The organism is Aequorivita flava (genome assembly GCF_038742595.1).
Lineage (GTDB): Bacteria > Bacteroidota > Bacteroidia > Flavobacteriales > Flavobacteriaceae > Aequorivita > Aequorivita marisscotiae.
Map to the genome: position 1 here is coordinate 229826 of NZ_JBANCF010000001.1, position 115343 is coordinate 345168.

Genomic DNA, 115343 nt, shown 5'->3' on the forward strand with positions numbered 1-115343 from the left:
ACGCTCGAAGGCCGCGACAAAATTGGTTGCTGATTACAAGGAACGTCACGGGAAAATAGACGATGCCTTTAAGGAGATGCTGCAGAATTGGTATAATAATGATAAGGGAATTTCAATAATTAATGATATGTTGGAAACCCTGAATGTAAAAGCGTAAAAAAACAAGACGACGATTTGACCCACGACCGCTTCGCTACAAGACCCACGACAAAAAGAATAATTACTATTACTCGGGTTTCTAACCGTTGTGCTTCCAACAGTCGTAATTTCAACGGTCGTGGCACCAACCGTCGTGGCTCCAACCGTCGTGGCTCAAAAGTTCAATTTCCAAAAAATCTGACCAAAGTCATTTCAGGAACAGTTTAGATTCCCAACTTTTGCACAAAAGTTAAAATTATGCAAATTGTTTCCGCCCAAGAGGCTGTATCTATAGTAAAATCTAATAATCGCGTGTTTTTTCAGGGTGCTGCGATGACTCCAAATTTGTTGATAGACACTCTGTGTGAGCGCTATCAGGAACTGAAAAACGTTGAAATTATCCAAATTCACACCCACGGCCAGGCGTTGTTTACGCAGGCGCCATATACCGATGCTTTTAAACTTTCAAGCTGTTTTGTGGGCGATAATGTTCGGAAAGGTGTGAATACAATTCACGGCGATTATATTCCCGTTTTTTTGAGTGAAATCCATTGGCTTTTCAGAAGAAATATCCTTCCATTAGATGTGGCCTTCATTCAAGTTTCTACGCCAGACAAGCACGGCTACTGTTCTTTGGGAGTTTCGGTAGATGTTACCTTGCCTGCAATTCAGACTGCAAAACACGTGGTGGCCCTTATTAATCCCAATGTGCCAAGAACCCACGGCGATGGCATAATTCATATAAGTAGTATAGATTTTGGAGTAGAAATAAATACTCCAATCTACGCTTCTGTTTTAGGGGAACCCTCAGAAATTGAAGCAACAATAGGTAGAAATGTAGCCGCATTGGTTGAAGATGGCGCCACCTTGCAAATGGGCATCGGGAATATTCCAAATGCGGTACTTCATAATTTGGGCAATCACAAAAGATTGGGAATCCATACCGAAATGTTCAGCGACGGAATACTCCCTCTGGTAGAAAAGGGAATTATTACAGGCGAAGACAAGGAAATAAAGACTGGTAAAATAGTAACCTGTTTCGCTATGGGCACCAAAAAATTATACGATTTTATTGATGATAACCCAATAGTTCATTTTAAGGAAGCTGGCTATACAAACGATACTGCAATAATTCGTCGTAATCCAAAAGTTACCGCCATAAACAGTGCCATTGAAATAGATTTAACGGGGCAGGTTTGCGCAGATAGTATAGGAATGTATCAATATTCTGGCGTGGGTGGACAGATGGATTTTATTCGCGGTGCTTCGCTTTCGGAAGGAGGGAAGCCCATTATTGCTATGCCGTCAGTTACTAATAAGGGGATATCAAAAATCACCCCATTCTTAAAGGAAGGAGCCAGCGTAACAACTACTAGGGCGCACGTACATTACGTAGTTACGGAATACGGGGTTGTAAACTTATATGGAAAAGGATTGGAACAACGGGCCAAAGCATTGATTTCCATAGCACACCCCGATCATCGTGAGGCTTTGGAGCGGGAAGCTAAAAAACGCTTTCACAATTAATTCTGTTTATTAGAATTATTAAGATTTTAAATTTTGCATTTTTTTAAGATAGTTTAGTCCTTGAATACGAGGGTTATTAGCTATTTTTGGAGAAAATACAAAATATGTTTTCGAAAGCCTGTGAATATGGCATTAGAGCGGTACTATTTATCGCGCAGCAGTCTAAGAAAGATTTGCGTCCTAATATCACTGAAATTGCTAAAGCGGTAAATTCGCCCGAACCATTTACAGCAAAAGTTTGCCAACAGCTAGCTCGGGAGGGTATAATCCTTTCTAAAAAAGGTCCTAATGGCGGTTTTTATCTAGAAAAGGATTCTACCGTTAAGTTGGCCGATATAGTTACAGTTATTGATGGCGATAAAATTTTCACGGGTTGCAGCTTGGGATTACCCGAATGTTCTTCAGAACGTCCTTGTCCGGTTCACGATCAATTTATGGGCGTACGCGATGGTTTAAAACATATGTGTGAAAATACCTTTGTGATGGATTTGGCTTCAAATTTGGAAGAAGGCGAAACTTTCTTAAAGTTATAAGCTTTTCATATAGTACAATCAAACAATATTGCTTTATAATTTATTTCTGATATATTTATCAGAAATAGGAATTTTATATACCTTTGTAAATGATAGAAGTAAGCTATGTTTTCAAAAGCGTGTCAGTACGGAATTAAAGCGTCGGTGTATATAGCCTCGCAGTCGGAGTTGGGCAATCGCGTTAGTTTACGGGAGATAGCCTATAATGTAAATTCACCTGAGGCATTTACAGCAAAAATACTTCACCAACTGGCAAAGCAAAACATTTTAACTTCCTTGAAAGGCCCAACTGGAGGCTTTGAAATACCAAAGGGGAGGGCAGCGCAGATAAAATTATGCAATATTGTATCGGCTATTGATGGTGATTCTATTTATGTAGGATGCGCACTTGGTTTTGACCGGTGTGATGCTCGCCAACCTTGCCCAATGCACAATAAGTTTGTTGATATTAGAGATAATTTAAGAGAAATGCTTGAAAATACGAGTCTTCTGGAATTGGCAAACGGACTGGATGTAGGAATGTCGTTTTTAAAGCGGTAAAAAAATTTAATTCTATTTATGATAAAAATGTCAGAATTATTTTTTTAAGAATTAAAATTTCAAAATACTTTTTTACAACTGTACACCATAAAGGCATTTTACACGAAGGTTTAAACCTGTTTAAGGTTAATACATTGAGATTGCGTATTTTAGTCTGTTTAGAGTAAAAGAAGGAAAAACATTAAAATTTATGACTATGAAAAACGAGCCTGTAAAAATTAGCCAAATACAACATCTAACGCACGATGTGTTACAAATTGTAACAGAAAAACCGGCGGAAGCCCACTTTAAACCAGGTCAAGCTACCGAAATTTTTATTGATAAACCGGGTTGGCAGAATGAGGGAAGACCGTTTACATTTACTTGTTTGCCAACAGATGGGTATTTGGAATTTGCCATAAAAACTTATCCCGAACACGAGGGAGTTACTAATGAGCTACTTAGTTTAAAAATGGGGGACAGGTTAATTGTGAATGAAATTTTTGGTGCGATTGAATATAAAGGCGAAGGAATATTTATCGCCGGTGGCGCAGGAGTTACGCCGTTTATTTCCATTTTTCGAGATTTAGATACAAAAAATAAATTAGGCGCGAACAAACTTATTTTTGCAAATAAGACTGTGGAAGATATTATTTTGAAAAACGAATTTCAAGAAATGCTTGGTGAGAACTTTATTAATATTCTTTCCAAAGAAAAAACCGAGAAATACGCCCACGGTCAGATTTCGGAAGATTTTATTAAAAAGCACGGTGGCTCATTGAACTCCTATTTTTATCTATGCGGCCCCCCACCAATGATGGATGCCGTTGAAAAACATTTGGCACACTTAAATGTACCTACTGATAAAGTAATAAAAGAGGCGTTTTAATATATTCAGCCACAATTTTAAGAATATGATAAAAAAGAGATTGGACTATAATACAACTGATCCCAAGGCCATAAAGGGATTGTTGGAACTCGAAAAATATGTAGCAGATTCAGGACTAGAACGCAGTCTTTATGAACTTGTAAAATTACGTGCTTCACAGATTAATAGTTGTGCATATTGCATAGATATGCATTCCAAAGACGCACGTAAAGCGGGTGAAACCGAACAACGCCTTTATGCACTATCAGCTTGGCGAGAAACTTCGTTTTATTCTGAACGCGAACGTGCTGCTTTGGCTTGGACAGAAGCTCTGACCTTGATTTCTGACAACGATGTTTCCGATTCACTTTATAAAGAAGTTCAGAAGTATTTTAGCGAAAAGGAACATGTAGCGTTAACGATGGCAATTGTTGCAATTAATGGTTGGAACCGCTTGGCTATTAGCTTTCGGAAGGAGCCAGGAAGTTACAATCCTTAAATAGGTTTTCAGATAAATTATCTTAAAAATAGCAACGATGAAAATTCAGAATAAGACAGCTATCGTTACAGGAGCCAGCAGCGGGCTTGGAGCAGCTATTTCAAAAGCGTTGATACAGGAAGGAGTTACGGTTTTTGGAATTGCTAGAAATAGTGATACACTTCAAAAGCTACAAAATAATATAGGAGGCAAATTTATTCCCGTTACGCTTGATATTACAGATAGTACAGCGGTTAAAAAGTGGGTGGCAACTACTTTTTCCAAAGAAAAAGCTCCGGATATTTTGGTCAATAATGCCGGTTCGGGTTCCTTTGGAAAAATTGACGAAATGCCGTCTGAGGAATGGTACAAAATGATAAACACCAACCTCAATGGAATGTATTGTATTACTTCTGAAATTGTAAAATTAATGAAAGCCCAAAAAGAGAGTTCCCACATTGTAAACATTGGTTCTATTCTGGGAATTACCACTCGAGCAGAAGGCGCGGCTTATTCTGCTACAAAGTATGGTATAAGCGGGTTTAGTGAGGCACTTTTTAAGGAATTAAGAGGCGACAACATTAAAGTAACTTGTTTAAACCCCGGCTCTATCAATACACGGTTTTTTAAAAGCTCAGGAATACAGTCGCACGAAAATATGCTACAGGCAGAAGATATTGCTTCTACAGTTTTGCATATTCTAGAAACACCCGACAATATGTTGATAAGTGAAATGACGGTAAGACCGCTTAACCCGAAACCACCGGAATAGCGTTATAAAAGTATGATCTATAACTTAAAAAATAAGGCAGCGTATATATGTAATTGTTTCAGAGATGCGCTTGCTTTTAAAACCAAAATAAATGAATTATCGTAAGCGTTTTCTTGCATTTTTTCAGAAAAAGCCCGAACAAGTCAACAAAGTAAACACGGGTAACAAGGACTGTCCGTTTTGTTGGGGCCATCAGGAATATGCCAATGATTCGCGATCCATCACGAAGGACAAACAGATAGATGTAAAGAACCATCGCGATAAACACGTAAAAGTGGGGAAATTTATGGTAGAACACGTTGACGGGTTTAAAAATAAAAAGAGAATTATTGAACGCTGTCCTAAATGTGGCGGCAAACGAATAAAATACGTACAAAATCCTTAAATCTATGGAAAAAACAAAACCAATTAAAAGACACGTTGCCTTACAACCGCTTAGCAGACAACATCATTTTGGGCTATTGTTCAGTTGGAAACTTCGCAAAGGTTTTCATAAAAATATTGAAAAAAAACGTTTGCAGCAATATGCAAAATGGTTTTTTAAGCATGAAATAGAGCCTCATTTTAAAGATGAAGAAAAATATCTTTTTCCCATACTCGAGGCCGATAACGAATTAATAGAACGCGCCTTAAAAGAACATAGGCGCCTAAAACGATTGTTTAACAATACTAAAGACCCAGAGCGGTCCCTTCATCAACTGGAAGAGGAGTTGGATGCCCATATACGTTTTGAGGAGCGTGTTCTTTTTAATGAAATTCAAAAAGTGGCCACCGAAGCACAACTTAAGAAAATTGAAGAAATACATAGTAATCTTGAGGAGACTCCGGAATATGACGATCCTTTTTGGGAATAAATATTTCTAAAATTAAATTTTGTAAATAATTAATAGCGAAACATTTCGTGATATAATTTAATTTCTGATAAAAATGTCGTTTTATGATTTAAGTCATAATCTGTTTCTTTTTTTCTGTTGAAATTTGCATCATAAATAATATATTAAAACAATAAAAATCATGACAACACTTCAAGAACGCACCGTAGCCGATGTGGTTACCGAAAACATAAAAGCAGCACACGTATTTAAAAAATACGGTATAGATTTTTGCTGTGGCGGTGGGGTAAGTATTACTAGAGCTTGCGAGAAAGCCAAAGTAGATCCTGCAATATTGCTAGCCGAATTAGTAAACCTTAATAATGCTCCGGACCGTGCTTCGGATTACAATAGTTGGAAATTAGATTTTCTTACAGACCATATTATAAACGTACATCATCAATATGTAGAGGAGAACAGTCCGTTATTATTGCAATATGCAAAACGCGTAAATCATGTGCACGGGAGTCATTATACCGAACTTGCCGAAATTGAGGCATTGGTAACTCAAGTGGTTCAGGCAATGGCTGCGCACCAAAAAAAGGAAGAATTAATATTATTTCCTTTTATCAAAAAATTGGTAAAAGCTGAACGCGAAGGCGCTGAGGTTCCGCCAATTCATTTTGGAAGTGTAGAAAATCCTATTTCTATGATGGAAGAAGAGCACGAAGAAGCTGGCGAAATAATGCGCAAAATTGCCGAATTAAGCAATAACTATACGCCTCCACAAGGAGCTTGCAACACATATCGAGCCTTTTTTGCTAAATTGGACGAGTTTGAACAAGATCTTCACCATCACATCCATTTAGAAAACAATATTCTTTTTCCAAAAGCCTTAAAGCTTGAAAAGAAACTAAAAAATTAAAATTTCAAAGATATCCCCAGCCCCAAATCTTGATTTTTATTTAATTGGTTTTTAAGACAGTTCGGACCATTGACAGCTTTGAATGTTTGCAGTCAGTTCCGAACTGTTTTTTTGTAATTTTACGGCTTGATTAATTTAAAAAAACATATTGGCATTGCTCTGGCGTACTTCTTCATTGTAGCGCTAATGGGTATTTTGCTTCGCTTTTATTTTGTAACCTCACTTCCTTTTAATTATAAATTCTTACTTCACGCACATTCGCATACTGCACTTTTAGGATGGATTTATTTGGGATTAACTACCCTAATTTACAGAATATTTTTAACCGGAGTCCAGAAACCTAAACGGTATAAATATATTTTTCTCTTTACAAATATTTGTATTGTTGGAATGATGGTAACCTTTCCATTTCAAGGGTATGCGCTTTATTCAATTATTTTTTCAACTTTATTTTTATTTGCTTCGTATTGGTTTTCATGGTTTGCCATAAGGCAGGTTCCCGAGCACTTTAAAAAGCGCTTTTCCTGGAAACTTATAAAAACGTCGTTATGGTATTTGGTTTTTTCCAGCATTGGTCCGTGGACCATCGGGGGAGTAATGGCCACCTTAGGACCGGAATCTATTTGGTATAAAACTTCAATCTATTTTTATCTTCACTTTCAGTATAACGGCTGGTTTATTTTAGCGCTGTTGGGAGTGCTATTTTATATTTTTGAAGAAAATGGGGTGCAGTTTAAGCAAGAAAAACTAACCTCGTTTTTTATGCTTATAAACTTTGGCGTGCTTTTTACCCTTTTTTTATCTGTGCTTTGGTTTGTACCCCCAACCGTTTTTTACATTTTAGGATTGATGGGCGCCTTAGCACAACTATTGGCATTTTATGAACTCTATTTGTTGCTAAAGGGCAATTTTAAAATTTTGCAGTTAACTTTTAGTTCTCGTGCATTTTTTCTGTTGAAGCTGGCAGCAACATTGTTTTTTGTAAAACTTTTTATGCAGATTTTTTCCGCATTTCCGTACTATGCTACTTTGGTATATCAACTAAAAGATTTTGTAATTGGTTACCTGCATCTTGTTTTTCTGGGTATTGTTATCCCTACACTTTTGGCATTTTTACAGTACTTTAAGCTTTTAAATATTCCTAAAAGTTTTCTTTGGCTATTTATATTTGGGCTGGCAACTACAGAGGCTTTAATATTTTATAAAGCTCTGGCAGTGTGGTTGGGGCTTCCATTCTTTCGGGATTTTTATATTTATTTGGCGGTTTTAAGTTGCCTTTTTCCTGTTGCAACTGGTATTTTATTTTTTAAACACCTCAAAAGTTTTTATCTTTCAGATTAATCGCAGATGTTAACGTATAGTTGCTAAATCCTGTTTTTTAAATGAACACTGATAATTGTCATTTTAAACAAGTGGGGGTTTTGCAATATTTGCGGCAGGTATAATGAGCAAATTTTAGATTGATGGTAAACTGTTTCCATTGTGGAGATGCGTGTCTAGACGTAACCATAACACATGACGAAAAATCTTTTTGTTGCCATGGCTGCAAAACGGTTTACGATATTCTGCACGATAACGATTTAAGTTACTATTACGATCTTGAAAAAAATCCAGGTATTTCTCCCCAAGAAATCGCGGGAAAATTTGATTTTTTAGACAATGAAGCAATCGTTGAAAAACTATTGGAATTCAATGATGGCAATATGCAAATTGTATCTTTTGTTATTCCGTCTATCCATTGTAGCAGCTGTATTTGGATATTGGAAAACCTAAATAAATTAAGTGCTTCCGTTAAATCTTCGCAGGTTAATTTTCCTGAAAAAACAATTCGAATTTCTTTTTCTTCGGAAGAAAATTCACTTAAAAACTTAGTACTTCTTTTAAGTAGAATTGGATACGAGCCATATATTTCGCTCGATGATAGCAATAAAAAGGAAAAAAACATTGACCGAAGTTTAATTTACAAACTTACCATTGCTGGCTTTGCATTTGGGAACATTATGTTTTTATCGCTTCCCGAATATTTTGAAGGTTCGGAGTTTTGGTTAGACCAGTTTAAACCGTTCTTTCGCTGGTTGATGTTCGCTTTTTCATTACCTGTAGTATTTTACGCTGCGAGCGGATATTTTACTTCGGCATACAAAGGCTTACGATCAAAAATACTCAATATAGATGTGCCAATTGCTTTGGGTGTGGCCGTGCTATTTATTAGAAGCACCATCGATATCGTAATGAATTGGGGCACGGGCTTTTTCGACAGCCTTACGGGCTTGGTGTTCTTTTTATTGCTCGGTAAATTTTTTCAACAGAAAACCTATAGCTATCTCTCTTTTGAACGCGATTACAAATCGTATTTTCCGATTGCCGTTACCCGACTCTTTAAAAATGAGGAAGGAAAAACGATGGAGGAACAAGCCGAAGTTTATACAGTTGAAAAGGGCGACCGATTGCTAATTCGGAATAACGAAATTTTACCCGTAGATGCTATTCTTATAAAGGGAAATGCGCTAATTGACTACAGTTTTGTTACGGGTGAAGCGGAGCCAATTTCCAAACAGAGTGGCGATAAACTATTCGCAGGAGGCAGACAACAAGCAGGAATAGTTGAAGTAGAAGTTTTAAAACCTGTGTCGCAAAGTTATTTAACCCAGCTTTGGAGCAATGATGTTTTTAGTAAAGATAAGGTTGGAGTTTTTGAATCGCTCACCGATAGTATTAGCAAACGCTTTACATTAACGCTGCTTACGATTGCTTTTGTGGCCACTATTTTTTGGATAATTGTAGATCCGTCCAAGGCCTTTAATGTGTTTACCGCGGTACTTATTGTTGCTTGTCCGTGTGCCATTGCCTTGGCAGCTCCTTTTACTTTGGGGAATGTGCTTCGTATCTTTGGAAGAGAAAATCTGTATTTAAAAGAGGCTTCGGTAATAGAGCAAATGGCGAAGTTAGATACCGTAGTTTTTGATAAAACGGGAACGTTAACAACCAATGAAAAAAACCTGATTACCTATGAGGGTGTGGCACTTTCTTCAGCAGAAAAACAATTGTTAACCAATACACTACGCGCATCGAGCCATCCATTAAGCAGATCGTTGTACAGCATTTTAGATAAAAACGATATTCATACATTAGACGAGTTTGAAGAGGAAGTAGGGAAGGGTATTTCGGCGCGTTTTAACAATAATTCAATTAAAGTTGGTTCGTATGAATTTGTTGGCGCTTACGATGAAACAATTACCGAAGTAAAAAACAAAACTACCGTTCATATTAGTACAAATAAGACGTATAAAGGCTATTATATTTTTAATAGTGAATACCGAAATGGCGTTGCCGAAGTGTTCAGCAAGCTAAGCCATACTAAGGAAATTATTGTACTTTCGGGGGATAATGAGGGGGAGCGTGAACGTTTGGAGGCTATGTTGCCAAAAGGAGTGAAGTTGCATTTTAACCAAAAACCCGATGACAAATTAAACTTTATAAAAATGTTGCAGCAACAGGGAAAAAAAGTGTTGATGATTGGCGATGGTCTCAATGATGCTGGTGCCCTAAAACAGAGCGATGTAGGATTTGTAATTTCAGAAAATACGAATGTGTTTTCGCCTGCCTGCGACGGAATTTTGGAGGCGGCTAAGTTTAATAAAATTGCAGATTATTTAGATTTTTCAAAAAGCGGAGTAAAGGTTATTAAATGGGCGTTTTTACTCTCGTTGTTTTATAATTTAATAGGAATTTCATTTGCGGTTACGGGCAACTTACTGCCAGTGGTTGCAGCAATCCTAATGCCGTTGAGTTCTATTAGTATTGTTGTTTTTACAACAGTTGTTACTCAGTATATAGGGAAAAAATTAAGAATGAATATAAATAACAAATAGTGACGAATATCATACTTTGATGCTATTCACAATAATATTTTTGAATTATAAATTTTAGAAATGACCATCATTTACATGCTTTTGACTATCAGTCTGTTCGTGGCCATTGTGTTTTTTGTGCTGTTTGTTTTTTCAGTTAAAAAGGGACAATATGACGATACCTACACGCCTGCAGTACGAATGTTGTTTGAAGATGAGCTAGTAAAAGAAGGAAAGCAGCCAAAGAACGAAGGTTTAAAAAATAAGCCGTCTGAAAAAAATGAAATAACCAATCCAGATAAATAATTTTATTACCACTATGCAAACAGAACAGTTTTATTACGACAACCAGATTGTCAAAAAATTTATCAATGCTACCATTTTTTGGGGCCTCATTGGTATGAGTGTTGGCTTGTTGCTGGCCTTTATGTTTTTGTTCCCAAATATGACAGACGGAATTTCGTGGCTTAGTTTTGGTCGGTTACGACCTTTACATACCAATGCCGTTATTTTCGCCTTTGTTGGGAACGCGATATTTGCGGGAGTTTATTATTCTTCACAGCGGCTATTAAAGGCCCGAATGTGGAGCGATGCTTTAAGTAACCTAAACTTTTGGGGTTGGCAAGCAATAATTGCTGCTGCCGCAATTACGCTACCGTTGGGTTATACCACCTCAAAGGAATATGCCGAATTGGAATGGCCAATAGATGTTGCCATTGCCGTTATTTGGGTGGCATTTGGTATAAATCTTATAATGACGATGGTAAAAAGACGGCAACGCCACTTATATGTTGCATTATGGTTTTATTTGGGTACTTGGGTAACGGTTGCTGTACTGCATATAGTTAACAGTATGGCAATACCGGTTACGGCCCTAAAGAGTTATTCTATGTACGCTGGTGTGCAGGATGCCTTGGTGCAATGGTGGTACGGGCATAATGCGGTTGCATTTTTCTTGACCACCCCGTTTTTAGGATTGATGTACTATTTTGTACCAAAAGCTGCAAATAGGCCTGTTTATTCGTATCGTCTATCTATTGTGCACTTTTGGTCGTTAATTTTTATCTATATATGGGCAGGTCCCCATCACTTGTTATATACGGCACTTCCAGAATGGGCGCAGAATTTGGGGGTTGCTTTTTCAGTAATGCTTTTAGCGCCTTCGTGGGGAGGTATGATCAACGGACTTTTAACCTTGCGAGGTGCTTGGGATAAAGTACGTGTAGATCCAGTTTTAAAGTTTTTTGTGGTAGCCATTACCGGTTATGGGATGGCAACTTTTGAAGGTCCCATGCTTTCACTTAAAAACGTAAATGCCATTGCCCATTTTAGCGACTGGATTATTGCGCATGTACACGTAGGAGCTCTTGCGTGGAATGGTTTCCTCGCCTTTGGGATGATTTATTGGTTGGTTCCGCGCTTGTTTAAAACAAAATTGTATTCAACACAATTGGCAAATGCACATTTCTGGATTGGAACTTTAGGAATTATAATGTATGCCCTACCTATGTATGTTGCAGGCTTTATGCAGGCTTCTATGTGGAATCAATTTAATCCGGATGGAACACTTACCTATGGAAACTTCCTTGAAACGGTAACGCAAATCATGCCTATGTATTGGATGCGTGCCATTGGAGGAAGCTTATATATTGCCGGTGCCTTTGTATTGCTATATAACATAGTAATGACGGCACGTACGGGAAGCAAGGTTACCGATGAGCTAGCTGAAGCGGCACCTCTTGCTCCGGTACCAAAAAGACAAACTTCGGGTGAAGGATACCACACTTGGTTGGAGCGTCGCCCAATTAAATTAACCATTTACGCGACAATAGCAATTTTAATAGGAGGTATGGTACAAATTATACCATCGTTAATGGTAGATGATTATGTACCTGCTATTTCGAGCGTTAAACCGTATACGCCATTAGAATTGGAAGGACGCGATATATACATTCGCGAAGGTTGTGTAAACTGTCACACCCAAATGATTCGTCCGTTTAGAAGTGAAGTAGAACGCTATGGCGACTATTCAAAATCGGGTGAATATGTTTACGATCATCCTTTTTTATGGGGAAGTAAACGTACGGGACCAGATCTGCATCGTGTGGGAGGAAAATATTCCGATAACTGGCATTTAAATCATATGTACGATCCGCAAAGTACTTCTTCGGGATCTATTATGCCTTCGTACAAATGGTTAATTAGTTCCGAATTAGATAAATCTGATACCGAATCTAAAATGCGAGCCTTAGTTAAAATTGGAGTGCCTTATACAGATGAAGAAATTAACAGCGCCCAACAATGGATGGATGAGCAGGGAACAAAAATTGAAAAAAACCTGTATAACGACCCCGATTTTGTAACCACATATGAGGCAGACAAAAAATATGCTGCCGAAAATGGCGAAGAATTTATAGAAATGAAAAACCGCGAAATAGTTGCGGTAATTGCCTACCTACAAAGGTTAGGAACAGATATTAAAGTACAAAATTCCGAAGATGCTTCGGCAAAAAACCAATAGAGATGCTGAAATTTATAAAAGGAAACCTTGAAAATATTGATAATGTTCAGATTTATCCAATGATTTCACTTTTAATATTCTTCTTCTTTTTTGTTGCCCTTTTCTACTGGGTAATTACGGCGAAGAAAGATCATATTACTGAGGTGAGCAATATTCCGTTGGAAGACGATACTAAGTATCAAAATGATGAAATATTATGAAATTCACATTCACAAATAGTAAAACCATGAAGGAGGGTCAGTTTATTGTTCCGTCTTCTGCAAACCATTCAAATATTATATACAAATGAAAACCACAGCTTCATATTTAAGAGTCATCGGGTTTATGATTCTCGCTTTTTTTCTAATGGAATTTTTAGTCGATTCCGGAAAAGATTTGGCAATTGTAAAATACCCAATTATTTGGGCGGTTTTAGTAGCAGTTCTTTTTATCGCGATTGCTTTTGAAGTAATAGCAGCAGCCCTAGAACGCGTTTTGTTTTCTGGACTTTCTCCAGAGGCAAAAACACGGTTTGTAGCTGCCGAAAATTCACGCGAACAAAAACGCTTTGCCTGGTTTAAAAGAAAGTATCACGAAATGCTAGATTCTAAACCAATAGCAAAAGAGCAAGAAATTGTATTAGATCATAATTACGATGGTATTCGCGAGTTGGACAACAATTTGCCACCGTGGTGGACCTATCTTTTTTATGCAACTATTGTTTTTGCAATAGGCTATTTTGTTTACTACCAAATGTTTGATGGACCCACCCAGATTGATGAATACGAGGCAGAAGTTGCACAAGCAGAAATTGCCATTGCCGAGTTTAAGAAAAACAATAAAGACTTAGTAGATGCAGAAACCGTTGAATTGCTAACAGAAGCTTCAGATCTTGCTGCAGGTAAAACAATATATACAGATAATTGTGTAGCTTGCCATAAAGACAGTGGCGGCGGCGGTATTGGCCCAAACCTTACAGACGATTACTGGATTTTGGGCGGGGGCATTAAAAATGTTTTCCATACCATTAGTGAGGGAGGACGCGCCGGAAAAGGTATGATTCCTTGGAAATCTGAATTAAAACCAAACGAAATGGCACAAGTAGCCAGTTATGTTATCTCCTTACACGGAACCAATCCCGCAGATGGCAAAGAGCCTGAAGGCGATTTGTGGACCGGAGAATAATTTGTATCAAACATTTAAAATGTAACGGAAAAAATTGGTTTAATAATTTGCGTTACAAAATAAATCTCTAAAGACAATTAATAGTGGATACCCCAGAAAACGAACGTTTCAGAGATAGTATTGGCACAATGACCGAAGAAGGCAAAAGGGCTTGGGTGTACCCCAAGAAACCTTCAGGTAAATTGTATCAATACAGAAAATATGTAAGTTATATTTTACTTGCATTTCTCTTTATTGCGCCATTTGTAAAAATAAACGGCAATCAGTTTTTGCTGTTTAATGTCTTGGAGCGACGTTTTAATATTTTTGGTTTTCCTTTTTGGCCGCAAGATTTTTATCTGTTCGTAATAATGATGATCATTGGGGTGGTCTTTATTATTTTCTTTACAGCGGCTTTTGGCCGAATTTTTTGTGGATGGATCTGCCCCCAAACAATTTTTATGGAAATGGTTTTCCGAAGAATTGAATATTGGATTGATGGCGATAGAGGTGCACAAATACGTTTAGATAAAGCGCCGTGGAATGCCGAGAAAATCAGGAAACGCGTATTAAAATGGTTTATTTTCTTTGTTATTTCGTTTGCCATCGCAAATATTTTTCTCGCTTATTTTATCGGGAGCGACCGGTTAATTCAATATGTTTTTGAAGGGCCGTTAGAGCATGTAAGTACGCTTATTTCACTATTGATTTTTACAGGAGTATTCTATTTTGTCTTTGCCTGGTTTCGCGAGCAAGTATGTATAATTGCTTGTCCGTACGGTAGGTTACAAGGGGTTTTGTTAGACACTAAATCTATTGTGGTGGCTTATGACCATAAACGAGGCGAAAAAGAAGTGGGGCGTGCCAAATTTAAAAAGAATGAAGACCGGGAAGCTTCGGGAAAAGGAGATTGTATAGATTGTTTTCAGTGTGTAAATGTTTGCCCAACGGGAATTGATATTCGCAATGGAACACAATTGGAATGTATAAACTGTACCGCTTGTATTGATGAGTGCGACAGTATTATGGAAGCGGTAAACTTGCCAAAGGGATTAATCCGATATGCGAGCGAAGAGAATATTGAAAAAAAGGCACCATTTAAATTTACGCCACGTCTAAAGGGTTATACGGCGGTATTAGTTATTTTAATTGGTGTTTTATCCGGACTTTTATTTTTAAGAAGTGATGTTGAAGCAAACATTTTGCGTCTTCCCGGACAGTTGTACGAGCACAAAGACGGCAATATTATCAGCAATGTTTTCACCTATAAATTGTTGAATAAAACCACTAAGGATATTGAGGATATTCACTTTAAATTGAAATCGCCTAAGGGTACAATTCAAACTGTAAAACACGGTGCAATTGTGGTGCCAGCGCAAGATTTGGCACAAGGAACCCTATTTATTGAAATAAATAATTCGGCTTTAAGCGGCGATAAAAACCGTGCAGTAATAGAAGTTTACAGCGGGGAGAATTTAATTGAAACCACCAGCGTTACATTTTTAGGCCCACGAAGTTTTAAGTAAAACGTTACTTCTGCCTATTAATGCTGAAATATTATAAATTAAAAGCTCGGGTAATTTATTGCGAATTGAAGAGTGAAAAATAATTAAAAAAGGTAAGTAATGAAGATGAATTGGGGTACGGGATTGGCAATTTGGTTGGCACTTTTTATAGTGTTTATTCTGTATTTTGTTATAAGAATAAGTACGGAAGATAAATACGATTACGATTTGGTAACCGAAGAATACTACCAAAAGGAAATGATTTTCCAACAAGAATTTGATGCAGAAGAGAATGCCAATTCCTTGGAAGGATCTATTACAGGCGAAAAAATTGCCGAAGGATGGATGCTTACATTTCCGAAGAATATAGATTACACAAAAATAAAGGGCACTGTATTTTTATACAGGCCGTCTAATAAAAATTTGGATTTTCAACTTCCGTTGGAATTAACGAGCGAAAAATTATTAATTCCAGATAAACGCCTTCTTGCCGGACGGTGGAATACGATTGTAAAATGGAGCTACGAAGGGGAAGCATATTTGTATAAAAGGAAAATTGTATATTAATACGGCTTTGAGCCGTAACAAGCACAGAAATATAAATTTGGAATTTGAATGTTGTACACCGCACTTATATTTGGATTATTAGGTAGTTTCCATTGTGTGGGAATGTGTGGGCCAATTGCATTTTTATTACCTGTTGATAGAAATAATAATGTAAAAAAAATTGGACAAACATTTCTGTACCATTTTGGTCGAATTTTGGCCTATAGTATTATCGGACTTGCCTTTGGATTGGTTGGTAAAAGTTTAAATTTATTTGGATTTCAGCAGCAGCTTTCAATATTTATTGGAATTTTAATGTTGTTGGTAATTTTTATTCCGCAGAAAACTTTTAATAGATACAACTTTTCTAAACCCGTTTTTAAAATTATTTCAAAAGTGAAGTCCGCTTTAGGGAAGGAACTAAAAAAGAAAACGCCGGATACATTTTTAACCATTGGGCTTTTAAATGGTTTTCTCCCGTGTGGGCTGGTTTATATGGCTGTATTTGGTGCAATTGCTACTGGCGATGCCTTAAGCGGAGGTTTATATATGGCTATATTCGGGATCGGAACAATACCGTTAATGACAACCGCAATATATCTTGGAAATTTTTTAAATGCGCAAGTTCGGCAACGCGTACGCCGTGCAATTCCTGTTTTTGTAGTAATAATAGGTTGCCTGTTTATAGTTAGAGGTTTGGGGTTGGGCATCCCGTATATTTCACCAAAACCGATGACCGAGACCGTGGACGCAAATTACGATTGCGAACCCATGATCTTAGAAAATAAATGAAATAATTATTAACCAATTAAAAATTATAATATGACACATTTAATCTTGCCACTTGCCAATTGGGGAATGGGTACCGCTATTATTATTTTCTTTGCCGTATTATGTGTAGGTCTTTCTGCCCTTGTGCTTAGCTTTGTGTTTAGCGGGAAAAAGAAAGATAAAGACGAAGTAACCCCCTCTAAAAATGATAAAATTTAAACTTTTGTGTTATGCGTAACTTTAACTCCATTCCATTAGTAGATTTTACGTCGGGCGTTGTAACAACTATCCTTTCAATAGTTATATGTTTTGTTATAATTATTGCGTTAATTCTATATGTGAAGAATAGTAAAAAACGAAAAAACATGGTTCACAATAAGAAAAAGAAGAACGATGAACCGGGAAATAACAAATAGTTTTGGCGCTATTTTAAATTGAAAAAGTAAAAAGGAGGGAAGCGTGTAAAGCGCTTTTTTCCGGATCGTTATTATATTTTAACCTACAGCTATTTAGCTAAATCAATAATAGCTTGAACTGTTTCTTTATTATCTACGCCCAATCCTTCTTGTTGGTGTGCCAGTTCGCCCGCTTGATTAAAAACACTAATGATGTTTGAATGGGAGAAATCCATTGGCGATATTTTTTTGTAGTTTACGGCCAATACTGCAGCAAATTCCCGAGTATCGTCTTCGGTACCACGCAGAAATAGCCATTTATCGTCTTCCATTTTGTTTTCTATGGCAAATTCTGTTAGTCGTTCGGGTGTATCGGTTTTTGGATCGATACTTACAAAAACGAACTGGACATCATCAATTTTATCTTCTGGAATTTGTTTTTCAATGTTTCGCATATCGGCAACCAATCTGGGGCAAGCAGCTTGGCAGGAGGTATAAATCATAACCATTGCCAATACTTTTCCTTTTAACTCTTTTAGTTCAATTTCGTTGCCATCCTGGGTAGTCCAGTTAGACGGAAGATTATAGATAGACATATCGGAGATAGCATTATCTGTTGCTTGCTCAGTGGCATTTTCAGCAGTTGCTTCGGCGTCTTTTGCAGTATTATTACACGAAATTGCAACCAATGAGGCTGCAATAAAAATATATTTGAGTTTGTTTATCATTTCAATATTTAATTTTCAATATCCTTTGCACAGCGAAAACCTAAATTTTGGGAACTGTAGCGGGCTTTCATACTACCGCGAAATGCGTAACGCATAAAAGCTGCATAATTCATTAAATCTGAAGCACCAATAGCTGCGCTTCCACAGAAGAGGTTAGCATCTTTATCTACATCTTTTCTAGATTCGCCAGAGATAAGAACCGTGTTGAAATCTTGTGTCCATTCCCATACCAAACCGTGAAGGTCATAAATGCCATAATAATTTTTAAAAGTAGAACCAACGGGTTGGTTAAAGGTTTTTGGAGTTTCGTACCAGTTTAAAATATATTGGTTATAAGCCTTTATTTTAAGAGCATCCGGTACATTTTCATTGGCCATTGCGGCATATTCCCATTCATCCATTGTAGGTAAACGTTTGCCTTGACACTCGCAGTAATTTTTTGCTGCAAACCAAGAAACATTGTTTACAGGAGCATCTTTGAGCCCGGTAAAAGTTGTATCGTCTGTCCACTTAGATAAATAGCTTTTGTCTGCAAATAAACTTTTTACGTTACTCTTTTTCCATTTTGGATTTTCCTGTACAAATTTTAAATAATCGGCATTGGTAACAGGATGTACATCCATTAAAAACGGCTCTACTTTTACAGTTTTACCTTCGGCACCGTAAAGTGGTAAATAAACACCGCCTTCTACCATAGCCATTTTATCATTCTGAGCTGATAGCTTACAAAATAATGAAAGTAGTAAGAAGAGGGCGGTGCTATAATATTTCATTTTAATCAATTATTTTATTTGTTTCTAACGGCTTCAACCATCTCTGGAGTTACGTCAGTTTTATTATTGCCCCAACTATTATACACATAGGTTAGAACATTAGCCACGTCTTGGTCACTAAGGGCTTGTGCGGTCATTACACTGTTGTATTTTTTGCCGTTTACAGTAATTTCACCGGATAAACCGTGAAGTACAATATCAATGGCGCGGTCAACATCAGCATTTAAGTAATCTGAGTTTGCCAAAGGAGGGAACGCATTGGGAATACCTTGTCCATTTCCTTGGTGACATGCAACACAAGTGGCCATGTATTTGTCTTTTCCGAACTTCATTTTTTCTTCAAAACTCAAGGCTTTCACTTCTTCTTTCTCCTTATTTCTGTCAAGGCTTGGCATAGATTGAATTACACTTCCTTCAGGCAGGTAGATTCCATCGTGTATTTCGCCGGCAAACACTTTTTCGTTTTCTTCACCTCCTACTTTTAGCATACCAAGGGCACCCTTGTTAAAAGCTCTAAAAATAGAATGATCTACTAAAATAAATGTTCCAGGTACTTCTACCTTAAACTCTACTATGGCTGCACCTCCAGCTGGAATTAGGGTAGTTTGTACATTGTCGTTTACCAAATCACCACCTTCAACATATACTTTGTCAAAAATCTCACCAATTACGTGGAAAGAAGACACCAGATTAGGCCCTCCATTACCCACAAACAGTCGCACTGTTTCGCCTACATTAGCAGTAATAGCATTATCACCAGTCATAGCACCTACGTGGCCGTTAAATACAACGTAATCTGCGTTTTCATCAATTGCCTTCTGCATATCGAAAGCTTGCAGGCCACGTTCACCGTATTTACCTTCCGTATAGAAATCGCCTTGCATGATGTAATATTCTTTATCAACAGGTTCTAGTCCGCCTTCAGGTTCAACTAAAATTAGCCCGTACATCCCGTTTGCAATGTGCATTCCCACAGGGGCTGTTGCACAGTGGTAAACATATAATCCTGGATTAAGCACTTTAAAGGAGAATACTTTTTCGTGCCCTGGAGCTACAAAAGATGATTCTGCTCCACCTCCTGGACCGTTTACTGCGTGAAGGTCAATGTTATGTGGAAGCTTGTTATCTGGGTGGTTTTTAAGGTGAAATTCAATTTCGTCACCAACACGGGTTCTGATAAAACTTCCCGGAACCGTTCCCCCAAAAGTCCAGTATATGTATTTAACACCGCTGGTCATTTCGCCTTCGCGTTCCTGTATTTCTAAATCGACAATAAGCTTTTTCGCCATACGCTTTCCAACCGGAGTTGGCACGAATGGAGGAGAGGTTAGTTCTGCAATCATTTCCTGATTTACAGGAATATCTACCGCATCCTTGTATTTTTTACTAGACTGATCGTTTACACAGCTCGAGAGCATTGCTATAGCAGCTATGCCAACGAGCATTTTAGTAAAGAAGAATTTTTTAATGTTTGATTTCATAGATTGGAATTTTAAAATTATGCTTGATTTATTTATTGGTTGTTTCTGTATTATTTTTTTGCCAGGTGAATAGATTAGGGTTAATTGTAACCATTACCCATGCCCAGTTGTTTGTGTTGTTATCGTAATTATTTTTTACCATTTCAATTCCATTTGATGTAAAAAATTGTGAATATCCTGCCTGAATATTTGTAAATTCACTCAATTTAAATGAAGTTACTAAATCTATTTCAAAACCCAAATTTTTTGAATCATTATTCTTCAAATCGGCTGCACTGAAAAATTGATGGAATGCAATTTGGAGCTTCGATTTTGTACTTAAGTTATACTTTACATTTCCGTATAAATCTACCAAACCAACAGTATTTAAGTGGTTGCCCACATAAAAATAATCCATATACCCATTAAATTTATGATTTGTACCATAGAGTGGGTTAAACGCCTTATTTTTTCCATTTGCCGGACTTCCGTAATCGTTACCGCTAAGTAATTCGCCTCCTAAACCAACATTTAGGTTTTCGTTGGCCGAATATAAAGCTTCCAAAGATATTAAATAAGCTTCAAGCGAATTATTCAAAACATCTTTCCCAAATTGATAATACAGATTAGAGTTAAAGTTGAAATTGGCTATAGCTGTTTTTAAATGTAATCCTGCCGTTTGGCTGTATCTGGTTTCGTTCTTGGCCGGTTCAATTTCGTCTATAAATTGTAGTCCGTTGTTTAAAAATAGGAAACTGGCATTTAGGTTTTTCCAATCTTTATGAAACCATGCATACTGCAAACTTTTATAAGTGTTTTTGGTGAGAATGTTACCCGTTAATGCTTCGGCATCTTGATTGTAAGCAGCGCCAACGTGCAGTTTAACTGCAGTTGGTTCGTATTTAAATACTGCGGCATCGTGGCTTCGGCCTTGTTGCGCCCACCCTACGTTTCCTAAAAATCGTTGATCGTCGTAAACAATTTCTTGGCGGCCAATTTTTAATGATAGATCTGAAACCAAGACAAATTCGCCCCAGGCTTGGTGAAGTGAAAATCCATTTTCATCGGCAACGTTTAATTGGGGAACATCGCCCCAAACCCGCACATCCTGTGGACTTAAAAACAAATGAAGTTTTTCCGATTTAAAATCAAAGTTTAATCTTGTTCGCTGCGATACAAAGGCCGCTGGATCCGTATTATCGGGAAAAAGTGTTTTGTATCCGTGTCTGTATTCAAAACGTGGTCTTAGCTCTGCATCTATCGTAAATTGTGAATAAACGGAGGATACTGTACAAAATAGAATTAGCGGAAGCAGGGATTTTAAAACTTTCATTGTTATAATAAATTCTAGTACAAAATTCGAATATTTGAATGTTTCTAAATATGACTATTGTCATTTAACAATCTATTTTATAGGAATTTTTTTTTAGAAATAAATGATCTAAACCGTCATTGAAAACAATTGCGTTTCAGGTTGATTGCGTTGCAGAAGCACATCGAATGCCATACAGACATTACGTACGTAGGGTCGTCCTTTTTCGGTAATTTGAAGTTTTTTGGCACCGATTACTATTAAGCCATCATCTTCCATTTCCTTTAGTTTGGAGAGAACTTCGGGCAATTCTTTAAATTGAAGCGAGGTTTCTTCCCATGACGTTTCTAATTTGCACATCATATTCAAGATATGCTTGCGGATCAACAAATCTTCTTCATTTAAAATATGTCCGCGATACACGGGAATAATATTTTGTGCCACTAAATCTTGATATTCTTCAACATTTTTTACATTTTGGCCAAAACTGTACCAACTATCGCCAATAGCCGATACGCCAAGTCCGAGCATAAATTGCGTTTTGCTATCTGTGTAGCCCATAAAGTTTCGGTGTAACTTTTTTTCTTCCACAGCTCTATATAAGCTATCGGATTTTAGGGCGAAATGATCCATACCAATTTCTACATAACCTGCTTCTTCCAGCATTTTTTTGCCAGTTTCGTACATTTCGCGTTTTTCTGCGGCACTGGGCAAATCGGCTTCTTTAAAGCCTCTTTGTCCGTTGCCTTTTATCCACGGAACGTGTGCGTAGCTATAGAAAGCAATACGGTCTGGCATTAATTCCTTGGTTTTTTCAATGGAATAAATAACGTGTTCAATTTTCTGAAAGGGAAGCCCAAAAATAAGATCGTGCCCTACCGAAGTATAGCCAATTTCGCGTGCAGTATTGGTTACGTTTTTCACATTTACAAATGGCTGAAGCCTATGAATGGCTACTTGAACGGTGGGGTTGTAGTCCTGCACCCCGTAACTTACCCGGGTAAAGCCACAGTCATACAATGTTTGTAGATGGTCGTCTTTTGTGTTGTTGGGGTGCCCTTCAAAACTAAATGAAGGGTTTTCTGCAATGGTAGCATCTCTAAATATTCCTTTTAAAAGCAGCTTTAAATTATCTGCGGAAAAGAAGGTTGGAGTACCCCCGCCGAGATGTAATTCTTTTATAATTGGACGTTCGGTAAATAGTTTTAAATATAGTTGCCATTCGTTTAAGACAGATTCCAAATAGGGTGTTTCTACATTGTGATTTTTGGTAATACGTTTGTTGCAACCGCAAAATGTACAAAGGCTTTCGCAGAATGGTAGGTGTATATAGAGACTAATGCCTTCTTTGGAATTGCTCTCCGAAAAACTCCGGATTACCCCTTTTTTCCATTCATTCAGGGAAAAACCTTCGTTATTCCAATAGGGAACCGTTGGATAGCTGGTGTATCTTGGGCCCGCGACATTATATTTTGAAACTAAACTGTTTTGCATCTTTTGTCAATTCTGGGGTCAAAAGTACTTTTGAAGCATTTAATATAAAATGACAAATATCAGTTTAAAAGATTGTCGAGTTCAATAAAAATTCCCGAAAATCATTGGATTAACGGGGCTTATTATGATAGCAAGTCTCTTTTAGAATTATTTTTGAAATTAAATAAGAATGCTGGAATTGAGGTATTCTGAAATTTTAATTTATAGTAAATCCCTATTTTTTACGGAATGATGGATATGGAATAAAATCGGTTTCGTCGCCCTCAATTTTGGGAAAGGATTGGGTTTTCCATTTCTCTTTCGCCTCTTCAATGCGTTCTTTGCTCGAGGAAACGAAGTTCCAATCTATAAATCGTTCCTCGGGAAAAGGTTCACCGCCAAAAATATAAATGGTGTTGTTTTCCTGAATGGTAAATTCGCAAAGTGTGCTATCTTTCGCCACAATAATTGTTTTGGTTCATAAACATTTCCTTCACTTTCAATAGCGCCTTCCAGAATATAAAGGCCCGATTCGCCATAAAGCTCCTCACCGATGTTTAATGTCTGTTTCGATTTGCTTTTTATTTCAATCATAAACAGTTTGCTGAAAACGGGCACCGACGATTTTCTTCCGAAGGCTTAGCCGGCTACGAGTTTAAATTGCAGATCGCCATCTGTCTAATTTGGTATTTCTTTTTCTTCAACATGTGTAAACTGCGGTTCCATTTCCTCGAGGTGTTTAGGCAATGCCACCCAGATATGCAGTAACGGACGACATTAAAATCATAAGCAGCCACGGGAATGCACTTTTGGTTTTTGCAGCAAGGATATGTTTGTTCATGGTTTAGGTAAAATTTTGAATTTGTAGCTTGTCTTTTTTAGTCATTGAACCAAAAAATAATTAGAGATCCAAAGGCACATCATACGCCATCTCCTTTCTGCAGAAAAGGAATTCGCCGTCGCGCACAGATGCCAATACGGCTACTCTTTTTCTAATGGCTTCGTAAACCGAAGATTCATTCAAAACAAAAAAGTTTACTCTCCTACCAACTTCAAATTCGTAGCGGAACTTCCATTATAAGTATTTCGGAATTTTCAAGCGTTTCAATTTTGAATGAATTGGTATTGCTAATACCGAGACCGTCCCTTCTTTCCAAAATTTGCTCGCCAATTTTTGCCTTTCCCTCAAGAATAAAAACATATACGCCGTTTCCTTCCTTTTTCAGGGAATATTCCTTTGATATACCGTTTTCAAATTTTGCCAAATGAAACCACGCATCTTGATGTATCCAAACTCCATCATCATCCTTATTGGGTGAAACGATCTGTTGAAAGTCATTCGGTTTGGCATTGGCTGCGGCATTTATTTGTCCGTAGCGTGGCGTAACGTTCATTTTATTTGGAATTATCCAAATCTGCAGAAACTTTACGGGCATATCTGGGTCGTTATTGTATTCGGAGTGCATCACTCCGGTGCCGGCGCTCATAACTTGGATGTCGCCAGCCTTTATGATGGTTTCGTTGCCCATATTGTCTTTGTGCTTCAGATCGCCTTCCAAGGGTATGGAAACAATTTCCATGTCTTTATGCGGATGGGTGCCAAACCCCATATTTCCTGAAACCGTATCGTCATTCAGAACGCGTAATACGCCGAAGTTCATACGTTCCGGATTGTAATAATTCGCAAAACTAAAGGTGTGATAGGAATTTAACCAACCGTGATTGGCGTGGCCTCTGCTGTCTGCTTTATGATAAATGGTTTTCATAATTTTCTTTTTTATTGCTTTAGAAATACACGTTATGCCAAAACGTCTGAAAGACTATCATCTCTGTCGAAAGTTTTCTTTGCATATGGGCACAGTGGAATGATCTTTAAATCGTTCGTCCGCGCGTAATCTACGCCTGCCATAACCAGTTGCTTGGCAAGGCCTTTTCCGCCAAACGCTTCCTCTACGCCTGTATGGTCGATAATGAATTTATTCTTTCCCGCCCAGGTGAAAGTCATTTCACCAGCAAAAGCATCGTTTTCATAAACTATAAAGCGTCCTTTCTTTCCGTTGTCTTCCCGTTCTATTTTTGTCATAATTATCTGTGTTTTTGAATTAATGAAAATTTTATATTTGACATTACATTTCCTTGAGATCTGGAACCTTGAATTTTTCAATATCCCAGTTGGCTTTTTTGGCACCCGCGCGGTATGTGGATTCCAAAAACCTGAGTAATTCTTTTCTTGGATTTTCAGTGTTCAATAAATCCTTGTATTTAAGAAGCGCCATGGGGCTGCCATTGTTGTCAATCCATTGTGCCGATGCCGGATTTATGGTTTCTTTTTCCAAACCATCCGGTGCAGGGAATGTATAGGAATAGAATGCCGGTTCGGGTACATTTTCATCGCCTGCCCAAAAACCAAAACTTATACATTCGTGCGAGTATGCATCTTTATCGGAAATTCTCGCATCAGTGGGCATTGGCGGGGCTTCGTTTCCGGAGAATCGCGTTACCACCAAATCTAAAGAGTGCCAATAAAGATGGACCGGACAGGTTTTTCCGTAAAAGCGTCCGCTGAATTCTTTAAAAACATTGCTGATCCACAACATAGTTTTCCATAGTTTGTGGGTGTAATCTTCGTCATAGTGATGGTATTCGGTGATTTCATCAAAAGATTTGTCAATATCCAAATCAAACGGAACATCAACGATAGATACGGGAACATTCACCTTTTGGAGCAATGTCATAAGATTTTGATAAAAAGCAGCAACGGTAAGCGAATTTTGAAGTGGGAAATGTTCCGAATGACCTTCGCTGGTGTTAGCTTCCAGTTGGTGTTTCTTAACATTTATTGTAATATCAAACTGTTCAGTGCCTGATTTATAGGGAATGGGTCCAGTGGTAAACCCAGTGGTTCCAATGTATTCCGTAATGTACCACCAGTGGTTTTTTCGGGGCGTCATCTTTAAACGCACCTTTCCCATAATCTGTAAAAAAATATGCAGGGTCGTTTTCTTTTCTACATTTCCTTTATAATGAAGGCTTGGCAATTGAATTTGATTTTGCATACTGTTTTGGTTTTGGATTGAAACTCGTTTAAAATAGTTGGCTTTGGTTTAATTGTTTTGTGTTATTAAGAAGGTTTTCCATCACGACGGTTTTAAATAAACCATTCATAACTTTTAAAGCTAAGGAATTCACGCCTAAGAACTGATTAAACCAAAGCCATTTATACTTTACTGCTTGATAAATTGAAGATTGGCAATAAGTCTAACTTTATCGCTCACTACGATACTGCCCGCTTCGGTTACCGCGCTCCAATTTAGATTGAATTCCTTTCGATTAATGGTTCCTGTAGCTTCAAAACCAGCTTTGGTCTGCCCGTATGGATCCACGGCTATTCCGTTGAAATCTACATCGAGTGTAATTTCCTTGGTTACGTCTCTTATAGTCATATCGCCGACCATCTTTTCACCGTCAAAGGATTTTGACTCAAAAGTGAGTTTTGGGTATTTTTCCGCATTGAAAAAATCATCCGACTTTAAATGCGTGTCTCTATCCTTATTTTTTGTGCTGATAGAATCAATCTTTGCGCTAAATTGAAATTTAGCGTTTTTAAAGCTATCATCAGCCGCTTCAATAGAGGCGTCAAAATCGCTAAAACTTCCGGTTACTGTTGAAATCATCATGTGTTTTACCTTGAATTCAATTTCAGAATGTGCGGTGTCTACTGACCAATTTGTTTTGTTTTCCATTTTTTAAGTTTTAATTATTATTTATTTGTATTAATTTTTTTCGCGATAACAAGTAATCTATAGAATACTTGCCAGCGCCCATTACAATAATCGTAATGTAGATTACTGCGTAGAGTAGTGGTAATTCCTGTTTTGCGAACCCATCGTTGCTGTGAATTATAAAGGTTGCAACCCCCATGGTAATTAGTAATGGTAATGCGGCCAAGCGGGTTCCCATTCCGAAGATTAGTAAAATGGAACACGCTACCTCTGCAAAGACCGTAAGCGCAAGCGAAGCAGTGGCTCCTACGCCAAGAGGGTCTAAAAATTGTATTGGCTCACTGCCGAATAAAGTTTGAAATTTCCCCATGCCGTGGGTAAGCATGAAAATACCTGCCGTTAACCGAAGTATAAGAAGCAATATATCCAATTGCTTGGGATACGTACCGGAATTAAAAATGTTCATCATTGTTTGTTTCATAAGGTTTTGTTATGCTATGGATGTTTATTTGATACAAAATTACGGTGTAATATTAACCTGCGCATTGATGTATGATAAGAAGATAAAGTTTTGTAAAACAGGTTGTTAACTAGCAGTTAATATTGAGCATAGATTTTCCCAGTACTTTACTTTCAATCAAGTTGGGAATACAGCACAGAAGCTTCGGAGAATCTGCTCATGAATAGTTGTACGGTAAGCATTGGGTAGTGCCTCAAAAAAAAAAGAGCACTGGTATGATCAGTGCTGGTCTACTGCTTCTTTAAATTATAGTTTGGGAAACTGGCAATATATTAGACGGTCTTATATTACTTGCCATGTATTCAGTAACTACTTATTTATTAATATGGCTTTTCGGGTTAAAAGGTTTAGCCAGAATGGAAATGATTCCAGTATAGGCAAAACAGATAATTAATCAATTTCGATACAAGAAACTACAAAAGGTCTTTATCCTCTAAGGATTGTTTTAATTGCGTTTGATTTTCCCAAAACCTTTTCTTTATTTTATTCATAACTTCCTCATATTCAGGATATTTTTTTAAAGGTTTCATTAAGGGATCCTTTTCTGAAAATAATAAAATCCAATATTGATAATTATTTTTGGAAGCGAATATTTTTAGCTGTGCGAGGGCTAGCTCATATTTTTCTTCGTGTACATACATTGAAGCCAAGCTGGCAGGCTGGTAGATAGATTGATCAATTTTACAATAGTTTGTAAAGGCATTATAAAATTTGGCAGCTTCTTCATCTAACCCCATTTTGTCATAAACAATTCCTATTTTAAGGTTTTCTTGTGGATAAATATCAAGGCCATTTTCTTCTTTAATTTTTACAAACTTTTTATAGTAATAGTAAGCGCTGTCATACTTCTCTTGAAAATAATAAAACTTCCCTACTTCCTGCATAATGTCTAATCGCGTGGTATCTTTTTTCCATTCGTTAACCAATTGGGTTGTAGTTTTATCTATATTTTGATGGTCGGCATATTGAATAAATATTTTTAAAAAAGGAGCATGATAATTCTTCGGATTATAATCTATTGCCAAGTTTATATACTTCATCGCTTCATCTGTAAATCCATTTTGAATAAAAGCATTGCTAAGGTTTAAATAAATGTAGCTTTTATTCACTGAATCGTTAGCGGCAATATCAAGTTGAATCCCTTTCAATGCATATTTCAGATACTTTTCCGTATTAGGAATGGCATTTGCATATAATTCTGAAAGCATTTTAACAACTGATGATGAATTGGGATTATACTCGAGGGCTTTTTCTAAATGAGGTATGGCAAATTGATATTCTTTATTATTTATATAATAAAGTGCCTTAGCTATAAGACTTTCTGCAGATTTTGAATCGTAAAGCAAGGCTTTATCTGCATAATTATTAATTACTTCGGTATATTGCTTTTCGGTTTTATTTAAATCTAAGTAAAAATAGGAAAAAGCCAGTTGTGAATATGCCAGCGCAAATTCAGGGTCATTCTTAATGGCCTTTTCAAATAAAGGAATGGCTTCTTCCAATCCTTCTATAGTCTCTGTTTTATATTGCTCCATACCTTTAAGGTAATAATCGTATGCCAATACATTTTCGGTAGGTTTTTTTTCAATTCGCTCTAATTCAGCTGGTGTAACCTTTGCTTGTATAGCGTCAGCTATTTTTTTGGCCACTGCATTCTGTAATGAAATCTTTAGAAATCAAAACTTTTAAAACGACATTCCCTCTTTTACTTCTCATTCTATTATTTACAAGTGCATGTGCTCAAACTGACAAAAAAACAACTACATCTATTAATACTGAAGTAAAAGAAAAAGGCACCAAACCAAGTATGGATATTAATACTGCCGTAATATCCGGAAATCTTGAAGCGGTAAAACAGCATATTGAAGCAGGGACGGATATCAATCAAAAAGAGCCGATGAGCGGTTCGACCCCATTAATATCTGCAGCTACCTTTAATAAACCTGAAATAGTCAAAGCTCTTATTGATGCGCATGCAGATTTGTCAATAAAAAACAATGATGGCGCAACCGTTTTACATTCTGCTGCGTTCTTTGGCCGAATAGAAATTGTACAAATGCTTATTGATGCCAAAGCGGACAAAACCATAAAAAATAACTTTGGGGCAACACCTAGGGAATCTGTACTAGGAGATTTTGCGGAGATGCAGCCTGTTTATGAAATGATCATACAGCAATTAAAACCAATGGGCTTTAAGCTTGACCTAAACGAACTTAAAGAAGCACGTCCCGTAGTTGCAATGATGCTAGAGTAATTAATAAAGCACTGCTAAAATGACAACAGATAGAAGATATGACATAGATTGGTTACGGGTAATTGCCATTGGGTTATTACTTATTTATCATATAGCCATTGTATTCCAACCCTGGGCTTTGTTTATAGGCTTTATTAAAAGTGACAATTCGGTAGAGAGCTTGTGGACCCCTATGACGATGCTGAATGTTTGGCGAATTCCACTCTTGTTTTATGTTTCTGGAATGGGCGTGTATTTTGCAATGAAAAAGAGAAGCTGGAAGAAGCTGATAACAGAAAGAACAAAGCGCATTCTTTTACCTTTTCTATTTGGTTTCGTTGCAATTACGCCCTTACAGATGTTCATTTTTCAAAAATTTTATAATATGCCTTTAAGTTATTATCCCGGTAGCAGCCACTTATGGTTTCTGGGAAATATATTTATCTATGTGCTTCTGTTATCCCCTTTGTTTTTCTATTTGAAAAAATATAAAAATGGAAAATTTAGAAAAGCAATTTCAAAAATCATGAGTTACGCTATGGGGCCTGTATCTATCTCAGTCTTTTTTATGTTGGAAGTAGTTTTTGTTAAACCACAATTGTTTGAATTGTATGCCCAAACTTGGCACGGATTCTTTATGGGTTTTCTTGCTTTCATTTTTGGTTTTCTCTTAATGTATAGCGGTAATAGCTTTTGGCAAACGGTTTTAAAATGGAAATGGTTATATATAGGCATAGCGGCTGTTTTATATACCATTAGATTCACTGAGTATGAAGGGATTTCAAATATGTATCTCACAAGTTTAGAATCTAATTGCTGGATATTTGGAATTTTTGGTTTCGGGTTTCAGTATCTAAATAAACCTAGCGCATTGTTGAGCTATTTGAGTCAAGCTGCTTATCCGGTTTATATCATCCATATGTTTGTGTTATATGCGGGTGCATTTATCTTCTTACCATTAAGCCTTCCTCCTATTATAAAATTTTTAGGAATAACACTTTTCACCTTTCTCGCCTGCTTTTATCTATATGAGTTTATACTAAGAAGAGTTAATATAATAAGACCATTTTTTGGATTAAAATGGAAACAAAAAGTAAAGCAAGAATTTGAAGATAAAAGCACCATTAAAAAAGATTTGTTGAACATAAAATCAACAAATACTAATATGTAATAATACTTTTCAATCCTGCATACCTCTTAAATGATGGCTCCATGGATTTTGAAGCAAAATCAACATTCATCCAACAAGAATTTATTCCTTTAATTAACTTTTGAATCTATGACAACTATTATAAAAAGTGAATCTCCATACGTAAAAAGCATAGTTATTCTTGCAATTATTGCCTTAATCATGCTAATGCCTATGGAAAATTTGTTTAGAATACTCACTAAGGATGATTTTAAATTAGAGTATATAAATCTCATTTTCAAAATGGGACTGATTTTTCTCATAGGCTATAGCATGATACGAATGCTAAAGACTCAAGCACTTGCAGGGGTGTCAGGACAATTTTCTTGGCGATTTAAATACCTAAATTTAATTCCAGTGTATTTAATCATAATTGCAATTCTCGGTCTTTTAGATCAAAACTTTTCAGCAATAGCATCCGTAAATCTGATGCTATTGCTTATAGGGTGCTTTATGGTAGGCTTTGCAGAAGAATATCTGTTTAGAGGTTTATTGCAATCGCTCTTTTTAAAAAAATATGGTTTACGGAAAAACGGAATCTTTATAAGTATTCTTTTGCCATCGGTTTTCTTTGGTGCTTTTCACCTCTTAAATCTAACCAAGAACGATACTATTGGGCAAGTACTGGTACAGGTTGTCTTTGCTATGTTCATTGGATTCTTTTTTGGTGTTTTAGGATTAAAAACCAATAAACTTAACGCCGTTGCCATTACGCACGGACTCATCAATTTTTTCTTTTCAATTGCTTTTTTGCCAGGCTTAAAATCTTTACAAGAAGATTTAAATAACCCTGTTTCCATGGCGCCAATAATCTTGACGTTTCCCTTGCTCATTATTGCATTTTTCATGTATAAAAAAATAGATAAAAAAGAGATTGAAAAAAAGATAGCCATGGGAAATTGAGAAGAAACATTCACTCACTATTTATGCCCCCATTATCAATATAGGCTGCAACATTCAAAAAACTATATTCTCTTAAACCCTTAATATTAAACACAAAATAAATGAAATCAAAATTTTGCCTTTTAGTTATAGTAACAACCATATTTATGGGTTGCAAAAACAGTAGCAATACAATAACCAATAATTTTATAAAAACTAATAAAGATCTTTTTATCAAGGAAACTTTGATAGATTCATTGATGAGTGAATCCTATAATAGGGGTGTATTTAATGGTAATATCCTAGTTGCTAAAAACAATAAAATAATATATCAAAATGAATTTGGATACTCTGATGCTTCAAAATCCAAAGCACTAAATCGAAATTCGATATTTAATATTGGGTCTATAGGAAAAGAATTCAACGCAGTTGCTTTGATGATTTTAAAAGAGAAAGGGTTACTTACTTTAGATGATCACATTTCAAAGTTTGAGTTACAGTTACCAGATTGGTCCACTAAGGTCACTATTAGGGATTTGCTAAAATATACTAGCGGATTGCCAAAAATAAATTGGAGTCATATTAAAAATGATGAAGATATATATGCTGATTTAAGGAATATTGAACATTTGAATTTCGAACCTGGATCAGATTATCTCTATAGTAATAATAATGTTTTTATTCAAAGAAGGATCGTGGAAAAACTATCCGGAATGAGTTTTAATGATTTCGTACAAAAAAACATTCTTATCCCCAGTAATATGTTAGAGGCTGTTTTAGATGCTACTCAAAAGAATCCTCAATTAGTAGCGGCATTTAACAATGATATGGTCAATGATAGACCAATGGACATTGAATTCTCCGGCTGGGTATATCCTAATGCAAATGATATGTACTATTGGTTAAGCAGTTTGCATTCAGGGAAGCTAATTTCGAAAGAATCGTTAATGCTATTATTTGATGCTTACGCTAAAGACAGTGAGTCCGCTTTAGGAAAGGGAATCTTTGAAAATAAAGAATTGCTGGTTCATGAGCATCATGGGTCCTCTTTTAATTACGAATCTTTTATACATTACAATGTAAAGGAGGGTTTATCAATTATCTTAATGACAAATAATAAAAATCATAAACTGCATGAAATTGCTGAGTCAATCGAAAATATCTCAAACGGGCGTCGTTTTTCAATTCCTCAAAAATCCATTTATCTAACAATCAGGCAAACATGCTATGACAATATAAATGAAGGTATTGAGCTTTATAAAAGTTTAAAAAAAAATGACCCCAACACATATAATTTTTCAAATGAGAATGAATTAAATCAACTTGGTTATAAGTTAATTGAGAAACATCAAATCGAGAAAGCCATTAAAATTTTCAAATTGTATATTTCAGAATTTCCAAACTTAGCCAATGCATACGATAGTATGGGTGAAGCTTATTATCTTAATGGCAACAACAATCTGGCATTAATCAATTATAAAAAATCGCTAGAATTGAACCCAAACAATACCAACGCAATAGAAATGATCAAAAAAATTCAAAATTAGTAAAATAAAATATCCAGTTGTTATGCACAATTAAAACAAAACAGTATAAACAGACTATGAAAAGATATATTTCAATTATTGTGATAATCCTAACTCTTTGTGTTTCCTGTAAATACAGAACCAACTCAAACTGCACAGAGAACCCTTCGGAGAAAAGACTTGAATCCTATATTGACGCGTGTGATAAAAACGGACTTTCAGCAAGCATATTGGTCGCCAAAGATGGAAAAATACTTTACTCCGGTGGCGTTGGCCAAAGAAACAAAACTGAAAACCTTCCTGTAACGGAAGAAACCATTTTCACAACAGGTTCGTTGACAACACAGTTTACGGCAACTGCTATTCTAAAATTGCAGGAAGAAGATAAATTATCGGTAAACGATTCTATTTATAAATTTTTTGAAGATGTGCCGAAGGACAAACAAAATATTACGATTCATCAATTACTGACACACACATCAGGAATCGTAGGGAATCTGGGTTACGGAGTGGATTTCGTCCCCATCTCAAAAGAGAAGTTTTTAAGCGAAGTTTACAATGCACCATTAGATTTTGAACCGGGAAAACAATTTAGCTATTCCAACGTCGGCTACAGTATGTTGGCTATGATAATTGAAAAAGTTACGCAAACAGATTACGAAACCTATTTGCAAAAAAATCTTTTTCAAAAAGCGGGCATGAAACATACGGGTTATCTTTCCCCCAAATGGGATACAACACAAATTGCCCACGGCTATAAATGTGGGGAAGATTGGGGAACCCACCTCATAAAATGGCAGGCAGATTCAAACCAAATATCATGGCATTTAAAAGGAAATGGCGGAATACTTTCAAATCCTTCCGATTTGTATAAATGGTACATTGCTTTAAAGGAAAATAAAATTATTTCCAAAAAATCATTTGAGCAACTCACTTTTCCCCACGTAAAAGAAAATGAATCAGGAGATTCACACTATGCATATGGATGGACCATAGTGAATAGTGATAGAAATACGAAAATTATAGCGCACAATGGCTCAAATGGTGTTTTTTATGCCGATTTCATACAACTGCCGGAAGAAAACACGGTAATTATATATATGACCAATGAATTAAGATACGACACTCAAATTGTAGCATGGGAAATTGAGCAATTGCTTTTTAAAGAAAACTACACACCCGTTGTACCTAAAATGAAAAGTATAAAACATGGTAGTACCGATATTACAAATAAGCAACTTGAAATCATTCATCAGTTTGTAGAACTAATTTTGACAGATGATAAGAACATGGATGATTTCATCAATGAACATGTCGCTAGTAAAGAAAGAGAACGAAGATTTAAAATGTGGGTGAAGGATATGCAGAAAGAGTTTTTAGGATATCGATTGAAACATATTTTAGAATATGGTGATATGAGTTACGATATTGTTTTGAAATCGAAAGATGGGAAAGTTGTCGATTTAACCCCTTGCTTTGACCTGCAGTTCAATGAAAGTAATAAAATTGTTGCTTTTGGATGGTAAATTAAAACTGCCCACAATCAATTTATATAAAAAATGTTGTGGATAATGATAAAAGACATAAATAATACAGATACCAATGCAGTATAGAAGAATTGTAATATCAAAATTTGGAAGCCCTGAAGTTCTTCAGGAAATTACCGAAAAAGAATTGCCTAAGCCACAAAAGGGCCAAGTAAGAATTAAAGTATTAACAACAAGCGCATCATTTACGGATACACTTGTTAGACGAGGCATTTATCCAGATGTAAAAGAAAAACCACCATTCTCGCCGGGATATGACTTGGTAGGAATTGTTGATGAACTCGGCGAAGGTGTCAATAATTTAACAGTCGGACAAAAAGTAGCAGATTTGACCATCATTGGTGCCTATACAGAATACATTTGTCTTGATGCAAATTCGGTCGTTCCAGTACCAAACGACTTGGATAATGGAGAAGTGGTCAGTTTAATACTCACCTATCTAACCGCTTATCAAATGCTTCATCGCTTTGCTAAAGTAAAAGACGGGCAAACTATTTTAATTCACGCTTGTGCAGGAGCAGTCGGTACTGCAATGATTCAATTGGGCAAACTTATGGATTTGAAAATGTATGGAACTGCCTCAAAAAATAAGCACGATTTTGTAAAAAGGATGGGGGCAATTCCGATTGATTACAAACAACAAGATTTTGTAAAAGTGATGAAAGAAAAAGAAGCTAACGGAATTGATGCTGTTTTTGACCCTATGGGCGGCGATTACTTTTCTCGTTCATTAAGTGTGCTTAAAAAGACAGGAATTTTGGTTGGTTTTGGTTTTCAAAACTCGGCAAGTGGAAACGGTGGCAATGTAATTATAGACTTTATGAAAATTCATTTATGGAATTTACTTCCTAGCAAACCTTCAGCTAAATTTTACGTTATAACTTCAATACGAAAGAAACACCCCAAATGGTTTCGTGAAGATTTAAATAAATTATTCAAACTGTTATCGGAAAGAAAAATCAAACCGGAAATTGGTAAAATCATGAGATTAAATGAAGCATCCGAAGCTCACAAGTTGGTTGAAAAAGCTATGGTTAAAGGAAAAATAATATTAAAGGTAACTGAATGATAAGCTAATTTACTACGGCTAACATCCTAAAAATATTTAGGGCTAAGAGCCGAATCCTAATTTGGAAGTGATTTGCTTAGTTTGCCCCATAGGCAGTTTGACAGTGTAAAGAATAGGCAGTTTAAAAAATGGAAAATGTAAATTTGGCTAAGAATCAAGATTATAAGTAATTGAATTTTAACATCTTACTATTCTTAAAAATCTCTGAAAAAAGTTAACTTAAAAATTTTCATATAGGATTAGTTTCTAAAATCAATAAACTAATGAAAAATTATAAAGCAAAACAAATGCTGAAACTAGGATTAATTATAGCAAGCATTGCCTCCTTGTGGCTCGTGCCCTGGATAATAGTAAAAGCATGGATAATGCCGCTGCCAAACACAGTTCAAGAACAGGTAGATGAAGCCCTTGATTATGATTTTTCGGGAATAGTTGTATATATAGACCAGACTGGAAAACCGCCACAGCATTTTGCTTCCGGGTGGCACAACCGTGAAGATTCCATTCCTGCCAATCCTCATGCCCTCTTTAAATTGGGCAGCATCAGCAAGCTCTATGATGCTGTGGCGGTAACCAAATTGGTACACGAAGGACGTCTTTCACTAGATAAAACACTTGCTGAATATCTACCGGAGTTGGTAGGCAGAATTGAAAACACAAATAAGATTACCCTGCGGATGCTTGTACAACATAGAAGCGGTATCCCTAATTTTACAGACACTCCCAATTTTTGGGAGGCACCCACAGCAACCTATAAAGAAAGCCTTGCATTAATTCTAGACAAGCCGGCTAATTTTGATCCTGGGGAAGACTATGAGTATTGCAATACAAATTATCTATTAATCAATAAAATAATGGATGACGAATTGGGGTATAAAAACTTTCAATACATTCAAGAAAAAATCCTAAAACCCTTAAAACTTAGCAATACGTTTGGTTCATTAGACGAAGTGAATATGGATGCAGTAATGAGCGGCTATCACTTGGGACATCCTTTTGATTTAAAAACAGACGATTACGGAATGGTAGCCACCGCAGCAGATGTGGGAACGTTTATACGGGCTCTAAATGATGGAGCACTGTTTAAGGATGGAGAACAGGAGATATATTCTTCTATTTACAAATATGAACACGCAGGTTGGGTTCCGGGGTACCAAAGTTTTGCAAGTTATGACTCAGATCTGGATGCTGTAATGGTTGCATTCTACAGTACTACCGACCCTAAACTATACTTATGGAATGTATCAGAAATCATCAACAAAAGAATTATTAAAATACTGAAAAGAAAAAACTAGCCAAAAGCTAATCCATTTATCACATTTTTTTAAACCTGATATGTCTAACACCAAAAAAAAGCTGTTATAATAATATGAACCTAAATCAAATTACCATTCCATCGTTGGACTTGACAAAATCAATTTCATTCTATGAAAAATTAGGATTGAAATTAATAGTTAAATCGTTACCACATTATGCAAGGTTTGAATGTCCAAACGGAACATCTACATTTTCAATACATAAAACTGTAAACCTACCAAAAGGAGAGGGGATTTATGTGTATTTCGAATGCGAAGATCTTGAAGAACAAGTTGAAAAATTAAAAAAGATGGGAATTAAATTTGACCAAGAACCAACGCTTCAAAAATGGTTATGGAAAGAAGCAAGACTCAAAGATGTTGATGGAAATCAACTCATATTATTTTATGGCGGTGAAAACCGGCTCAATCCGCCTTGGCGCATTGAAAACAATCGATAATTCCAATGAAGAGTTTTTTTACATCATCGATCATACACCATTTACTTAGCAAAAAGTACTTACAGGAGTAACAAAAGAAGAGCTAATACAACTAGAAAATATTATGAAAACACATAAAATTACTTTAATCTTAATAATTACTTGCACATTTGGTTTTGGACAATCTGAATGTGATACTACAATTGACTATGGAAATAATCCTGCTTCAGGAAAATATGCCCTAGTTAATGGAATCAAAATGTATTATGAAACTTACGGAAATTCAACGAAACAACCTTTATTAATAATCCACGGAAACGGAGGTTCTATTAAAAGTGGTCGATGCCAAATAGAATATTTTAAAAATGATTATTACGTGATAGTTGCAGATAGTAGGTTTCAAGGGAAATCAGAAAATGGAAAAGAAAAATTGACATATAAATTAATGACTGAAGATTATAATTCTTTTTTAAATTATCTCAAATTAGACTCCCTTTATATTATTGGTCAAAGCGATGGGGGTATTATTGGTTTACAACTAGTAATCAAGTATCCATCGAAAGTCAAAAAACTTGTAGCAATTGCTCCAAATTTGAGATCTGATAATTCAGCAGTTCATCAATGGGATATAGACAATGTTACTAAAGACTTAGAAGAGGCGGAATTAAAGCTAAAACAAGGAGATAACTCAAAAGAAACTATTAGAAATAGAGAATTATTGAATTTAATAGATAAGTTTCCTAATATTAAAACCGAGGAACTTTTGAAAATTAAATCTCCTGTATTAGTCATAGCTGGAGATGAAGACGTTATTAAACTTGAGCATATTCTTGAAATATATCAAAACATTCCGAAAGCACAATTATTTATAATGCCAGGTGCAACACATTTTATGATACGAAGTGAACACAAACTTCTGAATCAAATGGCTAACAGATTTTTGAGCAACCCATTTAAAAGACCAACTACAAAAGAAATATTATCAAAGAACAAATAAAACGACTGCCAAAATAATTGAAAAATTACTTTGGGAAAATTTAATATCCATAAAAAAATATAAAATGACGGTTTTAATAGTGGGTGCCAGTGGCGCAACAGGAAGTAAATTAGTAGAACAACTCTTAGAGAGAAAGCAAAATGTAAGAGTGATTGTTAGATCACCGGAAAAACTACCTGAATCTTGGAAAGAAAATAAAAATTTACAAATTATTTCCGCAAGTGTCCTAGATCTTAGTGACAAGGAACTAAGTGAATACATTCATGGTTGTGATGCCGTTGCCTCTTGTCTTGGCCATAATTTAACGTGGAAAGGCATCTATGGACAACCGAGAAAATTGGTTACAGATGCTACAAGCAGATTATGTAATGCTATTACAGCGAACAAGCCAAAACAGCCAATGAAATATGTTTTAATGAACACTACGGCAATCCGTAATCACAATTTAAATGAACCGATTTTATTTGCGCAAAAATGTGTTATTGGGCTTCTTCGTCTAATCCTACCGCCACATGTAGATAATGAAAAAGCGGCCGATTATTTACGAACTACTATTGGTCAGAACAATCAATTCATAGAATGGGCTGCTGTAAGACCGGACGGATTAATAAATGAGGACGAAGTAACTGATTACGAAATATATCCTTCGCCAATCAGAAGTGCTATTTTTAAGGCAGGTACAGTCAGCCGTATTAATGTTGGTCACTTTATGGCCACTTTAATCTGTAATGCTGATTTATGGAATAAATGGAAGGGACAAATGCCTGTAATCTACAGTAGATCGTCTCTAGATTAGCACTAATTAAAACATCTATTTTCGTTTAAAGTGAATATCCCCACAAACAATTTTATCAATAAGTTCATTAAATAATAGATTTTATAAAAATGAAAAAAATAGTACTCATCCTTATTTTATTATTTGGATTGTCTTGTATGAACAAGGATATAACCGGAAAAAGGATAAAGCTGATTCAACAACAGGAAAATTTTATAGCCCTTTTAGATACGGTTTGGCAGACAGAACAAACTCCAATTAGGATAGGGATTCTTTAATGAGAATTTATGGTACAGAATCAAAACAATACAATAAGCAGCAAAAAATCTATGAGATAAATCACATTGCTAATGAAAAAATAGTAACAACCATTCTAGATAAATATGGATGGCCATCAATAGAAATGATTGGAGAGCGCGGAAATTGGACAATTTGCAATGTTATACAACATTCAGATAATGATGTTCGAATAAAGTATCTTCCAATGATGAAACAAGCTGTAAAAGAGAAGAAATTAGAACCTCGATTTTTAGTACGAGCAGAAGATAGAATTGCAACTGAAGCGGGAAACTTACAAGTTTATGGGGGACAGATGAAATACGATCCTGAAAATAAGAGTTTTAATGTTGCGCCAGTTTATGACCCCGCAAATATTGATAAAAGAAGGGCTGAAATAGGTCTTGGCCCAATCGCTGAATTTCTTAAAAACAGATTTGATTTTGAATGGAATCTCAAAGAACAAATTAAAAGAACAGCGGAATTTGAAATGGAAAAAGCTGAAATTATAAAGATGGAGGAATAGTTATAATCGAATTGAATGCTTCTGTGTCTACAAGTAAATTATGTGATGCATAATAGCAAACAATCCAAAACAGCCTGTTAAAAATTTTCTAATGAACATTATAGGAAATTGTAATCGCAGTTTAAAGAACAGATTTCATTTTCGCAAAAATGTGTTGTTGATCTTCTTCGATTAATACTGCCTCTTCATGTAAACAATAAAAAAGCTGCAGATTATTTAAGAATTAAAAGCGGAGAGAACAATCCATCCATAGAATCAACTTTAGGGTTTATTTTAACTTTTATAAATTTGCTGGAAAGTATAATAATTTGATTAACCAAAAATCCATAGCAGTACTTCCATTCGTCAATATGAGCAACAATATTGAAAACGAATATTTCTGTGATGGATTAACTGAAGAAATTATTAACGCTTTAGCAAAAATAAAGGAGCTCTCAGTAACCTCTCGTACCTCGTCGTTTTATTTTAAAAACAAAACAGTAACCGCTAAAGAAGTAAGAGAGAATTTAAAAGTGGCTACTTTTATTGAAGGCAGTGTAAGAGCATCAAAAAAGAAAATGCGGATTACAGTGCAAATGATTGACACTGTAGATGACTTTCATTTCTGGTCTGAAACTTTTGATAGAGACCCAGAAAACATTTTTGAAATTCAAGATGAAATTAGTCTTTTCATTGCTGAAAAATTACGTGAACATGTAGGTCATATTGAGATAGGAGATAAGCTAGTGGCACCTATTGATGTGCCAGTAGCTATTTATAGAGAATATTTGAAAGGGAGGTATTACATCATGAAGTTGGATTATAAAAATTCTATAAAAGGTATCAATATCTTAAATGAAGTAATACATAAATCACCTGATTTTTCAAGTCCTTATCTAGATATTAATCTAGCATATGTTCAATTGGGAACCATGGGACTTTTACCTGCATTTGAAGCCTACGAAAAGGCCCAGCCTTATTTGTTAAGGGCTTTAGAGCTAGACCCAAACTCATCAAGGTCACAACTGAATTTGGCTTGGATAGAATGCTGGCAAAACTGGAACCTTAAGAAAGCTTATGAACATGCCAATAAAGCTTTAGAAATTCAACAAGCAGACGATATTTACTTAACCATTTCTAATTTTTTGACAGTGGAGGGAAAATTGGGAGCAGCACATAATTATCTTGACAAAGCTTTGCAGTTAGACCCTTATGCCGCAATCAACCATCATTATAAAGGGTTTTTATATTACTTACAGGAAGACTACACCACTGCTATACCGTATTTAAAGAAGGCGTTGGATCTAGACCCAAAGTTACCCTTTCCACCAATTTATATAGGCATTAGTTTATTAATGTCAGGCAAACCAAATGAAGCTTTATCATATTTCGGTTCACTTGAAGGCGTTTCTGTGAAAGACCTCACCAAATTAGGAGGTGAAACTATGTGTTATGCAAAGCTTAATGAAACAGAAAAGTGCAATGAGGGATTAAAGGAATTAGAAACCTATTTAACAACAGCACTTGTAGATAAGTCTTTTACATTTTTAATATTAGTAAATGCTTTGTTGGGTAATAATGAAAAGGTAATCGATTTAGTAGAACAAGCATACCGGAGTCGTTTGCCATTAATTTTATTATTAAATCCCTCACCAATTCTGAAACCTGTAAAAAATCACAAAAGGTTTAAAGAAATAATGTTGAAAGCCATTCCAGATAATTTAAATTACAAACAGAAGAAAAAGTACAAACAAGCATTATTGGATACTAACGAAATTAAAAAATACAGTAAAGAATTGGAGCAAATTATGATAGACTATAAACTTTACTTAAATCCAGACCTATCATTAAAAGATTTAGCCTCTTACTTGGAACTTCCTGCTAATTATGTCTCGCAATTATTAAACCTCGGCTTTCAAAAAAACTTCTCTGAATATATCAACACCTTTCGAGTGGAGGAATTTAAGGAGCGCGTTCTTCTTGAGGAAAGCAAAGAATTAACCATTATGGCTGTAGCTTATGACAGTGGTTTTAATTCCAAAACAGTGTTCAACACCTTTTTTAAAAAAATTGAAGGAATAACGCCGAATATGTACCTAAAAAATAACCGTTAGTTCTGATTTTTAAAGTAGAACTACTCTAGTATAGTTTACAATTAATTTTATAACATCAAATTGTTATAGCATTAAATTGGTTGATATATTCTTTGGTAATGGTAAAAAATGCATCATAATTAACAGTGTTGCATCATAATTTATAGCGCTGCATTAAACTTAATGATTCTTGCTTCATACCTGTTTACTGTTGCTTCAAAGTTCAACCCATCTTTGTATCATCAAGTTAAACCAATAATTCTAAAAATTTAAAATAATGAAACAATATATCAAACTATGTTTTGCGTTACTATTGTTTAGCACATGTAAAGGTCAGATAAATTCTGTTACAACAAGTCAACCCACCTTATCAGACTACAACGTAGGTGAAAAATGGGTGTGGAAGTATAAAGGACTAACCACCAATGGCGAAGTAAGATCTGAAGGTACAGATGTCCGAGAAATAATAGAGGTTAATGGTGCTTTACAAATAACAATAGGTAATGATACCATTTCTGTTTCAGAAATTGTAAAACCTGAAGAAAGTAGTACCCCAAAGTACGATTGGCCTCTTCAAGTAGGTAATAAGTGGGTGTATGAAGAAAACTGGACGAGTCAAGATGGTACAACTGGTAAACAGCATCTAAATGCTGAAGTAGTATCTTACAAAGAAGAAACAGTAACTGCAGGATCATTTATGGCGTATACCATTCATTATAATGGTAACATCACAAATTCTAGAGGTTATAATGCGGTTGTAGAAGAAGTTTGGTTGTATGCACCAAAAGTGAAAAACTTCATTAAGCTAACTCAAAAACAAGATGATTTTGTGTACAATGAAGAACTGGTTGAGTATTCTGATAAGCCATTAAAAAGTAAAATTCAATTAGAAAATCAGATTATCGGGAAAGTAAAGTTCTTTGAAGAGCCAGAAAACTTTAGCACTATAGTAAATAAAATGACTGAATATAAAATACCTGCGCTCTCCCTTGCAATTATTAATGATGGTAAAATAGAATGGACAGACACCTATCAAAACCCAAGTTTTTCAGAACAAAATTTAAATAACTCGAGTATTTTTCAGGCAGCATCTTTATCCAAACCCGTAACTTTTTTTGCTGCATTACGTATGCATACTGCAGGAAAAATTGACTTAGATGAAAATATTGAAAACTATTTAGAAAGTTACCAACTACCACAAGGAAAACAGACGGCTGAAAACCCAGTAACCTTTCGCAATATTTTTTCGCATACGTCGGGTATTACTTCTGGTGGGTATCAAGGCTATGCTAGCCACCATACTTTTCCAACTGATGTTGCTGTTTTAAAAGGTGAGGACGGCGTAAATTCTCCAGCTATTGAAGTAGTCTCAGCACCCAATGAAATGTTAGCGTATTCTGGTGGTGGATATACCTTAGCTGAGGTTGCACTTCAGGATATTTTTAATGACAATTTTTCAAATATTATGAACCAATGGATTCTTCAGCCTATTGGAATGAAAAATTCTCAATTCACGCAACCATTGCACCCATCAGACTCAAGCAAAGTCGCAAAAGGATATACCTCAAATGGTGTTGTTTTAGAAGGTGGTTGGAGAAACCACCCGGAACAAGCCGCAGCCGGACTTTGGAGTAATGCCACTGATATGGCGAATTTTCTAATTGAAATCCATAAGGGTTATCAAGATCAAAGTTCAATTTTTTCAAAGTCAGAAATTCAATCGATACTCAATCAAGAACGCGATGGACATATTTATGGATTAATAGTAGATAAGTCAGAAAAAGGTTTTGCAATTACCCATTATGGGGGTAATGCTGGATATCGAACTGGTATGACCATAGATCTTAACACTGGAAAAGGATTGGTCTATTTGATCAATTCAGATAATGGCGGTGCATTGGGTAATGAATTGTTATTATCTGCTTCACAATTATACCGTTGGAATCATTTTAAGCGTACATCTGCAAAACGGAATCAATTAGATTCAGAAGTATTAAAACAACTTATAGGAAAATACAAATGGAATAGTCAAGTAGAGCTTTCCATAAGTTATGATGATGAAACAAACCTATTTTCATTGCACTTTCCAAATGGTGATACGTATGAGCTTATTTCTATTAAAGATGAAGAATTATGTTTTATCAATCCAAATACTGGTGTTAACGTAAAGTTTTTAAAGTCTAGTAATTATAATTCATTTCTGTTGTACGGACAAACGGCAGTTAAGTTTCAGTAAATTTTATTGACCATCTAACAGACAGTTCTAAATAATTCTCATAAAAATCAATTTTGAAAAAAAGGATTAAATACTTCATAAAAATTGTAGTTGCACTTTTTTTGTTAGCAATTACAATTATTACCACCGCTTACCTGTGGCCAAATTCCAAATTCCAAACACCAGTAGTTTATGAAAGAACTATCATCAAAAATATAAATATTGTAGATGTTGTAACCGGAGAAATTGCCGAGGACCAATTTGTTTTGATAGAACAATCTCAAATTACAAAAATTGATTCCACGAATATCACAACTTCAGAGAATGCCTTAATAATTGATGGTACTGGTAAATTCCTCATTCCTGGATTGTGGGATATGCATACACATTCCAACCAACATTCAGAATGGTTGCATCATCCGCTTTACATTGCGAATGGGGTTACTGGTGTTAGAGACATGTCTGGTCAATTAAATGAAAAAGACAGTTATTGGGTGGGTAGTAAAGAACGTTTGCAATGGAATAAAGATCTAGAAAATAACACAAGAGTCTCACCCAGATATGTGCTGCAAAGCAGCTACCAAATGGATGGTGAAAAGGCAATTCCTGAAGAGTCCCCCAACTTTTTTAAACTGCAAAAGCCATCTCAAGTAGATTCATTGTTGCAATTTTATAAAAAGGAAAACGTAGATTTTATAAAGGTGTATCAACAATTACCAAAAGACACTTACGTTCAACTAGCTAAAAAAGCACCTAAGTACGGGATGCATCTGGCTGGTCATAAACCGATGTTCTTAAACCTGGTGGAAGCAATTAATTTAGATCAAAAAAGCTTTGAACATGGACGCATATTCATGTACGAGTGTTTTCCGGAAGCGGATAGTTTAAAAAATCCAACAAGTTGGAAAGCCTATTTTTCAAAATCAAAAGCCAAGATAGTACAACGGTTTGATAGTGTTCAAGCAAAAGATTTGATGATTTTGATGCAGAAAAAAAATACGCACTGGACACCAACTTTACAGACCTTAAAGTTTGAAGCTAATGCACATAAAGAGATGTTCACGAGTAATGAAAATTTAAAGTATATCACTTCCATTAGAAAAAAGTTATGGTGGAAATACGATACAGATTATAACAGAGAAAAAAACCTCGAAAGTGGAGGTTTTAGTATAAGTGAGCAATTTTTTGAAGCTTCAAAAAAACAAGTAGCTATGGCGCATAAATTGGGTGTATCCATTATGGCAGGAACCGATGTTACAGATTCTTTTGTCTTTGCCGGATTTAGTTTACATGATGAGTTATATGAATTAACTAGAAGTGGATTGTCTAACCTTGAAGCACTGCAAAGTGCGACAATTATCCCTGCAAGATTTTCAAATAAAGAGAAGGACTTTGGGACTATAGATTTAGGAAAAAAAGCGGATTTAATAGTATTAAATAAAAATCCATTAAATAACATTCATAACACAAAGGATATATATGGAGTATTTCTAAATGGTACATACTATAATGAAGAAAAAATTATAGAACTCAAAAACTTTACTGAAATAGCTACTAGCAGCTTTCATATGAATGTAAAAGCATTGATAAGTTTGGTGAACAGTCCTTTAATTCGAGTGCAGTTTGCAGATTAATGGATTTCGTTCTGATTCTTAAAGCAGAACTTCCTAGTTCCGAAGTCTACTTAATTTTATCATAAATAAATTAAGAATAGAAATTATGGAAAAAATGAAAACTAAAAAAGGATTCAAATTAGGAATAGGGATTATTCTAGGAACTATAGTGGGCTACTTAACCTCAAATATGCAATTATGGTTTGTTCTGGGCATTGCCATAGGTGCCGCTTTAGAATATGGGACCAAAAAAAAATAATAAAATGAAATCGTTTATTAAAACACTATTTTTTACACTTATTACGCTTTCTATTTTTAGCGCTACTTCTCAAAACACTAACAAGAAGCTTTTCAACAAAATTGATTCTTATTTGGATGCGAGTGCAAAAAATGGCTTTTCCGGTGTTGTTTTAGTTGCTAAAAAGGGGGAAGTTATTTTGTCTAAAGGCTACGGATGGGCAGATCGAAAAAATAAAATTCCCAACTCACCAGCAACTGTTTTTAATATTGGTTCAGTAACTAAGCAATTTACAGCATCCGCTATTTTAAAATTAGTAGAACAAGGAAAAATGAAAACTTCGGATAAACTGAGTTTATATTTTCCTCAAATTCCTCTTGATAAGACTGATATTACAATTCATCAACTATTGACACATACCTCTGGAATTTCTAATAAAACAGGAGGTTTTAGATACAATGAAGCCAGCAAGGAACAGTTTTTAAAAGAATTTTTTAAATCAGAATTACACTTTAAACCTGGCACAACCTACCAATATGCCAATGCCAACTATATTATGCTCACTGCTATATTAGAATTGGTTTCAGGTCAAACCTATAATGTTTTTCTACAGAAAAATCTATTTGAGCCTGCTCAAATGAAAACTACAGGATATAAAAGCATCAATTTTAATACAGAGCTACTGGCACATGGCTATTACTATAACAGAGACGATGAAAAGTGGACCGATTGGGGAACAACCCAACAGCACCTGCTTTACAATAATAACTATTGGTATAGTATAGGTAAAGGCGACATTCATTCCAGTATTGAAGATTTATACAAATGGCATGTTGCTTTACAAAATAATGTCGTTTTAACATCAAAAACTAGAGAAATCCAAGAAACACCTTATGTAGCCGAGAATGATAAAATGACATCCTATTATGGCTATGGATGGGCCATATCCAAAAGTCATAACGACGCCAAAATAGTTGCTCATAATGGTAGTAACGGATTGTATTTTGCAGATTTTGTGAGATTTGTGGATGATGATGTAGTTGTTATATACATCACAAATGCGTTTTTAGGACCTGAATCAGAAAACGTTGCGAGAGAAATTGGTAAAATGGTTTTTGATACCAATTATAATGCTACACCAATATCCAGAAATATTTATGAATTGATTCATGATTTTATGAAAACCAATCCATCTGCAAATGCAGACAAACTACCAAATTATTTAAATAAAGAACTTAAAGATGAATTTAACGATCCTGCCATTCTAAATAGACTAGGATATAGTAGATTGAAAAAAGAAGACCAACCTGACTGGGCATTAGCATTGTTTAAATTGAATGTAAAATTATTTCCTGAAGATGGTAATTTATGGGACTCATTGGGCGAGGCTTACTTAACATACAACCAAAAAGAAGATGCGATAAAAAGTTATTCAAAAGCCGTTGAGTTAGGTAGTGAAGGCTCAAAGGAAACATTACAAGAATTGTTGAAAGAAGACGAATAATACAGTTAGTTAGAATTTAAGAACAAATAACATATAAAGTTTTGATAGTAAAAAAATTAGAGAATATAGCATTTGATATAATCGCTGATTGCTTTTTAAAATCTTTTGAGAATTACTACGTCAAAATTCCAAGTGACAAAAATTACTATAAAGAGAGGTGGAAAATAGCAAAAGTTGACTATGCGTTTTCTTATGGCATGTTTGATGGTGGTAAGTTAGTTGGGTTTATTATTAATGCAATCGATACACGAAACGGAGAGAAGATAGCATTTAATACGGGTACAGGTGTACTTCCAAAATACAGAGGAAAACAAATTGTTAGGTCAATCTATGATTTTGCTATACCAGATTTAAAAACAAATGGAGTTATAAAATGTGCGTTAGAAGTTATCATTGAAAATAGTAAAGCCATAAAAACGTACCAGAGTATTGGATTTAATATTTGTAAAACATTTAAGTGTTTCAGTGGCGAAATTAAATTACACCTAAATGAAAAAATAGAGTTGAACGAAGTGGATTATAATGCTTTTGATTGGGAAAAAATGCCAAATCAACAATTATATTCTTGGGATTTTAATTTAGAAGTCATTAAAAAAGGAAATTACAAATACTATCAATTAATAAATGACAATTTGGTTGAATCGTATTTTATTATAAACCCCTGTAATGCGTATATAGCACAATTTGAGATTCTAAAAGAAAGTGCTGGGTGCTGGCAACGATTATTCAAAGGAATAAAAGAAGTTTCAAACTCAATAAAAATCATAAATGTTGATACCAGATTAAACCAAAAAATAGATTGCATCAGTTCAATAGGGTTAGCGAATACTGTTAATCAATATGAAATGGAAATGATTATATAAACTAAAGGCTATATAAGCTACGCGTCATACCTCCATAGAATGATACGGTCTTATAAAGATACTTTTCAGTTTAGTTAAGAATCACAAAGTAAATTCAGAATTTATTAAAAAATCAACAAGTCATCTTTCTAAAGCAACAGTTCGGTTATTTAATTTCATAATCGTCCAGCTTTTATAGGAAATTAGAACATCAATTAAAAAAATCATTAATCAAAAAACGAACAATCATGACATCAATCAAAACGAAATCAATCAAAAAACAAATCGTATTAAAAATGGCTTGTGTAGCCTTGGCGTTATCATCTAGTATAGCATACGCACAAAACAAAAATTCAGAAACAACAACACAAAGGGATGGTTTTATCTTAGAATTCGTAGTAGGAGGAGGTATTATAAGTATAGAAGATAGTGCTGGTATGCAAACGTTCGACGAGGCTCAAGGTGCATTTGTTTTTCCAGATTTAAAGTTAGGCTACATGTTAAATGAAAAGCTCGCCATTACAGTCTCTATGCCAGGAATGATATACGAATTTCAGGATAATGACAGGCACTTTGGAGGGTTTATTCCAGGACTTCAATATTGGGTGAAAGATCGCTGGTGGGTTCATGGAGGAATCGGTTTAGCAATAGATTCGCCAGCACTATATGATATTGAGGACCATGTAAACGACGATTGGAACTTTGGTTGCGCGGTTAAGGCAAGTAGTGGGTACGAAATTTATAAGAAGAAAAACTTTGCGCTGAACCTTCAGGCTAATGTCCTTCTTGGTCGTACGTTTTTAGATGGCGACGCACACAGAGATGCAGTAACCTGTAATATAGGATTTGGCTTTAGCTGGTTATAAGCTATAATAGCAATAATGTATTCCAAAAATCATCATGAAATTAAGTAGCTGAATAGCATCCTATGAATTCTATGTATTTTAGGATGCTATAAGCGAAGAGGTATAAAATTTAAAAATGTATTTCTAAAAAATAGATTTGATTTTGAATGAAATCTTGAACAACAGATAAAAAGATCTGAAGAATTTATTTTAGCAAAACAAAATGATTAGTAATAAAAATCGCATTAGGACTGCAGCGGTTATAGTTGTTCTATTCGTAATAGGCACGCTTCTAAATATTCCTTTTAGTCGAGAATTAAAACGATTAAAAATTGAGGCAGGTGATGCAAATGTAAGGCTATCAGATTCCATATTTAGTGATGTAATACAAACAGGGATTTATGGTCTTATTTTAGGCGTAATTATGGTTTTTGTTGGTTTATGGATTTCAAAGAAAGCACAATTGGGTGCACCAGTAATTGAAAGTTTCTTTTCAAATCAAAAGAACAGAACACAAACTCATTTTTTTAAAACGCTATTATTTCCTTTAGCTTATAGTGTAGTCTTAGCATTGGCAATACTTTTGGTTCATAATCTAATTAGAGATTACTTTCCTGTAGCTAGTATTGTTGAAAGACCTTCCAAACCGTTTTATGCTATTGTGTCTTTTTCAGCAGGAATTACTGAAGAAATTATCTTTCGGTTAGGATTAATGTCTCTTATTGTAGTAGTAATTCAGCGTTTCAAAAAAAAAACAAATCCGTCACCAAGCGTGGTTTGGGTGGGCATAATCATTACAGCATTATGTTATGGCTTAGTGCATTTACCGCTATCAAAAAACTTTGCAAATCTCACTTTGGTAACTGTGAGTTCTACCATGATAGGTAATCTTATCACAGGGTCATTTTTTGGTTGGGTGTATTGGAAACGTGGTTTAATAGTAGCGATAATTTAGTAGCGATAATTGTGCATATTGTTTGGGATTTGGTTTTTCATGTAGTTGGCTCGCCTTATTTGTAGAATAGTGTTCCGATAATGAAATTCGAACCTTTAATAGCTTAATTAACCGCAACTTTGTAGTAAATAATAAAATTTTGAAAGTAGCAATTTATACAACATATGGTTCACCCGAAGTTATTCAGATAATTGATGTTGAAATTCCATCACCAAAACCAAATGAGATTTTAGTAAAAATTAAAGCATCATCTGCTACAAGAGCAGATACCATGATGCGCCAGGGAATACCAAAATATGGAAGATTGTTTTTAGGACTTTGCAAACCAAAAAACACAGCTTTAGGCACTGGGTTTTCAGGAGTTGTAGAGGCTATAGGTTCACAAATCACTAAATTTAAAATAGGCGATGAAGTTTTTGGCGAGAAATTGACAGGTAATGGGAGTAATGCGGAATATCTATGTATCAGTGAAAATGAACTTATAGAGAATAAACCAAAGAATATTTCTCATATTGAAGCTGCACCAATTTGCGACGGTTTTTTAACCTCTTATAATTTCTTAAAACAGCATGCAAAAATTAAAGAAGGTCAACATGTTTTAGTTAATGGAGCTTCTGGTAGTTTAGGTTCATCTGCGGTTCAATTAGCGAAAACAATGGGGGCAAAAGTAACGGGAATTTGCAGTTCAAAAAATATTGATTATGTACTGGCACTAGGTGCAGATGAAGTATTGGATTACACAAAGATTAATATTAACGCGCAGCAAACAAAATATGATGTTATCTATGATGCTGTTGGTAAGCTTAATTATTACAACTCTAAAAATAATTTAAATACCAATGGTATTTTCATGACACCTGTATTAAGTATTCAAATATTATGGCAAATGCTATTGCTCCCTAAAAAAGTTAAGTTTGAAGCTACTGGCATAAAATAGACCGAAGACTTAAAACGTTTATTAAAGGATTTAAAAAGCCTCTTTGAACAAGGTCGAATATATACCCATATTTATAAAAAATATGGCCTTTCGGATATAAAATATGCACATCAATACCTTGACACAGGTCGAAAAGTAGGTAATGTAGTTATCATCAATCAATAAATCATCTACCATAAAATGAAAAATAAAAGTTTTGAAAATGCAAAAGAGCAAAGCAAACTATTAGAAAATGATTTGTATAAGAACCCTCAAAAATACCGTGTATTAACTGGAGATAGGCCTACAGGTAATTTGCATCTTGGTCATTATTTTGGATCGATTATAAATCGTATAAAATTGCAAAGTGCAGGTATTGAGACTTATGTTTTAATTGCTGATTATCAGGTGTTGACAGATAGAAACCTTTTTAATGAAATTTCAAAATTTACCTTTGAATTAACTTTGGATTATTTAGCTTGTGGTTTAGACCCTGAAAATTATAAGACACACATTTTTCCTCATAGTCATATTCCTGAATTAAACCAATTAACTATTCCGTTTCTTACATTAGTATCCAGTTCAGAATTAAACAAAAATCCAACTGTTAAGGAAGAAATTATAGCTTCAGGAATGAATACTATTAATGCAGGTATGTATATCTATCCAGTTCACCAAGCTGCAGATATTTTGTTTTGCAAAAGTAATGTTGTTCCTGTAGGCAAAGACCAATTACCACATATAGAATTAACCCGAAAAATTGCAAAACGCTTTAATACGAAATTCAATAGTAATATTTTTCCAGAACCAGTTGCTCTTTTTACTGATATCCCTACTATTCTTGGGTTAGACGGTATTCAAAAAATGAGTAAGAGTCGTAACAATTCAATTATGATAAAGTCAACAACTGATGAAACAGTAAAACTAATAAAATCTGCCAAAACTGATTCAAACCGTTACATAACTTATGACCCCGAAAACAGACCAGAAGTTTCCAACTTACTTAAGTTAGCTTCCTTATGTTCAGATAAAAATCCAACAGCTATTGCTGATGAAATTGGAGGCCAAGGATCAGGAAAACTTAAACAGCTAACAGCTGAAGCCATAAACACATATTTTGAACCCATTAGGAAGAAAAGAATAGAACTTGAAGAAAATAAGGATTATGTGAGGAATATTTTGATTCAAGGAATTACAAAAGCAAGAGAAACAGCTATTGAAACGTTGAGCGAAGTCACTGAAGCAATGAATATGAAAATAGCATAGCACTAACTTCAACGACGTAGTGAAATTGATAAAACATGCAAGGAGTAAAATAGAGTTATCAATTAAGTTCCAATTTCAAAACTCGAACTTTTCAACCCCACATTTTATCCAACTTTGCTCTAAATAAATCAATTATGAAAGCAATAGAATGTCTAAAATATGGTGATGTAGAAAATCTTGTACTAAGGAATATTAAAAAACCAACACCAAAAGATAATGAGATCCTCATCAAGATACATGCTACAGCAGTAACTGCAAGCGATGTCCTCATTCGTAAAATGGAAGAAGCACCACATCTAAAATTTATGCTTCAAATCATATTTGGCTTTAGACGTCCCAGAAATCCTGTCTTGGGGATGATAACCTCTGGAATTGTGGAGCGTAAAGGTAAAAATGTAACATTGTTTGAAATTGGGGATGAGGTTTTTGCTTACGGTTCCATCTCACCTACCAAGCGCCGTTTTGGTTCTTATGCAGAATATATTTGTTTACCGGAAAATTGGAATCTTGCATTAAAACCTGTAAATCTTAGTTTTGAGGAAGCTGCAGCGATCCCCTATGGTGGTTTGCTTGCCTCCCATTTATTAAAAAAGACCAGCATAAATAGAGGAGACAAAGTTTTAATTTATGGAGCATCAGGAAGTATAGGTACAATGGCCATTCAATTGGCGAAGCATATGGGGGCTCATGTTACTAGTGTATGCAGTGGTAGAAACTTTGAATTAGTAACCTCTTTAGGTAGTGATAAGATGATTGATTATACCCTAGAAAATGCTGAAAAACAATTGGAAAGGTATGAATATGTGATTGATGCTGTAGGCAATTCGAAATCATCGAAACTAAAAGAAAAGAGTAAAAAAGCATTGACATCGAATGGCAAATATATATCCATCGATCTTGGAACGCCATCAACTACAAAAGAAGCTTTTTTTAATTTAAAAACTTTAGTAGAACAAGAGAAGATTATCCCTGTTATTGATCGAATATATCCTTTAGAAAAAATTGCCGAAGCTCATAGATATGTTGAGATGGGGCATAAAAGAGGAAATGTGGTGGTCACTATTTAGTTGAGCTATAGATATTCTCAATTTATAAATCATTCATCAAAAAGCAGTTTAACCAAGTATACTTGTTAAAGCCTGCAATAAATAGGTTACCTGCCTATTATATTAATTACAAAATATTAAACGGTATAAATTTGCCGATTAACATATACCTTTAAAGTATTTATATTTCATAATGAACGATATCTAAAACAAGCAGAGAACACTTTACAAGAATCTGAATGAGTAAAATCTTCCCAACTAACTGTTATGTAAAGGTTCGCTCCATTATTTTAAGAAATACAAGTTTCTTATTTATTTTTTTTGCTTTGAGCACTAACCAAGAAAACAATAATATTATGACACTACAAGCAGCTTATGCCTTTTTTGAAAGTTTAAAAAAGGAAACAACCAATAAATCTGAAATTAAGGTGTATGATAATTTCCTTGATATTCTAACCAGGTTGAAGAATAGAGAGTTCACGAAAGATGAACTTCAATCCATTGAAAAGGAACTTGATCGCTTAGATCTAAAACCCAAAATGGGAAATAACAAAAAGTACTTCAACAAAATGCTAAAAGACTTTAGAGTATTTTTAAAAGAAAAGCATTCTTTAATTTCGGCAGGATACTATGTAAAAGTTGGAGTATCTATTGGAGCTGCCTTCGGTGTAGTTTTAGGCGTTATCCTAGGTTCACGTTTTGAAAGGTCTTTAGGAATCGCGGTAGGAATTAGTGTTGGCATAGTAATCGGCTTATTTATTGGCCGAAAAATGGACACTCAAGCTAAGGCTTCAGGAACCATCCTTTAACTCAATGGACACCAAATAGCTACAACGACCAAATATATTACAACTAAGCCATTAGTTATAACTAATAATTTAGTTACATTTGTCTTCGTAAGGGATGTATTATTGCAAAATCCAAACCTATTATATACTCTAAAGGCCATGTGGATTTAGGCTTGATTCGTTTTCTTAAAATAAATTATTTCCTAACTAATCAACGTAATTCACCTGAACACGTTGAAAAATTAATTAAATAATGAATAAAACACTCGTATTATTAGTAATTGGCATAAGTTTTATCTTTCTACAAGTTGTAAATAGCCAAACCGATCATAATATTTCATTTCTGCAAAAAGTTGGTACTTTGGATAGCATATATTCCGAAAGCCTGAAAGAATACAGGAAAATTTATGTGCAACTTCCTGCAAGCTTTAACGCCAAAGAAAAGGAAAAATACCCCGTAGTTTATATTTTAGATGGCGAAGTGCTACTTCCTACGGTAAACAATGTTCAAGAATTTTATAGTGGTGGTTTTACGCCCGATATGGTACTTATCGGTATTTCAAACGATAAAAACAGAATGCGTGATTTAACAACATCAAAAGTAACAGAGATGTATGGAATGCCATTTGAACAAGAAAACGGAGATGCCGCCAATTTTAGTAATTTTTTAGAGACGGAACTTATTCCTTTCGTTGAAAATAAATATCCTGTAACCAATTTTAGAACCCTAATAGGGCATTCGTATGGGGGTTTATTTACGCTTTTTTCGCTAGTACACCATCCACACTTATTTTCTAATTATATAGCAATCGACCCCAGTCTTGATTGGGATAACCAAAAATTATTTACGGAAGCTCAAAGCATGTTAGCGACTAAAGACTATAAAGGAAAATCTTTATTTATGTCATTAAATGGGCAATTAAACATGCAGGATCCAACTGTTACAATAGCTAATGTTATGCAGGATAGTTCAGATTTTACGCTTTTTCCAAGGTCTAATATTGCCTTTTCAAATATCGTAAAGCAAAACAAACAAAATGGATTGGCTTTGGAATGGAAGTTTTATCCAAGGGATCTGCATGGCACAATAGCTTTCCCGTCTATAATGGATGGCTTAATTTCCGTTTTTCGATGGTACCAGATGGAGAATACCTCTAAATTTAATTCACCCGAAACTTCAAAGAAGGAATTATCTGAAATAATAAAATACCGCGCAAAAAAACTAAAAACTTATTTTAAATACTCTGTGCCACCATATCCTGAAGATTTATTGAATATGCTCGGAAATATGAGCTTAGATATGGAACAACCGGAAAAGGCGAAAATGTTCTTTGATTTCGATATTGAATTTTACCCCAATAGTCCCAATGCTTATGATTCTATGGCAGATTATTATGAAAGAACTGATGATTATAAAAATGCTTTAAAATTTGTGACCAAAGCGTATGAAATAAGTGGGGATAATTATTATAAAGAAAGAATGGAAGCATTAAAGAAAAAATAAAAGACACAATCAAAAGTTATATTTTAATAAGGTTTAGTTTTTAAAAGAAACAAGAAATGAAAATTATTATCCAATTACCTATACTGTTTGTAGCACTCCTTTTTAATACGGGTATATGTAATGCACAAGACAATTCATTAACAAAAGAGTATAAGAAAGAGGTTATTCAAAACATCACCCAATTAATGAATGATTTTTATGTGTTTCCTGAAGTTGCAAAGTTAACTGAAACGCATCTAAAAGCTCAATTGTTAAATGGATATTTTGATCAGTTTGAAAATAATGAAACTTTTGCAATAGCCTTGACTAATTCAGTACAGACCATTAATAAGGACAAGCACATGCGTATTTGGTCTAACCAAGCTAGCAACGATTCGGGAAAGTCTAAGGAAAGAACAATTGATGAATATGTTATTGGAATAGACAGATCCAGAGCGGCAAATGCAGGGTTCAATACGGTTAAAATCTTGGAAGGTAATGTTGGTTATCTAGACTTAAGGGGTTTTGCCGGAATGGAAACTGGAAAGGACATTGCAGATGCTTTTATGAAATTAATGTCAAGAACAGATGCAATCATCATTGATCTAAGCAAAAACGGGGGAGGAAGTCCCAACATGGTTCAGTACCTATGCAGTTATTTTTTTAATCAGAAATTGCTTTTAAATAGCCTTTATTGGAGAGAAGGAAACAGTACACAAGAATTTTGGACATTAGATGAAGTTGGAGGACGTAGAATGCACGATGTTCCTTTATTCATTATTACAAGTGAAAGAACTTTCTCGGCAGCCGAAGAATTTTCATATAACATGCAAACTCAAAAGAGGGCAACTTTAGTAGGACAAACCACTGGGGGAGGTGCTAATCCCGGACGTAGTATGAGAATCAATGCTAATTTGAATGTTTTTATTCCAATGGGAAAAGCAATTAACCCAATTACTAAAACCAATTGGGAAGGCGTAGGGGTAATCCCTGAAATAGAAACAACTGTTGAAGGTGCCTATGATAAAACACTTGACTTGGCCCAGAAAGCAGCAGAATCTTATCGGGCTAATAGAAATAAAACATATAGCCAGTTGTTTATGGATTTAAATAATAAGCTTGACCATTTTACAGTTGGAAAATCAGACGACATAATTCTTGAAAGTTTAAAAAAATGTAAAGAAGCCAATTTGTTTGACGAAGGAGACGTCAATAATCTAGGGTATGAATATTTATTGACCCACAAAAAAACAAAAATAGCTGAATCGATTTTAAAAGCAAATACTATCCTTTATCCGAATTCAGCAAATGCGTTTGATAGTTATGGTGAATCATTAATGATAAATGGTGATTTAGAAGCTTCTCTTAAAAACTATCAAAGAGCAGTTGATATTGCTGCTTCAACTGCGGATAAAGATCTCGAATTTTATCAGAAAAATTTAGAAAGTATAAAACAAAAATTCAAGTAAAAATAATTTTCTTCGAAATAGTAAGTGTCTAAATGGCTGGCATTCATTATGAAAATGGAACTATCTAAAAATAAAAATTCTCTATCTTGTAATATTTCTTAAAACCTGTCACTAACTAAATAGAGACAATAAATAAGCAATCATATAAACTTTTAGAAAATGGAAAACACAAAGAAATTAATTCAGGTCCTAACAAGAATTCAAATACTAAGTAGTATAGTTTAGGCCATTTTGCTCCTAGTTTGCTACAAAGTATTGGGCATAACTCAGAAATTGATTTTGGAGGAAGAAAATGCTTAACATTTAAGAACCCTATAGACTTATAGAGAAACCCAAGTAATGAAAAAAATAAAGATTATAGTATATGTTTTATCAATCATCTTGATTGGTTCGTGTCAAAGTAATACAACTGACAAAACAAAATCCTCTTGAAAACAAATAGAAAACCCTCATAATGATTTTTTTGTGGTGAGGGAATGTTGATAATCCCCTAAAGTGTTTTATTAGTAATCATACTATGTGTATTTAGTGTTTTTTTCAAGAAGCAACTCATATTGTTCAAGATCCCATGAATATTTTAATAACAGAACTAAAGCTATCACTCTCACTAGAAATGGAAATTGGCAACAGTTAATTCCTATTACAGAAAGCCTCACCCAACAATATCAGAAAGATGGAGATATTTTCTATTTATTAAAACTTGCATATTATGAAACCGAGCAATTTGAACAAAGAACTGAAATTGGACTCGATTAAATCGCTTTATTTTAAAAGGATAGATTTGATTTTGAATGGAATTTAAAAGAGCAGATAAAAAAACTAAAGAATGTAAATTGAAAAAACAGGAAATGAGTAAAAATGAGTTAACCAATTACGTTCTAATTTCCAAACGCGAACTTTTCAACCACACATTTTAACCAACTTTGCTGTAAATAAAGGAAAATCAAGCCTGTTATTGATAGAATATATCTCTTAGACAAAATGGCCCAAGCTCATAAATATGTTGAGAAAGGCATAAGAAAATGTGGTTATTACTATTTAGCTAGGCTCTAGATTATCCCAATTCTTAAGTTGATTAGTTAAGAAAACTTACTATCATCAAACCTTAAATCATCAATCAAAAAACGAACAATCTATGTTTTTCAAATCAAAAGAAGGAAAAGAAAAAATCATAACCCTTTACAATCATAAGTTAAAAGAGCTGAATATTGAATATTCAGAAAAATTGGTAGAAACAAAGTTTGGTGTCACTAATGTTATTACTACTGGAGATGCTCAAAACCCTCCTTTAGTACTGATTCACGGAACAGGAGGTTGTGCACCACAAATTTTAGACTCTTTCCCCAATCTAGCCTCTAAATATTGTGTCTATGCAATAGATGTGTTAGCACAACCGAATAAAAGTGCTGAAAATAGATTAGACATGAAATCTTTAGATTATGGTAAATGGCTTATTGAAATGATCATAAAACTAAGACTAAAAAATGTAACCTTAGTTGGTTTTTCTTTTGGGGGTTTCATTAGCTTAAAAGCACTAGAGTTTAATGAAACACCAATTAGGCATGTTTTTTTAATCGCCCCAGTCTATATAGTAAATGGTAATCCACTTGTAGGTTTATTCAAAATGTTCATGCCATTAAAAAAGTTTATCAATACAAATAACCAAAAGCACATTAAAAAAGTAATGGGTGTCCTCCTTTCTGAATACGATGATTTTGCGTTAACCTATATGTCAAATACATTTAAGCACTGCAACATGGATTTCTCACCACTACCTGTAATTACTAAAGATTCAGCTAAAAATATAAAAACACCAATCAGCATTTTCGCAGCTGAAAAAGATATCCTTTTTCCTGGTAAAAAAATGATAAAACGAGCAAAAAATATTTTTCCTTCTTTAGAAGTAGTTGATTTATTGGAAGGATCTAAACATGTACCAAATACAAACAATTTTAGAACAATTGAAGATAAAATAATCAATAAGACAAGAATTTAGGTGAAAAATATGATGGTAATAAAACAGTAAGTAATAGTAACGATTTTAATGTTGCAATTTGGATTTAATGAATCTGATGAAAAATAACCAGTATTATATATACTAGATTGTCAATGTTTATTTTACTATGGAGGCAGTTTAGCTCAATCATTTAAGCAATTTAATTTGAGTTCTGCTATTATAGTAGTAGGAATATTAGATTAATATTCTGATCGTTTTACGCATTTTAGTTCTGGATTTAATGCGTTTCTAAATTCTATTGAAACCGAAGTTATATGAAAGTTATAAAAATATGAAAGCCACGAAAAGAATCAAACAAACCTTAACTAGGATTCAAATAATTAGTAGTACAATATGGGCAATTTTAATAATTGTATGTCATCAAATTTTAGGTGATTCATTTAAAGATATAAGCCTCATCCTTATCTGTGGATTCTTTATTGAATTTTTGCTTATTAGTTCGGAAAAGAATGGTTTGAAGCGTAAAGAAAATGACAAGTTATAATAATAATCATTAGTTCCAATATTTAAAACGATATGGTACATCTGATAGTTGGAAATACAGGCTCTGGAAAAACAACCTATGCAATGGAATTGAGAAGAAAAACCCACGGAATTATCTTTTCAATCGACAAGTGGAATAAAACACTATTTCTTGCCGACAAGAAACCGGATGACGGCTTGGAATGGTTTCTTGAAAGAATTGATAGAGCAGAAGTAATGATTATGGACTTAGTTCACCAATTGGAAAACAGAAAAACAGATTCTATTCTGGACTTGGGTTTATCAAAATTTGAGCACAGGGAAAAATTTAGAAAATTTGCTAAATCCAATAGATTTCAGCTGAAAACTCATTTTTTGGATATTTCAAAAGAAACTCGGTTCGAAAGAATAATGAAACGTAATAAGGAAAAAGGGGCTACTTTTGAATTTGAGGTAACCAAAGAAAATTTTGAATTTATGGAGCGTTGGTTTGAAAAACCCAGCGAAGAAGAGATGGTTGGAGGAATAGTTATTAGTGGCTGAAGGAGCAGGGAAACCTAGAAATGGGATAACAGATTATTGAATTTTAAAAAGAAATTTCTGTAATTTCATTTCTCTTTTTTTTAGTGCAAAATGATTACTGTAAAGAATTGTTTAATGATAAAAACCTATTCGCTTACGCAATGTAATTATGTAACATTTTTAGACAGTAAGCGTCTTAATTAGAATATCAAACTAATTACAACACCTCATAATCAATCATTTACTTCCTAAACAATAAATATAAAATTCAAGTATTAAATTTAAATATTAAAAAAACAAGAATGCGCATACATACTTACGCAATTCTATTGTTGCTATTAAGCATATTTCCCTTAAAACTTCTCGCTCAAAATAACGCGCAGTCAAGCGTTGTTGATCAAATTAACCTTGGGGTTAAATACTTATCCGAAAAAGAATACATTAAGTCTATTGAAGAATTAATTGAGGCAAAGGAAATTGCCCTTCGGAATGAATGGTATGCACAAGCCTTTAATGCTACCATAAATATTGGTACTAATTATTTTTTAATGTTGGACTATGGAGAGGCTTTTCGGTATTATTTAAAAGCGTATGAAATTGCTATTAAACATCTTGGTAAGAGCCAGGAAATGGCTGTTGTTAATAATATAGGAATTTTATATGTTGAGGAAAAAGACCTTCCTAAAGCTAAAGAATCTTTTTTTAAGGCCTATGAAATTGCTAAAGACCTTGATGACAATGAGATTATTGGGACCTATGGAATCAATCTTGCGTTGGTATTAAATAAAATGGGGGAATTAGACCAAGCAGAGAAATATATCGAAGAGGCATTACCCATATTAAAAATCAGGTCCAACGTACTTTTATTGGCAAAAATAGCAAAAGCAGAAAATCTATTTTTGAGAGAACAATATGTACAGGCCGAAAGACTAGCTTTAGATATTTTACCGCAAATAAATAATCTATCCCTTATAAATGAAGGAGCTACGGTTAATGATAAAATTACGCTGTTACTATTGATATCCAAAATCTACGAAAAGCAAAAGCAGTTTAAAAAAGCCCAGAAATACGTTTTAATGGCCCGTGCAGCACAATTGAACATTGAGGAGCGTATTGAGTCTTACGGAAGCCTGGCAGATCTTTACGGTGAAACAAATGAATTTCACAAAGCAATGGCCTATAAAGATTCTGTTCTCTTAGCTACAGACTCACTATATGCTATTAAGAATATGGCCTTGTTTAAGAGTGAAAAAGTAAAGTTCCAAATCCAGAATTACCAAAACGAACTTTTGGAAAGTAAAAAATTATTAAAACAGGAAAAACAGTTTTTTTATACTTTGATGTTTAGTGTAATACTCATTATGGGTTTTTTACTTTGGATTTACAAAAACAATTCCCTTAAACACAAACAGCGAAAAAGGATTGTTGAACTGGAATTGGCAAAAGAAAAAAGCGATCACTTGTTAATTGAAGAAAAGCATCGTGAAAAAGTTGCCATGGAATTGTTGGAAAAAGAACGCCTTAAAAACGAACTGGATATAAAAAACAGAGAATTGACAGCGAAAGCCATGTATTTGGCAAGTAGAAATGAACTTATTGAAGAGGTGGTTCAATCGTTGTCCATAAACACCCAAATTACAACCAATACCCCCTTAAAAAATCAAGTAAACGATTTAAAAAAGCACTTAAAAAAAGATACGCAATGGGATAGCTTTTTTGTGCATTTTGAAGAGTTAAACCAAGGCTTCCTGGATAGACTAAGATCGCAACACCCCAAACTAACACCTAATGACATTCGTTTTTTAACGTTCCTCTATATGAATTTAAGTAATAAGGAAATAGCATCGCTACTAAACATTACTCCAGAATCCTGCCGAAAGCGGAAGGAGCGTATCTCAAAAAAAATGAATGTCCCAGAAGGCCTTCCGCTTCACGCATATCTTTCGGCTATTTAGGGCATTGTCACACATTTAAACACTACATGTCACAAAATGTCCGCCTCCTTTTTTGGACAAAAATCTAGCTTGTTTCTATTTTTATCGAATAAATAGTATCTATTGAGTTGAAAAAGGGTGTGTGATTTTCACACTTTCTTTTTTACTCTAATTAAAAAAAATAACTAATTCTAAAATTTAACTAATGACAAAAATTAACATTACTAAGAGTATTTTTATTCTTTTTTGCCTATTTGGTATCACAACAGCAAAAGCCCAATTTACCCAAACAGCTAAAGTTGTGAGCACAAACAGAGAAAGTCGGGCTGAGTATGGTACTTCTGTTGCTATTACTGAAAACTTTGCTGTTGTAGGCGCTTCAAGAGAAACTATAGCATCTGGTGCTGCATATATCTATAGTAAAGACAGCCAAGGGAATTGGATGAATTCGCAAAGATTGGCAGCTGATGATCCAAACCAAGGAGCAGAATTTGGTGGCGGTGTAAAAATTACAGAAGATTACCTAGTTGTAGCTGCGGGTAGAGCAGACGTAGGTGGTACTCAAAGAGCTGGTGCTTTGTACGTTTACGATTATCAAAATAATAACTGGGAGTTCGGCACAAAACTGGTAGCTTCCGATATGAGTAATGATGCAAAACTAGGTATGAACCCTACCTCTTTAGATGCTGAAGGGAATACAATTGTTGTAGGGGCTCCAGGTGAAAATGGATGGGTCGGTTCGGTATATGTTTTTACTAAAGTAGCTGGAAATTGGTCAGAAGCTCAAAAAATTCTTAGTCCTACAGCCCCGGCATCCGATACTTTTGGAATAGGTGTTTCTATATCTGGGGATTATTTGGTAATTGGAGCTAATGAAGTAGATGGAAGAAAAGGAGCTGCATATGTTTATTTGAAAAATAGTAATGGAACTTGGGAGTATAATCAAACCCTTATGGCATCAGATGCCGCTAATGACAATTTCTTTGGCACCTCAGTGAGTCTATCTGGCGATCAATTAGTAGTAGGAGCTTATGGATCAAATTTGGAGCAAGGTGCGGCCTATGTATTTGAAAAAGACAGTCAAGGGGCATGGGTAGAGGTACAAAAGCTAAATGGAAACGCCTCTACAGAAGGCACTCAATATGGTTGGAGTACAGATATTCAGAGAGATTATATTGTTGTAAGTGCGCCACATATTTTTGGACTTGAAGCAGGAGAAGTTTACTTCTATAAAAGAGAGAGTTCAGGAACATGGGTAGAGGACCAGGTAATACAAGGTTCTGATACCGTAGCGGAAGACTTTTATGGTTGGAGTGTTGCAATGCATGAAAATCAATTGATATCAGGAGCTCCATGGGAAGATCATGATGAAAATGGAGGAAATGAGATTGACCGTGCAGGATCAGCCTATATTTTTATGAACCCTTCTCTATTGGGCGTAACAGATAACGATGTTCTTGAAAATAACATTGCAATCTATCCCAATCCAGTTAAGGATAATTTTAATATTGAAAGTCTATCTAAAACTATTTCCAACCTAAAAGTTTATTCAATAACCGGTACGCTTTTACGGGAAATGAAAAATGTAAACGCAAACACCCTTGGATTGAATATTTCAAACTACACAAATGGTGTTTATTTCGTAAATCTCACACTTGATGATGGTTCTACCGTAGTAAAGAAAATTATTAAACACTAATCAAGGGTATTAGCAACCCATAAAATTATTTGAATGAAAAATACAGTTTTAGTACTTGTTATGCTGTTCAGCATAACAAGCTGGCAGACTACTGCCCAATTTTTAGAAAGTTTTGATACGGAAATCCCACGTGAATGGACGGTTATTGATAACGACGCACAAGGAGCATCTTGGCAATATCATGCTGGAGATGGCTATCGTGGAGCTGGAGGAGTCCGGATTAATTTTGAAACAGCTGCACATGATGACTATTTAATTTCTCCCCAGTTTACAGTAAACATAGGAGTTTCTGATTTAGTTTCATTTTACGCTGGAGGAACGGGGCCAACCTTTCCAGAATCATTTGAGGTTAAATTATCCACTACAGGTACAAACCCTTCCGATTTTACGGTTTTATTGGGCTCAGAAACTACAATTTCCGATGTGGATGATTTGGGAGATTATATAAACTATACATATAATTTGACTGCTTATAATGGACAGCCTGTCTACATTGCTATTGTAGCAACGTCTACTGCAGCATTTCAACTTTATGTAGATGAATTTTCAGTAGAAGCATTACCAAGGTGCCCAAAACCTTCTAATATAAATTTTGAAAACTTAACCGCGACCTCTTTAGATCTTAACTGGTCAGCAGGTAATACTGAAACGGAATGGATTGTTAAATATGGTTTGCAAGGATTCGATCCAGAAACAGAAGGAAGTTTAATGAATGTTCTAGGGACTCCAAATAATACCATAACCGATTTACAACCTGGGACTGTTCAGGATATCTATGTGAAAGCTGTATGTGGTAGTGGAAACGGAGAAAGCGAATTTGCTGGTCCATTAAGATTTATAACACCTTGCTTGACTGCAACAATCCCCTTTTTCGAAGGATTTGAAAATGGTTATACCCACAACAACAGTCTCGATGGTTGTTGGACTCAGGAATTAGTGATGAATTCGTATTGGATAGCCAACAACACCTTCATAGACCACGATAGAGCTCCACGCACTGGCGATTGGGATATATTTTTAGCCTATGGTAGCGAAGCTTGGATGTTTTATCCAATAGAAGTTCAAGCTGGTATAAACTATACCCTTACCTTTTACGCTAGACAGAGCAATACGGAAGGAGCGAATATTGCTGTAAGCTATGGAATTTCAGACAGTTCTAGAGATATGATCCATGAAATAATCCCCACCACCGAAATAACTAATGGAGATTACCAAGAAGTAAGCGGTACATTTACTCCTGCTACAACAGGAGTGTTTTATATTGGTATTCAAGGACATGTAAATACTGGTTTTTTTCCTTTTTTTATGACCTTGGACGACATTTCAATTACCGAAACACAGGCTTGTGTAAAACCAACAAATTTACAGATAAATGCTACTACAGCTACCACAGCTGATATTAGCTGGTCACCCAGTGGAACCGAAACAGATTGGTTGGTAAAATATGGTGAACCTGGTTTTAATCCAGAAACAGAAGGAGATTCTGCACAAGTTAGAGATAATCCAAACGTTTCTATAACCAATCTTATCCCTGCCCATATTTATAGTGTATATGTTCAAGCCCAATGTGGTGGCTCAGATGGTAATAGCTTTTTTACAGGACCTATAACTCTTAAAACCAATCCTATAAATGATTATCTTTGTGATGCCACACACTTAATTGTAGACGAACCTTGCAGCGGCAGTACTTTCACGAACGTAGGGGGTACTTTAGAAAATAATGAACCGCAAGGTTCTTGTTTTGATGCTCCAGGAGATCAAACAGTATGGTTTAGTTTTGAAGCTCCCTTAAGTGGCAACGTTACCGTAACTACAGATTTTGAGGGAGGTACTTTAGAAGATACCGAAGTAGCAGTGTATGAAGCTCCAACAGATTGTAGTAGTATGTCTACCTTAGGTATGGAAGTGGGTTGCGATGAAGATGGCGGCAATACCGGAACTGGATTTTTATCTGTTGTTACTTTGACTAATCTAGCCCCAGGTGATACGTATTATGTTCAAGTAAATGGATTCATCAGTTTTAATGATGGAACAATGGAAGGAACTTTCTGTATTGAGGTTCAAGATAACGGAATATCCTGTCCGGTACCAACCGATATTACATTTGATAATATTACTGTCTCAACCGCAGATGTAAGTTGGACAGTTGGTGACAGAGAGAATGAATGGGAAATTGTATATGGAGATCCTGGTTTTGATCCCGATGCTGGAGGAACTTCTGTTATTGATAACGATGGTTTTTTGGGTGAAACTCTTGTAAATTTAAATCCTGACACAACCTATGATGTATATGTTCGCGCTTTGTGCGGTGCGAATGATATGAGTGAATTTAGCCAAGTGGCTTCATTTACAACCCTATTAGCACCTCCTATTAATGATAATGTTTGCAACGCAATACATTTAATAGTTGATGAAGTTTGTGCAGGAAACACTTATACAAATATAGCAGCAACGGTTGAGCGTGATGAACCTGAGGGCAGTTGCTTTCTCCAGTTGCCTACCAATACGGTCTGGTTTACTTTTGAAGCACCTACTAGTGGAAATGTAACAGTAACCACAAATATTACACCCAGTAATTTGATAGATTCACAAATGGCGGTTTATGAAGCACCTATAGATTGTGCTGATTTAACTACCATGGGCGTTGAAATTGGCTGTAATGACGATATAGATTTTGGTAACAACGAATTGTTATCTGCTGTTGTATTAACAGCGCTTACGGCCGGTGAAACGTATTATGTGCAAATTAATGGAAACTCAGGGAATGAAGGAGATTTCTGCATTGAAGTTCGTGATGACGGCATAGCTTGTCCAGACCCCACTGGTATTACAGTGACTAATGTTACTTCTAATACAGCTGATGTGAGCTGGACAGCCGGTGGTATTGAAACCGAATGGGAAATAAAATATGGTGCGCCAGGTTTTGATCCCAATACTACTGGCCTGAGTGTTATAGATAATGATGGCCTTCTTGGTGAAACTTTGATTGGTCTGGATAGCAACACCACTTACGATCTGTATGTTCGTGCTGTGTGCGGTATAGATACCGAAAGCGATTTCGTTGGACCTGAATCCTTTAGTACGTTGGAATTGGGTGTAGTAACTGAAAACTTCAGCAAATTCATTTTCTATCCGAATCCTGTAAAAAATCAAATCACTTTAAAGGCTGATTTGCCTATTGAAAGAGTGTTAATCTATAATCTTTTGGGTCAAAATATTATGGAACTAAAAGAAAATACACCGCAAATGCAATTGAATACTAGCATGCTGCAGCAAGGCGTGTATTTTATGAAAGTAGCGATTAATGGAGATGAACGGATCTTTAGAATCTTGAAAGAATAAGCTTAAAAAAGTTTTCGAATCTTCTATAGATTTAGTAGAGAGGATGAAGGTTCGTTATTTGACAAGCGATTAAGTACATAGATTCCCCATTTAATTTAATAAACCCTGGCCTTCTGGCTGGGGTTTTTCAGTTGTCTGTTTTCAGTTGTCAGTTGTCGATTTTCTGTTGTCTTTTTTCGGTTATCTGTTTTCGGTTGTCTGTTGTCGGTTATCTGTTTTCGGTTGTCTGTTGTCGGTTGTCTGTTTAACGGGTTCGACTGCCCCTCGACTTCGCTCAGGACACGCTGCTCACCCTGACATTGGAACTCTGCTCAGAGAGATCCTTCTTTAAGGTTTAATACACAGTCAGGAGTTATTTAAACTAGGTTTATTACATATTTAGTTGTAAAGTTTATTCTATTTAGTATTCTCTCAAATTAAAAAACTTACTTTTATAATAAACGTAAAAACTCTTTTTTAATAGCTTTACTGACTCTTTCTGGAATTCCCAAATTTGTGGTAATAACTTCCCATTCATCTATTACAGCTTGAACCTCATTAATAATGCCTTTGGGGTTTTTTATGGCATGTGTTTCAGCAATGGTCATTATATCTGCCAAGGTAATGTTGTTTCGTTTATTGTTTATAGACAATGCTCTGGCAATATTTGTGTAATTGAGATTGATGTTTAAAGGATATGTTAGGTCATAAGCCGGAGCCAATGTCCAGGAGTCTGTATTTTTATTATATATAAAACTGTGGTTTTTTAAGTGATCGTCAATATTAGCAAATACGATATTAAACACCATTCTTTTAAACAGCTCTTGAATGTCCTTATAGGGCACTTTAAGATCCAAGGCCAATTTAAAGACGTTTTCATAACTAGCATTTTCAGGTTTTTTAAAATCCCATCCCGTTAGGCCAGAAGTTGTTAAAACGTGTTGTTTCTCTCCATTTTGTCTATCATAACGCAGGGTGGCGAAATGCTTGTTTTCTATCAATTTTGAAGGCATCATTTGGATTCCAGCCTTTTGTGCCATCAAATAGTAGGCGTATTCTATTTTTTCTTTATTGTACTCTTTTTCATCTTCCTCATTGAGACAGAGTTTTACCAAATAATGATTATAATCATTGCTATATTCCATATCGCCAGGGATAATATCACCAGTTTTTTTATTTTCTGAAATTAGGATTTTAGGTCTGGCTCCTCCAGCTGAGGTTCCAATTTTAAAAATGTTCAACAGGGCAAGATCACTCAATTCTTTTCCTGCTGTTTCATTTTTTAAATCTAACACTTTATTTAATACTTGGACTATTTCGGTGATATCTATGGTTGTTGATTTTGGTATTTCAGCCACAGGACGATACTCTAAAGCTCCCATTCCTCTATTAGAAACATAGGTTAATTGCTCTAAAGGGGTGATTTTTTGAAACTCTTTATTTTTAGCTTCGAACCATTCCTTGAAAATAATATTACCAAACATATCAGGTAGGGAGTCGGCAATCATAGGAGGGAGGCCCCGAAACGTTTCGCCTTCAAAATTTGTGAAGAGTTGAACTGGTTTTATACGTTTGAAGATATATGGAAAAACATTTGTGTATTGATTGGACTCCAAGAAGTCTGGATTGTACTGAAAATAGGAAGTCCTTTTGTCTACAATATAACCTATTTTGCCTATTTCCAGCCCAAACAAAATAACTTCTATGAGATTATTTTTAGCCATTTTTAATATAATGAGTTTATATCATTAGTGTTTTCCAAGTCTTTTAATGCTTGATATAATTTTTCTAATAAATTAAAATGATTGGCAATTTTAAGTACTGTATCTAGGGTTGCATTTTTGCCATTTTCAAATTTCTGAATGGTATAGCGTGAGAGCCCCAGTTCTTGGGCAAGATATTCCTGGGATATTTTGTATCTTTGTCTTTGCTGTTTACAAAGCTCACCGAGCTGTACTTTTACTTCCCAAATTGTAACTGCGTCAATCATTATATGGTTTATTATAGTACACAAATATAATTAAAAACAAATAAATGTGTATTATAATAAACACTTTACTTTATTATTAATGTATTAAGCTTTGGCAAAAGATGAAATGTTAGCCAAAACTTAATATTATTGGGGTACAAAATTGGCAGATACTATTTTATAAACTAACCTGTTTTATTTTTCGATAATTCTTGTTTTTGTAATAGACTCCTAAGATTACCAATATCATCACTAATTCTTTTTTCAAGAACCCTAGCATAAACCTGTGTAGTGGATAACTTGGAGTGGCCCAGATGTTTTGAGACGGTTTCGATAGGCACCCCATTGCTTAGTGTAACTGTGGTGGCGAATGTATGCCGGGTACAATGAAAAGAAAGGTTTTTGTTTATTTTTAATTGTACCATAATCTCTTTTAAATAGGAATTGAGCTTTTGATTTGAAAAAACTGGTAAGAGTCGATCTTGTGATTTCATTTCATTTTTATACTTTTCAATAATCTGTCCAGCTATACTTAGGATTGGAATTTTACTGTTTGATCGGTTTTTTGGCGAGAGGTGTAGATCCAATCGTTTCCGTCTATACCTTTCCCGATATTGGCTTTCTTTAGGTTTTTTACATCGATATAGGATAGACCTATATAACAGGAGAAAATGAATATATCTCTAGTTCTGTTTAAATGATTTCTTTCCGAATGGAATTTTAAAATTTTCTCTATTTCAAGCTGAGTTAAGAAATAGCGCTCCGTTTTGATGAATTTTAGGGAGAATTTTGCGAATGGGTCGCGCTCAATCCATTCTAATCTCAACGCTAGATTAAGGAGTTTTTTTAATCTTTCCAGATGCTTCATAACGCCATTATTGGTCAAGGGTCTTGATTGTAACTGAGCCACATTTCTTCTTAGGAAATTTTCAAAATCAATGATAAAGGCATAGTTGAGGTATTCCAGATAAATGTCTTCAGCATTACGTTCGATCTGGAGGAATCTCTTTATATATGTTTCGGTAGTGAAGTAGTTTTTTAAAGCCCCATGTTTTAATACGGATTTCATATTTAAGTTATGATACGCGCTCAACTGGAGTAATGTTTTATTAATATCATCTTCGCCAAGATAACGAGCCTTAACCGATAGGGGTGTGATTAGTTTTTTTTCTTTTAGAAGCTCACGATAGGCTTCATTGATATCAACGTAAACTTGGTCTAAATACTTATTGATTTGGAAAGCTTCAATACTTGAGCCTTTTAATCTTGATTTTGTTTCATCCCACAGGGTAGTGGTAAATTTTCGTTTTAGGCTGAAGAGGGTTCTTTTGCCATTTGTAGTTATTCGAACATACAAAGGTGATTTTCCTTTGGATTCTTTTTCGAATCTCGGTAAGAACATTACCGAAAAGGTAACCGAATTTCTCATGATATTTCCGTTTTCAAGTTGAACAAATGTTTGAAAACGAAGGTCAAATCAGGGCTGCCGCATTTTTAGGTTTTAAAAAGAAGGGTAACCGATTAGGTATCATTTATAATGATTTTATATCAAAATTAAGCATTTTCTCTTATGGCCTAAAAAAGATAAAACCCTGTAAATCATAGGATTTACAGGGTTTTGGTGTCAAATGGTTTTGACTTGGTCGGGATGACAAGATTTGAACTTGCGACCCCACGCCCCCCAGACGTGTACGCTACCAGGCTGCGCTACATCCCGATTAAAATTGTGAAATCCATTTATTCAAAAGTAGTGAATGGAAATTTGAACGGCAAAAATAATCAAATTATAGGTTTGGGCAAGAGCAATTTTAAAGAATGCTCCAATATTTTTAGCAGATATATTTTTTTGATGTTACTATAGTAATCACACCGCAACCATACGTTTAGCATTATGGAACAATGAATTTAAAGAAATTAATTTACCAATTATAAAACTTCATAACTTTTAGAATGGCATTCCTTTTAAAGTTGTTATTTTTGCAATTCGAAAAAACTATTGAAGATTATATCATGAGTGAAACTATTGAAAGAATAAAATGCCTTATCATTGGCTCAGGTCCAGCAGGATATACCGCCGCAATTTATGCTGCTAGGGCAGATTTAAAACCTGTTGTGTACACGGGAATGGAACCTGGCGGACAATTAACAACTACTACCGAAGTTGATAATTTTCCTGGATATCCCAACGGAATTGATGGTCCAACCATGATGATAGAGCTGCAACAACAAGCCGAACGTTTTGGAACGCAAGTTCGTATAGGTATGGTAACAAACGTTGAATTTAGTGAAGTAGTGGGTGGTATTCATAAAGTTACCGTAGATAATACCACAAAATTGGAAGCCGAGACCATCATTATTTCAACTGGCGCCACTGCTAAATATTTAGGTATTCCCAGTGAGCAAAAATTACGGGGGGGCGGGGTTTCTGCCTGTGCAGTTTGTGACGGTTTTTTCTATAAGGGACAAGATGTGGCAATTGTTGGAGCAGGGGATACTGCTGCTGAAGAAGCTACCTATCTTTCAAATATTTGTAATAAAGTTACCATGCTTGTTCGCAAAGATTATATGCGCGCTTCAAAAGCGATGCAACATCGCGTAAACAATACACCTAATTTAGAGGTTCTTTACAATACTGAAGTTGATGAGGTTCTAGGCGATATGGTGGTTGAAGGCCTTAGAATGGTGAACAATCAAACTGGAGAAAAAAAGGAAATAGCCATAACCGGCCTATTTATTGCCATTGGCCATAAACCCAATACCGAAATTTTTAAAGGACAATTGGAAATGGACGATACTGGTTATATTATTACCAAGGGTAAATCTACCAAAACAAATAAGCCTGGCGTGTTCGCCAGCGGTGATGTTCAGGATAAAGAATATCGCCAAGCGGTAACCGCTGCAGGTACAGGATGTATGGCAGCCCTAGATGCTGAACGCTATCTAGCTACAATAGAGTCTGAAGTTACTGCCTAACAAGTTTTAAACAATAAAATAGCCGCTTTAATAGCGGCTATTTTGTTTTATATGCGTCTTAGATTACAATTTTGTAAAGGTTAATAATTCTATTTCGCCGTCGCCACCACTTATATCGGAAAGCTCTACTTTTATATTACTTACCGAAATAATATCCCAATCGTCGTTAATTTCATCAAATGGGGTGGTTTGGCCAAATTGAAGTACTAACTCCTCACTACTGCTGGAAGAATTATCATACACCCAAGTTCCATTTTCGGTAAAAAGATCGTTTTTTGCAACTACTGTTCCATCTTCATTAAATGTGAATTTAAAGCTTTCGAAGGCCATTGTGTTGTCTTCTTCACCGTCAATCAATTTGCTTATCATCCATTCCCCTTGAGGTAATGTTGTTTTAATTTCTTCAAATTCAGTTGAAATTGCATTCCCCGAATCATCATCAGAACTGCAGGATGCAAAAACCACTAATGCTAATAATACTACTAATTTTTTCATAATAATTTTTTATTTTTTTTGTCTGCCTTAAAGTTGAAATATTAAAAAAGAAAACCTCTTAAAATTTTTGTAAATAACATAAGGCCTAACAGAGTTTTAGCAAACTGTTAAGCCTTTTTAGCATTTCGGGAAGTATTTTCAATACATAGAAGTGTCGATAGCTTTACATTTTATTCACACTCCCCGAGCTGCTTTTATTTGAATTTACAGATATTGGATTGCCAAAATAATTTATTTCGCCACCGCTGCTTGCACTGGTTTCCAATTTTTCTTGCACATTAACTGTTACTTCCGCACCACTTGAAGCTTCGGCAATACAGTTTACTACCAACAGTTTTTTTGCATTCAGTTCGCTTCCGCTCGATGCATCTGCATTTAAGGAGGTAGCTTTTCCAGAAACTTCTAAGTCTGAACCACTACTGGTTTTAACCATTAAGTTCTGGGTAAAAACCTCAGCATTTAACGAGGCCCCGCTACTGCTCCTAAGGGTTAAATTCTGACTTTTTACAACGGAATTCGCCTTTACTTCGGCGCCGCTACTAGCTTCAATATTGTTTAGTTCTGTATAGGTTACATGTATTTTCTTCGACTTTGAACGGCCAATATTTTCAGAAGTTTTAACGTGTAGTTTTCCATCATTAATTTCGGTTTCAATTAGTGGTAATAGATTTTCGTCTGCTTCTACCACAATTTTGTTTTCACTCCCTTGGGTAAGGTAAACTTCTAAACCTGCGCTTCCGCGAACTTCGGTAAAATCTGCCGTTACCTGGCGCTCTTCGGTAACTACATTTCCGTTGCCATTTTCTCCAATAGTAAAATTACAGGCGCTCAGTAAAAGTGCTGCACCCATTGCCGTTATAAACCTGATAGTTTTCATAAATTTTGGTTTTTGGTTATTTATTTCTTTTTAAATTTCCGAAGGGTCAAAATTCAAATGTTTATTTTTAAAAATCTGCATTTACTTCATCTTCCCATGTATTTTCCTTAATGGTTACGATGCTATCTGTAACTATGGAATCGGTACTAATTTCAATAGAGTCCGGTTTTTCTGTCGCTTCTCTTATTTGTTCACAATCCAAACATTCCACTTTGTTTTTTAAAATTCTGAAGTAATGCGCCTGATTGTCCCAATTGCTCAATTCTTTAAAATTTGAATTGTAATTGTAATACGAAGTGGTGTTTTCTTCAGAATAAATTACAGTTCCAACAGGTACATATACCGTTATTTTTATTTGCTGATCGCGATATTTATTTGAAGTATCTGTAACAAAAAATCCGTCGAGCATTAAATTATTATTCTCGTAGGAATAGTTGTGTTGTATTGCTTCTGCACGTTTTTTAGCATCTAAATTGGTATTGCCCTCCGCAACCTTTTCAATAACAATCTTGCCGATGGAATCTTTGGTAGATTTTACTGAAAGTGAAATATCTGTTGAGTAAATAACTCGTTTGTCTTGAGTGGTGTATTTTAACTCCAAACCGCTTTCTCGGTGTACGTTATAGCTAAATTGCTTATCTGCCCGCATATTTATGTGCAAGGTATCTCCGGTGCGAATAGCAAGAGACTGCTCTTGAATAAAATTACCGTCATAGGCTTGTTCTGTAGCCTGCTTTACACCCAAAACAGCTAATCCAATAACCGATAATGCCCAAACCACGATGAGCAATATTTTTACGGTGGAACTCATTGATTTTAAATTGCTGATTAAAAGTTTTAATCCTAAAATGAACAATACAAAAAATGGAATGCCAATTGCAAACAATGAAAGCAGCGCTATTAACCACATTGGTACGTTGGTTGTATCTACCAAGGCAATGTATTCCGTCAATTCTGAGTTTCCCCAAAAATCAATTGAGCCAAAGGTGAAAAAGCCAACCACCAAGCTAATAATTGTAAAGAGAGAAACGATAATTATTAACACGCCAATAAACTTCACGAATATTTTAAAGAGCGTCATTATTACGTTTCCCAAACCGTCAAAAAAACCCGAAGCACCGGTTTTTATACTATTGCCGTATTTGTCGTAATCTACATTTTTTACACGGTCTGCAACATTATCAAATCCTTCTTTGAATTTTCTTTCTATGTTTGAAATATTAACAGGTTGCCCCGTCATTTTTAGTTTCTCTGAAGTTGTAAGTGCTGGGGGCACCAGTATCCAGAGAAGTATATACACTACGATTGGAGAGCCCATTCCGGCAACAACTAAGAGCACCCACAAGAGTCTAATCCAAATTGCGTCTATACCTATGTAGTGTCCGATTCCCGATGAAACTCCGGAGATATACTTATTGTCCAAATCGCGGAAGAGTTGTTTGTGCGATGCGTTGGCCCGCGATTTTGCATGGGTTTGCGATGAATGAGGAACGTCTTCAAAAATTTCATTGTCTACTTCGTAATCTTCGGGTTGGCCCATTACTGCAATTATTTCATCGAGCATTTTCAGTGAAACAACTTGCGTTGGACTTTCAATTTTTTCGGAAAACAACTCGCCTATACGGGCTTCAATGTCCTGCATTATTTCTTCGCTTCCGTCAGCGCCTTTAAGCGATTTTCGGATTGCGTCTAAATAGCGGGAAAGTTTTCCAAAGGCATCTTCATCTATATGAAAGAAAGTGCCTGCCAAATTTATGTTTACTGTCTTGTTCATTTTGTATTTTTTTCGCTGGTTACAATGGTTACGGCCTGTTGCAATTCGTTCCAGGTGTCGTTTAATTCGGTTAAAAATAATTTGCCTTTTTCAGTGAGGTCATAATACTTGCGTGGTGGTCCGCCGGTAGATTCTTCCCAACGGTAAGATAGCAAGCCCGCGTTTTTCAGCCTTGTGAGCAGCGGGTAGATCGTGCCTTCCACTACAAGCATTTTTGCGTCTTTTAGGGTTTCAAGAATGTCTGAAGTGTAAGCCTCGCCGTCTTTTAAAACGGAAAGAATACAGAACTCCAAAACCCCTTTTCGCATTTGCGCTTTTGTGTTTTCGATTTTCATTTGTTTCTAATTAATTTTTGTGACTTAAGTTCGTTATTGATGATAAATGAATAAGGAAGTACGCTCGCGGTTGTTTCGCATTGTTGATGAGTCATTGCGCTTACAGTTTCCTGTTCCGTGGGCATGCTAGCACCTATAAATTGTAAAATGGCAGCCAATAAGTAACTAATTAATGTGCTCATTTTTAAATTGTGTTTTTATGGTTGGTTTTAATAAAAGGTATGCAAAGTGGGTATTGATACAACTGTCCGCGCGATGCGAAAATAGATGCAGTAATTACCGCGTAAAGCTCAAATACAAATAGAGTAAAAAACAGCAAAATGGCAATTCCGAACAGCAGAAGATAACCGCTTATGTTTTTAATATTGTTAATTGTAAATTCACCTCCATTGCGATCTATATTTTCAATAAGCATAATAATGTCAGTTGCGAATATGATAACGAACGGCAAACATATTAATGCAATAAGTAAGGTATATACCATTGTGCTGAGCTGAAAGTTGATAGCCTGTTTGCCGTGTTCATCAACAAATACTTTGTCCTTGTTAAAAGTCCAAATAAGTAAAGGAGCGATATAATTCGCAAAAGGGAAAAAGTATTTTAAAAAGGTTGACAAGTGAATAAATGCACCTGTATTTTTCTGATTTTCTGTTATTGTAGTTTCCATTGCTTAATATATTCTTATGCAAATATATGTCTAAAAGACAGTAGTGTGTTACGCATAGTACTATAATTAACATAAATTTAACAAATAGGAAGATAGCTATTAATTGAATATCTTCGTAGCATACTACGTATCTATGAAACTGAGTCCAAGGAAAATCAATACATTTCTACTGTTTAAATTGCCGTCTGCATACCTTACCGGCGTGCGGGTAAAAACTATTTCGGAAACGGAATGCATAAGCACCGTAAAACACCGATGGATTAATCAAAATCCGTTTAATTCTATGTTTTGGGCGGTGCAGGGAATGGCTGCCGAACTGAGTACTGGAGCTCTGGTAATGGCTAAAATTAAAGAAAGCAACACAAGTATTTCTATGCTTGTTGCGAACAATAACGCAAGCTTTTTGAAAAAAGCTCGTGGAAGAATAGAATTTAAATGTTCGGATGGAATGTTGTTAGATAAAGCAATTAAAAAAACAATCGCTACCGGAGAAGGACAAACTATTTGGATGGAGTCTGAAGGGGTAGATTCATCCGGTGATGTAGTTTCTAGATTTAAATTTGAATGGACTTTAAAAAAGCGATAATTTTAAAGCTATTATACATAAGGGGTTACGGCAAAATATCCTTAATTAACAAACTTTTAACACCTCCGAAAGGCTGTTAAAACGTGTTTAATTCGCTAATATTGGTTATATTTAAATCGTATTAAACTAAAAATCTTCGCCTATTGTAAAAAGCTACTTCACCTTTAACTAATTAAATCTTAAATAGCTATGGCAAGAGCAATGTTTGATTACACCAAAGCTGTACTTGCAAAAGTAAGTTTTGATGTTAATCTATTCTGCAAAGAATTAAAAAAAGCATTAACCAGATTGCTTCCCTATGAAATAGAAGAACTTAAACTCTGGGTAGATTCTCTTATTAAACAGAATCCACAATTAAATCAATGTCTAATATTATTAAACACATAAAGAAAGCCCTCTGAGAAATCAGAGGGTTTTTTTAGTTAAGATGTTATTACAATTCCTAATTATTTACTTTTTGTAGGGCTTATTATCTTTACATCCTGAAATGCAATTGCACCTCGAATAATACCTGATATGGAATCGTAAAGCGCATTTATTATCTGCATTTTTAATTCGCTTTTACTGTAAATCAAGCTTACTTCACGTGCGGGGGAGGGGTCTTTAAAATACTTAAGATTTTTTCTATATGCGGCATCAACGTCCAACGTGTGTAAATACGGAAGTAGTGTCATTCCCAAGCCTTCATTGGCCAACTTTACCAAAGTTTCAAAACTTCCGCTTTCCAGTTGAAATTTTTCGTTAGTAATATTTTTGGACGCCTTACATAGGTTTATTATTCCATCGCGAAAGCAGTGACCATCTTCCAATAACAAAATATCGTCAATATCTAAATCGTCCATTTCCAATTTGTCTTTGGCTGCCAAACGATGCGTTTCTGGAATGTAACCTACAAATGGCTCGTAATACAAAGGTCTTTCTTTAATTTTTTCCTGTTCAAGCGGGGTTGCCGCAATGGCGGCATCTAGATAACCTTCGCTAATTTTTACAATTATTTCGTCTGTATTTAATTCTTCAATTTTCAGTTGTACTTTGGGGTAACGATCTGCAAAATTTTTTAAAAACATGGGCAGTAGTGTAGGCATTACTGTAGGTATTATACCTAATTTAAAAGTACCACCGATAAATCCTTTTTCTTGATCTACCACGTCCTGCATCCGTTCAGACTCATTGACTATATTACGGGCTTGCTCCACAATTTTTTCACCAACACTTGTAAGTTCAATGGGCTTTTTACTCCGATCGAATATTAGTATTTCCAATTCCTCTTCCAGCTTTTGAATTTGCATGCTTAGCGTGGGCTGCGTCACAAAGGTTTTTTCGGCTGCCTTCGTAAAATTTTGATGCTCGGCAACAGCCAAAACATATTTAAGTTGGGTAATCGTCATTGTAAATTATATTTATGCAAAAATAGTCAAATAATCAATATAATCTATAGGGTGATTTAAAGTAACCCCCTCGCTTTTATTTCTAAATACTTATTGATAGTATTAACCGTAAGATCTTCCGGTGCCGTTAAAATTGTTTGAATACCACGCTTTTGCAGTTCGCGGACCATAACTTTTTTGTCAAATTCAAACTGTTGGGCGATTGTTTGGTCTACAATTTCTGAAATGTTTTTGGCTTCTGAATTACTTAAACTTTTTAACTCGGTGTTTTCAAAAAACACAACTACCAAAACATGCTTTTGTGCAATGGCTAACAAATAGGGTAGTTGTCTTTGAAGTGCTGATATATGCTCAAAATTTGTATAAAGCATCAGCAAACTTCTATGTGTAATTCTTCGCTTTACCAATGCTTGCAAAACGCCATAATCTGCATCTAAATACTTTGTGTCTATATTGTATAATGCTTCCAGAATACTGTTTAAGTAAGTTTTTTTTGCCTGTGCTGGCAAAAAGTGGCCTGCTGTATTCGAAAAACTTGCCAGTCCAACTTTGTCGTTTTTCTTTAATGCGATGTTCGAAAAAGCAAGGGAACTGTTTAATGCGTAATCTAATAATTTTAGTCCGTTAAAAGGCATTTTCATAACACGGCTCGTGTCTATAATTGAATAAATTGGCTGCATTTTTTCGTCCTGATATTGGTTTACCATCAGTTGTGCACGTTTTCCTGTTGCTTTCCAATTAACGGTACGTACGTCGTCTCCTGCTACATATTCCTTAATTTGCTCAAATTCCATGGTATGTCCAATCCGCCTAATTTTCTTTAAACCAATGTGCGAAAGTCGATTATCGATAGCCAGAAAGTCGAATTTTTTCATTTGAATAAACGAAGGATACACTTTTACCATTTGTTCTTTATTAAACGTATATCGTTTCCGCACCAAACCAATTGAGGAGGACACAAAGCAATTTAAATTTCCGAAGGTGTATTCACCGCGTTCAACGGGACGAACGTAGTATTGAAATGTATTTTTGCTTTTGCCGTTGATGGAAATAATTTTGAAAAAATCTCTTTTTTGGAATTGTACGGGCAATTCGTCAACAATTCCCACGGTTATTTTAAATGGATACTGATTAGTTAAAAGTACAGATACAACATTGGTGTCGCTATTTGAAAATTTCTCGGGTAAAATACGTTGGCCTTCCAATTTACTTTTGGTGAAAACCATTATAATTTCCAATAAAATAAAAATTAAAAAAAATAGAACTAAAATCCATACAACGCCAAATAACCACTGCCACCAATACGAAAATAGAAACAGCACAGCTAGCGCAGCCATTGTATAAAAAAAGCGCGGCGTTAAATAAACCGATTTTAGAAATGCGACCACTTACCTTGGTATTTCAATAGATTGGCTAATAATATCTATCACCGTTTCGGGCGTCATTCCTTCCATTTCTCGCTCGGGAGATAGAATTAATCTATGCCGAAGTACAGGCGCTAACGTCTTTTTTACATCATCTGGTGTTACAAAATCGCGACCATTAATAGCTGCGTATGCTTTTGATGCATTCATAATAGCAAGTGAAGCTCGCGGTGATCCTCCCAAAAATAGGTGCGGATGATTTCTGGTTTTATCTACCAATTGGGCGATGTATGTAAATATTTTTTCTTCAATTATAACTTCTTGTACCTGGGCTCGGAAAGTTCGTAATGTTTCAGGTGTTAAAACTCCTTCAATTGAACTTTCGGCGTTTATTTGTTTCCGCTCGTGATGGGTTTTTAAAATAGTTATTTCATCTTCCAAAGTAGGGTAGCCCACTTTTATTTTAAATAGAAAGCGGTCTAATTGCGCTTCCGGTAAAGCGTACGTACCTTCCTGTTCTACGGGGTTTTGAGTTGCCAATACAATAAACGGGTATGCCATTGTGTGTTGCGTGCCGTCCATAGTTATTTGTCGTTCTTCCATAACCTCAAACAATGCGGCTTGTGTTTTGGCGGGCGCTCTGTTTATTTCATCAATTAGAATAACGTTCGAAAATATCGGACCTTTTTTAAATTCAAATTCCGAAGTTTTCATATTTAAAATTGAAGTTCCCAATACATCACTTGGCATTAAATCTGGCGTAAATTGAATTCGGCTAAAATCTGTTTTCAGTGTTTTTGCGAATAATTTGGCGGTAATAGTTTTAGCAATGCCCGGGACTCCTTCAATTAGTACATGGCCATTTGCCAACAAGCTTACAATTAACAGTTCAATAAAGTCTTCCTGCCCGATAATAATTTTGGAAAGTTGTGCTTTAATATTGGCTACGGCATCCTTAAGCCCGTCTAAGGGAATGCGATTATTAAAATGTAAATCGTTATTGTCTTTTTCAGGGTTTTCCATCGGTTTTCTTTTTAAATTCTTTAATTTCTTGGTAGAGCTTTAGCAATTCCTCTTGGGTAGTAAAACGTTTATTTTGTAAATGTTCAATAAAAGTAAACAGGTTTAATGTTTCCTGTTGGGTATTGCCACTTCGTTCGGCAACAGCTTTATAAAAGCGGTCGTTAAGCGTTTCTGTAGGTACGCGTAAACGGGTCCGGATATATTCCAAAAATAGGGCTATTTGCTTTTCTGCAACTAATTTATATTCTTTCTTATCTAAATACATGCCTGCAATAGTACGAGTATATTGGTACGTTTTATTTGCTAACGGCTGCACAATTGGAATGCTTCGTTGTTTTCTTTTTCCTTCAAAAATCACAAATAACAACACGCCAAGTAACGCAAAATAATACGCCCATTTAAAATTTTTGTTATTTAATAAAACCCGCAGCGGCGAAATATAAACACGTTTACCCGTTTTGTAATAATTATCCCAATAAATTTTATTAGTACTATTTAAATATGAAAAAACCTGAGCGGTGTGGACTGCATTTTCTTCTGAAAGAATAAAGAAATTTGAAAAAATTTCGGGTTGTAAATGAAGAAAAATTTCACCTTTACCAATGGGAGCTTTTATGAAATTAACACGCGGCTCCTGCATTTTAACCGAATCGATAAAACTTGCGGAAACTCCCAAAACCGTTTGTGAAAGGGTATCTATTTCAGAAAAATAGTTAATAGCAAAATCTTTTTTAAGATGAAATGGTTTTTGTGTAGCGAACTTTTTGTTAACCAATTTTACCAATGGCTGGGTAGCTATTTTCTGGATATTTACCGCGGTTTCAGTTTTTAAATGAAGGGTGTCCAATAAATTTTCACCCAAATAATTTGCCGAAATAAACGCTGTGTTTCCAATTTTTACCCACGCAAGTAGCGAATCGAGTTCAACCTGGTCAAAAGTTAGCCTGTTATTTATAAAAAGGTAAGTGCCTTTTAAATTATGCTCCTGAAAAACCTCAAATGGCGGAGCGTTTTTTTCAACAAAATTTTTGCCGTAGGTTTCTTGCAATAAATCGTGCAAAACATAGGTGCCAAGCGGAATTTTATCTTCTTTACTATAACTTGGAAACCAATTTACAGGATGTTTTTTTGTAGCTTCCATATACACCAGCCCTGCCAGTACGAACAGAAAAACCAAAAGAAATATTTTTTGAAGTCTAGTCAATGCTTTCTGGTATTTGGTTCTCTAGTGAAACAAAGGTTTTTTGAGCTTTCAGGTAATTTTCTTCGGTTACTGCAAAATTTCCGTACCAAATATAATCGTATAGGAGGGTGGCTTTTTTAAATCCAAAGTTTATTTCTTCCGAAGTTATTTCGGCAAAATACTCGCTATTGGTTTTATCGAATTCATAATTTATAAGCTCGGCTTCGGTGAGTTTCTTCAAAATTAGGAGATAATAATAGCGCACGGCCAGCCTGTAATTTTTATCTGCCAATGCTTTTTCAATAAGTTGTTTTATGTTTTTACTCTTTATTATTTTTTCTTCTTCTGAAAGAAAAACATCTGGTTTTTCTTTAGATTTAAAAAAGGAAGCGCCGGGATTTAGTTTATAAAACAACCAAATAACAAAAACTACGATGGCAAAAATAATTAGATAGGGGAGCATATGTACTAAAAACGAAACAAAACCGCCAGCTTCAAAATCGCCAACCAACCACTTCCAAAATTTTAACCATAATTGCCAAATCCAGCTTTTAAACTGCGTCCACCAGTTTTCCGAGGCTATTTGTTCAGTATAGTCAAACGTGCTTTCGCTTTTGTACTTTTCAATAATTTCACTACTAAAAATTGGCGGTTTTAAGTTTTCAGTAGTGTCGTAATGTATTTCCTTCTCAATTTTCTGGGAAACACTGTCCTGCACAATTGGCGCAGCTTGACTAAAAATAGCAAACAGCAAACAGAGAAAGATGAATACCGGTTTATACATATTTATTGATTGTTCGCCCCGAGTGAATCAATAGCTTCTATTGTGCCGGTAAAGTTCTTTTTTTCATTTAAATTGAAATAAATAAATGCCGAGCAAATTACAATTATTGTGTAAAGCAAATATTGAAAAACCATACCAACGGTGGAAAGTGAAAGATAGACCCAATCAAACATTACTGATGGATCGGCAGAAATTTCTTGGCTACCGGTAAAGGCTTTTATAAAAAAATAAATGTATTGCGGCACCTGAAAAATTATGTTTATAAAATAATATAGAAGTCCTGTAACAAACAGTGTGGCAAACGTGGCCCACCATTCGCCCTTTACCAAATCAAAACAGTAGCTAATGGTGTCTATTACCGATCGGTTTTCAAAAACTACAACGGCATACGCGATTGACAGGACGATGCCTAGATATATTCCCGGAATTACACAGAACATTGCGCCCACAAAAATAATGATGGCCACTAGGAAGCTGGTTCCGATTAAACTCCAAAAATCGTCTTTTACGCCTTGTATAACTTCCGCTTTATTCACTATCCCGCCGTTTTTTATATACGATTTTATAAAGTGAAGCACCACTCCGTTAAGCAAGGCATAATATACCAGACCGGCCACGATTACTACCAATAATGACAAGATTACGTTTGTTGAAAAATTATCAATGGCGTCCACAGTTTCAATTATTCCGAATCCGCCTACAAAAGATTGTAGATAGAAAATAAAACCGATAAGCAAGATAAGTAGTGCAGGGCCTGCAATTTTGAGAATTAATTCAAAAAGCAATTTCCAATTTAAACGAATAAATTTGAAAATATCTGTTAGAATGCTTCCCAGCTCGCGTTGTTTTTTAAAATTTATTGAATTGTTCATGTTCATTATTCGGCCTTAATATGTTGTAAAGTATATTTTTTCAAATTTTTTTAAATGAAGGGGTCGTGGTCTTTTTTAAATCTTTTTGCAGTTTTAAAGGGTATATTATGTAGTAATAAATAATTAAAAATAAGGAACTACCAATTATAAAAATGGCCAACCAATCTGGCATTTCGGTATGGCGGGTTACAAAACCTTCCAAAAATCCGGCAATTATAAAAAATGGCACGGTGCTCAATAATATTTTAAGTCCGTCCTTCGCCCCGCGAACAAATGATTGTATGCGCGTATATGTACCGGGAAACAGAATGCTATTGCCCAAAACCAGTCCTGCACAGGCTGCAATTATTATTACTGAAATTTCAATAGTACCGTGGATCCAGATGGTTCTTGCCGACTCCCAAAGCAATCCTTTTTCAAAAAAGAAATATTGAAATGAGCCAAGCATAATGGCGTTGCGCATAATAATGTAAATAGTTCCAAGGCTTAAAAACATCCCGAAAACGAAGGCATATAGCGCTACTTTAATATTATTGATTGTAATACCGAGAAACATATTTAAGGCGCCCATTTGCTTATAGACGGCCATGGGGTCGCCTTTATCAATATTTGCCAAGGTCATATTAACATAACCATCGCCTAAAATTAGCCGTACAAAGTTTCCGTCTGTCGCAGCCGAATAGGCGCCAATAACTGTAAAAAGAACAAAAACAATACTCGCAATAAGTAGCTGTTTGTGGTATTGCGAAAAGAAAAGCGGAAATTCCCGTGTATAAAAAGTAATAAAACGAGTTCGAGACTCGCGTTTGGTTTTATATATTTTTTGATGCGCTAAAATGGAAAGCCCATTTAGGTATTTTAACGTATTGCTATTTGGGTAGAAAGTCTGGGCATAACTAAGGTGATCAGTAACTTCTATGTAAAGTGAACTCAAATCATCCGGGTTCATTTGAACATTATTCCTCAGAACATTTTCAAACTTTAACCATTTATCCTTATTTTGCTTCGCAAAAGCAGCTTCGCGCATATTGTGCAGTACTTTTGTTCAAAGAAACATATTTAATGGATAATTTTCAAATAGAAACTGCCCAAAATGTAAACATTCTTCAAAATGTTGCGGGCGTTGGAGATCGTATTTTGGCGTATTTACTGGACAGTTTAATCATGGGTTTTTATGTTTTTGTAATTATCTTACTTTTTTCCAGTGTACACTTAACCGATGATTATTTTATGGTCGTTGGGCTCACAATCGGGCTTCCGTTATTTTTGTATCATTTATTATGGGAAATGCTCTGGAACGGGCAAAGTCCCGGAAAAGCTGTAATGAATTTACGCGTGGTAAAAACCGATGGTTCCAAACCGGCCTTTTCTAATTATTTATTGCGATGGTTATTGCGAGTTATTGATATAACCGCTACCAGCGGTGGGCTTGCTCTTGTTACAATTCTTTTAAATGGAAAGGGACAACGCTTGGGTGATATGGCTGCGCTTACAACGGTTATTACAGAAAAACAGATAGTTAATTTTTCACAAACTATTGTAACCGATATTCCAGAAAATTATCAGCCAACCTATCCCCAAGTCACTGTGTTTAGCGATGCTGAAATGCAGAAAATAAAAAATATTTTTATGGAAGCTCGTCAACACGGAAACCACCACGTAATTTTAAAATTGGCAGATAAAGTATCTAGCGTAATGACAGTGAAGTTAGAAGATACGCCCTTAAAATTTCTGGATACGGTAATAAAAGATTATAACCATTTTACACAAAACATGTGAAGCTTATATTACTAATAGATATTTTAGGGACTATTGCATTCGCCATTTCAGGAGTGCTTACTGCAATTAATAAACGATTGGATCCTTTCGGCATATTAATAATCGCCTTTGTGGCGGCAATAGGTGGCGGGACCTTGCGCGATATTTTAATAGGCGCAAATGTGGCGTGGATGCGTGATTTAACGTATGTGTACGTTATTTTTGGTTCTACAATTTTTACGGTCGTTTTCAGAAAAAGATTGGAGTACATTCGTCGGTCATTATTATTATTTGACACGATTGGGATTACATTTTATACCATAGTTGGTGTAGAGAAGGGGATTGCTGCGGGTTTTGAACCAATTATTTGTATTGCTTTGGGAACAATAACCGCTTGCTTTGGGGGTGTAATTCGTGATATACTTTGTAATGAAATCCCGATCATCTTTAGAAAGGAAATTTATGCAACGGCTTGTATTTTAGGTGCATCGGCGTATTTTTTACTTTTGAACACTACTATACCGCTCGATTTTATCGTTATAATATCTGGCTCTGTAATCTTTATAGTTCGTCTGCTGGCTGTTTATTTTAATCTTTCCTTACCAACTATTTACAGGAAGGATGAGTTGGAATAAAGTCGATAGATTTAGAAGTCATTATAATAATTGTACATCAAAGTTTATTGACTGAAATTCATACTACTACTACTAATCCAAATTTATAGATATTGGATTGTGATACTATAAAACTAACAAACCTATATATCAGCGTGCCCGAAGGTTTTAAATATTTATAAAACGTCTTCGGGCTGGATGTTCGACCCCGTTGGGGTCGTATTTTCCTGTTGTTGATTTTGTTATAAATATGAAATCCCTTCGGGATTTGGACAAAATGGGTTATTTTTAAATAGATAAATTTAAAACGATGAGCGTCGGCACATTTTCTCAAATTTATATTCAAGTTGTTTTTGCGGTTAAAGGTAGGAATAGCCTCATTCTGCCAGCTTGGGAGGACGAACTTTATAAATACATTACGGGCACGGTTCAAAACAAAAACCAAAAAATGCTGGCGATAAATGGAGTTCACGATCATATACATTTTTTAATTGGAATGAAACCCTCCTGTTGCTTGTCAGATTTGGTTCGAGAGGTAAAAAAATCTTCAAATAAATTTATGAATGAAAAAAAGTTTATGAACTATAAATTTGAATGGCAGGTAGGATTTGGTGCTTTCTCATATAGTCATTCTGTATTAGATAATGTAATTGGTTATATTCAAAATCAAAAGGAACACCACAAAAAGCAATCGTTTAAAGAAGAATATACTTTGTTTTTGAAAAAGTTTAATGTTGAATTCAAAGAAGATTATCTTTTTGAATGGATTGAATAACTAACCCGAAGGGTTTAAATATTTATAAAACTTCTTCGGGATGGATGTTCGACCCCATTGGGGTCGTATTTTCCTGTTGTTGATTTTACTATAAATATGAAATCCTTTCGGGATTATTCCAAAACCTTTGCACTAATATAAATATTGTTCAACGGCCAATCACCATCGTCAGCTTTTACTTTTGAAATTTCCTCCACCACGTCCATTCCTTTGATTACCTTGCCGAAGATTGTATATTTTCCGTTTAAATGTGTAGTCGAGGATTTTGGACCGAGGAAGATAAAAAACTCATAAGGAGCCGTTCTATGGTCAGGGTTTTCACGATATTCTTTAGCGCCGGAAACCGTACCGTATTCGTGCACACGCCCGGGGATTATTTCTGCAGGAAGCAGATATTCCTTGCCAAGTTCTGCGCGCTTTTTTTGTGTAGATGAGAGATCGCTATTTCCTGCCTGTATTATAAAGTTTGGAACGACCCTATGGAAAAATGTTTCGTTAAAATACTGCTGCTTCACTAAATATATAAAGTTGGCGCGGTGCAACGGCGTGTCTTTAAAGAGTTCAATTTCTATGTCGCCAAAACGGGTAGTAATTAAAACTTTGGTTTCCGGATTATTTTTTCCGTATTCGGTTAAAAACGGAACCACATTTTCATTAGTGATTTCAGGATATTCCGGTTCAGCCTTTTTTTCAACTTCAATTTCAACTTCATCTTCATTTTGGATTTCGTTTTGGATTTCATTTTCATTTTGGGAAGCCTTTTTCTTATCTTCACAGCTTCCAAAGAACAATACAATTCCGAAACAATACACAAATAATTTTCTCATAAATGAATTTTAAGGATTTTGAAAAACGGATTGTAAAAGTAACAAAATTGGAACTTCCGGGCGAATTGGTTCAATTTAAAATGGCGCCCATGGAGCGTTTGCAAGAAATGAAACGAGTTGCGAAAAATAGTGATTCCGCAAAGCGCGCCGGGGTAATGTCGCTTTTTTATCCTTCCGAAAATTTAGAAACAAGGCTCATTTTAATTCTTCGTAAAACATACAAAGGTGTACATTCTGCGCAGGTTGGATTTCCAGGGGGAAAGTTAGAAAAGGAGGATAAAAGTATTCAGGATGCCGCTTTGCGCGAAACGGAAGAGGAGGTAGGAGTGTCTAGAAACACTATTGCCGTATTAAAACAACTTACCGAAATTTACATTCCGCCCAGCAACTATTTTGTTCAGCCATTTTTAGGGATAACCACCGAGCAACCAAGGTTTGTGCCCCAAGAAGAAGAGGTTGAAGCATTAATTGAAGTAAGTTTACAAGATTTTATGGACGATTTTAATGTAACCACCCAAACCATAACTACTTCATATGCAGTAAATCTTGAAGTTCCCGCTTTTAAATTAAACGGATATGTAGTTTGGGGGGCTACAGCAATGATGCTCAACGAAGTGCGCGAATTGCTTAAAAAAGTTCTGTAATAGCTTATTTTAGTATATTTGTGGACGAATAAATTTGAAATTTTAAGTTTGAGAGGAAAAATTAAAAACGGTATCTTTAATAATTTCAAACAAATTTCTACCTACCGAAAACTGACCATTGAATATTGAAAACTGACCACTAAAGAATGAGTCTCTTTAAGAAAAACACATTTGGGCATTCCCTATTTTTAAAACTCTGGTTAATACGGATTGCTGGTTTATTAACCCACAGAAGGTTTAAAGGGTTTAACGACTTGCAAATACACGGAAGTGAAATTATAAAAACGCTTCCCGAAAAAAATGTGCTTTTTGTAAGTAATCACCAAACTTATTTTGCAGATGTAGCCGCCATGCTTCACGTTTTTAACGCTAGCTTAAGTGGGCGGGAAGACAGTATAAAAAATGTTGGTTATTTGTGGAAACCAAAATTAAACATCTATTTTGTTGCGGCCAAAGAAACTATGAAAGCTGGGCTCTTACCTAAAATTTTGGCTTATGCTGGTTCTATAAGTATAGAGCGTACTTGGCGCGAAAAAGGAAAAGAAGTAAACAAGCAGGTGAAAATGAGTGATGTGAGCAACATTACAAAGGCTTTAAATGATGGATGGGTTATCACTTTCCCGCAAGGAACTACGAAACCTTGGAAACCCATTAGACGCGGAACAGCACATATTATTAAAAAGAATAAACCATTGGTTGTTCCCATTGTAATTGATGGTTTTAGAAGGTCGTTTGATAAAAAGGGGCTACGCATAAAAAAGCGCGGCATCTTGCAGACTATGGAAATAAAACCTCCATTAGAGATTGATTATGAAAACGATTCTATGGAAAAAATCGTTGAGCAATTAGAATATGCTATTGAGCAACATCCGTCTTTTTTAAAAGTAATTCCTTCTTCTGTTTTAAAAAGCGAAGAAGAACTCAATAAAGAACGACAGTGGCGTTATTAATAATCCGTTTAGTTTTATAATGTCGTTTGAGCAAAATCTTGATTAATCATTGTACTGCAATAAGTTAGGGTTTTTTTACAGTTCTATTTTCTCTAATTCCTTATAATTTTTATGAAGTCTTCGTAGTAAGATACCATAAACTATTCGGTAAAATAATAGCACCAATACAACCATTACGATTCCGAAGAGTATTTGGATAGCAAAAAACATACTCATAAATTTTTCCTGTGAAATTTGAGCTACGCCAAAATCCTCCCCCATATACCTAAAAACTAAATCTTGGTTTAAATAATAATAAAAGTTTATACCTATTATTAAAACTATGCTGGCGGTTACATTGTAAACCACAAAATATTTTACAGTTTTCCGAACTCGCAAAATATTCTGCATTAAATCTTTTACGGAATCTGTAGTTGAAATTTTGCGATAGTTTCTATAAAAGAGAAAAATGAATACCACAAAAACAGAATAATTAATAATATTAACGATAATTAAAACATCGTGTAGCCCAATATCGTCTGTAAATTTTGAACTCGATTCGGGTACCAATAGCGCTAAACAGGTCCAAAATATTATTTCGGCAATACTGATATAAAATATCCATTTAACAATTGAGGAAGACTTCTTCAGCAGCATACTGTAGATGTCTTTATAGGTTAGCTTCGGTAACTCTTGCTCCGTGCTCTGCCATTGTTTTTTTAGTAATTCTAATTGATCCATAGTGGGTTACGGATTTAAAATAGTTCGTAATTTTTCCTTTATTCTGTTCATTTTTACACGTGCATTTACTTCGGTTATACCTAAAGTTTCAGAAATTTCTCTATAATTTTTGTCTTCCAAATAAAGAAAAACCAAGGCTTTGTCAATGTCATTTAAATTTTTAACCGCGCGGTACATTAATTTAAGTTGTTGTTCTGTAGTATCGTCGTAGGGTATAGCAGAAATTTTAAAACTAACTCCTTCAAAATCCTGTGTTTTAATTGTGCGTTTCGATTTTCGGTATAGGGTAATCGCGGTATTCAGTGCCACACGGTACATCCAAGTACTAAACTTAGCATCGCCTCTAAATTTGGGGTATGCGCGCCATAATTGTATGGTTATTTCTTGAAACAGGTCGTTATGTGCGTCCTGATCATTTGTGTATAACCTACAGATTTTATGTACAATGTTTTGGTTCTCCTCCAATTGGGTTACAAAACTATGTTCAAGTTCTTTGTTCAATGGTTTTTTTGTTGCTATTTAATTAGTGCTTATTTACAGAAGTTTGTTACAAAAATCCTAAAAAATACCCTAACTTCACTCAGGATGAGTAACTTTATAGAAATTTAAATAGCATGAATATTCCCGAAACTAACCTACCGCGAATAGTAGTGATAGGGGGCGGATTTGCTGGCATTTCTTTTATAAAAAAGCTTCGCAAGGCAAAGGTTCAAATTGTACTTTTTGACCGACATAATTACCACACTTTCCAACCTTTACTTTATCAGGTCTCTACTGCGGGGCTCGAGCCCGATTCAATAGCCTATCCGCTTCGTAAGATTTTTAGAAATAACTTCGATTTTCACTTTCGAATGGCGGAAGTTGAAAATATTAATTCAGAAACCAATATCATTTCTACTTCTATTGGCAGCCTGCATTTTGATTATTTAGTAATTGCAACAGGAACGCGTACAAATTTCTTTGGCAATGAAAATATTGCCCAAAACAGTATGCCAATGAAAACAGTGCCACAAGCGCTTAATATTCGAAGTTTAATGCTTCAAAATATAGAGAAAGCAGATATCACCGCCGATGAAAGAGAAAGAAAACGGCTTTTAAATTTTGTTATTGCCGGGGCTGGTCCAACTGGCGTAGAATTAGCCGGGGCATTGGCCGAATTTAGAAAAGGAATTCTAGAACATGATTATCCCGAACTGGATGAGGACGAAATGTTCGTGCACCTTATTGAAGGTCAAGACAGAGTACTACCCCCCATGAGCGAAGAGGTTTCTGCAAAGGCGCACAAATTTCTCGAAAAACTCGGCGTGCAAATTCATCTAAAAACTTTTATAAGCGATTATGACGGCCAAACCGTTACAACTAAAGATGGCAACAAGCTCGAAACGGCTACTTTTATCTGGGCAGCTGGTGTTACTGGAGCACCCGTTCAGGGTATAAAAGGCGAAGCATTTGTAGAAAGAGCCAATCGTTATCGCGTAGACGAATTCAACAAAATAATGGGATATAAAAATATCTTCGCTTTGGGAGATATAGCTCTAATGGAAACCGAGGAATATCCAAAAGGCCATCCGCAGGTTGCGCAGCCCGCGATACAGCAGGGAAAACATTTAGGTAAAAACTTTAATAAAATGCTCAAAGACAATAAAATGGAACCCTTTAAATATTTTGATAAAGGAACCATGGCTACCGTTGGTAGAAATAAAGCGGTGGTAGATATTGGAAAATTGCATTTTGGCGGAGCGATTGCCTGGTTTTTATGGATGTTTGTACACCTTTGGTTTTTAGTGGGATTTAGAAATAGAGTGGTAACATTTTTTAATTGGACTTACAGTTACATAAATTACGATCGAGCAGCACGATTAATAATCAGACCTTTTAAACAAAACAATACATAACTTCAATTTGAAAAAAGTATAGATAACCACTATTTACAGGGTAAAAAAAATTTATTGCATCTTTACCGAAATTGGCCCGCCGTGAGAAACCCAACCGCCGCCAATTTCATCAATGTTTACATCCAGCTTATCGGAAGTTTCGATTTTGGTTAAATTAACTTTTAGCGATTCATAGGCGTCTATTTTTTTTAAGTTTACATTTAATCCGTCACTGGTGTTTATGTCAACTAGCCGAACGTCCATTACATTGCTTGCCGGTAGCGCCACTGTTTTTTCCTTTGAATTGGCATAAGCTGACGGAAAGACATTAAAATCTTTTGCAACATTTATAGTTAAACAAATGGCAATAATGGTTAAAACTGTTTTGGTGTAATTGTCTGTTTTCATATTATGAGAATTTAAAAATTACTTATGTGAAATTTAGAAACGAGCACTAAAGTTAGTTATTTTTTTAAGTAGGTAACCAATTCAATTTCTTCGCTTTTGCCCCGTAGTTTTTCTTTTCCCAGCTCTTTTTTCACCACGCCTTTGGGTAGTTTGTAGGCAATATCTGCAAACTGTTTTGAAGCTAATATTTCAACATCCAGTTCGTTACACATTGTCTGAATGCGCGATGTAGTGTTTAAAACATCGCCCGAAAAAGCAATGTCGCGTTTTATCTGTCCTATTTCTCCAACCATTACGGTTCCGTAATGTAGGCCAACCTTAAACTCAGGAATTATGCCATATCGTTTTAAGTATTTAGGTGTTTTATAGGCAATTATTTTTTTCATACTATAGAAACATTGCACGGCATTTCCGTGTTTAAGACCCCATTTCATTTTCCAAGACACAACTACTTCGTCCCCGACATATTGATAAACTTCACCTCGGGTTTGTACAATTGCGGGCGCTATATGTCTAAAAAAATCCTTCAAAAAATTAAAATATTTTTCTTCGCCCAAACTTTCGGCAATACCCGTGGCATTTTTAATATCTGCAAACATAAAAATTCGGCGTTCGTGCTTGGGTCTAAAATATTTTCCCAAGAGATAATCGGGAAAAACCCCTGGGCCATATTTATCGTTGACCATTAAAACAATTAAGGTTACCAAAACGATAAAAAGCCAAATAACGTAATTTTTTATAAACAACCAGGAACCGAAGAAAAAGAGTGTTTCCTGAAGTACTTGAAACGTATAAAAAGGAACGCCTAAATCGCTGCTTTTAATGTATAATGCGCCAAGAGAGCCCACAAGAAAGGCGGTTATTGTATACGCAATTATTAAATAGAGTAGGGCTTTCCAAAAAACCAAACGCCGAAGCCAGCGTTCCATCAGGTTTACCGTTACTATGCCCCCAATGAGACCTGCGGAAACAGCAACTATTAAGTTGGCCATTACTGCCGAATATAAATCGTAGCTAGAACTTAGTACACCGTTACTTTTTAGCGTAATAAATTCATAAAAAAACATCACATTCGAGATTAGGACCCAAGTTAGTAAAATCCAAAAAGCGCGGCGGGTATAAAACCAAAGCTGACGCTTTGTGTACCTTGCAAAATGCGGTTTAATAGCCATTAACAGTTTTTGTATTTATCGTGAAGCCCAACCCCTTTTTTAATCATGGGAATACTTTTTTGTAATCTACTTTGTTGCGTTGCTTCACGTTTTGCCTCAGCTATATATTGCGAATACTCACGTTGTTTGCCGGGCGTAAGTTTTTGAAAATTTGCTTTCAAGGTAGCATCATTTTCAAAAGCGTTTTTTAGAATTTCAGGAATTACAACACTTTTTCCACGCACTGGCTTTACTTCCTTGCCAGCTTTTGAATTGGCAATGGCTTCTTCTACATATTCCAAAACAATTTTGGAATCTATCGTGTCGTCCGGTTCAATGCGCCATTGCCGAAGGGCTTTGGTTACGCCTTCTTGCGCATTAATTAATTTATGGTGTGGATCTTTCAAAAACACCCCTTGATGAAACCACAGTGCCATGTGGTTTTTAAATTCGGCCATTCCAACTATCAATTTACCGTTAAGCGTATATGTTGGTTTGCCCCACTTTAGCTTTTCTTTAAGTTCCGTTTTTAACATAATTTCACGAAGCTATTGCAGTTTTTCTTTCCATTGGGATTGCTTTTTAAAGAAGGCATCAACTTTTTCTAAATTGGTCATTTGGTGTTTATTTTTTCCGAAGATACAATTTACTGCTTTCTTTTATTAATAGTGAAATCTTAAAGTTTAGTACAGTTGGGCATTAAAATTTTACAGTTCGGTTTCTTTTTTTCTGAAATTTTAAGCCGAAACTCAATCTTTGACCTGAAAATATAAATCAACCTATTTTATGAAAATTGCAATTATCACTTTTATATTTCTTGCTTTTCCCAGTATATTTTTTGGACAAAGCCTTATTTCGGGAACCGTTTTAGATTCAAAAGGAACGCCAATTTTTGGTGCGAACGTTTATTTGGAAGGTGCGTACGATGGCAACACTACTGACGAGCATGGTAAATTTATCTTTGAAACTTTCGAAACGGGCGTACAAACCTTGGCTGTTTCATATATATCATTTGAAGCTTCAAAAACAATAAGCGACGTTTCAAAAATGCAGGATCTTAAAATAATACTCCGCGAGGACGTTAATTCTTTAGAAACCGTAACTATTTCGGCAGGCTCCTTTTCGGCGGGGGATAACAGCAAAATTTCGGTTTTAAAACCTTTAGACATTGTAACTACGGCAAATGCCTTGGGCGATTTTGTAGGAGCATTGCAAACGCTGCCCGGAACTGCGACCGTTGCAGAAGATGGCCGACTCTTTGTTCGTGGGGGCGATGCAGACGAAACTCAAATTTTTATTGACGGAATTCGCGTTTTCACCCCCTATTCGCCAACCACAAACAACGTTCCTACACGCGGTCGCTACAGTCCTTTTTTGTTTGATGGTATCTCCTTTTCTACCGGTGGGTATTCTGCTGAATACGGGCAGGCACTTTCCTCGGTTTTACTTTTAAATACCATTGACGAACCTGCGCAAGAAAAAACAGATATTTCTATTATGACTGTGGGTGGTGGATTGGGCCATACCGAAAAGTGGAAGAATAGTTCGTTAAGCCTGAATGCCACATATATAAATATGGCGCCTTATATGGCAGTCTTTCCCGATAGAAATGATTGGACCAAACCTTTTAAAACCACTGCAGGTGAAGCCGTTTTTCGGCAGCGAATAGGCGATGGGCTTTTAAAAATTTACGGCGCTTTTGATGCTTCCAATTTTGAACTTACACAAGAAGATATCAATAACCCAATGGGCACACGATTTAAACTGAACAATAAAAACTTTTATACGAATGCCAGTTATTCTAAAATGTTAAACAATAATTGGACAATTTTTGGCGGAGGAAGTTATACCCTCGGAAATACTAAACTTGGCATTGATGAAACTGCCATTAAAGATGTTGAAAACTCAGCCCACATAAAATTGAAATTAAAAAAACGCTTCAACAACCGCTTTATCTTGAATTTTGGTGCCGAACAACTTACGACCGATTTTAACGAAAACTATAAGGTGACAGATTTTGATACAAAAGTAGGTTTTAACAATACTATTTGGGCGGCTTTTACCGAAGCCGATATTATTTTTTCGCGAAAGCTTGCATTAAAACTGGGACTTCGAGGGGAATATAGCAATTTGTTCAAAGAATATACCGTATCGCCACGTGCATCTTTTGCCTTTAAAACCGGTAAAAACAGCCAGCTTTCCTTGGCCTACGGCGATTTCTTTCAGCAACCTGAGAGCGAGGTGTTAAAATTTGATCATTCACTAAAAGCGCAGCATACCCAGCACTATATTTTGAATTATCAATACGCCGCAAAAAACAGAATCTTTCGAGCAGAAATTTATAGGAAACAATACGATAAGCTTGTAACCTACAATGACGAATTTCCTGATAACAATAGCACTTTTAAAAGTGATGGGAACGGGTATGCGCAAGGGCTGGACTTATTTTGGCGCGATAATGAAAGTTTAAACAATATAGATTATTGGGTGAGCTATTCATATTTAGATACCCAGCGTAAATATAAAAATTACCCCGTTAAAGCTACGCCCAACTTCGCAAATACCCATAACCTTTCGGTCGTGGCAAAATACTGGATAAACAATTGGAAAAGTCAAATAGGTTTTAGTTATCAATACGGTAGTGGTCGGTCATACACAGATTTAAACACATCTGGTTTTCTTCAAAATAAGACTAAGAGTTATAACAGTCTAAGTTTAAACTGGGCGTATTTAATATCGCAGCAACAAATACTTTACGTGTCGGTAAACAATGTTTTGGCCACTAAGAATGTAAATGGCTACCAATATGCAAATACCCCGGATGCCAACGGAACTTTTGCAAGGAGGGAATTACTGCCAGCGGCAGACCAATTCTTTTTTGTTGGCTTTTTCTGGACCATTAGTGATGACGGAAAAGACAATCAGTTAGATAATTTATAATTGGTACAATTCAGCCGTGAAATATGACAGTTCGGTTTTTCAATTTTTGAAAACTAACAATTCTAAAGGAAATTTGAACTCAATAGTAACAAGTAAAACCAAAGCCATGTTAGGAATTCTTTTAAAAAAACGAAATAGAGGAAAGACTTTAAAAGTCTTGCTTTTAACAAGTGTCCTTCTTTTAATAGGAGGGATAATTATGCTTCTATTTTAAAACTAAACTAATAGTCAACAAATTAAATCTAGAAATTATGCAAAATGTAGTTACTTATTTACTTATCTTTTTTACGACCTTGATAGTGCAAGGACAAACAGATGTTGCAGTTAATCAAGCTGTTTCACCAACCAAATACCAGCAAGGTATGCGAAAAGCTTTTCAGCTTTGGCAGGAAAACAATTCGTGGGAAGCGGCCAACGTGTTTGAACGCATTGCAGTGGCAGAGCCCGACAACTGGTTGCCGCCTTATTATGTGGCGCAAATAAATGTAATAAACAGCTTTACTGAAAAAGATGGAACCAAACTAAAAGCTCAATTAGATAAGGCGCAAAATTTTATAAATGATGCTACCGCAATTTCTAAAGACAATCCGGATTTACTGGTTTTACAAGCGCAGTTATACACAGCTTGGATTGTTTTTGACGGACAAAAATACGGCATGAAATATTCGGCAAAAGCTTCCGAATTATACGGTAAAGCATTAGCACTGGCGCCCGATAACCCGCGTATTATATTGGCAAAGGCCGAATGGGATATGGGCGGCGCAAGGTATTTTGGCCAATCGTTAGAACCATATTGTAAAGACATTCAACGGGCGATAGATCTTTTTGCTACCTTTAAACCTGCGGGCGAATTCTACCCTTCGTACGGGGCCGAACGGGCTAAGCAAGTTAAAGCTGAAAGTTGTAACTAACACTATATACTACAAATACACGAATACTTTTACCACCTATTCGTGTATTTGCAGTTAAAAAAAGAAAAATTATAATGCGAATTTTAAAAGACCTGGGTAAAGCATTTTCCGTTGGATCGTTAGTATTTATTATACTTGGCGTAATTCAATACATAAATGGCTACGAGTTTACGAGCACTGCAGAATTAATAAAATTATTTCTTTACAATCAATTGTACGCTGTGGTGTTATATATGGCGAATGCGCGCTATTTTGGATTTTTACTGAAAAAGTTTCCAGGTGAAGTATTTAAAGCAAAGAATCTTTTAAAGGGAATTTTCGGTGGAATTATTGTTACCCTTTTGGGCATCTTTTTTATTCGCATATTAACGGAAGTAATTCTGGAGGGACGCAACTTTTCAGCATTTATTGCTGCAGAAAAAATGCAGTACTATTATATATCATTTATTATTTCGGTAGTAGTTACGGCGTTGTTTTACACCTTTTATTATTACAGAAACAAACAACAAACCATTGTTACCCAACAAAAGATTATCGCTGGAACGGCTTCGGCCAAATTTGATGCGCTTAAAAATCAATTAGATCCACATTTTCTTTTTAACAGTTTAAATGTACTAACCAGTTTAATTGAAGAAAATCCGGAGGCTGCAACGCGGTTTACTACTTCGCTATCAAAGGTGTATCGTTATGTTTTGGAGCAAAAAAGTAAGGAACTGGTAACCCTGGAGGAAGAATTGAATTTTGCTAAACTTTATATGTCGCTTTTAGCTGTTCGGTTTGAAGACAGCATTGTTTTCTCTGTGCCCGAACACTTAGATAATCCACAGGCTAAAGTAGTGCCGTTGTCGCTTCAGCTTTTGTTGGAAAACGCGGTAAAGCACAATCAGGTTATGCCTTCAAAAAAACTATTTATTACCATTACCGAAGAAAACGGTAGTTTAATTGTAGCTAATAACAGCCAGCCAAAACAGGTTTTAAAAGAAAGCACTGGCGTTGGTTTGCGAAACATTCGCGATAGATATTCGCTCTTAACCGAGCGTCCGGTTACAATAAATACAGACCATAAGGAATTTCGTATTTCAATCCCTATTTTGGGAGAAAACATTAAAATTATGAACTCATCAGATACTTTTATTTCAGAAAAAAAATACAGGCTTGCCAAAAAGCAGGTTGAAAAATTGAAAGGTTTTTATTTGCACTTAACAATTTACCTACTCTTCGTTCCAGTTTTTATATACTTAAATTATATATCGAGAGCTGGATTTCCGTGGGCGTTGTTCCCTATTTGTGGTTGGGGGTTCGGAATCTTGGGCCATGCATCCGAAACCTTTAATTACAATCCATTTTTCGGAAGAAATTGGGAAGAACGAAAGATTCGCGAATTAATGGATAAAGATGAATAAATTACAATTCGTCCCGCAAATCTGACGATTGGGTGGCTATCTTTTTTTTCACCTTTTAATCTTACGTATTTTTACATTGTATTTTAAAAACACTAATTATGGATTTCGAAAATAACGACAACAAATATTACAGAGCAAAAAAGCGGGTGGCGGAAATAAAAAAGTTCTACACCAGCCTTATGTTTTATATTGTTTTTATCTGCGCCTTGGCAGGTTTAAATTATTACGTAAACGAACTGCGCAATCCTTGGTTTTTGTGGGCAGCTTTTGGATGGGGAATCGGTATTTTCTTTCAAGCTGTAAAAGCATTTAAATGGACTCCCTTTATAGGTAAAAATTGGGAAGAGCGAAAGCTAAAACAATTTTTGGAGGAAGAAGAAAACAGCAACAAAAACAATTGGACGTAAAATGAAAAAACCTGTTGATTTAAAAATTAAAAATGCTCGAAATAGAGTAGAAGCACTTAAAGTTTTTTACAACCACATAATTTTATATTGCATTGTAAATATAGTTTTGTTTTTAGTTCGCGGAGAAGTTTTACAGTTTTTTCAAGAACAGAATGGCAACAAAAATTTTATAGATTGGGTAGACTGGAATATTTTAGTCGTACCTATTTTTTGGGGAATTGGCTTACTGTTTCACGCCGCAAAAGTATATCGGTACAACTTAAAGTTCATAAAAAACTGGGAAGAAAAACAATTGAAAAAATACTTAAAGGAAGAATAAATTAAACCACAGCGATGGAAACTCAAAAAAGTCTTGCATATTTAAGAGCAAAGAAAAAGGTAGAAACATTAAAAGAATTTTACAGCCATTTGTTGGTGTATATTTTAATTAATACCGGAATTATTCTTGTTTCGGCAAATGTTTTTAATGCACATGAAATAGATTTTAAAGATTGGAGCAATTATATAACGGCGATTTTTTGGGGCATTGGTTTGCTATTTCACGCGGTGTACGTTTGGTACATACTCAAGTTTAATAACAATTTCTTAAAACGCTGGGAAGAAAAAAAAATGAAACAATTTCTGGATGATGATCTTTAGAAATTGAGTTTAAACACTGGATTGAAATTTAAATATACAAACCAAAACGAGAAACCAATTAAATGAACGTACTCATTATTGAAGACGAAAAACCTTCCGCACGTTACTTGCAACGCATGTTAATGAAGCAGGAAGTACATGTTAGCCAAATGCTCCACAGCGTTGAGGAAGCTATAGATTGGTTTTTGAATAACAAACACCCGGATCTTATTTTTTTGGATATACAATTAAGCGATGGACTTTCCTTCGAAATTTTTGATGCAGTTGAAGTAAATAGTGCCATTATTTTTACCACTGCCTTTGACGAATATGCGCTTCAGGCCTTTAAGTTAAACAGCATAGATTATTTATTGAAACCTATTGATGAAGAGGAATTGCAAACTGCCGTTGAAAAGTACAAAACTTTTAAACCCAGTGCCAAAAACGTGCAACTTAACTTTGAGGATATTAAAAAATTGCTTGTAAATCCTGTAGAACGCGAATACAAAAAGCGATTTACCACTAAAATAGGGCAACACATTAAAATGATTTCGGTAGATGAAATTGAGTGTTTTTATTCTGAAAACAAAGGAACTTACGCTCATACCGTAGATGGCCGCGATTATTTATTAGAAACTACTTTAGAACAGTTAGAAGAGGAACTTTCTCCTGAAACGTTCTTCCGAATTAGCAGAAAATTTTATGTAAACATCAATTCAATTAAGGATATAATTTCATACACAAATTCGCGCTTGCAATTGAAATTGAACAGTTATAAAGAGCAAGAAGTTGTGGTGGCGCGCGAACGGGTAAAAAATTTTAAACTTTGGTTAGAATAGATTAATCTTCAGCTTTAAATCTGTCTATTCTATTTTCTTGAAAGGACGAAGGTAAAAGCTTTGGAATAAACTTTACCAAAAGTGGCAAAAGCACTGTTCCGCCCGGAAGCAAAAAAATTGTTAGTGAAGGAATTGTTTTGCACACATCGAGCAATTGTTCCCGCACCTTCGATTTTTCTTCCGTAGATAAATCGCGGATAGTAGATTGTCCCAATAGCACAACTAATTCGCCACTTTCCTCCAGTTCGCGTGTTAATCTATCTTTATTTCGAATTATTAACAATTTTACGGTAGCCGCAGATTGTTTGTAAAATTGTTTCACCGGGTGCGAATATTCAAAAAGTAATATTTTTTCGGTATAGGTGTGCGAAAATGAATTTAACGCCACTAGGCTTTTTTGTAGTTCTGTCTCCGAAAAATTGAGCGTCACTAATAATTGCTGCAAAAATTGGTGTTCTACTTCGTCCATTTTTAAATCTTCCCAAACGGTGAGGGAGCACAGATCTAATAAATAATTTTTTTCTAGGGAATCTTCGCTGCTTTTTAAATAGTTTAAACTATCTAAAAATGTGGCTACCCCACCATCTGTTGTATCGATAATATATTCTGATGAAGTTTCAAAAAGTTCAATTAGCAGCTTGTCGTATTTTGTTTTACTACTCTTCGATTTTAACGTATAAAAACAGCCAGTTAACACTGCGGTTTCCAGTTGCTTATAATAATTTTTTGTTGAAATTGGGTCTATAAGCCACTGCTTATATGCCAAAACATCTAAGTACAGCAACGAAAATGTTAAAAGTGATACCGTATTCTTTTTCAGCAAAGTATTGGCTTCCTGCAATCTAGCCGAAAGAATATGTTCTAACGTGATTGATGCACTTTGTGTAAGTGAAAATTTCTTAAAAAAACCAGCTTTTCTTTTTTCGAGGTGTTCGTAAAAAGATAATATGCTATTTATGGCCTCTTTATTAGTTGCAGTTTTATTTTTTTCGTAAAATTGATAATATAACGCGTGAAAAAGATTTATTTTGGTGAGTTCCTCCTTGGTAAGTTTTAAATTACCTAGCGATTTCTTTGGCAATGCGGAAACCGATACGCCATATATAAAACCTGTTTGCTTTAAGGCAATATAAAATGAAGCATCGTTTTGATAAGGCGCCAATAAATCATTCTTATCAAAAAGATTTAGAAATTTTAAGATCCAATCGGGTGCAGACGGGTTCATCGTTTTAAATATTCACTATTTTAGAGCGGTCAAAGCTAGTGTTTTTAGCATTAACAAAAGATTAACGCAACTTAAAAAACCATGAACTTACATTTAAACGTAAGTATAAGCGAACAAGTAAAAATAAATAATATAAACCAACAAAAAAGATGAAAAAATCAAAACTTTTAGCAGTAATCGGTGGATTGGGCGTAGCCGCACTATCGATATTTTTAATATCCGCAGATCATATTGATGCGCCAGCAGTGGCGGGTACCACCGCAGATATTACCGACTTTTATGCCTTTGAAGGGGAGAGTTCAAATAACTTTGTTTTTGTAGCAAACGTTCAAGGACTACTACCACCTGGCCAACCTACCGATCAAGCTGAATTTGACGAAACGGTACTTTTAGAATTTAATATAGACGTGGATAACGACTTAAAGGAAGACTTGGTGATACAAGCCATTAAGCGAGGCGATTCTATGTATTTCTTTGGGCCCTCTGCACCAGCAATGCAAGGTTTAGAAAGCACCATTGCAACTTCAACTCGAAGAAGTGTAAAAATTTCTACAAAAGACGATGTGCAAATTACGGAAGAGAACGGGATGAAGTTTTTTGCTGGACCTCGTGAAGATCCTTTTTTCTTCGACTTTAATAAATACAACGAAGTGTTAGCAGGTACAGCTAGCAGTTTTGACGATCCAGGTACAGATACTTTTGCTGGTACTAATGTGTTAAGCGTGGTTGTGGAATTTCCAAAATCTATGCTACCTGCGGGAACTGCTGGTGTTAATCCTTTTGCGCCATCTACACCTATGTATAATGTGTGGGTTGAAGCCAAAAGAAAACAATAAAAATTGCTAACCATAAAAAATAAAAAAAATGAAAACTTATAAATATATAACTCTATTTGCCTTATTTACCGCTTCACTATTGTTTGTACAATGTTCTGATGATGACGATAATGTTATAATGCAAGAAACGTGTAATGACGGAATTTTAAACGGCGATGAAACAGAAATTGATTGTGGGGGAACTACTTGCGAACCCTGTGGCGTGGTGCTAGATTTTAGCGGAACCTACAAACAGGAAGATCAAATGGGGCGTCCGGGTATAAACACCGTTTTTGGAACCGAAGGTTTTAAAGATGCATTTAATGTAACGGTGCCTTCAGAAATGCAGGTGGCATTCCAAAATAAATTTGAAGCTAGACTATTGGCATTAAATCCTGGATACACAAGCAATGCACTTGGTTTAAATGCTGAAGTATTTACAACTGTATTATCTAATGATGTACTTTGGTTAGCGCAATCCGGAATAACCACTTACTTTAACGGAACCGAAGTTTTAACGGGTAGAGCTTTGAGTGATGATGTAATAGATATATCCTTATTGCTCATATTTGGGGGCGCAGACGGAACCGAAAATCCTGGTTTAACCAGCGATGGCGTGCCAACAAACGATGTAGCTTTCGCTACTAGCTTTCCATATTTGGCCGGTCCTTTTTAATAAAAATAACCTACTATCACAAAAGAGAGCCGTTTAGGTTCTCTTTTTTGGTTTAGCGTAAATATTAACTAGCCTAAAACACTGTATTTTATTATGAAAAAAATAATCACATTATTCGTTGCGATCTTATTTTTTGCTTGTCAGGACAAACCAAAGAAAATTACTAACAGTAAAGATTACAATGCATATTTAATCACCAGTAATACACCCTCTTTGGATGCTATTAAAGCAGATTTAGAGTTTTGGCAGAATCGCTTTAAAGATGATTCTACACATTTAATGGAAATGACCCGGTTGTCTGGAATTCATGGCGCCCTTTTTGGAAATACGGGCGATATTTCAGAATTAAAAATTTCTGAAAAGCTAATTGAAAAGTCATTGCGCACTTCGGCCAGAAATAAAGATGTTTATTTGCGAAGTTTGGCACACAATTATATTTCGCAACACAGGTTTCGGGAAGCTCAGGAATTGTTAGACAGTGCGTATAAATACCCGGACAATAGAAAAGAAACTGAAATGATGCTTTTTGATGTTGCAATGGAACTGGGTAATTATCAAAGCGCCGATACATTATTGGGAAATATTAAAGATCCAAAAGATTTTAATTACCTTATTCGTTTGGCTAAATGGAGCGATCATAACGGCAATCTGGACGCCGCTATAAAATATCTGGAACAAGCGCAACAAATTGCAGAGCAACGAAACAACAAAGCATTAAAATTGTGGATTTATAGTAATATAGGCGATTTCTACGGCCACGCGGGCCGCCTAAAAGATTCGTACAGCAGTTATTTAAAAACGTTAGAATTGGAACCCGATAATGCCTATGCGAAAAAGCAAATAGCTTGGATGGTATATTCTTTTGAAAAAAATCCTAAAGAAGCAAATCGTATTTTAGATTCTATTATGGTGAATCATAAAGCGCCGGATTATCATTTGTTAAAAGCTGAAATCGCTGCATTTGAAGGAAATGCTTCGGAAGTAAATAGGCAAAACCAATTGTTTTTAAAAGCCACCGAGAATACAAATTATGGCGAAATGTACAATGCTTATTTAATTGAGCTTTACGCCGAAACTGCACCAGAAACGGCCCTGCGGTTAGCTGAAAAAGAGGTGAATAATCGCGCTACTCCAGAAACCTACCAATTATTGGCATATGCACAATTAAAAGCGGGGCAGAAGGAAGCTGCTTTAAAAACCGTTGAAGAACAGGTAGTGGGCAAAACGTCAGAACCCAAGGCACTTTTTAACGCTGCATTAGTTTATAAAGCCAACGGAATGGACAAAAAAGTAGCCTCTTTTAAAGAGGAACTATTGGGTGCAGGTTATGAATTGGGCCCGGTAACTGCAAAGGCAATTTCGAAACTTTAGTATAAAAAAACCAAGTTGCGGTTTAATTCGTATATAAAGTAGAGGTTGGTTATCTACCATTAGATTGGTAGATGTAACAAAACTGGAAATACCAGTTTTAGCGTTTTTTTGTTAGTTAAAGCGTCGGCAATTAGCCGACGCTTTTTCTTTTATAATTGTAAAATATGGGGAAAGTGAGTCTCGTTATTTCCTCAATTAAAAAATGCTTTATATTTTTTAATTAGTTATCATTCCTAAAGTATATAGTTGCGATAGCGTTGGTGTTTCACTACCCCCTTCAGGCTCCAGCGTAATACCAAATGCCTCAGGATCTGGAAAATTTACAAACTTGTAAATTCCCTCGCCTATCTTGCTTTCCGCAGAAATTAAACCTACACTGCTTGGTGTTAGAGGCTCCATTTTTAGCGACCATACTTGATATACTTTACCGCGAGGAGGCGCAGGCAAGCCTTTTATATCTATATAGGCTACATTTTCTTTTTTGTTTAAAAATACTTTTGCGAAAGCTTCGGGAGCAACGGCTTGGTTCCCAGGTAGGGTATAGGCTTGATAATCTTTAGATCGCAATACCTCGAGCACTTCGGTATTTTCGGCTAATTGATTTTCAGCTTTAAGTTTTTCTTCACGTAAAATTGTATTTTCAACAGTTGTTACATTCAATGAGTTGTTTAATTCGCTAGATTGTTTAAGCATCCACATAATTCCACCCATAAATAAAATCGCGGCTGCCCAGCCGGTTATTGCTGGCCAATTGAGCGATTTAACTTTAGTGTCTCCGGAATGAGTATTTCCTCTAATTTTTTCCAAAATATACGACCAGGTCATGGCTTGTACTGGTGGTGAAACAGTTTCGGCTAGATGTATTAACGATTTCTCAATTAGTTCAACTTCACGTCTTACTTCGGGAAATTCCTTAATGGCTTTTTCTACCGCTACAGCTTCGTCTTCGGGTAAAGCGCCACAGACGTACATTTCTAAATTGCCGGATGCTATAATTTCTTCGGGGTTCATAATTTTTTATCCTAAGACCATTACCCGTAAATCATTTATACAGGTTCGGTTTCTTGTTTTTATTGTTCCTAAAGGTATTTCGAGTGTTTTTGAAGCTTCTGCTTGTGTGTATCCTTTAAAATACAAAAGATCTATAATCTTTATACAAGCAGGTTTTAGGGCATCAACAAACTTTTTTATACCTATGGAATTGGTTAATTTGTTTAAACTATCAGCAGATGATAATATATCTACGAAGTTTGTTGTACTTAGGTTTTTTCTTGCATTTTTAAATGCTTTGGAACGTGTTTCATCAATGGCTGTATTACGGGCAATATTTAAAAGCCAGGTAAAAAAGCGTCCTTTTTTTACGTTATAAGATGCAGCATTGTTCCATACTTTAATAAAGACATCCTGTAAAAGCTCTTCTGCTGTTTCTTCGTCTAAAACAATACTGTAAATAATGCCATAGATGGCTTCACTGTACATTGTGTATAATCGGGAAAACGCTTTTTCGTTTCCGTTTTGCATCTCAATAATGAGATCATTGGGTTGTTCCATAAAACCGCATTTTTTTTTGTAAATGTACCGAAATTATTAATTAAACTATGAAGTGGGTGAAAATTCATTTTTTTAAGCACATGTGTGTTAAATGTTATCTGAATCTTAATAAAATGTTGTGGAAAAATTAATTTTTAATAGCTTTACCATTCTTAAAATTTTAAGATATATATTAATCTAAACGACACAGACAGATGAAAAAAATTACCTGGAGTATTTTCCTGGCAATGACGCTCGTATTTTCGGGCACTATGGTTGCACAAAGTTTTACTGAAGCAATCAACAATCAACTAAGTCATTTTTTGGAACAAAATGAATTATTGCCTCAAGATGCGCAGTGGCAAGTTACGAGTGAAAGTCTAAGTAAAACAAGTGGAATTCAGCATGTGTATTACAGACAGTTATTTAATGGAATTGAAATTTACGGTACTGAATCCAGCATTCATATTACTTCCAATGGTAGTGTAATTGCCCAAGACAGTAAATTCATAAAAAACACTTCAGAAAAATTAATAGGTTCAAACACACCCGCGCTTACGGCTATTCAGGCGGTACAGGCTGCGGCGGGAACATTAAATTACACTATTTCTGAATCGCTTTCAGTTTTAAACGGAGCTAAGGGCATTAATAGGGAAACACTGCTGAGTACTGGCGGTATTTCTTTGAGTGCTATACCTGCAAAGTTAATGTATGCCATAACCGATAATAATGAGTTGGTTTTAACTTGGGATATTTCAATTCAAGAAAAAAGCCAGCAAGATTGGTGGAGTTTAAGGATTGATGCCAATACCGGAGCTATTGTAAACAAAGCGAATTGGATGGTTAGTTGTGCAATGCACCATGATCATAGCAATGACGTAAAGGAATTGAATTTTAATGCCAACCTTTTCGATATTCCAAATTACAAAGCTGTTGTTGAAGAGTCTACAGCGGCTTGTACAGAATGCTACGAAGTGTTTGCACTGCCGCTAGAGAGTCCGTATTACGGAGCTCGAACCATTGAGGTTGCGCCGGCAAATGCTACTGCTTCTCCTTTTGGGTGGCATGATACTGATGGTGTTGCTGGTGCCGAATATACCACAACTCGTGGAAATAACGCGAATGCATATGAAGACGGTAACAACCCAGGTTACCAGCCTGATGCGGGTGCAGGTTTAGAGTTTACGGGCTATCCTTTTAGCCAGATTTATACCAATGCAAACCAATATGAAGATGCGGCAATCACAAATCTTTTTTATATGAATAACATTATTCACGATGTAATGTATCAATATGGTTTTGATGAAGCTGGCGGTAACTTTCAAGAAAATAACTACGGAAATGGAGGCCAGGGCAGTGATTCGGTAAATGCTGAAGCACAAGACGGTTCTGGTACGTGTAATGCAAATTTTGGTACGCCACCAGATGGCGGAAATCCAACTATGCAGATGTATATCTGCGGCGATAAAGACGGCGATTATGACAACCTTGTAATTATTCACGAATATGGCCATGGTATCTCAAACCGTTTAACGGGAGGACCAGGAGCTTCAGGTTGTTTGCAGAATGCAGAACAAATGGGTGAAGGCTGGAGTGATTTCTTTGGAGTATTGATGACGATTGAACCTGGTGATTTAGGAACAGACTCCAGAGCAGTAGGAACATATCTCTTTGGTCAAGGCCAAGGAGGTGGTGGTATTCGCGATTATCCCTACAGTACAGATATGGGTGTAAACCCTCAGACTTACGACTTTATTAAAACGGCCGCTGTGCCCCACGGTGTAGGGTCTGTATGGGCACAAATGTTATGGGAAGTTACATGGGCATTGATAGATGAACACGGCTTTGATGCAGACATTTATAACTTTACTGGAGATGTAAACCAAGATGCTGGAAATATTCAAGCTTTGGCATTAGTTATTGAAGGGATGAAATTACAGCCTTGTAGCCCCGGTTTTGTAGATGGTCGCGATGCAATTTTAGCAGCAGACCAAGCGCTATACGGTGGCGCAAACGTTTGTCTTTTATGGGATGCATTTGCAAAAAGAGGCTTAGGATATAGTGCAAGTCAAGGTTCATCTGGAAGTAGAAGCGACGGAACACAAGCTTTTGACACGCCTTCCCAAACTGCAACATTATCGGTTCTTGAAGAAGTTTGTGCATCGTCTGAAGTTCTTACTGATTTAGGTGGTGGCGCTCCAAATGGCGGTACTTATAGTGGCCCAGGAGTTACCGATAACGGTAACGGAAGTACTTTTACCTTTGATCCAAGCGCTGCTGGCGTTGGCGTTCATACCATTACGTATAACGTTCCTTCGGGGCCATGCTCCGTAGCTTCGTCTGCTACCGATACAATTGAAGTTCTAGCCGTACCCGCTGGTCCAACTACTACAGGAGTTCTAGATTTCTGTGTTGGCGATCCAGTAACCGTAACAGCTACCCCAAATGATCCTGGTAACGTAATAAGATGGTTTGATGCGCCAACTGGAGGTAACTTTCTTTTTGAAGGCGAATCGTACACTTTTACACCAACGGGAAGCATTAATGTATATGCACAGGAAAGCGCTCCCGGACCATTATCGCAATTAGTTATATCTGAAATTAGTTTGGAAACCCCAGACAGATTAGAAATACAAAATGTAGGTATTGCCACAGACTATTCTGGTTATAAAGTTGCTGTAAGCGAACAGCCTTATAATAATATTAATGCAATGAATTCAGTGGTTAAAACGCTGAGTAATATGAGTGCAAACTCCGTAGTGGACTTTAATGACGATGGTGGTTCTGGCTATTGGGGAAATAATATCTGGTGGGATAATGACGGAACCGGTTGGATTATTATAATTGACGGAAATGGTAACGTTGTGGATTCTGTTTTCTGGAATTTCAGTGCCGCTCAGATCGCCGGTTTAAATATTACGATTAGCGGTCACAATATTACGGCTGCCGATCTAGATTGGACTGGTGTTGGCGCTTCGTTGGTATCAGATTGTGGTTCAGATTCCTTTAGAAGAGTTGGCGATACAAATACCGCTGCAGATTGGTCTGGTACTTGTGAACCTGCCGATTTTGGAACTCCCAATAGCGATATAAACCTCGGTACACCAGGTTGTTCAGCCGAACGCACTATTGCTGAGGTAATTGCTGAAACCGAAAATCCAGTTATTACCTGTCCAGCAGATCTTGTAGTTGAAATACCTCAAGGAACTCAATTTACATTGCCGGATTATACGGGCGACGCAACGGCAACCGATAATTGCCCAGATCCTGCAATTACCCAAAACCCAGCTCCGGGAACTATGCTAAATCCAGGCGTTACTACAATCACAATGACGGCAACAGACGGTGCCGGCAATACGGACGATTGTACTTTTACAGTTACGGTGGATGAGATTTTGGGAATTGGTGACAATGAATTTTATAATAACATTTTACTGTATCCTAACCCAACAACTGGCGAGCTAACCTTGCTCAATAAAACTACTACACAGCTAAATAATGCCATTATTACTGATGTAAAAGGTAGGGTTATTATGACCGTTAACTTAACAGAGACTGGAATAGAAACCAATTTCTCTGTTGAAAATCTTGCAACAGGAATGTATTTTATTAAAATAAATGCAGCAGATACAAGTATTGTAAAACGTATTGTAAAACAATAATTTCAAATATTTATAATACTCAAAAACCCGTGTCAATATATTTGACACGGGTTTTTTCATACCATCCTTTTCAATAACTTTGACAGATGAAAAAAATAGTATTCTTCGCAGGGAGTAATTACAGCAAATCCCTCAACCATAAATTGGTTAGTTATGCCTACTCAAAATTGGCGGGCCATACAACCGAATTAATAAAATTAACAGATTATCAGTTGCCGCTCTACAGCGAAGATTTAGAGCGCGAACGGGGCTATCCGGCAGATTTAAAAATTCTATACAACAAAATAAAGGAAACCGATGCTTTAGTAATTTCTGTAAATGAACACAACGGAATGGTTTCGGCCTTTTTTAAAAATTTTATAGATTGGCTCTCGCGATTGGATCGAAAATTTTTGAGCGAAAAGAAAATCTTGTTAATGAGTACTTCAAATGGAAAACGTGGAGGAGCTTCAGCTTTAGAATACACTAAAAACGTATTGCCGAGATTTGGAGGTACCGTTGTTGAAAGTTTTAGTATTCCTTCATTCTCTGAGAATTTTTCGGAAGATTCACAAGAAATTTCAAACGAAGTGTTGCTACTCGGTTTTAATGATGTGATTCAAAATTTTGCACATCAAATTCAACAATAATGCGAACGCTGAAGAATTTTTCTTTTTCGTTGACTGAAGCTAGTAAAGAACGCCTTTTATATTGGGCGCAGCAGTTTGATGAGGTTGTTTGGTTAGATAGTAACCACTATGTTCAAAAACATCAAACCCATCAAGCTATTTTGGCCGTAGATGCTTTTACCGCACTTAAAACAGATTTTCACAACGCTTTCGATAATTTAAAAGAATACCAGAACACAACCGCAGATTGGATTTTTGGATATCTTACTTACGATTTAAAAAACGATGTGGAAAAACTATATTCTAATAATTTTGATGGGCTTGGCTTTCCCGACTTGTATTTTTTTCAACCAAAAAAGCTATTTCTTTTTTCTGAGAACAGTGTTGAGGTTCACTATTTAAATATGGTTGCCGATGAGATTGAAGAAGACTGGGCATCCATTCTTAAAACTGTAGCAGTACCCGATGAAAATGAAGATTTAGAACCGGTTAAAATTACAATGCGCACATCAAAAGATAGCTATATCCAGAAAGTAGAAAAAACGCTTGCACATATTAAACGCGGCGATATTTATGAAGCAAATATTTGTCAAGAGTTTTTTGACAGTAACGCTAAAATACACCCGCTAAAAACCTTTCTTCAACTTAATAAAATTTCAAAACCGCCTTTTTCGGTTTTTCTAAAACTGAATAATTTTTATGCACTTTCAGCCTCTCCCGAACGCTATCTTAAAAAAAGAGGAAACAGCGTAATTTCACAACCAATTAAAGGCACTGCAAAACGGTTAAAAAACAAAGCTGATGATTTACAAATGGCGCAACAATTAGCCAAAGACCCAAAAGAACGCAGCGAAAATATAATGATTACAGATTTGGTGCGTAACGATCTGTCGCGCATTGCCGAAAAGGGAAGTGTTACCGTAGATGAACTTTGCGCAATTTATACTTTTGAACAAGTGCATCAAATGATTTCAACAGTACGTTGTAGCGTTCCAACTGATTTTTCGAGCGTTGAGATTTTAAGAAATACCTACCCGATGGGCAGTATGACGGGCGCACCAAAAATTTCTGCAATGCAAATTATTGAAGAAATTGAAGACGCCAAACGCGGCTTATACAGTGGTGCAATTGGCTATTTTTCTCCAGTGGGAGATTTTGATTTTAATGTAGTAATTAGAAGCATACTCTACAATGCAACTAAAAAATACATCAGTTTTTCGGTGGGTAGTGCAATTACCGGTAATTCGATACCCGAAAAGGAATATGAAGAGTGCTTGCTTAAAGCAAAAGCAATGCGGGAAGTATTAAAATGTTCAGAATAACTGTTTTCTACTTAAATTAAACTATATTAGTAATTAAGCTAATAAATACGCTTTATTAGTCTTTAAACTTATAAATATACTTTATTAGTAAAAAAGCTAATAAATTCATATATTTGAATAAATTTAGTTCAAAATGAATTATTCAGTAATATCTGGAGATATAGTTTCATCTACCAGTTTAAGCAACGCCGACAACCAGTTTGTTGCAGAAAATTTAAAACGATTGCTAAGCGAATTAACGCGTGAATTTAATATTTACGGTCGCCTTATTAAAGGAGATTATTTAGAATGTGTAGTTCCAAATGCGGCAGACGGCCTACAAGTAGCGCTCGCCATTAAAAGTTTTGTAAAGGCAATACCCATTGATGCTAAAAATTATAAGGAGCACGACAACCGCGTAAAACAATTTAAAATCCATGGAATTAGGTTAGCCATAGGTTATGGCGAACTAAGCCGATTTAATCCCGAAGAAGGGATAATTGATGGCGAAGCAATTTATTTATCGGGTCGTGAAATTAGTGGCGAAACTACCTATAATAAGGAGCGGATAGTTATAAAAAACACATTGTTTTTTGCTTCGAAAAACGAAGATTTAAATAAAAACTTTCAACCTTTACTTGCCCTGTTAGATGTTTTATTCAGTAAAGCTACTGCCAGACAATGCGAGGTTTTATATTTAAAATTGATGAAAAACCAAGAAGACGAAATAGCCAAACAATTAGGTATTGGACAATCTGCCGTCAATCAACATTCCACTAGTGTTGGCTGGAACGCTATTGATGAAGCAGTAAACTATTTTAAGATGGTAATTTCAAAATAGAAACTATGGTGTTAGAAAAATTATTACTGCTTCAATTTATTGCACATCTGTGTTTAGACTACTTTTTTCAAACAGACAAACTTGCGCAACAAAAAAATACTATAGGATTTAAAAGTTCTTTTCTTTACTGGCACGCACTGGCTTGTTTTGCATTAGCTTGGCTTTTTTCGTTACAAGTAGATTTTGCTTTTGCTGCTGCAATCATCGCATTTACACACTTTTTATTAGACGGTTTTAAGCGTTATCTAAACAATAGCAGCTATTTTGGCCGTTATGCATATTTTATAGATCAAGCCATTCATTTGATTATAATTGCGTTGGTTGTAGTTTTATTCCATAAATGGCGCGGTATAAATCCAGCGGTAGAAATATCAATTAATTTTAAATATTTATTGATAATTACCGGATATCTTGTGTGTTTAAAACCCGCAAATATTTTTATTAAAGAAGTCTTTAAAGCCACAGATGTGCAGGTGAGTAGCGATAACGAAATGCCCAATGCAGGCAAGGTAATCGGGGTTTTGGAACGAATTTTAACCCTGACATTTATCATCGTTTCGCAGTACTCGGCGGTTGGATTTTTAATTGCTGCCAAATCTATTTTGCGCTACGGCAACAACGAAACGCTAAAGACCGAATACGTACTCATTGGAACGATGCTCAGCTTCGGAATTGCCGTTATTGCCGGTATTGTTATTAATCTCTTTTAAACCTTTAAAACTTTGTTTGTTCGCTTCGAAAAAAGTATAAAAAATAAGTTTCCATTTTTAATAGGAAAAAAATTGCTCATTGCCTGCAGCGGTGGGTTAGATAGTGTTGTTTTAACCCATTTAACAAAAAAAGTAAATCTAGAAATTGCTCTGGCGCATTGCAATTTTTCGCTCCGTGGTAAGGAAAGCGATAGCGATGAAATGTTTGTAATTGGGTTGGCAAATAAATTGGAAATTCCAGTTTTTGCAGAAACTTTTGATACTATTAAATTTGCTGAAGAACATCAAGTATCTACACAAATGGCGGCCCGCAACCTTCGGTACACTTGGTTTGCAGAAATTTTAAATAACTTTAAATACGACTATTTATTGACTGCCCATCACTTAGATGACGATTTGGAAACATTTTTCATCAATCTTTCTCGAGGCACAGGTATTAACGGATTAACCGGAATTCCAAGAATAAATAATAAAATTATACGCCCGCTACTGGATTTTTCGAGGGAGGAAATTCTAAATTATGCAAAGAAGAACAGTCTACAGTGGCGCGAAGACAGTAGCAATAAAAAAACAGATTATCTACGGAATAGACTTCGTTTAGAGGTCTTGCCACAATTCAAAAAAACGAGTGGTTCGTTATTGAAAAATTTTCAGAAAACACAACAAAACCTGCAAACTTCGCGTAATTTAATTGAAGATTATATGGCGCTAATCTATAATTTGGTAGTTACCGAAACAAATAATTCGTATAAAATAAACATTCAGAAATTAAAGGATTTGCCACATACCGAAGCACTACTTTATGAGCTATTAAACAGCTTTGGCTTTACTGAATGGGACGATGTTTCAGATCTGCTCGATGCACAAACAGGGAAGCAAGTTTTTTCAAAAACCCATAGGCTGCTTAAAAATAGAGAAGAATTGGTATTGACTGAAATTCCAGCTAATGTTCCCTCTACAGAATTTTTGGTTTCGAAATCGGGTATTGATTCGCCAATTAAATTAAAAATTGAATCTTCAAAATACATTGGTGAAACTGAAAAAAATTTAATTTACGTGGCTGCCGATACACTAAAATTTCCCTTAAAAATTAGAAAGTGGAGGAGTGGAGATAACTTTCAACCCTTTGGAATGAAAGGTAAAAAAAAGCTGAGTAAATTTTTTAAAGATGAAAAAGTCGCTATTACAGATAAGGAAAATATATGGTTACTCGTAAGCGGAGGGCGTATTGTTTGGATAATTGGGTATAGAATGGACGACCGTTTTAAGATAACCGAAGACACCAAAGATATTTTGAAAATTTCGCTAATTAACTAATTATAAAACAAGAATCCCAACCAAAACGGCTGGGATTCTTTAACAAACCTAACTTAGTAAACTTTAAGTGCACCAAGAATATTTTCTATCCCCACAAAAAATATTGCTTCGTGCATTATCCACTAATTCTATGGTTCAAATATAAGTTAGCCTTGCGTTTTATACTATACGTACTAACACGTATTTTTGGTGATTAATATCATTTATAATTTCAAACAATAATAGTAACTTTCACTTTATGAAAAAACCAACTAAAATTGCAGTTTTAACCAGTGGTGGCGATGCACCTGGAATGAATGCCGCAATCCGAGCTGTGGTTAGGTCCTGTGCGTATCACAAATTAAGCTGTATTGGTGTTTATCGGGGTTTTCAAGGTTTAATAGAAGGCGATTTTAAAGAACTTGGGCCACGTACGGTTAAGAACATTATAAACCGTGGAGGTACTTTTTTAAAATCTGCACGTTCTAAGGATTTTAGAACTGAAGAAGGTAGAAAAAAAGCGTATAGCAACTTAAAAAATGAGCGCATTGAAGCTTTGGTAGTAATTGGTGGCGACGGTACCTTTGCGGGAGCTTCGGCCTTTATGCGCGAATTCAATTTTCCTGTTGTTGGCATTCCAGGCACTATTGATAACGACATTAATGGAACAGATTTTACCATTGGTTACGATACGGCTTTAAATACCGTGGTAGAAGCTATTGATAAAATAAGAGATACTGCAAATTCGCACAACCGACTATTTCTAGTAGAAGTAATGGGGCGCGATGCTGGCGATATAGCTTTAAATGCAGGTATAGGAGCAGGAGCGGAAGAAATTTTAATCCCGGAACAAAATATGGGGCGTGGGCGATTGTTGGAATCGTTAAGCCGAAGTAAGAAATCTGGCAAAACTTCGAGTATAGTT

General features: G+C 35.5%; 116 protein-coding genes, 1 tRNA gene and 2 pseudogenes (2 of these 119 running past the window's edge). 79 read left to right on the forward strand and 40 right to left on the reverse strand.

Translation table 11 applies throughout. The features are described 5' to 3' along the window. The 21 genes from VZD24_RS01130 to VZD24_RS01230 form a co-directional block, all read left to right on the forward strand. Positions 1–157: the final stretch of a thioredoxin family protein gene (locus VZD24_RS01130; protein WP_342686576.1), read on the forward strand. The gene continues 440 nt to the left of window position 1, outside the view; the window shows 157 of its 597 coding nt (coding positions 441–597); its start codon lies off the left edge, out of view; its stop codon occupies positions 155–157. Between the two features lie 239 nt (positions 158–396). Further along, entirely contained in the window at positions 397–1665 is a 1269-nt protein-coding gene (locus VZD24_RS01135; protein ID WP_279447603.1) for an acetyl-CoA hydrolase/transferase family protein, read from the forward strand. Positions 1666–1769: 104 nt separating this feature from the next. Next, a complete protein-coding gene (locus tag VZD24_RS01140; protein ID WP_279447604.1) occupies positions 1770–2198 on the forward strand; it encodes an RrF2 family transcriptional regulator in 429 nt (142 codons plus the stop codon). 105 nt (positions 2199–2303) lie between these two features. Beyond that, positions 2304–2738: an RrF2 family transcriptional regulator gene (locus VZD24_RS01145; protein ID WP_279447605.1), complete on the forward strand. Its 435-nt coding sequence runs from the start codon at positions 2304–2306 to the stop codon at positions 2736–2738. A gap of 196 nt (positions 2739–2934) precedes the next feature. Beyond that, positions 2935–3606: a ferredoxin reductase domain-containing protein gene (locus tag VZD24_RS01150; RefSeq protein ID WP_342686574.1), complete on the forward strand. Its 672-nt coding sequence runs from the start codon at positions 2935–2937 to the stop codon at positions 3604–3606. Between the two features lie 25 nt (positions 3607–3631). Further along, positions 3632–4084 (forward strand): carboxymuconolactone decarboxylase family protein, encoded by a 453-nt coding sequence (locus VZD24_RS01155; RefSeq protein WP_342686573.1) that lies wholly within the window; start codon positions 3632–3634, stop codon positions 4082–4084. 37 nt (positions 4085–4121) lie between these two features. After that, positions 4122–4835 carry an SDR family oxidoreductase gene (locus VZD24_RS01160; RefSeq protein ID WP_342686572.1) on the forward strand — a complete coding sequence of 238 codons (714 nt, stop codon included), beginning with the start codon at positions 4122–4124 and terminating at the stop codon, positions 4833–4835. A 91-nt stretch (positions 4836–4926) separates the two neighbouring features. After that, the gene (locus tag VZD24_RS01165; RefSeq protein WP_279447608.1) at positions 4927–5220 is read left to right on the forward strand and encodes a hypothetical protein; all 294 of its coding nucleotides are present in this window, start codon (positions 4927–4929) and stop codon (positions 5218–5220) included. Between the two features lie 4 nt (positions 5221–5224). Continuing rightward, a complete protein-coding gene (locus VZD24_RS01170) occupies positions 5225–5689 on the forward strand; it encodes a hemerythrin domain-containing protein (RefSeq protein ID WP_342686571.1) in 465 nt (154 codons plus the stop codon). A gap of 160 nt (positions 5690–5849) precedes the next feature. Next, positions 5850–6572 (forward strand): iron-sulfur cluster repair di-iron protein, encoded by a 723-nt coding sequence (gene ric / locus VZD24_RS01175; protein ID WP_279447610.1) that lies wholly within the window; start codon positions 5850–5852, stop codon positions 6570–6572. Between the two features lie 126 nt (positions 6573–6698). Continuing rightward, complete coding sequence (locus VZD24_RS01180) at positions 6699–7913, forward strand: hypothetical protein (RefSeq protein ID WP_342686570.1); 1215 nt, start codon at positions 6699–6701, stop codon at positions 7911–7913. 122 nt (positions 7914–8035) lie between these two features. Next, positions 8036–10444 (forward strand): heavy metal translocating P-type ATPase, encoded by a 2409-nt coding sequence (locus VZD24_RS01185; protein WP_342686569.1) that lies wholly within the window; start codon positions 8036–8038, stop codon positions 10442–10444. Between the two features lie 60 nt (positions 10445–10504). Next, positions 10505–10729 (forward strand): cbb3-type cytochrome oxidase assembly protein CcoS, encoded by a 225-nt coding sequence (gene ccoS, locus VZD24_RS01190; protein ID WP_342686568.1) that lies wholly within the window; start codon positions 10505–10507, stop codon positions 10727–10729. Between the two features lie 13 nt (positions 10730–10742). After that, positions 10743–12944, forward strand: a complete 2202-nt coding sequence (ccoN, locus tag VZD24_RS01195) for a cytochrome-c oxidase, cbb3-type subunit I (protein WP_342686567.1) — start codon at positions 10743–10745, stop codon at positions 12942–12944. A gap of 2 nt (positions 12945–12946) precedes the next feature. Continuing rightward, positions 12947–13144, forward strand: a complete 198-nt coding sequence (locus VZD24_RS01200; RefSeq protein ID WP_279447616.1) for a CcoQ/FixQ family Cbb3-type cytochrome c oxidase assembly chaperone — start codon at positions 12947–12949, stop codon at positions 13142–13144. Positions 13145–13229: 85 nt separating this feature from the next. Next, positions 13230–14108, forward strand: coding sequence for a cbb3-type cytochrome c oxidase N-terminal domain-containing protein (locus tag VZD24_RS01205; RefSeq protein ID WP_279447617.1), 879 nt, complete (start codon positions 13230–13232; stop codon positions 14106–14108). A gap of 83 nt (positions 14109–14191) precedes the next feature. After that, complete coding sequence (gene ccoG, locus VZD24_RS01210; RefSeq protein ID WP_279447618.1) at positions 14192–15613, forward strand: cytochrome c oxidase accessory protein CcoG; 1422 nt, start codon at positions 14192–14194, stop codon at positions 15611–15613. 99 nt (positions 15614–15712) lie between these two features. Further along, on the forward strand, positions 15713–16159 hold the full coding sequence (locus tag VZD24_RS01215; protein WP_279447619.1) for a FixH family protein: 447 nt from the start codon (positions 15713–15715) through the stop codon (positions 16157–16159). Between the two features lie 48 nt (positions 16160–16207). Then, on the forward strand, positions 16208–16930 hold the full coding sequence (locus VZD24_RS01220) for a sulfite exporter TauE/SafE family protein (protein WP_342686566.1): 723 nt from the start codon (positions 16208–16210) through the stop codon (positions 16928–16930). A gap of 30 nt (positions 16931–16960) precedes the next feature. After that, positions 16961–17128 carry a hypothetical protein gene (locus VZD24_RS01225; RefSeq protein ID WP_279447621.1) on the forward strand — a complete coding sequence of 56 codons (168 nt, stop codon included), beginning with the start codon at positions 16961–16963 and terminating at the stop codon, positions 17126–17128. 11 nt (positions 17129–17139) lie between these two features. After that, complete coding sequence (locus VZD24_RS01230) at positions 17140–17325, forward strand: hypothetical protein (protein ID WP_342686565.1); 186 nt, start codon at positions 17140–17142, stop codon at positions 17323–17325. Positions 17326–17414: 89 nt separating this feature from the next. Here VZD24_RS01230 and VZD24_RS01235 read toward each other — a convergent pair whose 3' ends face one another. The 13 genes and pseudogenes from VZD24_RS01235 to VZD24_RS01295 form a co-directional block, all read right to left on the reverse strand. Beyond that, positions 17415–18032, reverse strand: a complete 618-nt coding sequence (locus VZD24_RS01235; protein ID WP_342686564.1) for an SCO family protein — start codon at positions 18030–18032, stop codon at positions 17415–17417. An 8-nt stretch (positions 18033–18040) separates the two neighbouring features. After that, positions 18041–18805: a formylglycine-generating enzyme family protein gene (locus VZD24_RS01240; protein WP_342686563.1), complete on the reverse strand. Its 765-nt coding sequence runs from the start codon at positions 18803–18805 to the stop codon at positions 18041–18043. A 14-nt stretch (positions 18806–18819) separates the two neighbouring features. Further along, a complete protein-coding gene (nirK, locus tag VZD24_RS01245; RefSeq protein ID WP_279447625.1) occupies positions 18820–20286 on the reverse strand; it encodes a copper-containing nitrite reductase in 1467 nt (488 codons plus the stop codon). Between the two features lie 28 nt (positions 20287–20314). After that, on the reverse strand, positions 20315–21598 hold the full coding sequence (locus VZD24_RS01250) for an alginate export family protein (RefSeq protein ID WP_342686562.1): 1284 nt from the start codon (positions 21596–21598) through the stop codon (positions 20315–20317). A 108-nt stretch (positions 21599–21706) separates the two neighbouring features. Next, positions 21707–23071, reverse strand: a complete 1365-nt coding sequence (gene hemN / locus VZD24_RS01255) for an oxygen-independent coproporphyrinogen III oxidase (RefSeq protein WP_342686561.1) — start codon at positions 23069–23071, stop codon at positions 21707–21709. 214 nt (positions 23072–23285) lie between these two features. Continuing rightward, positions 23286–23815 (reverse strand): annotated as a pseudogene (locus VZD24_RS01260) (pirin family protein); the annotation flags it as partial. Positions 23816–23951: 136 nt separating this feature from the next. Continuing rightward, positions 23952–24074: a hypothetical protein gene (locus VZD24_RS01265; RefSeq protein WP_279447628.1), complete on the reverse strand. Its 123-nt coding sequence runs from the start codon at positions 24072–24074 to the stop codon at positions 23952–23954. Between the two features lie 28 nt (positions 24075–24102). Further along, entirely contained in the window at positions 24103–24816 is a 714-nt protein-coding gene (locus VZD24_RS01270; protein WP_342686560.1) for a pirin family protein, read from the reverse strand. Between the two features lie 32 nt (positions 24817–24848). Beyond that, positions 24849–25133, reverse strand: a complete 285-nt coding sequence (locus VZD24_RS01275) for a GNAT family N-acetyltransferase (protein WP_342686559.1) — start codon at positions 25131–25133, stop codon at positions 24849–24851. Positions 25134–25176: 43 nt separating this feature from the next. Continuing rightward, a complete protein-coding gene (locus VZD24_RS01280; RefSeq protein WP_279447631.1) occupies positions 25177–26106 on the reverse strand; it encodes a DUF5996 family protein in 930 nt (309 codons plus the stop codon). Between the two features lie 168 nt (positions 26107–26274). Then, the gene (locus VZD24_RS01285) at positions 26275–26793 is read right to left on the reverse strand and encodes a YceI family protein (protein ID WP_342686558.1); all 519 of its coding nucleotides are present in this window, start codon (positions 26791–26793) and stop codon (positions 26275–26277) included. Positions 26794–26803: 10 nt separating this feature from the next. Beyond that, positions 26804–27253 (reverse strand): DoxX family protein, encoded by a 450-nt coding sequence (locus VZD24_RS01290; RefSeq protein ID WP_279447633.1) that lies wholly within the window; start codon positions 27251–27253, stop codon positions 26804–26806. 452 nt (positions 27254–27705) lie between these two features. Then, positions 27706–28941 (reverse strand): tetratricopeptide repeat protein, encoded by a 1236-nt coding sequence (locus tag VZD24_RS01295; RefSeq protein ID WP_342686556.1) that lies wholly within the window; start codon positions 28939–28941, stop codon positions 27706–27708. Positions 28942–28952: 11 nt separating this feature from the next. Here VZD24_RS01295 and VZD24_RS01300 point away from each other — a divergent pair, with 11 nt between their 5' ends. The 32 genes and pseudogenes from VZD24_RS01300 (at position 28953) to VZD24_RS01450 (ending at position 67275) form a co-directional block, all read left to right on the forward strand. Then, positions 28953–29546: an ankyrin repeat domain-containing protein gene (locus VZD24_RS01300; protein WP_342686555.1), complete on the forward strand. Its 594-nt coding sequence runs from the start codon at positions 28953–28955 to the stop codon at positions 29544–29546. Positions 29547–29565: 19 nt separating this feature from the next. Beyond that, on the forward strand, positions 29566–30696 hold the full coding sequence (locus VZD24_RS01305; RefSeq protein WP_279447636.1) for an acyltransferase family protein: 1131 nt from the start codon (positions 29566–29568) through the stop codon (positions 30694–30696). Positions 30697–30804: 108 nt separating this feature from the next. Beyond that, on the forward strand, positions 30805–31617 hold the full coding sequence (locus tag VZD24_RS01310; protein WP_342686554.1) for a CPBP family intramembrane glutamic endopeptidase: 813 nt from the start codon (positions 30805–30807) through the stop codon (positions 31615–31617). A 101-nt stretch (positions 31618–31718) separates the two neighbouring features. Continuing rightward, on the forward strand, positions 31719–33143 hold the full coding sequence (locus VZD24_RS01315) for a serine hydrolase (RefSeq protein ID WP_342686553.1): 1425 nt from the start codon (positions 31719–31721) through the stop codon (positions 33141–33143). Between the two features lie 56 nt (positions 33144–33199). Then, complete coding sequence (locus VZD24_RS01320; protein ID WP_342686552.1) at positions 33200–34648, forward strand: serine hydrolase domain-containing protein; 1449 nt, start codon at positions 33200–33202, stop codon at positions 34646–34648. A 76-nt stretch (positions 34649–34724) separates the two neighbouring features. Beyond that, positions 34725–35738, forward strand: a complete 1014-nt coding sequence (locus tag VZD24_RS01325) for a medium chain dehydrogenase/reductase family protein (protein WP_342686551.1) — start codon at positions 34725–34727, stop codon at positions 35736–35738. A gap of 263 nt (positions 35739–36001) precedes the next feature. After that, positions 36002–37033 (forward strand): serine hydrolase domain-containing protein, encoded by a 1032-nt coding sequence (locus tag VZD24_RS01330; RefSeq protein WP_342686550.1) that lies wholly within the window; start codon positions 36002–36004, stop codon positions 37031–37033. A gap of 74 nt (positions 37034–37107) precedes the next feature. Beyond that, positions 37108–37494, forward strand: a complete 387-nt coding sequence (locus VZD24_RS01335; RefSeq protein ID WP_342686548.1) for a VOC family protein — start codon at positions 37108–37110, stop codon at positions 37492–37494. 103 nt (positions 37495–37597) lie between these two features. Further along, positions 37598–38470 carry an alpha/beta fold hydrolase gene (locus VZD24_RS01340; protein WP_279447643.1) on the forward strand — a complete coding sequence of 291 codons (873 nt, stop codon included), beginning with the start codon at positions 37598–37600 and terminating at the stop codon, positions 38468–38470. Positions 38471–38534: 64 nt separating this feature from the next. After that, entirely contained in the window at positions 38535–39266 is a 732-nt protein-coding gene (locus VZD24_RS01345; protein ID WP_342686547.1) for an NAD(P)-dependent oxidoreductase, read from the forward strand. 89 nt (positions 39267–39355) lie between these two features. Further along, complete coding sequence (locus VZD24_RS01350) at positions 39356–39523, forward strand: hypothetical protein (RefSeq protein WP_342686546.1); 168 nt, start codon at positions 39356–39358, stop codon at positions 39521–39523. Next, positions 39523–40047, forward strand: coding sequence for a DUF6624 domain-containing protein (locus tag VZD24_RS01355; RefSeq protein WP_342686545.1), 525 nt, complete (start codon positions 39523–39525; stop codon positions 40045–40047). The genes VZD24_RS01350 and VZD24_RS01355 overlap by 1 nt, the downstream gene beginning before the upstream one ends. Positions 40048–40355: 308 nt before the next feature. Then, positions 40356–42140, forward strand: coding sequence for a helix-turn-helix domain-containing protein (locus tag VZD24_RS01360; protein WP_507237233.1), 1785 nt, complete (start codon positions 40356–40358; stop codon positions 42138–42140). Positions 42141–42396: 256 nt separating this feature from the next. Beyond that, positions 42397–44355, forward strand: a complete 1959-nt coding sequence (locus tag VZD24_RS01365) for a serine hydrolase domain-containing protein (protein WP_342686543.1) — start codon at positions 42397–42399, stop codon at positions 44353–44355. A 53-nt stretch (positions 44356–44408) separates the two neighbouring features. Then, complete coding sequence (locus VZD24_RS01370; protein ID WP_342686542.1) at positions 44409–45968, forward strand: amidohydrolase family protein; 1560 nt, start codon at positions 44409–44411, stop codon at positions 45966–45968. An 85-nt stretch (positions 45969–46053) separates the two neighbouring features. Continuing rightward, the gene (locus VZD24_RS01375; RefSeq protein ID WP_342688751.1) at positions 46054–46206 is read left to right on the forward strand and encodes a glycine zipper domain-containing protein; all 153 of its coding nucleotides are present in this window, start codon (positions 46054–46056) and stop codon (positions 46204–46206) included. 4 nt (positions 46207–46210) lie between these two features. After that, the gene (locus tag VZD24_RS01380; RefSeq protein WP_342686540.1) at positions 46211–47689 is read left to right on the forward strand and encodes a serine hydrolase; all 1479 of its coding nucleotides are present in this window, start codon (positions 46211–46213) and stop codon (positions 47687–47689) included. Between the two features lie 41 nt (positions 47690–47730). Next, positions 47731–48552 carry a GNAT family N-acetyltransferase gene (locus VZD24_RS01385; RefSeq protein WP_342686539.1) on the forward strand — a complete coding sequence of 274 codons (822 nt, stop codon included), beginning with the start codon at positions 47731–47733 and terminating at the stop codon, positions 48550–48552. Positions 48553–48827: 275 nt separating this feature from the next. Beyond that, a complete protein-coding gene (locus tag VZD24_RS01390) occupies positions 48828–49397 on the forward strand; it encodes a hypothetical protein (RefSeq protein ID WP_342686538.1) in 570 nt (189 codons plus the stop codon). A gap of 202 nt (positions 49398–49599) precedes the next feature. Beyond that, on the forward strand, positions 49600–50331 hold the full coding sequence (locus VZD24_RS01395; protein WP_342686537.1) for a CPBP family intramembrane glutamic endopeptidase: 732 nt from the start codon (positions 49600–49602) through the stop codon (positions 50329–50331). Between the two features lie 139 nt (positions 50332–50470). After that, complete coding sequence (locus VZD24_RS01400; protein WP_342686536.1) at positions 50471–51268, forward strand: NAD(P)-dependent alcohol dehydrogenase; 798 nt, start codon at positions 50471–50473, stop codon at positions 51266–51268. A 24-nt stretch (positions 51269–51292) separates the two neighbouring features. Then, a pseudogene (locus tag VZD24_RS15220) lies at positions 51293–51433 on the forward strand (zinc-binding dehydrogenase); the annotation flags it as partial. Between the two features lie 15 nt (positions 51434–51448). Further along, a complete protein-coding gene (gene trpS / locus VZD24_RS01405; RefSeq protein WP_342686535.1) occupies positions 51449–52513 on the forward strand; it encodes a tryptophan--tRNA ligase in 1065 nt (354 codons plus the stop codon). 134 nt (positions 52514–52647) lie between these two features. Next, a complete protein-coding gene (locus VZD24_RS01410; RefSeq protein ID WP_342686534.1) occupies positions 52648–53580 on the forward strand; it encodes an NAD(P)-dependent alcohol dehydrogenase in 933 nt (310 codons plus the stop codon). Positions 53581–53798: 218 nt separating this feature from the next. Then, positions 53799–54368: a hypothetical protein gene (locus VZD24_RS01415; RefSeq protein WP_342686533.1), complete on the forward strand. Its 570-nt coding sequence runs from the start codon at positions 53799–53801 to the stop codon at positions 54366–54368. 232 nt (positions 54369–54600) lie between these two features. Continuing rightward, positions 54601–55851, forward strand: a complete 1251-nt coding sequence (locus VZD24_RS01420) for an alpha/beta hydrolase-fold protein (RefSeq protein ID WP_342686532.1) — start codon at positions 54601–54603, stop codon at positions 55849–55851. A gap of 56 nt (positions 55852–55907) precedes the next feature. Next, complete coding sequence (locus VZD24_RS01425; RefSeq protein WP_342686531.1) at positions 55908–57299, forward strand: S41 family peptidase; 1392 nt, start codon at positions 55908–55910, stop codon at positions 57297–57299. A 1135-nt stretch (positions 57300–58434) separates the two neighbouring features. Then, positions 58435–59295, forward strand: coding sequence for an alpha/beta fold hydrolase (locus VZD24_RS01430; RefSeq protein WP_342686530.1), 861 nt, complete (start codon positions 58435–58437; stop codon positions 59293–59295). A gap of 537 nt (positions 59296–59832) precedes the next feature. After that, a complete protein-coding gene (locus VZD24_RS01435; protein WP_342686529.1) occupies positions 59833–60321 on the forward strand; it encodes a P-loop nucleotide/nucleoside kinase family protein in 489 nt (162 codons plus the stop codon). 281 nt (positions 60322–60602) lie between these two features. Next, positions 60603–62255, forward strand: coding sequence for a tetratricopeptide repeat protein (locus VZD24_RS01440; RefSeq protein WP_342686528.1), 1653 nt, complete (start codon positions 60603–60605; stop codon positions 62253–62255). A 184-nt stretch (positions 62256–62439) separates the two neighbouring features. After that, on the forward strand, positions 62440–63933 hold the full coding sequence (locus VZD24_RS01445; RefSeq protein ID WP_342686527.1) for a T9SS type A sorting domain-containing protein: 1494 nt from the start codon (positions 62440–62442) through the stop codon (positions 63931–63933). Between the two features lie 33 nt (positions 63934–63966). Continuing rightward, on the forward strand, positions 63967–67275 hold the full coding sequence (locus VZD24_RS01450) for a fibronectin type III domain-containing protein (protein WP_342686526.1): 3309 nt from the start codon (positions 63967–63969) through the stop codon (positions 67273–67275). Positions 67276–67706: 431 nt separating this feature from the next. Here VZD24_RS01450 and VZD24_RS01455 read toward each other — a convergent pair whose 3' ends face one another. The 5 genes from VZD24_RS01455 to VZD24_RS01475 form a co-directional block, all read right to left on the reverse strand. Beyond that, on the reverse strand, positions 67707–68978 hold the full coding sequence (locus VZD24_RS01455) for a type II toxin-antitoxin system HipA family toxin (RefSeq protein ID WP_342686525.1): 1272 nt from the start codon (positions 68976–68978) through the stop codon (positions 67707–67709). A 2-nt stretch (positions 68979–68980) separates the two neighbouring features. After that, entirely contained in the window at positions 68981–69244 is a 264-nt protein-coding gene (locus tag VZD24_RS01460) for a helix-turn-helix domain-containing protein (protein WP_279447668.1), read from the reverse strand. A 164-nt stretch (positions 69245–69408) separates the two neighbouring features. Then, positions 69409–69810, reverse strand: a complete 402-nt coding sequence (locus tag VZD24_RS01465; RefSeq protein ID WP_373693803.1) for a site-specific integrase — start codon at positions 69808–69810, stop codon at positions 69409–69411. Continuing rightward, a complete protein-coding gene (locus tag VZD24_RS01470) occupies positions 69756–70652 on the reverse strand; it encodes a site-specific integrase (protein WP_342686523.1) in 897 nt (298 codons plus the stop codon). Before VZD24_RS01470 ends, VZD24_RS01465 begins: the two co-directional genes overlap by 55 nt. A 211-nt stretch (positions 70653–70863) precedes the next feature. After that, positions 70864–70940, reverse strand: a tRNA-Pro gene (locus tag VZD24_RS01475). A gap of 293 nt (positions 70941–71233) precedes the next feature. Between VZD24_RS01475 and trxB the strand changes: the two genes are divergently transcribed. After that, positions 71234–72196 carry a thioredoxin-disulfide reductase gene (gene trxB / locus VZD24_RS01480; protein WP_279447711.1) on the forward strand — a complete coding sequence of 321 codons (963 nt, stop codon included), beginning with the start codon at positions 71234–71236 and terminating at the stop codon, positions 72194–72196. 63 nt (positions 72197–72259) lie between these two features. Here trxB and VZD24_RS01485 read toward each other — a convergent pair whose 3' ends face one another. The 6 genes from VZD24_RS01485 to VZD24_RS01510 all read right to left on the reverse strand — a co-directional run bounded on the left by VZD24_RS01485 (position 72260) and on the right by VZD24_RS01510 (position 76344). Continuing rightward, positions 72260–72691, reverse strand: coding sequence for a hypothetical protein (locus VZD24_RS01485; protein WP_279447712.1), 432 nt, complete (start codon positions 72689–72691; stop codon positions 72260–72262). 163 nt (positions 72692–72854) lie between these two features. Continuing rightward, the gene (locus VZD24_RS01490; protein ID WP_342686522.1) at positions 72855–73568 is read right to left on the reverse strand and encodes a head GIN domain-containing protein; all 714 of its coding nucleotides are present in this window, start codon (positions 73566–73568) and stop codon (positions 72855–72857) included. A gap of 67 nt (positions 73569–73635) precedes the next feature. After that, on the reverse strand, positions 73636–75342 hold the full coding sequence (locus VZD24_RS01495) for a PspC domain-containing protein (RefSeq protein WP_342686521.1): 1707 nt from the start codon (positions 75340–75342) through the stop codon (positions 73636–73638). Next, positions 75339–75677, reverse strand: coding sequence for a PadR family transcriptional regulator (locus tag VZD24_RS01500; RefSeq protein ID WP_279447717.1), 339 nt, complete (start codon positions 75675–75677; stop codon positions 75339–75341). The genes VZD24_RS01495 and VZD24_RS01500 overlap by 4 nt, the downstream gene beginning before the upstream one ends. Continuing rightward, positions 75674–75859, reverse strand: coding sequence for a hypothetical protein (locus VZD24_RS01505; protein WP_279447718.1), 186 nt, complete (start codon positions 75857–75859; stop codon positions 75674–75676). Before VZD24_RS01505 ends, VZD24_RS01500 begins: the two co-directional genes overlap by 4 nt. Positions 75860–75861: 2 nt before the next feature. Continuing rightward, positions 75862–76344, reverse strand: coding sequence for a DUF4870 domain-containing protein (locus VZD24_RS01510; protein ID WP_342686520.1), 483 nt, complete (start codon positions 76342–76344; stop codon positions 75862–75864). Between the two features lie 133 nt (positions 76345–76477). Here VZD24_RS01510 and VZD24_RS01515 point away from each other — a divergent pair, with 133 nt between their 5' ends. Both VZD24_RS01515 and VZD24_RS01520 read left to right on the forward strand, forming a co-directional pair. After that, complete coding sequence (locus VZD24_RS01515) at positions 76478–76930, forward strand: DUF4442 domain-containing protein (RefSeq protein WP_279447720.1); 453 nt, start codon at positions 76478–76480, stop codon at positions 76928–76930. A 189-nt stretch (positions 76931–77119) separates the two neighbouring features. Then, the gene (locus tag VZD24_RS01520) at positions 77120–77317 is read left to right on the forward strand and encodes a hypothetical protein (protein ID WP_237602101.1); all 198 of its coding nucleotides are present in this window, start codon (positions 77120–77122) and stop codon (positions 77315–77317) included. Positions 77318–77376: 59 nt separating this feature from the next. On the opposite strand, the gene VZD24_RS01525 is transcribed toward VZD24_RS01520, so the two are convergent. The 7 genes from VZD24_RS01525 to VZD24_RS01555 are packed head-to-tail and all read right to left on the reverse strand — an operon-like array spanning position 77377 to position 84571. Then, on the reverse strand, positions 77377–78318 hold the full coding sequence (locus VZD24_RS01525; RefSeq protein ID WP_342686519.1) for a LysR family transcriptional regulator: 942 nt from the start codon (positions 78316–78318) through the stop codon (positions 77377–77379). A gap of 56 nt (positions 78319–78374) precedes the next feature. Beyond that, the gene (locus VZD24_RS01530; RefSeq protein ID WP_342689741.1) at positions 78375–79655 is read right to left on the reverse strand and encodes a DUF58 domain-containing protein; all 1281 of its coding nucleotides are present in this window, start codon (positions 79653–79655) and stop codon (positions 78375–78377) included. Between the two features lie 51 nt (positions 79656–79706). After that, positions 79707–80705, reverse strand: a complete 999-nt coding sequence (locus tag VZD24_RS01535; protein ID WP_342686517.1) for an AAA family ATPase — start codon at positions 80703–80705, stop codon at positions 79707–79709. Beyond that, positions 80692–81882, reverse strand: a complete 1191-nt coding sequence (locus tag VZD24_RS01540; protein ID WP_342688753.1) for a DUF4350 domain-containing protein — start codon at positions 81880–81882, stop codon at positions 80692–80694. Before VZD24_RS01540 ends, VZD24_RS01535 begins: the two co-directional genes overlap by 14 nt. Before the next feature lie 19 nt (positions 81883–81901). Next, entirely contained in the window at positions 81902–82672 is a 771-nt protein-coding gene (locus tag VZD24_RS01545; protein ID WP_279447725.1) for a DUF4129 domain-containing protein, read from the reverse strand. Positions 82673–82674: 2 nt separating this feature from the next. Further along, positions 82675–83544, reverse strand: coding sequence for a YciC family protein (locus VZD24_RS01550; protein ID WP_279447726.1), 870 nt, complete (start codon positions 83542–83544; stop codon positions 82675–82677). Positions 83545–83584: 40 nt separating this feature from the next. Then, on the reverse strand, positions 83585–84571 hold the full coding sequence (locus VZD24_RS01555) for a stage II sporulation protein M (protein WP_279447727.1): 987 nt from the start codon (positions 84569–84571) through the stop codon (positions 83585–83587). 35 nt (positions 84572–84606) lie between these two features. Between VZD24_RS01555 and VZD24_RS01560 the strand changes: the two genes are divergently transcribed. From VZD24_RS01560 to tnpA, 3 genes are all read left to right on the forward strand, one after another. Next, positions 84607–85323, forward strand: coding sequence for an RDD family protein (locus VZD24_RS01560; protein ID WP_342686515.1), 717 nt, complete (start codon positions 84607–84609; stop codon positions 85321–85323). After that, positions 85320–85937, forward strand: a complete 618-nt coding sequence (locus VZD24_RS01565) for a trimeric intracellular cation channel family protein (protein ID WP_279447729.1) — start codon at positions 85320–85322, stop codon at positions 85935–85937. Before VZD24_RS01560 ends, VZD24_RS01565 begins: the two co-directional genes overlap by 4 nt. A gap of 289 nt (positions 85938–86226) precedes the next feature. Then, positions 86227–86691 (forward strand): IS200/IS605 family transposase, encoded by a 465-nt coding sequence (gene tnpA / locus VZD24_RS01570; RefSeq protein ID WP_342686514.1) that lies wholly within the window; start codon positions 86227–86229, stop codon positions 86689–86691. 113 nt (positions 86692–86804) lie between these two features. Here tnpA and VZD24_RS01575 read toward each other — a convergent pair whose 3' ends face one another. Then, complete coding sequence (locus VZD24_RS01575; RefSeq protein ID WP_342686512.1) at positions 86805–87518, reverse strand: peptidylprolyl isomerase; 714 nt, start codon at positions 87516–87518, stop codon at positions 86805–86807. A gap of 2 nt (positions 87519–87520) precedes the next feature. Here VZD24_RS01575 and VZD24_RS01580 point away from each other — a divergent pair, with 2 nt between their 5' ends. Together VZD24_RS01580 and VZD24_RS01585 are read left to right on the forward strand one after the other, a co-directional pair. Continuing rightward, positions 87521–88162 carry an NUDIX hydrolase gene (locus VZD24_RS01580; protein ID WP_342686511.1) on the forward strand — a complete coding sequence of 214 codons (642 nt, stop codon included), beginning with the start codon at positions 87521–87523 and terminating at the stop codon, positions 88160–88162. A gap of 146 nt (positions 88163–88308) precedes the next feature. Then, on the forward strand, positions 88309–89112 hold the full coding sequence (locus VZD24_RS01585; RefSeq protein ID WP_279447733.1) for a lysophospholipid acyltransferase family protein: 804 nt from the start codon (positions 88309–88311) through the stop codon (positions 89110–89112). Between the two features lie 75 nt (positions 89113–89187). Here VZD24_RS01585 and VZD24_RS01590 read toward each other — a convergent pair whose 3' ends face one another. Beyond that, the gene (locus tag VZD24_RS01590; RefSeq protein ID WP_279447734.1) at positions 89188–89832 is read right to left on the reverse strand and encodes a DUF8845 family protein; all 645 of its coding nucleotides are present in this window, start codon (positions 89830–89832) and stop codon (positions 89188–89190) included. A 6-nt stretch (positions 89833–89838) separates the two neighbouring features. Then, a complete protein-coding gene (locus VZD24_RS01595; protein ID WP_279447735.1) occupies positions 89839–90333 on the reverse strand; it encodes an RNA polymerase sigma factor in 495 nt (164 codons plus the stop codon). Between the two features lie 113 nt (positions 90334–90446). Between VZD24_RS01595 and VZD24_RS01600 the strand changes: the two genes are divergently transcribed. Beyond that, positions 90447–91727 (forward strand): NAD(P)/FAD-dependent oxidoreductase, encoded by a 1281-nt coding sequence (locus tag VZD24_RS01600; protein WP_279447736.1) that lies wholly within the window; start codon positions 90447–90449, stop codon positions 91725–91727. Between the two features lie 51 nt (positions 91728–91778). Here the strand turns inward: VZD24_RS01600 and VZD24_RS01605 are convergent, their stop codons facing one another. The 3 genes from VZD24_RS01605 to VZD24_RS01615 all read right to left on the reverse strand — a co-directional run bounded on the left by VZD24_RS01605 (position 91779) and on the right by VZD24_RS01615 (position 93801). Further along, entirely contained in the window at positions 91779–92114 is a 336-nt protein-coding gene (locus VZD24_RS01605; protein WP_279447737.1) for a hypothetical protein, read from the reverse strand. Between the two features lie 56 nt (positions 92115–92170). Further along, positions 92171–93181 (reverse strand): adenylate/guanylate cyclase domain-containing protein, encoded by a 1011-nt coding sequence (locus VZD24_RS01610; protein WP_279447738.1) that lies wholly within the window; start codon positions 93179–93181, stop codon positions 92171–92173. Between the two features lie 104 nt (positions 93182–93285). Continuing rightward, positions 93286–93801 carry a YdeI/OmpD-associated family protein gene (locus VZD24_RS01615; RefSeq protein WP_342686509.1) on the reverse strand — a complete coding sequence of 172 codons (516 nt, stop codon included), beginning with the start codon at positions 93799–93801 and terminating at the stop codon, positions 93286–93288. 250 nt (positions 93802–94051) lie between these two features. Here VZD24_RS01615 and VZD24_RS01620 point away from each other — a divergent pair, with 250 nt between their 5' ends. The 7 genes from VZD24_RS01620 (at position 94052) to VZD24_RS01650 (ending at position 100383) form a co-directional block, all read left to right on the forward strand. Next, complete coding sequence (locus tag VZD24_RS01620) at positions 94052–96205, forward strand: TonB-dependent receptor (protein WP_342686508.1); 2154 nt, start codon at positions 94052–94054, stop codon at positions 96203–96205. 251 nt (positions 96206–96456) lie between these two features. Further along, the gene (locus VZD24_RS01625; protein WP_279447741.1) at positions 96457–97116 is read left to right on the forward strand and encodes a tetratricopeptide repeat protein; all 660 of its coding nucleotides are present in this window, start codon (positions 96457–96459) and stop codon (positions 97114–97116) included. Between the two features lie 74 nt (positions 97117–97190). Next, on the forward strand, positions 97191–98519 hold the full coding sequence (locus tag VZD24_RS01630) for a 2TM domain-containing protein (RefSeq protein WP_342686507.1): 1329 nt from the start codon (positions 97191–97193) through the stop codon (positions 98517–98519). A 98-nt stretch (positions 98520–98617) separates the two neighbouring features. Continuing rightward, on the forward strand, positions 98618–98926 hold the full coding sequence (locus VZD24_RS01635) for a 2TM domain-containing protein (protein ID WP_279447742.1): 309 nt from the start codon (positions 98618–98620) through the stop codon (positions 98924–98926). 1 nt (position 98927) lies between these two features. Beyond that, the gene (locus tag VZD24_RS01640; RefSeq protein ID WP_342686506.1) at positions 98928–99245 is read left to right on the forward strand and encodes a 2TM domain-containing protein; all 318 of its coding nucleotides are present in this window, start codon (positions 98928–98930) and stop codon (positions 99243–99245) included. A 14-nt stretch (positions 99246–99259) separates the two neighbouring features. Next, positions 99260–99565, forward strand: a complete 306-nt coding sequence (locus VZD24_RS01645) for a 2TM domain-containing protein (protein WP_279447744.1) — start codon at positions 99260–99262, stop codon at positions 99563–99565. Positions 99566–99627: 62 nt separating this feature from the next. After that, positions 99628–100383, forward strand: a complete 756-nt coding sequence (locus VZD24_RS01650; protein WP_342686505.1) for a LytR/AlgR family response regulator transcription factor — start codon at positions 99628–99630, stop codon at positions 100381–100383. 1 nt (position 100384) lies between these two features. Here VZD24_RS01650 and VZD24_RS01655 read toward each other — a convergent pair whose 3' ends face one another. Further along, positions 100385–101608, reverse strand: a complete 1224-nt coding sequence (locus VZD24_RS01655) for an LETM1-related biofilm-associated protein (protein ID WP_342686504.1) — start codon at positions 101606–101608, stop codon at positions 100385–100387. 149 nt (positions 101609–101757) lie between these two features. Between VZD24_RS01655 and VZD24_RS01660 the strand changes: the two genes are divergently transcribed. From VZD24_RS01660 to VZD24_RS01670, 3 genes are all read left to right on the forward strand, one after another. After that, the gene (locus VZD24_RS01660) at positions 101758–102444 is read left to right on the forward strand and encodes a DUF4331 family protein (RefSeq protein ID WP_342686503.1); all 687 of its coding nucleotides are present in this window, start codon (positions 101758–101760) and stop codon (positions 102442–102444) included. A gap of 28 nt (positions 102445–102472) precedes the next feature. After that, the gene (locus tag VZD24_RS01665; RefSeq protein ID WP_342686502.1) at positions 102473–103099 is read left to right on the forward strand and encodes a DUF4331 family protein; all 627 of its coding nucleotides are present in this window, start codon (positions 102473–102475) and stop codon (positions 103097–103099) included. 93 nt (positions 103100–103192) lie between these two features. Continuing rightward, positions 103193–104470, forward strand: a complete 1278-nt coding sequence (locus tag VZD24_RS01670; protein WP_342686501.1) for a tetratricopeptide repeat protein — start codon at positions 103193–103195, stop codon at positions 104468–104470. A gap of 216 nt (positions 104471–104686) precedes the next feature. Here VZD24_RS01670 and VZD24_RS01675 read toward each other — a convergent pair whose 3' ends face one another. Together VZD24_RS01675 and VZD24_RS01680 are read right to left on the reverse strand one after the other, a co-directional pair. Next, on the reverse strand, positions 104687–105481 hold the full coding sequence (locus tag VZD24_RS01675; RefSeq protein WP_342686500.1) for an anti-sigma factor: 795 nt from the start codon (positions 105479–105481) through the stop codon (positions 104687–104689). 6 nt (positions 105482–105487) lie between these two features. Next, positions 105488–106021, reverse strand: coding sequence for an RNA polymerase sigma factor (locus VZD24_RS01680; protein ID WP_342686499.1), 534 nt, complete (start codon positions 106019–106021; stop codon positions 105488–105490). Between the two features lie 194 nt (positions 106022–106215). On the opposite strand from VZD24_RS01680, the gene VZD24_RS01685 reads away from it, so the two are divergent. The 7 genes from VZD24_RS01685 to pfkA form a co-directional block, all read left to right on the forward strand. Beyond that, positions 106216–109662: a M36 family metallopeptidase gene (locus VZD24_RS01685; protein ID WP_342686497.1), complete on the forward strand. Its 3447-nt coding sequence runs from the start codon at positions 106216–106218 to the stop codon at positions 109660–109662. Positions 109663–109748: 86 nt separating this feature from the next. Beyond that, positions 109749–110291 carry an NADPH-dependent FMN reductase gene (locus VZD24_RS01690; protein ID WP_279447753.1) on the forward strand — a complete coding sequence of 181 codons (543 nt, stop codon included), beginning with the start codon at positions 109749–109751 and terminating at the stop codon, positions 110289–110291. Next, a complete protein-coding gene (locus VZD24_RS01695; RefSeq protein WP_279447754.1) occupies positions 110291–111592 on the forward strand; it encodes an anthranilate synthase component I family protein in 1302 nt (433 codons plus the stop codon). Before VZD24_RS01690 ends, VZD24_RS01695 begins: the two co-directional genes overlap by 1 nt. 133 nt (positions 111593–111725) lie before the next feature. Continuing rightward, positions 111726–112412: a fumarate hydratase gene (locus VZD24_RS01700; RefSeq protein WP_279447755.1), complete on the forward strand. Its 687-nt coding sequence runs from the start codon at positions 111726–111728 to the stop codon at positions 112410–112412. A 5-nt stretch (positions 112413–112417) separates the two neighbouring features. Beyond that, on the forward strand, positions 112418–113122 hold the full coding sequence (locus VZD24_RS01705) for a DUF3307 domain-containing protein (RefSeq protein WP_279447756.1): 705 nt from the start codon (positions 112418–112420) through the stop codon (positions 113120–113122). Between the two features lie 12 nt (positions 113123–113134). After that, positions 113135–114439, forward strand: coding sequence for a tRNA lysidine(34) synthetase TilS (gene tilS / locus VZD24_RS01710; RefSeq protein WP_279447757.1), 1305 nt, complete (start codon positions 113135–113137; stop codon positions 114437–114439). Between the two features lie 238 nt (positions 114440–114677). After that, positions 114678–115343, forward strand: partial view of a 6-phosphofructokinase gene (pfkA, locus tag VZD24_RS01715; RefSeq protein ID WP_279447758.1) — the 5' portion only. Its footprint extends 318 nt past the window's final position; the window shows 666 of its 984 coding nt (coding positions 1–666); the start codon lies at positions 114678–114680; its stop codon lies beyond the right edge, outside the window.

Bases quoted from the DNA above. Each gene is read 5' to 3' on its own strand.
- VZD24_RS01135 (WP_279447603.1), top strand. From the start codon at position 397: ATGCAAATTGTTTCCGCCCAAGAGGCTGTATCTATAGTAAAATCTAAT.
- VZD24_RS01140 (WP_279447604.1), top strand. From the start codon at position 1,770: ATGTTTTCGAAAGCCTGTGAATATGGCATTAGAGCGGTACTATTTATC.
- VZD24_RS01145 (WP_279447605.1), top strand. From the start codon at position 2,304: ATGTTTTCAAAAGCGTGTCAGTACGGAATTAAAGCGTCGGTGTATATA.
- VZD24_RS01150 (WP_342686574.1), top strand. From the start codon at position 2,935: ATGAAAAACGAGCCTGTAAAAATTAGCCAAATACAACATCTAACGCAC.
- VZD24_RS01155 (WP_342686573.1), top strand. From the start codon at position 3,632: ATGATAAAAAAGAGATTGGACTATAATACAACTGATCCCAAGGCCATA.
- VZD24_RS01160 (WP_342686572.1), top strand. From the start codon at position 4,122: ATGAAAATTCAGAATAAGACAGCTATCGTTACAGGAGCCAGCAGCGGG.
- VZD24_RS01165 (WP_279447608.1), top strand. From the start codon at position 4,927: ATGAATTATCGTAAGCGTTTTCTTGCATTTTTTCAGAAAAAGCCCGAA.
- VZD24_RS01170 (WP_342686571.1), top strand. From the start codon at position 5,225: ATGGAAAAAACAAAACCAATTAAAAGACACGTTGCCTTACAACCGCTT.
- ric (WP_279447610.1), top strand. From the start codon at position 5,850: ATGACAACACTTCAAGAACGCACCGTAGCCGATGTGGTTACCGAAAAC.
- VZD24_RS01185 (WP_342686569.1), top strand. From the start codon at position 8,036: ATGGTAAACTGTTTCCATTGTGGAGATGCGTGTCTAGACGTAACCATA.
- ccoS (WP_342686568.1), top strand. From the start codon at position 10,505: ATGACCATCATTTACATGCTTTTGACTATCAGTCTGTTCGTGGCCATT.
- ccoN (WP_342686567.1), top strand. From the start codon at position 10,743: ATGCAAACAGAACAGTTTTATTACGACAACCAGATTGTCAAAAAATTT.
- VZD24_RS01200 (WP_279447616.1), top strand. From the start codon at position 12,947: ATGCTGAAATTTATAAAAGGAAACCTTGAAAATATTGATAATGTTCAG.
- VZD24_RS01205 (WP_279447617.1), top strand. From the start codon at position 13,230: ATGAAAACCACAGCTTCATATTTAAGAGTCATCGGGTTTATGATTCTC.
- VZD24_RS01215 (WP_279447619.1), top strand. From the start codon at position 15,713: ATGAAGATGAATTGGGGTACGGGATTGGCAATTTGGTTGGCACTTTTT.
- VZD24_RS01220 (WP_342686566.1), top strand. From the start codon at position 16,208: ATGTTGTACACCGCACTTATATTTGGATTATTAGGTAGTTTCCATTGT.
- VZD24_RS01225 (WP_279447621.1), top strand. From the start codon at position 16,961: ATGACACATTTAATCTTGCCACTTGCCAATTGGGGAATGGGTACCGCT.
- VZD24_RS01230 (WP_342686565.1), top strand. From the start codon at position 17,140: ATGCGTAACTTTAACTCCATTCCATTAGTAGATTTTACGTCGGGCGTT.
- VZD24_RS01235 (WP_342686564.1), bottom strand. From the start codon at position 18,032: ATGATAAACAAACTCAAATATATTTTTATTGCAGCCTCATTGGTTGCA.
- VZD24_RS01240 (WP_342686563.1), bottom strand. From the start codon at position 18,805: ATGAAATATTATAGCACCGCCCTCTTCTTACTACTTTCATTATTTTGT.
- nirK (WP_279447625.1), bottom strand. From the start codon at position 20,286: ATGAAATCAAACATTAAAAAATTCTTCTTTACTAAAATGCTCGTTGGC.
- VZD24_RS01250 (WP_342686562.1), bottom strand. From the start codon at position 21,598: ATGAAAGTTTTAAAATCCCTGCTTCCGCTAATTCTATTTTGTACAGTA.
- hemN (WP_342686561.1), bottom strand. From the start codon at position 23,071: ATGCAAAACAGTTTAGTTTCAAAATATAATGTCGCGGGCCCAAGATAC.
- VZD24_RS01270 (WP_342686560.1), bottom strand. From the start codon at position 24,816: ATGAAAACCATTTATCATAAAGCAGACAGCAGAGGCCACGCCAATCAC.
- VZD24_RS01275 (WP_342686559.1), bottom strand. From the start codon at position 25,133: ATGACAAAAATAGAACGGGAAGACAACGGAAAGAAAGGACGCTTTATA.
- VZD24_RS01280 (WP_279447631.1), bottom strand. From the start codon at position 26,106: ATGCAAAATCAAATTCAATTGCCAAGCCTTCATTATAAAGGAAATGTA.
- VZD24_RS01285 (WP_342686558.1), bottom strand. From the start codon at position 26,793: ATGGAAAACAAAACAAATTGGTCAGTAGACACCGCACATTCTGAAATT.
- VZD24_RS01290 (WP_279447633.1), bottom strand. From the start codon at position 27,253: ATGAAACAAACAATGATGAACATTTTTAATTCCGGTACGTATCCCAAG.
- VZD24_RS01300 (WP_342686555.1), top strand. From the start codon at position 28,953: ATGAAATCTTTAGAAATCAAAACTTTTAAAACGACATTCCCTCTTTTA.
- VZD24_RS01305 (WP_279447636.1), top strand. From the start codon at position 29,566: ATGACAACAGATAGAAGATATGACATAGATTGGTTACGGGTAATTGCC.
- VZD24_RS01310 (WP_342686554.1), top strand. From the start codon at position 30,805: ATGACAACTATTATAAAAAGTGAATCTCCATACGTAAAAAGCATAGTT.
- VZD24_RS01315 (WP_342686553.1), top strand. From the start codon at position 31,719: ATGAAATCAAAATTTTGCCTTTTAGTTATAGTAACAACCATATTTATG.
- VZD24_RS01320 (WP_342686552.1), top strand. From the start codon at position 33,200: ATGAAAAGATATATTTCAATTATTGTGATAATCCTAACTCTTTGTGTT.
- VZD24_RS01325 (WP_342686551.1), top strand. From the start codon at position 34,725: ATGCAGTATAGAAGAATTGTAATATCAAAATTTGGAAGCCCTGAAGTT.
- VZD24_RS01330 (WP_342686550.1), top strand. From the start codon at position 36,002: ATGAAAAATTATAAAGCAAAACAAATGCTGAAACTAGGATTAATTATA.
- VZD24_RS01335 (WP_342686548.1), top strand. From the start codon at position 37,108: ATGAACCTAAATCAAATTACCATTCCATCGTTGGACTTGACAAAATCA.
- VZD24_RS01340 (WP_279447643.1), top strand. From the start codon at position 37,598: ATGAAAACACATAAAATTACTTTAATCTTAATAATTACTTGCACATTT.
- VZD24_RS01345 (WP_342686547.1), top strand. From the start codon at position 38,535: ATGACGGTTTTAATAGTGGGTGCCAGTGGCGCAACAGGAAGTAAATTA.
- VZD24_RS01350 (WP_342686546.1), top strand. From the start codon at position 39,356: ATGAAAAAAATAGTACTCATCCTTATTTTATTATTTGGATTGTCTTGT.
- VZD24_RS01355 (WP_342686545.1), top strand. From the start codon at position 39,523: ATGAGAATTTATGGTACAGAATCAAAACAATACAATAAGCAGCAAAAA.
- VZD24_RS01365 (WP_342686543.1), top strand. From the start codon at position 42,397: ATGAAACAATATATCAAACTATGTTTTGCGTTACTATTGTTTAGCACA.
- VZD24_RS01375 (WP_342688751.1), top strand. From the start codon at position 46,054: ATGGAAAAAATGAAAACTAAAAAAGGATTCAAATTAGGAATAGGGATT.
- VZD24_RS01380 (WP_342686540.1), top strand. From the start codon at position 46,211: ATGAAATCGTTTATTAAAACACTATTTTTTACACTTATTACGCTTTCT.
- VZD24_RS01390 (WP_342686538.1), top strand. From the start codon at position 48,828: ATGGCTTGTGTAGCCTTGGCGTTATCATCTAGTATAGCATACGCACAA.
- VZD24_RS01395 (WP_342686537.1), top strand. From the start codon at position 49,600: ATGATTAGTAATAAAAATCGCATTAGGACTGCAGCGGTTATAGTTGTT.
- trpS (WP_342686535.1), top strand. From the start codon at position 51,449: ATGAAAAATAAAAGTTTTGAAAATGCAAAAGAGCAAAGCAAACTATTA.
- VZD24_RS01410 (WP_342686534.1), top strand. From the start codon at position 52,648: ATGAAAGCAATAGAATGTCTAAAATATGGTGATGTAGAAAATCTTGTA.
- VZD24_RS01415 (WP_342686533.1), top strand. From the start codon at position 53,799: ATGAGTAAAATCTTCCCAACTAACTGTTATGTAAAGGTTCGCTCCATT.
- VZD24_RS01420 (WP_342686532.1), top strand. From the start codon at position 54,601: ATGAATAAAACACTCGTATTATTAGTAATTGGCATAAGTTTTATCTTT.
- VZD24_RS01425 (WP_342686531.1), top strand. From the start codon at position 55,908: ATGAAAATTATTATCCAATTACCTATACTGTTTGTAGCACTCCTTTTT.
- VZD24_RS01430 (WP_342686530.1), top strand. From the start codon at position 58,435: ATGTTTTTCAAATCAAAAGAAGGAAAAGAAAAAATCATAACCCTTTAC.
- VZD24_RS01435 (WP_342686529.1), top strand. From the start codon at position 59,833: ATGGTACATCTGATAGTTGGAAATACAGGCTCTGGAAAAACAACCTAT.
- VZD24_RS01440 (WP_342686528.1), top strand. From the start codon at position 60,603: ATGCGCATACATACTTACGCAATTCTATTGTTGCTATTAAGCATATTT.
- VZD24_RS01445 (WP_342686527.1), top strand. From the start codon at position 62,440: ATGACAAAAATTAACATTACTAAGAGTATTTTTATTCTTTTTTGCCTA.
- VZD24_RS01450 (WP_342686526.1), top strand. From the start codon at position 63,967: ATGAAAAATACAGTTTTAGTACTTGTTATGCTGTTCAGCATAACAAGC.
- VZD24_RS01455 (WP_342686525.1), bottom strand. From the start codon at position 68,978: ATGGCTAAAAATAATCTCATAGAAGTTATTTTGTTTGGGCTGGAAATA.
- VZD24_RS01460 (WP_279447668.1), bottom strand. From the start codon at position 69,244: ATGATTGACGCAGTTACAATTTGGGAAGTAAAAGTACAGCTCGGTGAG.
- VZD24_RS01470 (WP_342686523.1), bottom strand. From the start codon at position 70,652: ATGAGAAATTCGGTTACCTTTTCGGTAATGTTCTTACCGAGATTCGAA.
- trxB (WP_279447711.1), top strand. From the start codon at position 71,234: ATGAGTGAAACTATTGAAAGAATAAAATGCCTTATCATTGGCTCAGGT.
- VZD24_RS01485 (WP_279447712.1), bottom strand. From the start codon at position 72,691: ATGAAAAAATTAGTAGTATTATTAGCATTAGTGGTTTTTGCATCCTGC.
- VZD24_RS01490 (WP_342686522.1), bottom strand. From the start codon at position 73,568: ATGAAAACTATCAGGTTTATAACGGCAATGGGTGCAGCACTTTTACTG.
- VZD24_RS01495 (WP_342686521.1), bottom strand. From the start codon at position 75,342: ATGAACAAGACAGTAAACATAAATTTGGCAGGCACTTTCTTTCATATA.
- VZD24_RS01500 (WP_279447717.1), bottom strand. From the start codon at position 75,677: ATGAAAATCGAAAACACAAAAGCGCAAATGCGAAAAGGGGTTTTGGAG.
- VZD24_RS01505 (WP_279447718.1), bottom strand. From the start codon at position 75,859: ATGAGCACATTAATTAGTTACTTATTGGCTGCCATTTTACAATTTATA.
- VZD24_RS01510 (WP_342686520.1), bottom strand. From the start codon at position 76,344: ATGGAAACTACAATAACAGAAAATCAGAAAAATACAGGTGCATTTATT.
- VZD24_RS01515 (WP_279447720.1), top strand. From the start codon at position 76,478: ATGAAACTGAGTCCAAGGAAAATCAATACATTTCTACTGTTTAAATTG.
- VZD24_RS01520 (WP_237602101.1), top strand. From the start codon at position 77,120: ATGGCAAGAGCAATGTTTGATTACACCAAAGCTGTACTTGCAAAAGTA.
- VZD24_RS01525 (WP_342686519.1), bottom strand. From the start codon at position 78,318: ATGACGATTACCCAACTTAAATATGTTTTGGCTGTTGCCGAGCATCAA.
- VZD24_RS01530 (WP_342689741.1), bottom strand. From the start codon at position 79,655: ATGGCTGCGCTAGCTGTGCTGTTTCTATTTTCGTATTGGTGGCAGTGG.
- VZD24_RS01535 (WP_342686517.1), bottom strand. From the start codon at position 80,705: ATGGAAAACCCTGAAAAAGACAATAACGATTTACATTTTAATAATCGC.
- VZD24_RS01545 (WP_279447725.1), bottom strand. From the start codon at position 82,672: ATGTATAAACCGGTATTCATCTTTCTCTGTTTGCTGTTTGCTATTTTT.
- VZD24_RS01550 (WP_279447726.1), bottom strand. From the start codon at position 83,544: ATGAACAATTCAATAAATTTTAAAAAACAACGCGAGCTGGGAAGCATT.
- VZD24_RS01555 (WP_279447727.1), bottom strand. From the start codon at position 84,571: ATGCGCGAAGCTGCTTTTGCGAAGCAAAATAAGGATAAATGGTTAAAG.
- VZD24_RS01560 (WP_342686515.1), top strand. From the start codon at position 84,607: ATGGATAATTTTCAAATAGAAACTGCCCAAAATGTAAACATTCTTCAA.
- tnpA (WP_342686514.1), top strand. From the start codon at position 86,227: ATGAGCGTCGGCACATTTTCTCAAATTTATATTCAAGTTGTTTTTGCG.
- VZD24_RS01575 (WP_342686512.1), bottom strand. From the start codon at position 87,518: ATGAGAAAATTATTTGTGTATTGTTTCGGAATTGTATTGTTCTTTGGA.
- VZD24_RS01580 (WP_342686511.1), top strand. From the start codon at position 87,521: ATGAATTTTAAGGATTTTGAAAAACGGATTGTAAAAGTAACAAAATTG.
- VZD24_RS01585 (WP_279447733.1), top strand. From the start codon at position 88,309: ATGAGTCTCTTTAAGAAAAACACATTTGGGCATTCCCTATTTTTAAAA.
- VZD24_RS01590 (WP_279447734.1), bottom strand. From the start codon at position 89,832: ATGGATCAATTAGAATTACTAAAAAAACAATGGCAGAGCACGGAGCAA.
- VZD24_RS01600 (WP_279447736.1), top strand. From the start codon at position 90,447: ATGAATATTCCCGAAACTAACCTACCGCGAATAGTAGTGATAGGGGGC.
- VZD24_RS01605 (WP_279447737.1), bottom strand. From the start codon at position 92,114: ATGAAAACAGACAATTACACCAAAACAGTTTTAACCATTATTGCCATT.
- VZD24_RS01610 (WP_279447738.1), bottom strand. From the start codon at position 93,181: ATGTTTTTTTATGAATTTATTACGCTAAAAAGTAACGGTGTACTAAGT.
- VZD24_RS01615 (WP_342686509.1), bottom strand. From the start codon at position 93,801: ATGTTAAAAACGGAACTTAAAGAAAAGCTAAAGTGGGGCAAACCAACA.
- VZD24_RS01620 (WP_342686508.1), top strand. From the start codon at position 94,052: ATGAAAATTGCAATTATCACTTTTATATTTCTTGCTTTTCCCAGTATA.
- VZD24_RS01625 (WP_279447741.1), top strand. From the start codon at position 96,457: ATGCAAAATGTAGTTACTTATTTACTTATCTTTTTTACGACCTTGATA.
- VZD24_RS01630 (WP_342686507.1), top strand. From the start codon at position 97,191: ATGCGAATTTTAAAAGACCTGGGTAAAGCATTTTCCGTTGGATCGTTA.
- VZD24_RS01635 (WP_279447742.1), top strand. From the start codon at position 98,618: ATGGATTTCGAAAATAACGACAACAAATATTACAGAGCAAAAAAGCGG.
- VZD24_RS01640 (WP_342686506.1), top strand. From the start codon at position 98,928: ATGAAAAAACCTGTTGATTTAAAAATTAAAAATGCTCGAAATAGAGTA.
- VZD24_RS01645 (WP_279447744.1), top strand. From the start codon at position 99,260: ATGGAAACTCAAAAAAGTCTTGCATATTTAAGAGCAAAGAAAAAGGTA.
- VZD24_RS01650 (WP_342686505.1), top strand. From the start codon at position 99,628: ATGAACGTACTCATTATTGAAGACGAAAAACCTTCCGCACGTTACTTG.
- VZD24_RS01655 (WP_342686504.1), bottom strand. From the start codon at position 101,608: ATGAACCCGTCTGCACCCGATTGGATCTTAAAATTTCTAAATCTTTTT.
- VZD24_RS01660 (WP_342686503.1), top strand. From the start codon at position 101,758: ATGAAAAAATCAAAACTTTTAGCAGTAATCGGTGGATTGGGCGTAGCC.
- VZD24_RS01665 (WP_342686502.1), top strand. From the start codon at position 102,473: ATGAAAACTTATAAATATATAACTCTATTTGCCTTATTTACCGCTTCA.
- VZD24_RS01670 (WP_342686501.1), top strand. From the start codon at position 103,193: ATGAAAAAAATAATCACATTATTCGTTGCGATCTTATTTTTTGCTTGT.
- VZD24_RS01675 (WP_342686500.1), bottom strand. From the start codon at position 105,481: ATGAACCCCGAAGAAATTATAGCATCCGGCAATTTAGAAATGTACGTC.
- VZD24_RS01680 (WP_342686499.1), bottom strand. From the start codon at position 106,021: ATGGAACAACCCAATGATCTCATTATTGAGATGCAAAACGGAAACGAA.
- VZD24_RS01685 (WP_342686497.1), top strand. From the start codon at position 106,216: ATGAAAAAAATTACCTGGAGTATTTTCCTGGCAATGACGCTCGTATTT.
- VZD24_RS01690 (WP_279447753.1), top strand. From the start codon at position 109,749: ATGAAAAAAATAGTATTCTTCGCAGGGAGTAATTACAGCAAATCCCTC.
- VZD24_RS01695 (WP_279447754.1), top strand. From the start codon at position 110,291: ATGCGAACGCTGAAGAATTTTTCTTTTTCGTTGACTGAAGCTAGTAAA.
- VZD24_RS01700 (WP_279447755.1), top strand. From the start codon at position 111,726: ATGAATTATTCAGTAATATCTGGAGATATAGTTTCATCTACCAGTTTA.
- VZD24_RS01705 (WP_279447756.1), top strand. From the start codon at position 112,418: ATGGTGTTAGAAAAATTATTACTGCTTCAATTTATTGCACATCTGTGT.